111 protein-coding genes, 1 pseudogene and 1 riboswitch (2 of these 113 only partly in view) are annotated in these 113,235 nt (G+C 66.9%); of the genes and pseudogenes, 48 read left to right on the top strand and 64 right to left on the bottom strand.

Going from position 1 to position 113,235, the window contains the following annotated elements:
* The 3 genes in view from C1A30_RS31120 to C1A30_RS31110 are tightly spaced (at most 15 nt apart) and all read left to right on the top strand, a layout consistent with a single transcriptional unit that may run on beyond the window.
* Nucleotides 1-886, top strand: partial view of a carboxyl transferase domain-containing protein gene (locus C1A30_RS31120; protein WP_101952070.1) — the 3' portion only. It extends 584 nt beyond the left edge of the window; only the last 886 of its 1,470 coding nucleotides appear in the window; its start codon lies off the left edge, out of view; the stop codon is at nucleotides 884-886.
* Entirely contained in the window at nucleotides 883-1,578 is a 696-nt protein-coding gene (locus C1A30_RS31115; protein ID WP_101952069.1) for an alpha/beta fold hydrolase, read from the top strand. The genes C1A30_RS31120 and C1A30_RS31115 overlap by 4 nt, the downstream gene beginning before the upstream one ends.
* Before the next feature lie 15 nt (nucleotides 1,579-1,593).
* Complete coding sequence (locus C1A30_RS31110) at nucleotides 1,594-2,286, top strand: hypothetical protein (protein WP_200828476.1); 693 nt, start codon at nucleotides 1,594-1,596, stop codon at nucleotides 2,284-2,286.
* A gap of 6 nt (nucleotides 2,287-2,292) precedes the next feature.
* On the opposite strand, the gene C1A30_RS31105 is transcribed toward C1A30_RS31110, so the two are convergent.
* Genes C1A30_RS31105 through C1A30_RS31095 form a run of 3 tightly spaced genes read right to left on the bottom strand, consistent with a single transcriptional unit; the run spans nucleotide 2,293 to nucleotide 3,548 of the window.
* Nucleotides 2,293-2,541 carry a hypothetical protein gene (locus C1A30_RS31105; protein ID WP_101952068.1) on the bottom strand — a complete coding sequence of 83 codons (249 nt, stop codon included), beginning with the start codon at nucleotides 2,539-2,541 and terminating at the stop codon, nucleotides 2,293-2,295.
* Between the two features lie 3 nt (nucleotides 2,542-2,544).
* On the bottom strand, nucleotides 2,545-2,994 hold the full coding sequence (locus tag C1A30_RS31100) for a hypothetical protein (protein ID WP_101952067.1): 450 nt from the start codon (nucleotides 2,992-2,994) through the stop codon (nucleotides 2,545-2,547).
* Nucleotides 2,994-3,548 (bottom strand): TetR/AcrR family transcriptional regulator, encoded by a 555-nt coding sequence (locus C1A30_RS31095; RefSeq protein ID WP_101952066.1) that lies wholly within the window; start codon nucleotides 3,546-3,548, stop codon nucleotides 2,994-2,996. Before C1A30_RS31095 ends, C1A30_RS31100 begins: the two co-directional genes overlap by 1 nt.
* Before the next feature lie 93 nt (nucleotides 3,549-3,641).
* Between C1A30_RS31095 and C1A30_RS31090 the strand changes: the two genes are divergently transcribed.
* Entirely contained in the window at nucleotides 3,642-4,781 is a 1,140-nt protein-coding gene (locus C1A30_RS31090; RefSeq protein ID WP_101952065.1) for an FAD-dependent oxidoreductase, read from the top strand.
* Here the strand turns inward: C1A30_RS31090 and C1A30_RS31085 are convergent.
* From C1A30_RS31085 to C1A30_RS31070, 4 genes are all read right to left on the bottom strand, one after another.
* A complete protein-coding gene (locus C1A30_RS31085) occupies nucleotides 4,759-5,166 on the bottom strand; it encodes a hypothetical protein (protein ID WP_101952064.1) in 408 nt (135 codons plus the stop codon). The two genes, C1A30_RS31090 and C1A30_RS31085, sit on opposite strands and share 23 nt — an antisense overlap.
* 128 nt (nucleotides 5,167-5,294) lie before the next feature.
* Nucleotides 5,295-7,229, bottom strand: a complete 1,935-nt coding sequence (locus C1A30_RS31080; RefSeq protein WP_101952063.1) for a primary-amine oxidase — start codon at nucleotides 7,227-7,229, stop codon at nucleotides 5,295-5,297.
* The gene (locus tag C1A30_RS31075; RefSeq protein ID WP_200828475.1) at nucleotides 7,226-8,677 is read right to left on the bottom strand and encodes an APC family permease; all 1,452 of its coding nucleotides are present in this window, start codon (nucleotides 8,675-8,677) and stop codon (nucleotides 7,226-7,228) included. Before C1A30_RS31075 ends, C1A30_RS31080 begins: the two co-directional genes overlap by 4 nt.
* 78 nt (nucleotides 8,678-8,755) lie before the next feature.
* Nucleotides 8,756-10,255 carry an aldehyde dehydrogenase family protein gene (locus C1A30_RS31070; RefSeq protein WP_101952062.1) on the bottom strand — a complete coding sequence of 500 codons (1,500 nt, stop codon included), beginning with the start codon at nucleotides 10,253-10,255 and terminating at the stop codon, nucleotides 8,756-8,758.
* A gap of 243 nt (nucleotides 10,256-10,498) precedes the next feature.
* Here C1A30_RS31070 and C1A30_RS31065 point away from each other — a divergent pair, with 243 nt between their 5' ends.
* The 3 genes from C1A30_RS31065 to C1A30_RS31055 all read left to right on the top strand — a co-directional run bounded on the left by C1A30_RS31065 (nucleotide 10,499) and on the right by C1A30_RS31055 (nucleotide 13,647).
* The gene (locus C1A30_RS31065) at nucleotides 10,499-11,950 is read left to right on the top strand and encodes an APC family permease (protein ID WP_101952061.1); all 1,452 of its coding nucleotides are present in this window, start codon (nucleotides 10,499-10,501) and stop codon (nucleotides 11,948-11,950) included.
* Nucleotides 11,947-12,699, top strand: coding sequence for an IclR family transcriptional regulator (locus C1A30_RS31060; RefSeq protein ID WP_101952060.1), 753 nt, complete (start codon nucleotides 11,947-11,949; stop codon nucleotides 12,697-12,699). Before C1A30_RS31065 ends, C1A30_RS31060 begins: the two co-directional genes overlap by 4 nt.
* A gap of 222 nt (nucleotides 12,700-12,921) precedes the next feature.
* Entirely contained in the window at nucleotides 12,922-13,647 is a 726-nt protein-coding gene (locus C1A30_RS31055; protein ID WP_369974193.1) for a hypothetical protein, read from the top strand.
* 71 nt (nucleotides 13,648-13,718) lie between these two features.
* Here C1A30_RS31055 and C1A30_RS31050 read toward each other — a convergent pair whose 3' ends face one another.
* The gene (locus C1A30_RS31050; RefSeq protein ID WP_101952059.1) at nucleotides 13,719-15,332 is read right to left on the bottom strand and encodes an AMP-binding protein; all 1,614 of its coding nucleotides are present in this window, start codon (nucleotides 15,330-15,332) and stop codon (nucleotides 13,719-13,721) included.
* Nucleotides 15,329-17,008: an AMP-binding protein gene (locus C1A30_RS31045; protein WP_101952058.1), complete on the bottom strand. Its 1,680-nt coding sequence runs from the start codon at nucleotides 17,006-17,008 to the stop codon at nucleotides 15,329-15,331. Before C1A30_RS31045 ends, C1A30_RS31050 begins: the two co-directional genes overlap by 4 nt.
* Before the next feature lie 59 nt (nucleotides 17,009-17,067).
* Between C1A30_RS31045 and C1A30_RS31040 the strand changes: the two genes are divergently transcribed.
* Genes C1A30_RS31040 through C1A30_RS31030 form a run of 3 tightly spaced genes read left to right on the top strand, consistent with a single transcriptional unit; the run spans nucleotide 17,068 to nucleotide 20,397 of the window.
* Nucleotides 17,068-17,901, top strand: coding sequence for a LuxR C-terminal-related transcriptional regulator (locus C1A30_RS31040; protein ID WP_235010277.1), 834 nt, complete (start codon nucleotides 17,068-17,070; stop codon nucleotides 17,899-17,901).
* A gap of 12 nt (nucleotides 17,902-17,913) precedes the next feature.
* A complete protein-coding gene (locus C1A30_RS31035) occupies nucleotides 17,914-19,023 on the top strand; it encodes an epoxide hydrolase family protein (protein WP_101952057.1) in 1,110 nt (369 codons plus the stop codon).
* Complete coding sequence (locus C1A30_RS31030; protein WP_101952056.1) at nucleotides 19,024-20,397, top strand: NAD(P)-binding protein; 1,374 nt, start codon at nucleotides 19,024-19,026, stop codon at nucleotides 20,395-20,397.
* On the opposite strand, the gene C1A30_RS31025 is transcribed toward C1A30_RS31030, so the two are convergent.
* From C1A30_RS31025 to C1A30_RS30990, 8 genes are all read right to left on the bottom strand, one after another.
* Nucleotides 20,387-22,156 carry a YhgE/Pip domain-containing protein gene (locus tag C1A30_RS31025; protein ID WP_101952055.1) on the bottom strand — a complete coding sequence of 590 codons (1,770 nt, stop codon included), beginning with the start codon at nucleotides 22,154-22,156 and terminating at the stop codon, nucleotides 20,387-20,389. The two genes, C1A30_RS31030 and C1A30_RS31025, sit on opposite strands and share 11 nt — an antisense overlap.
* A 2-nt stretch (nucleotides 22,157-22,158) precedes the next feature.
* Nucleotides 22,159-22,800, bottom strand: coding sequence for a hypothetical protein (locus C1A30_RS31020; RefSeq protein WP_101952054.1), 642 nt, complete (start codon nucleotides 22,798-22,800; stop codon nucleotides 22,159-22,161).
* 80 nt (nucleotides 22,801-22,880) lie between these two features.
* On the bottom strand, nucleotides 22,881-24,704 hold the full coding sequence (locus tag C1A30_RS31015) for an ABC transporter ATP-binding protein (RefSeq protein ID WP_101952053.1): 1,824 nt from the start codon (nucleotides 24,702-24,704) through the stop codon (nucleotides 22,881-22,883).
* Complete coding sequence (locus tag C1A30_RS31010) at nucleotides 24,701-26,605, bottom strand: ABC transporter ATP-binding protein (RefSeq protein ID WP_101952052.1); 1,905 nt, start codon at nucleotides 26,603-26,605, stop codon at nucleotides 24,701-24,703. Before C1A30_RS31010 ends, C1A30_RS31015 begins: the two co-directional genes overlap by 4 nt.
* 15 nt (nucleotides 26,606-26,620) lie before the next feature.
* Nucleotides 26,621-28,513 carry an ABC transporter ATP-binding protein gene (locus tag C1A30_RS31005; RefSeq protein ID WP_101952051.1) on the bottom strand — a complete coding sequence of 631 codons (1,893 nt, stop codon included), beginning with the start codon at nucleotides 28,511-28,513 and terminating at the stop codon, nucleotides 26,621-26,623.
* A gap of 52 nt (nucleotides 28,514-28,565) precedes the next feature.
* Nucleotides 28,566-29,114, bottom strand: coding sequence for a chromate transporter (locus C1A30_RS31000; protein ID WP_101952050.1), 549 nt, complete (start codon nucleotides 29,112-29,114; stop codon nucleotides 28,566-28,568).
* Nucleotides 29,111-29,674: a chromate transporter gene (locus C1A30_RS30995; protein ID WP_101952049.1), complete on the bottom strand. Its 564-nt coding sequence runs from the start codon at nucleotides 29,672-29,674 to the stop codon at nucleotides 29,111-29,113. Before C1A30_RS30995 ends, C1A30_RS31000 begins: the two co-directional genes overlap by 4 nt.
* On the bottom strand, nucleotides 29,667-30,656 hold the full coding sequence (locus C1A30_RS30990; protein ID WP_101952048.1) for a phosphatidylserine/phosphatidylglycerophosphate/cardiolipin synthase family protein: 990 nt from the start codon (nucleotides 30,654-30,656) through the stop codon (nucleotides 29,667-29,669). Before C1A30_RS30990 ends, C1A30_RS30995 begins: the two co-directional genes overlap by 8 nt.
* 151 nt (nucleotides 30,657-30,807) lie before the next feature.
* On the opposite strand from C1A30_RS30990, the gene prrA reads away from it, so the two are divergent.
* Both prrA and C1A30_RS30980 read left to right on the top strand, forming a co-directional pair.
* Nucleotides 30,808-31,518 carry a two-component system response regulator PrrA gene (gene prrA / locus C1A30_RS30985; protein ID WP_200828571.1) on the top strand — a complete coding sequence of 237 codons (711 nt, stop codon included), beginning with the start codon at nucleotides 30,808-30,810 and terminating at the stop codon, nucleotides 31,516-31,518.
* 37 nt (nucleotides 31,519-31,555) lie between these two features.
* Nucleotides 31,556-32,902 (top strand): sensor histidine kinase KdpD, encoded by a 1,347-nt coding sequence (locus tag C1A30_RS30980; protein WP_101952046.1) that lies wholly within the window; start codon nucleotides 31,556-31,558, stop codon nucleotides 32,900-32,902.
* Between the two features lie 78 nt (nucleotides 32,903-32,980).
* Here the strand turns inward: C1A30_RS30980 and C1A30_RS30975 are convergent, their stop codons facing one another.
* Nucleotides 32,981-33,343 (bottom strand): FKBP-type peptidyl-prolyl cis-trans isomerase, encoded by a 363-nt coding sequence (locus C1A30_RS30975; RefSeq protein ID WP_101952045.1) that lies wholly within the window; start codon nucleotides 33,341-33,343, stop codon nucleotides 32,981-32,983.
* A 23-nt stretch (nucleotides 33,344-33,366) separates the two neighbouring features.
* Between C1A30_RS30975 and C1A30_RS30970 the strand changes: the two genes are divergently transcribed.
* Nucleotides 33,367-33,615, top strand: coding sequence for a DUF2630 family protein (locus C1A30_RS30970; protein ID WP_067805083.1), 249 nt, complete (start codon nucleotides 33,367-33,369; stop codon nucleotides 33,613-33,615).
* Nucleotides 33,612-35,150: an NAD(P)/FAD-dependent oxidoreductase gene (locus C1A30_RS30965; protein WP_101952044.1), complete on the top strand. Its 1,539-nt coding sequence runs from the start codon at nucleotides 33,612-33,614 to the stop codon at nucleotides 35,148-35,150. Before C1A30_RS30970 ends, C1A30_RS30965 begins: the two co-directional genes overlap by 4 nt.
* On the opposite strand, the gene C1A30_RS30960 is transcribed toward C1A30_RS30965, so the two are convergent.
* The 7 genes from C1A30_RS30960 to pdxH all read right to left on the bottom strand — a co-directional run bounded on the left by C1A30_RS30960 (nucleotide 35,147) and on the right by pdxH (nucleotide 44,365).
* On the bottom strand, nucleotides 35,147-38,284 hold the full coding sequence (locus C1A30_RS30960) for an adenylate/guanylate cyclase domain-containing protein (protein ID WP_369974192.1): 3,138 nt from the start codon (nucleotides 38,282-38,284) through the stop codon (nucleotides 35,147-35,149). The two genes, C1A30_RS30965 and C1A30_RS30960, sit on opposite strands and share 4 nt — an antisense overlap.
* A 15-nt stretch (nucleotides 38,285-38,299) precedes the next feature.
* Nucleotides 38,300-38,719 carry a MarR family winged helix-turn-helix transcriptional regulator gene (locus C1A30_RS30955; RefSeq protein WP_101952042.1) on the bottom strand — a complete coding sequence of 140 codons (420 nt, stop codon included), beginning with the start codon at nucleotides 38,717-38,719 and terminating at the stop codon, nucleotides 38,300-38,302.
* Nucleotides 38,709-40,166 carry a DHA2 family efflux MFS transporter permease subunit gene (locus C1A30_RS30950; protein WP_101952041.1) on the bottom strand — a complete coding sequence of 486 codons (1,458 nt, stop codon included), beginning with the start codon at nucleotides 40,164-40,166 and terminating at the stop codon, nucleotides 38,709-38,711. Before C1A30_RS30950 ends, C1A30_RS30955 begins: the two co-directional genes overlap by 11 nt.
* A gap of 142 nt (nucleotides 40,167-40,308) precedes the next feature.
* Entirely contained in the window at nucleotides 40,309-41,613 is a 1,305-nt protein-coding gene (locus C1A30_RS30945) for a citrate synthase (protein WP_101952040.1), read from the bottom strand.
* Nucleotides 41,614-41,708: 95 nt separating this feature from the next.
* On the bottom strand, nucleotides 41,709-42,359 hold the full coding sequence (locus C1A30_RS30940; protein WP_101953007.1) for a TetR family transcriptional regulator: 651 nt from the start codon (nucleotides 42,357-42,359) through the stop codon (nucleotides 41,709-41,711).
* A gap of 69 nt (nucleotides 42,360-42,428) precedes the next feature.
* Nucleotides 42,429-43,706 carry an MFS transporter gene (locus C1A30_RS30935; RefSeq protein WP_101952039.1) on the bottom strand — a complete coding sequence of 426 codons (1,278 nt, stop codon included), beginning with the start codon at nucleotides 43,704-43,706 and terminating at the stop codon, nucleotides 42,429-42,431.
* Nucleotides 43,706-44,365: a pyridoxamine 5'-phosphate oxidase gene (gene pdxH, locus C1A30_RS30930; protein WP_369974222.1), complete on the bottom strand. Its 660-nt coding sequence runs from the start codon at nucleotides 44,363-44,365 to the stop codon at nucleotides 43,706-43,708. The genes C1A30_RS30935 and pdxH overlap by 1 nt, the downstream gene beginning before the upstream one ends.
* A 116-nt stretch (nucleotides 44,366-44,481) precedes the next feature.
* Here pdxH and C1A30_RS30925 point away from each other — a divergent pair, with 116 nt between their 5' ends.
* Genes C1A30_RS30925 through C1A30_RS30915 form a run of 3 tightly spaced genes read left to right on the top strand, consistent with a single transcriptional unit; the run spans nucleotide 44,482 to nucleotide 46,710 of the window.
* Nucleotides 44,482-45,609: a citrate synthase 2 gene (locus tag C1A30_RS30925; RefSeq protein ID WP_101952037.1), complete on the top strand. Its 1,128-nt coding sequence runs from the start codon at nucleotides 44,482-44,484 to the stop codon at nucleotides 45,607-45,609.
* Nucleotides 45,585-46,220, top strand: a complete 636-nt coding sequence (locus tag C1A30_RS30920) for a maleylpyruvate isomerase N-terminal domain-containing protein (protein ID WP_101952036.1) — start codon at nucleotides 45,585-45,587, stop codon at nucleotides 46,218-46,220. The genes C1A30_RS30925 and C1A30_RS30920 overlap by 25 nt, the downstream gene beginning before the upstream one ends.
* A gap of 40 nt (nucleotides 46,221-46,260) precedes the next feature.
* Nucleotides 46,261-46,710 (top strand): VOC family protein, encoded by a 450-nt coding sequence (locus C1A30_RS30915; protein WP_101953006.1) that lies wholly within the window; start codon nucleotides 46,261-46,263, stop codon nucleotides 46,708-46,710.
* Here the strand turns inward: C1A30_RS30915 and C1A30_RS30910 are convergent.
* From C1A30_RS30910 to C1A30_RS30895, 4 genes are all read right to left on the bottom strand, one after another.
* Entirely contained in the window at nucleotides 46,707-49,262 is a 2,556-nt protein-coding gene (locus C1A30_RS30910; protein ID WP_101952035.1) for a family 1 glycosylhydrolase, read from the bottom strand. The genes C1A30_RS30915 and C1A30_RS30910 overlap by 4 nt on opposite strands.
* Before the next feature lie 131 nt (nucleotides 49,263-49,393).
* Nucleotides 49,394-51,049, bottom strand: a complete 1,656-nt coding sequence (locus C1A30_RS30905) for an FAD-dependent oxidoreductase (RefSeq protein ID WP_101952034.1) — start codon at nucleotides 51,047-51,049, stop codon at nucleotides 49,394-49,396.
* 7 nt (nucleotides 51,050-51,056) lie between these two features.
* On the bottom strand, nucleotides 51,057-52,073 hold the full coding sequence (locus C1A30_RS30900; RefSeq protein ID WP_101952033.1) for a diiron oxygenase: 1,017 nt from the start codon (nucleotides 52,071-52,073) through the stop codon (nucleotides 51,057-51,059).
* Between the two features lie 149 nt (nucleotides 52,074-52,222).
* Nucleotides 52,223-52,699: a CAP domain-containing protein gene (locus tag C1A30_RS30895; protein ID WP_101952032.1), complete on the bottom strand. Its 477-nt coding sequence runs from the start codon at nucleotides 52,697-52,699 to the stop codon at nucleotides 52,223-52,225.
* A 106-nt stretch (nucleotides 52,700-52,805) separates the two neighbouring features.
* Between C1A30_RS30895 and serC the strand changes: the two genes are divergently transcribed.
* Nucleotides 52,806-53,918, top strand: a complete 1,113-nt coding sequence (gene serC, locus C1A30_RS30890; RefSeq protein WP_101952031.1) for a phosphoserine transaminase — start codon at nucleotides 52,806-52,808, stop codon at nucleotides 53,916-53,918.
* On the opposite strand, the gene C1A30_RS30885 is transcribed toward serC, so the two are convergent.
* Complete coding sequence (locus tag C1A30_RS30885) at nucleotides 53,915-54,127, bottom strand: hypothetical protein (protein ID WP_142392688.1); 213 nt, start codon at nucleotides 54,125-54,127, stop codon at nucleotides 53,915-53,917. The genes serC and C1A30_RS30885 overlap by 4 nt on opposite strands.
* 198 nt (nucleotides 54,128-54,325) lie before the next feature.
* Between C1A30_RS30885 and sepH the strand changes: the two genes are divergently transcribed.
* Entirely contained in the window at nucleotides 54,326-55,096 is a 771-nt protein-coding gene (sepH, locus tag C1A30_RS30880; RefSeq protein WP_101952029.1) for a septation protein SepH, read from the top strand.
* 6 nt (nucleotides 55,097-55,102) lie between these two features.
* On the opposite strand, the gene C1A30_RS30875 is transcribed toward sepH, so the two are convergent.
* The 3 genes from C1A30_RS30875 to C1A30_RS30865 are packed head-to-tail and all read right to left on the bottom strand — an operon-like array spanning nucleotide 55,103 to nucleotide 56,627.
* Complete coding sequence (locus tag C1A30_RS30875) at nucleotides 55,103-55,357, bottom strand: DUF2537 domain-containing protein (RefSeq protein WP_200828570.1); 255 nt, start codon at nucleotides 55,355-55,357, stop codon at nucleotides 55,103-55,105.
* Between the two features lie 23 nt (nucleotides 55,358-55,380).
* Nucleotides 55,381-56,199, bottom strand: coding sequence for an RNA methyltransferase (locus tag C1A30_RS30870; RefSeq protein WP_101952027.1), 819 nt, complete (start codon nucleotides 56,197-56,199; stop codon nucleotides 55,381-55,383).
* Nucleotides 56,196-56,627: a MarR family winged helix-turn-helix transcriptional regulator gene (locus C1A30_RS30865; RefSeq protein WP_101952026.1), complete on the bottom strand. Its 432-nt coding sequence runs from the start codon at nucleotides 56,625-56,627 to the stop codon at nucleotides 56,196-56,198. Before C1A30_RS30865 ends, C1A30_RS30870 begins: the two co-directional genes overlap by 4 nt.
* Before the next feature lie 59 nt (nucleotides 56,628-56,686).
* Between C1A30_RS30865 and C1A30_RS30860 the strand changes: the two genes are divergently transcribed.
* Together C1A30_RS30860 and C1A30_RS30855 are read left to right on the top strand one after the other, a co-directional pair.
* The gene (locus tag C1A30_RS30860) at nucleotides 56,687-56,926 is read left to right on the top strand and encodes a DUF2530 domain-containing protein (RefSeq protein WP_101952025.1); all 240 of its coding nucleotides are present in this window, start codon (nucleotides 56,687-56,689) and stop codon (nucleotides 56,924-56,926) included.
* A gap of 19 nt (nucleotides 56,927-56,945) precedes the next feature.
* A complete protein-coding gene (locus C1A30_RS30855; protein WP_101952024.1) occupies nucleotides 56,946-57,398 on the top strand; it encodes an SRPBCC family protein in 453 nt (150 codons plus the stop codon).
* A gap of 362 nt (nucleotides 57,399-57,760) precedes the next feature.
* Here the strand turns inward: C1A30_RS30855 and C1A30_RS30850 are convergent, their stop codons facing one another.
* The gene (locus tag C1A30_RS30850) at nucleotides 57,761-58,525 is read right to left on the bottom strand and encodes a DUF3027 domain-containing protein (protein WP_101952023.1); all 765 of its coding nucleotides are present in this window, start codon (nucleotides 58,523-58,525) and stop codon (nucleotides 57,761-57,763) included.
* A gap of 147 nt (nucleotides 58,526-58,672) precedes the next feature.
* On the opposite strand from C1A30_RS30850, the gene C1A30_RS30845 reads away from it, so the two are divergent.
* The 3 genes from C1A30_RS30845 to C1A30_RS30835 all read left to right on the top strand — a co-directional run bounded on the left by C1A30_RS30845 (nucleotide 58,673) and on the right by C1A30_RS30835 (nucleotide 61,336).
* A complete protein-coding gene (locus C1A30_RS30845) occupies nucleotides 58,673-60,271 on the top strand; it encodes an MFS transporter (protein WP_200828568.1) in 1,599 nt (532 codons plus the stop codon).
* Entirely contained in the window at nucleotides 60,268-60,750 is a 483-nt protein-coding gene (locus tag C1A30_RS30840) for a DUF2771 domain-containing protein (protein WP_101952021.1), read from the top strand. The genes C1A30_RS30845 and C1A30_RS30840 overlap by 4 nt, the downstream gene beginning before the upstream one ends.
* A gap of 133 nt (nucleotides 60,751-60,883) precedes the next feature.
* The gene (locus tag C1A30_RS30835; RefSeq protein ID WP_142392687.1) at nucleotides 60,884-61,336 is read left to right on the top strand and encodes a hypothetical protein; all 453 of its coding nucleotides are present in this window, start codon (nucleotides 60,884-60,886) and stop codon (nucleotides 61,334-61,336) included.
* Here C1A30_RS30835 and C1A30_RS30830 read toward each other — a convergent pair.
* Entirely contained in the window at nucleotides 61,320-62,339 is a 1,020-nt protein-coding gene (locus C1A30_RS30830) for a glutathione S-transferase family protein (RefSeq protein WP_101952019.1), read from the bottom strand. The two genes, C1A30_RS30835 and C1A30_RS30830, sit on opposite strands and share 17 nt — an antisense overlap.
* Before the next feature lie 41 nt (nucleotides 62,340-62,380).
* Nucleotides 62,381-62,791 carry a cold-shock protein gene (locus tag C1A30_RS30825; protein ID WP_101952018.1) on the bottom strand — a complete coding sequence of 137 codons (411 nt, stop codon included), beginning with the start codon at nucleotides 62,789-62,791 and terminating at the stop codon, nucleotides 62,381-62,383.
* Nucleotides 62,792-62,946: 155 nt separating this feature from the next.
* On the opposite strand from C1A30_RS30825, the gene C1A30_RS30820 reads away from it, so the two are divergent.
* The 4 genes and pseudogenes from C1A30_RS30820 to C1A30_RS30805 all read left to right on the top strand — a co-directional run.
* Nucleotides 62,947-63,345: a YccF domain-containing protein gene (locus C1A30_RS30820; protein WP_101952017.1), complete on the top strand. Its 399-nt coding sequence runs from the start codon at nucleotides 62,947-62,949 to the stop codon at nucleotides 63,343-63,345.
* Complete coding sequence (gene moaA, locus C1A30_RS30815; protein ID WP_101952016.1) at nucleotides 63,342-64,394, top strand: GTP 3',8-cyclase MoaA; 1,053 nt, start codon at nucleotides 63,342-63,344, stop codon at nucleotides 64,392-64,394. Before C1A30_RS30820 ends, moaA begins: the two co-directional genes overlap by 4 nt.
* Before the next feature lies 1 nt (nucleotide 64,395).
* Nucleotides 64,396-64,650, top strand: coding sequence for a MoaD/ThiS family protein (locus C1A30_RS30810; protein ID WP_101952015.1), 255 nt, complete (start codon nucleotides 64,396-64,398; stop codon nucleotides 64,648-64,650).
* 248 nt (nucleotides 64,651-64,898) lie between these two features.
* Nucleotides 64,899-65,073, top strand: a riboswitch (cyclic di-AMP (ydaO/yuaA leader).
* Between the two features lie 9 nt (nucleotides 65,074-65,082).
* Nucleotides 65,083-65,580: pseudogene (locus C1A30_RS30805) on the top strand (transglycosylase family protein); the annotation flags it as partial.
* Between the two features lie 165 nt (nucleotides 65,581-65,745).
* Here the strand turns inward: C1A30_RS30805 and C1A30_RS30800 are convergent.
* The 4 genes from C1A30_RS30800 to C1A30_RS30785 are packed head-to-tail and all read right to left on the bottom strand — an operon-like array spanning nucleotide 65,746 to nucleotide 67,323.
* Complete coding sequence (locus C1A30_RS30800; RefSeq protein ID WP_101952013.1) at nucleotides 65,746-66,174, bottom strand: molybdenum cofactor biosynthesis protein MoaE; 429 nt, start codon at nucleotides 66,172-66,174, stop codon at nucleotides 65,746-65,748.
* A complete protein-coding gene (locus C1A30_RS30795) occupies nucleotides 66,171-66,650 on the bottom strand; it encodes a molybdenum cofactor biosynthesis protein B (protein ID WP_101953005.1) in 480 nt (159 codons plus the stop codon). Before C1A30_RS30795 ends, C1A30_RS30800 begins: the two co-directional genes overlap by 4 nt.
* A complete protein-coding gene (gene moaC / locus C1A30_RS30790) occupies nucleotides 66,647-67,072 on the bottom strand; it encodes a cyclic pyranopterin monophosphate synthase MoaC (RefSeq protein WP_200828567.1) in 426 nt (141 codons plus the stop codon). Before moaC ends, C1A30_RS30795 begins: the two co-directional genes overlap by 4 nt.
* A gap of 53 nt (nucleotides 67,073-67,125) precedes the next feature.
* Entirely contained in the window at nucleotides 67,126-67,323 is a 198-nt protein-coding gene (locus C1A30_RS30785) for a hypothetical protein (RefSeq protein WP_101952011.1), read from the bottom strand.
* 59 nt (nucleotides 67,324-67,382) lie between these two features.
* Here C1A30_RS30785 and C1A30_RS30780 point away from each other — a divergent pair, with 59 nt between their 5' ends.
* From C1A30_RS30780 to C1A30_RS30765, 4 genes are all read left to right on the top strand, one after another.
* Nucleotides 67,383-69,635, top strand: a complete 2,253-nt coding sequence (locus tag C1A30_RS30780; protein ID WP_101952010.1) for a helicase-associated domain-containing protein — start codon at nucleotides 67,383-67,385, stop codon at nucleotides 69,633-69,635.
* 48 nt (nucleotides 69,636-69,683) lie between these two features.
* On the top strand, nucleotides 69,684-71,126 hold the full coding sequence (locus C1A30_RS30775) for an alpha/beta hydrolase family protein (protein WP_235010275.1): 1,443 nt from the start codon (nucleotides 69,684-69,686) through the stop codon (nucleotides 71,124-71,126).
* Nucleotides 71,127-71,228: 102 nt separating this feature from the next.
* Complete coding sequence (locus C1A30_RS30770) at nucleotides 71,229-72,878, top strand: DNA repair helicase XPB (protein ID WP_101952009.1); 1,650 nt, start codon at nucleotides 71,229-71,231, stop codon at nucleotides 72,876-72,878.
* Nucleotides 72,875-73,234, top strand: a complete 360-nt coding sequence (locus C1A30_RS30765) for a VOC family protein (protein WP_101952008.1) — start codon at nucleotides 72,875-72,877, stop codon at nucleotides 73,232-73,234. The genes C1A30_RS30770 and C1A30_RS30765 overlap by 4 nt, the downstream gene beginning before the upstream one ends.
* Here the strand turns inward: C1A30_RS30765 and C1A30_RS30760 are convergent.
* Both C1A30_RS30760 and C1A30_RS30755 read right to left on the bottom strand, forming a co-directional pair.
* Entirely contained in the window at nucleotides 73,231-73,575 is a 345-nt protein-coding gene (locus C1A30_RS30760; protein WP_101953003.1) for a LuxR family transcriptional regulator, read from the bottom strand. The two genes, C1A30_RS30765 and C1A30_RS30760, sit on opposite strands and share 4 nt — an antisense overlap.
* Before the next feature lie 108 nt (nucleotides 73,576-73,683).
* Nucleotides 73,684-73,965, bottom strand: a complete 282-nt coding sequence (locus tag C1A30_RS30755) for a hypothetical protein (protein WP_142392686.1) — start codon at nucleotides 73,963-73,965, stop codon at nucleotides 73,684-73,686.
* A gap of 290 nt (nucleotides 73,966-74,255) precedes the next feature.
* On the opposite strand from C1A30_RS30755, the gene C1A30_RS30750 reads away from it, so the two are divergent.
* Nucleotides 74,256-75,437: a YbfB/YjiJ family MFS transporter gene (locus C1A30_RS30750; protein WP_101952006.1), complete on the top strand. Its 1,182-nt coding sequence runs from the start codon at nucleotides 74,256-74,258 to the stop codon at nucleotides 75,435-75,437.
* On the opposite strand, the gene C1A30_RS30745 is transcribed toward C1A30_RS30750, so the two are convergent.
* Nucleotides 75,352-76,275 (bottom strand): LysR family transcriptional regulator, encoded by a 924-nt coding sequence (locus C1A30_RS30745; RefSeq protein WP_101952005.1) that lies wholly within the window; start codon nucleotides 76,273-76,275, stop codon nucleotides 75,352-75,354. The genes C1A30_RS30750 and C1A30_RS30745 overlap by 86 nt on opposite strands.
* A 119-nt stretch (nucleotides 76,276-76,394) precedes the next feature.
* On the opposite strand from C1A30_RS30745, the gene C1A30_RS30740 reads away from it, so the two are divergent.
* A complete protein-coding gene (locus C1A30_RS30740; RefSeq protein WP_101953002.1) occupies nucleotides 76,395-77,108 on the top strand; it encodes an SDR family NAD(P)-dependent oxidoreductase in 714 nt (237 codons plus the stop codon).
* Nucleotides 77,095-77,454, top strand: coding sequence for an SgcJ/EcaC family oxidoreductase (locus tag C1A30_RS30735; RefSeq protein ID WP_369974191.1), 360 nt, complete (start codon nucleotides 77,095-77,097; stop codon nucleotides 77,452-77,454). The genes C1A30_RS30740 and C1A30_RS30735 overlap by 14 nt, the downstream gene beginning before the upstream one ends.
* Before the next feature lie 94 nt (nucleotides 77,455-77,548).
* Here the strand turns inward: C1A30_RS30735 and C1A30_RS30730 are convergent, their stop codons facing one another.
* Nucleotides 77,549-78,538: an LLM class F420-dependent oxidoreductase gene (locus C1A30_RS30730; RefSeq protein ID WP_101952003.1), complete on the bottom strand. Its 990-nt coding sequence runs from the start codon at nucleotides 78,536-78,538 to the stop codon at nucleotides 77,549-77,551.
* Between the two features lie 88 nt (nucleotides 78,539-78,626).
* Between C1A30_RS30730 and C1A30_RS30725 the strand changes: the two genes are divergently transcribed.
* From C1A30_RS30725 to C1A30_RS30715, 3 genes are all read left to right on the top strand, one after another.
* Nucleotides 78,627-79,988, top strand: a complete 1,362-nt coding sequence (locus C1A30_RS30725) for a phenylacetate--CoA ligase family protein (RefSeq protein ID WP_101952002.1) — start codon at nucleotides 78,627-78,629, stop codon at nucleotides 79,986-79,988.
* Nucleotides 79,989-80,099: 111 nt separating this feature from the next.
* Nucleotides 80,100-80,321 (top strand): hypothetical protein, encoded by a 222-nt coding sequence (locus C1A30_RS30720; protein ID WP_101952001.1) that lies wholly within the window; start codon nucleotides 80,100-80,102, stop codon nucleotides 80,319-80,321.
* Nucleotides 80,322-80,340: 19 nt separating this feature from the next.
* Nucleotides 80,341-80,766, top strand: a complete 426-nt coding sequence (locus C1A30_RS30715) for a pyridoxamine 5'-phosphate oxidase family protein (protein WP_101952000.1) — start codon at nucleotides 80,341-80,343, stop codon at nucleotides 80,764-80,766.
* A gap of 1 nt (nucleotide 80,767) precedes the next feature.
* On the opposite strand, the gene C1A30_RS30710 is transcribed toward C1A30_RS30715, so the two are convergent.
* Complete coding sequence (locus C1A30_RS30710) at nucleotides 80,768-82,252, bottom strand: class I adenylate-forming enzyme family protein (protein WP_101951999.1); 1,485 nt, start codon at nucleotides 82,250-82,252, stop codon at nucleotides 80,768-80,770.
* A gap of 84 nt (nucleotides 82,253-82,336) precedes the next feature.
* Here C1A30_RS30710 and C1A30_RS30705 point away from each other — a divergent pair, with 84 nt between their 5' ends.
* The gene (locus C1A30_RS30705; RefSeq protein ID WP_235010274.1) at nucleotides 82,337-83,719 is read left to right on the top strand and encodes a glycoside hydrolase family 27 protein; all 1,383 of its coding nucleotides are present in this window, start codon (nucleotides 82,337-82,339) and stop codon (nucleotides 83,717-83,719) included.
* Here the strand turns inward: C1A30_RS30705 and C1A30_RS30700 are convergent.
* The gene (locus C1A30_RS30700) at nucleotides 83,705-84,373 is read right to left on the bottom strand and encodes a hemerythrin domain-containing protein (protein ID WP_160112808.1); all 669 of its coding nucleotides are present in this window, start codon (nucleotides 84,371-84,373) and stop codon (nucleotides 83,705-83,707) included. The genes C1A30_RS30705 and C1A30_RS30700 overlap by 15 nt on opposite strands.
* Nucleotides 84,374-84,550: 177 nt before the next feature.
* Between C1A30_RS30700 and C1A30_RS30695 the strand changes: the two genes are divergently transcribed.
* Entirely contained in the window at nucleotides 84,551-86,092 is a 1,542-nt protein-coding gene (locus C1A30_RS30695; protein WP_235010273.1) for a triacylglycerol lipase, read from the top strand.
* Between the two features lie 77 nt (nucleotides 86,093-86,169).
* On the opposite strand, the gene C1A30_RS30690 is transcribed toward C1A30_RS30695, so the two are convergent.
* Nucleotides 86,170-88,314: a 3-hydroxyacyl-CoA dehydrogenase NAD-binding domain-containing protein gene (locus C1A30_RS30690; RefSeq protein WP_101951997.1), complete on the bottom strand. Its 2,145-nt coding sequence runs from the start codon at nucleotides 88,312-88,314 to the stop codon at nucleotides 86,170-86,172.
* 3 nt (nucleotides 88,315-88,317) lie between these two features.
* On the bottom strand, nucleotides 88,318-89,529 hold the full coding sequence (locus C1A30_RS30685; RefSeq protein WP_101951996.1) for an acetyl-CoA C-acetyltransferase: 1,212 nt from the start codon (nucleotides 89,527-89,529) through the stop codon (nucleotides 88,318-88,320).
* A gap of 137 nt (nucleotides 89,530-89,666) precedes the next feature.
* Here C1A30_RS30685 and C1A30_RS30680 point away from each other — a divergent pair, with 137 nt between their 5' ends.
* Nucleotides 89,667-90,836: a pyridoxal phosphate-dependent aminotransferase gene (locus C1A30_RS30680; RefSeq protein ID WP_101951995.1), complete on the top strand. Its 1,170-nt coding sequence runs from the start codon at nucleotides 89,667-89,669 to the stop codon at nucleotides 90,834-90,836.
* A gap of 2 nt (nucleotides 90,837-90,838) precedes the next feature.
* Here C1A30_RS30680 and C1A30_RS30675 read toward each other — a convergent pair whose 3' ends face one another.
* Complete coding sequence (locus C1A30_RS30675) at nucleotides 90,839-91,771, bottom strand: GlxA family transcriptional regulator (RefSeq protein ID WP_101951994.1); 933 nt, start codon at nucleotides 91,769-91,771, stop codon at nucleotides 90,839-90,841.
* Between the two features lie 139 nt (nucleotides 91,772-91,910).
* Here C1A30_RS30675 and nthB point away from each other — a divergent pair, with 139 nt between their 5' ends.
* Genes nthB through C1A30_RS30655 form a run of 4 tightly spaced genes read left to right on the top strand, consistent with a single transcriptional unit; the run spans nucleotide 91,911 to nucleotide 93,742 of the window.
* Nucleotides 91,911-92,645: a nitrile hydratase subunit beta gene (gene nthB / locus C1A30_RS30670; RefSeq protein WP_101951993.1), complete on the top strand. Its 735-nt coding sequence runs from the start codon at nucleotides 91,911-91,913 to the stop codon at nucleotides 92,643-92,645.
* Entirely contained in the window at nucleotides 92,645-93,265 is a 621-nt protein-coding gene (nthA, locus tag C1A30_RS30665; protein ID WP_101951992.1) for a nitrile hydratase subunit alpha, read from the top strand. Before nthB ends, nthA begins: the two co-directional genes overlap by 1 nt.
* Nucleotides 93,262-93,552, top strand: coding sequence for a nitrile hydratase accessory protein (locus tag C1A30_RS30660; protein WP_101951991.1), 291 nt, complete (start codon nucleotides 93,262-93,264; stop codon nucleotides 93,550-93,552). The genes nthA and C1A30_RS30660 overlap by 4 nt, the downstream gene beginning before the upstream one ends.
* A complete protein-coding gene (locus C1A30_RS30655; RefSeq protein WP_235010272.1) occupies nucleotides 93,545-93,742 on the top strand; it encodes a CbtB domain-containing protein in 198 nt (65 codons plus the stop codon). The genes C1A30_RS30660 and C1A30_RS30655 overlap by 8 nt, the downstream gene beginning before the upstream one ends.
* Before the next feature lie 3 nt (nucleotides 93,743-93,745).
* Here the strand turns inward: C1A30_RS30655 and C1A30_RS30650 are convergent, their stop codons facing one another.
* From C1A30_RS30650 to C1A30_RS30630, 5 genes are read right to left on the bottom strand one after another with little or no spacing between them, the layout of a single operon-like run.
* Nucleotides 93,746-94,663 (bottom strand): LLM class F420-dependent oxidoreductase, encoded by a 918-nt coding sequence (locus C1A30_RS30650; RefSeq protein WP_101951989.1) that lies wholly within the window; start codon nucleotides 94,661-94,663, stop codon nucleotides 93,746-93,748.
* 39 nt (nucleotides 94,664-94,702) lie between these two features.
* Nucleotides 94,703-95,161 (bottom strand): SRPBCC family protein, encoded by a 459-nt coding sequence (locus tag C1A30_RS30645; protein ID WP_101951988.1) that lies wholly within the window; start codon nucleotides 95,159-95,161, stop codon nucleotides 94,703-94,705.
* Between the two features lie 11 nt (nucleotides 95,162-95,172).
* A complete protein-coding gene (locus C1A30_RS30640; protein ID WP_101951987.1) occupies nucleotides 95,173-95,616 on the bottom strand; it encodes an SRPBCC family protein in 444 nt (147 codons plus the stop codon).
* A 59-nt stretch (nucleotides 95,617-95,675) separates the two neighbouring features.
* The gene (locus C1A30_RS30635) at nucleotides 95,676-96,752 is read right to left on the bottom strand and encodes a CaiB/BaiF CoA-transferase family protein (protein ID WP_101951986.1); all 1,077 of its coding nucleotides are present in this window, start codon (nucleotides 96,750-96,752) and stop codon (nucleotides 95,676-95,678) included.
* 14 nt (nucleotides 96,753-96,766) lie between these two features.
* Nucleotides 96,767-97,210, bottom strand: a complete 444-nt coding sequence (locus C1A30_RS30630; RefSeq protein ID WP_101952999.1) for an SRPBCC family protein — start codon at nucleotides 97,208-97,210, stop codon at nucleotides 96,767-96,769.
* An 84-nt stretch (nucleotides 97,211-97,294) separates the two neighbouring features.
* On the opposite strand from C1A30_RS30630, the gene C1A30_RS30625 reads away from it, so the two are divergent.
* A complete protein-coding gene (locus tag C1A30_RS30625) occupies nucleotides 97,295-100,456 on the top strand; it encodes an adenylate/guanylate cyclase domain-containing protein (protein WP_369974221.1) in 3,162 nt (1,053 codons plus the stop codon).
* A gap of 186 nt (nucleotides 100,457-100,642) precedes the next feature.
* On the opposite strand, the gene C1A30_RS30620 is transcribed toward C1A30_RS30625, so the two are convergent.
* Nucleotides 100,643-103,216, bottom strand: coding sequence for a LuxR C-terminal-related transcriptional regulator (locus tag C1A30_RS30620; protein WP_235010271.1), 2,574 nt, complete (start codon nucleotides 103,214-103,216; stop codon nucleotides 100,643-100,645).
* 159 nt (nucleotides 103,217-103,375) lie between these two features.
* Nucleotides 103,376-103,819 (bottom strand): SRPBCC family protein, encoded by a 444-nt coding sequence (locus C1A30_RS30615; protein WP_101951983.1) that lies wholly within the window; start codon nucleotides 103,817-103,819, stop codon nucleotides 103,376-103,378.
* Between the two features lie 31 nt (nucleotides 103,820-103,850).
* Here C1A30_RS30615 and C1A30_RS30610 point away from each other — a divergent pair, with 31 nt between their 5' ends.
* Entirely contained in the window at nucleotides 103,851-104,087 is a 237-nt protein-coding gene (locus tag C1A30_RS30610) for a hypothetical protein (RefSeq protein WP_101952998.1), read from the top strand.
* 13 nt (nucleotides 104,088-104,100) lie between these two features.
* Here the strand turns inward: C1A30_RS30610 and C1A30_RS30605 are convergent, their stop codons facing one another.
* From C1A30_RS30605 to C1A30_RS30570, 8 genes are read right to left on the bottom strand one after another with little or no spacing between them, the layout of a single operon-like run.
* On the bottom strand, nucleotides 104,101-105,513 hold the full coding sequence (locus C1A30_RS30605; protein WP_101951982.1) for an MCE family protein: 1,413 nt from the start codon (nucleotides 105,511-105,513) through the stop codon (nucleotides 104,101-104,103).
* A gap of 1 nt (nucleotide 105,514) precedes the next feature.
* Nucleotides 105,515-106,636, bottom strand: a complete 1,122-nt coding sequence (locus C1A30_RS30600; protein ID WP_101951981.1) for an MCE family protein — start codon at nucleotides 106,634-106,636, stop codon at nucleotides 105,515-105,517.
* Nucleotides 106,633-107,832 carry an MCE family protein gene (locus C1A30_RS30595; protein ID WP_101951980.1) on the bottom strand — a complete coding sequence of 400 codons (1,200 nt, stop codon included), beginning with the start codon at nucleotides 107,830-107,832 and terminating at the stop codon, nucleotides 106,633-106,635. The genes C1A30_RS30600 and C1A30_RS30595 overlap by 4 nt, the downstream gene beginning before the upstream one ends.
* Nucleotides 107,832-109,106 carry an MCE family protein gene (locus C1A30_RS30590; RefSeq protein ID WP_101952997.1) on the bottom strand — a complete coding sequence of 425 codons (1,275 nt, stop codon included), beginning with the start codon at nucleotides 109,104-109,106 and terminating at the stop codon, nucleotides 107,832-107,834. Before C1A30_RS30590 ends, C1A30_RS30595 begins: the two co-directional genes overlap by 1 nt.
* Nucleotides 109,107-109,111: 5 nt before the next feature.
* Nucleotides 109,112-110,140: an MCE family protein gene (locus C1A30_RS30585; protein ID WP_101951979.1), complete on the bottom strand. Its 1,029-nt coding sequence runs from the start codon at nucleotides 110,138-110,140 to the stop codon at nucleotides 109,112-109,114.
* A complete protein-coding gene (locus C1A30_RS30580) occupies nucleotides 110,137-111,423 on the bottom strand; it encodes an MCE family protein (protein ID WP_101951978.1) in 1,287 nt (428 codons plus the stop codon). Before C1A30_RS30580 ends, C1A30_RS30585 begins: the two co-directional genes overlap by 4 nt.
* Nucleotides 111,420-112,229: an ABC transporter permease gene (locus C1A30_RS30575; RefSeq protein WP_101951977.1), complete on the bottom strand. Its 810-nt coding sequence runs from the start codon at nucleotides 112,227-112,229 to the stop codon at nucleotides 111,420-111,422. The genes C1A30_RS30580 and C1A30_RS30575 overlap by 4 nt, the downstream gene beginning before the upstream one ends.
* A complete protein-coding gene (locus C1A30_RS30570; protein ID WP_369974220.1) occupies nucleotides 112,226-112,912 on the bottom strand; it encodes an MlaE family ABC transporter permease in 687 nt (228 codons plus the stop codon). Before C1A30_RS30570 ends, C1A30_RS30575 begins: the two co-directional genes overlap by 4 nt.
* A gap of 308 nt (nucleotides 112,913-113,220) precedes the next feature.
* Between C1A30_RS30570 and C1A30_RS30565 the strand changes: the two genes are divergently transcribed.
* On the top strand, nucleotides 113,221-113,235 hold the 5' end (the start) of the coding sequence (locus tag C1A30_RS30565) for a UBP-type zinc finger domain-containing protein (protein ID WP_101951976.1). 336 nt of this gene lie beyond the right edge of the window; the window shows 15 of its 351 coding nt (coding positions 1-15); it begins with the start codon at nucleotides 113,221-113,223; its stop codon lies beyond the right edge, outside the window.

The raw sequence follows: 113,235 nt of genomic DNA, 5'->3' as shown, positions 1-113,235 counted from the left end.
GCACCGGCACGGCGTCATCGACGGCGTGGTGCCGCTGGATGCACTGCGCGCGACGCTGGACCGCACGTTGACGGTGGTGGCCGATCCGGCAGGCGCACCGCCCGCGATGCCCGCCGCTGATCCGATCCCGGATGTCGGAGCCTGGGCGTCGGTCGAGGCGTCGCGGCGCCCGGACCGGCCCGGCGTCGGATACCTGTTGCGGCACGGCACAACTGAGCGGCTGCTGCTGTCGGGCACCGAGCGGGGCGAGGCCGCCACGATGATGCTGGCGCTGGCCCGGTTCGGCGGCCAGCCCGCCGTCGTGCTCGGACAGCAGCGGGTGGTCGGGGGCCTGGTCGGCCCCGCGGCGCTGCGAGAGGCCAGGCGCGGTATGGCGTTGGCGGCGGGGTTGCGGTTGCCGCTGGTGCTCGTGATCGACACCGCGGGCCCCGCCTTGTCGACCGAGGCCGAACAGGGTGGGCTGGCCGGTGAGATCGCCAGGTGCCTGGCCGAACTCGTGACGCTGGACACTCCGACCGTTTCGGTGTTGCTCGGCCAGGGCAGCGGCGGGCCTGCGTTGGCCATGGTGCCCGCGGACCGGGTGCTGGCCGCCCTGCACGGCTGGCTGGCGCCGCTACCACCGGAGGGGGCCAGCGCGATCGTGTACCGCGACGTCGCGCATGCACCGGAACTGGCTGCCGCGCAGGGCATTCGATCGGCGGACCTGTTACGCGCCGGGATCGTGGACGCGATCGTGCCCGAGCTTCCCGACGCGGCCGACGAGCCGATGGCGTTCACCAGGAGGTTGTCGGCGACGATCGCCAACGAACTACACACGCTGCGCTCGGTGCCCGCACATGAGCGGCTGGCGGCACGGCTGGGGCGGTACCGGCGGATCGGGCTGTGACCCCGACGCTGCTGTTCGTGCACAGCCCGGCGGTGGGGCCGTCGACGTGGGTGTACACCGCAGAGGTGTTGCGGCAGAACGGGTTCCGGTGCCTGGTTCCTGATCTGACCGGTGTGGCGGCGGCGGGCGCGCCGTACTACCCGAAATTCGCGGCGGCGGCCTCCGTCGTCGACGGCAGCGGTCCTGTCGTGCTCGTCGGACACAGCGCCGCGGGCGCGCTGCTGCCCGCCGTCGCCGAGGCGCTCGGCGACCGGGTACGAGCAGCCGTGTTCGTCGACGCCATGCTGCCGCAACCGGGCCGCAGCTGGTTCGACACCGCCCCACCGGGGCTGGAGCGGCAGTTACGGGACCTGGCCAACGACGGTGTGCTGCCGCCGTATCACGAATGGTTCCCGCCTGGGACGCTGGCGGAACTGGTGCCCGACGCGGCACGACGCAACCGGTTGATCGCCGAGAATCCGCGGCTACCGGTGCCCTACTTCGACGAACCGGCGCCTGGCGCACGGTTCGCGGATCCGGTCGTGTGCGCGTTCGTCCGGCTCGGGGCGCCGTTCGACGCCGCCGCGGACAAAGCCGAACGGCTCGGCTGGTGGGTGGCGCGTCGGGACTGGGATCACCTGCGGATGCTCAGCGATCCCGACGGGGTCGCCGACCTTATCGCGCAGGCGATCTCCGCGACGCGTCCCGACTGATGGCATGCTGGCGTTGTGGCACCTGTGTTCGAGTTCGCGGGCCACTTCTGGTGGCTGATCTTCCCCTTCATGGGCGCTATCGGCGGAGCAGTGCGGGCCGTCGCGGTCGCCAACGAGCGGAGGGCACAGCGCCGGCTCGAGCGATACCGCATCAAGCAGCAGACCAAGGTCGCGCTCGCCGAGGCCTCCGGGCGCGCCCGCGCCAACGAAGCCGGCTACAAACGCGAGATGACCAAGTTGCTCGAGCGGCACAACCGCACCGACGAGCGCTGGCTCGAATACGAACTGGACATCGCGAAGCTGTTGGACTTCCCGCTGATGACCGATATGCGCGATCCGTTGACCATCGGCTTCCACAAGGCCAAGAGCCGCGCCGATCTGCTGCGGCCCGACCACGTCGACGACATCCTCGGCGACCGGGCCGCGCAACTCGAATACCGGGACGCGGTCGCCGAATACGTGTCGGCGTTCGATGTCGCGGAGTCGGAGGCGATCCGGCGGCGGCGCAGCGATTTCTCCGCCGAGGCGCAGGAGCGGCTGGCCCGCGGGCAGCATCTGCTGCGGCTGGCTTCGGACGAGGGAGCGACACCGCAGGAGCGGCAGAGCGCCTACACGCGGGCGCAGAAGGAACTCGACGGGCTCATCGTGCTGCCAGCGAGAACACGGTCGGCCATCGAGCGGAAGATCGCGGGCGAGATCGAGGCTTGACCGTTTTCAACCGCCTAGTTCATTGACCGCCGCGTCGAGTTGGGCGGCCTGCTCGGCGATGTCGTGCTCCGACGGCGCATCACCCAACCGCTTCACCAAGTCCTCGCGCGAGACGATTTCCAGGGCGCCGCGGTACTCCTCCGCCGCGAGTTGCCCCGCGCCGATCACCTCCGTCCGCCCCTCCACCAACACCAGCACGGCCTTGGTGTCGTCGGCTTGCAGGAGGCGTCGTACGTCGTCGGTCGAAATGGTCATGGCTCAGCTATACCCAACCAGCGCGGCAAGCATCGCGGCGGACGCAACGACATCGAACGGCAGGCGCAGCAGGCTCCGGCGGGTCCAGCGGACCGCGGACGCCTCGTCGACGGTCGCGGGGTCGGCCTTCTCGAACGCCAACGCCTTGGGGATGAAGTACGCGAACGACCACACCCGCATGACGACGTGGCTGGCCAACGCCACCAGCAGCGCGGCCCGCGCGTCGGCGTCGTGCCACGCCGCCACCAGCGCCACGATCAGCAGCACCTCGAAGATGGTGTGCGCGGGCAGCCAGAATCGCGCGCGGAAGACGCCGCCGTTGCGGGGCTGGATGATGCCGGGGCGCTTGGGCCACGCCGGGTCGACGACCAGGACCTCGTACAGGCCTCCGCCGAGCGTGACGCAGCTCGCGAGGGTGGTGACGGCGATCAGGACGAGAGTCGGGGTCCACATCACCGCCGATTATGCGGGCCGGTCAGATAGCGCTGGATGGTCGGACCCAGCCAGGCGACCACCTCGTCGTGTGACATCGCGACCACCGGTGGCAGCCGCAGCACGTAGCGGCACAGCGCCAAACCCAGCATCTGGGTGGCGATCAACCCGGTGCGCCGAGGCGCGTCGTCGGCGTTGATCTTCTCGATCGTGGGCAACAGCTGGCCGGCGAAGATCTGCTGCATGCGTTGCGCCGCTTCGGCATTCGTCGTGCTCGACCTCAGCAGCACGACCAGGGCCTCGTCACGTTCCCAGCGATCCATGAAGTAGCCGACCAACTGCGCACCCAGTTGGTCGGCCTCGACGGCGGCGAAGTCCGGCAACTGCAGGTCGAAGTCGGCCGCCGCGGCGAACAGTTGGTCCTTGTTGCCGAAGTAGCGCATCACCATCGACGGGTCGATGTTGGCGTCGGCGGCGATGGCCCGGATGGTGGCGCGCTCGTAGCCGGACTCGGCGAACCGCTGCCTGGCCGCGGCCAGGATCACTTCCTTCGTTTCCGCTGATGACCTCCGCATGCCAACAAGTGTAGGCCAACAAGTGTTGACATTGATGCGGGGCGCGCGCATAGTTATGCCAACAAGCGTTGGCATACGACCGAAGGAGAGGAAATGACCGACACCGATGTACTCGTCGTAGGAGCAGGCCCCAGCGGGCTCGCGTTGGCCGCGTCGCTGGTCAAGAAGGGTGTGCGCACCATCGTGGTGGACCGTCAGGCTGCGGGCGCCAACACGTCGCGCGCCGCGGTGGTCAATGCCCGCACGCTGGAGGTGCTCGACGACCTCGACGTGTCCCGCAGGTTGGTGAAGGAAGGCATCCAGGCGCCGAGGTTCACGATCCGCGACGGGCGGCGCACGCTGATTCCCGTCGACTTCTCGGGGCTGCCGACCGAGTACCCGTACTCGCTGATGGTGCCGCAGTCGACGACCGAGCGGTTGTTGCTCGATCGGTTGACCGAACTGGGCGGCACGGTGATCCGGCCGAAGACCCTGACCGCGGTGACGCAGGATGCCGACGGGGTGAGCGCCACGTTCGACGACGGCGAGGTGATCCGGGCACGGTATCTCGTTGGCGCCGACGGCATTCACAGCATCGTGCGCGAGCAGGCAGGCATCGGCTTTCACGGCGGCGAATATCAGGAGTCGTTCGCGCTGGCCGATATCCGGTTGCGCGGCGAAGCGCCGACCGACGAGGTCATTCTGTTCTGGGCCACGGCGGGGATGACGGTGGTGGCGCCGCTGCCTGGCGACATCTTCCGCATCGTCGCGCCGGTCGTCGACGCCCCCGAGCAACCGTCGGCGGCGTTCATCCAGCAACTGCTCGACGAGCGAGGACTCGGCGCGGGGCGGATGGTCGTCACCGAGGTCGTCTGGGGCTCGCGGTTCCGGATCCACCATCGGGTCGCCGACACGTACCGGGCCGGACGCCTGCTGCTGGCCGGCGACGCCGCACATGTGCACAGCCCCGCCGGAGGACAGGGCATGAACCTGGGTATCCAGGACGGCATCGCGCTGGCCGAGGCGTTGGCCGCGGTGCTCGACGGCGCACCCGAGCGCGTGCTCGACTCCTACAGCGCCGCGCGGCGTCCGATCGCCCAGCAGGTCGTCGAAATGACCGACAGGCTAACGCGTTTGGCGACGCTGCCGCGGGCGGTGCGGCCGATCCGCAACGCCGTGATCAGCCTGGTGGGCCGAGTTCCTGCGGCGCAGCGCGCGGTGGCGTGGCGGCTCAGCGGACTGGCGAACCGGTGATCCGTTCGGCGTTCGCGCGGGTGCGGTAGTACAACACGGCCATCGCGACAGCCGCCTCGACCGCCGCGATGCCCGTCGCCAGACCCATCACCGTCGATTGCGGACCCATGGCGGGCATCGGCATGTCGTGGTGATGGGCGGGCATCGGCAGATGCACCGCGATCATCGCGATGTTCATCAGGCCGACCACGCACCACGCCCGGATCGACCCGCGCAGCCACAGGTCGCGGGCGCACAACCCGCAGGCGACGATCATCGCTGCCAGCAGGCCCGCCGCCAGCACATTCGACGCGTGGCCCAACATCGCGGCGTGCAGTCCCGCCGACGTCAGGGCCAGCACCGCGCACGCCCGTCGCCCAAGGGTGGCGGACGTGGCGGTGAGCATCTCACTCCTCATATGGGTACAGACACGTCGAACGGACGAAACTCATCCGTCCTTTGCGCCGAAACGGCATTCCGGTACGCCTTTTCTCGCACTTTCCGTGCTGGAATGCCGTTTCGGCGCAGCTGAGGTCAATCTTCGCAGCAATGGGCCCGCGGGGCAGCCGGAACGTTCAACGCCGGATTCCGGTCGAAGAAGCCCTGCGGCTTGAGCTTGAAGCCGGCGTAGTCCACCGGCATCACCGGCCAGTCCTCCGGACGCGGGAAGTGCGTCAACCCGAAGGTGTGCCACACGACGATGTCCTCGCCGTCGATGCTGCGGTCGGCCGCGGTGAACGCGGGCAGGCCCGCTCCGCCGGGATGCTGGTTGACGAACTGGCCCGCCGAATACCGTTCGGCCGGATCGTATTGCGTCACCCACAAGTGCTTCGTCGCGAACGCGGCACGCTGGGCGATCGAACTGGACGGGTCGGCGAGCAGCACCGGCTGACCCTCGGGATACAGCGCGTAGCCCACGTCCTGGCCCAGCCGATTCTGCTTGGTCGGGTTGGTGATGTGCCACACCCGCGCCTTGAGGTTGTCGGCCACCCGCTTGGCCTCCGACTCACGGGTCAGCCTGGTCTTCTGCGCGCGGAACGCATTGCCCCACGGGTTGTCCGGCCCGATCGGCACCGGCACCGCGTCCACCTCCTCGACGACGTTGACATTGCCGTCGACCGCCATGTCCAGGCGCGCGGAGAACAGGTGCTGGTGGAACGGCGCGCCGAGGCCGGGCGCCATCTCCGTGGCGTACCCGTCGGGGCCGCGGTACGCCGAGGTGAACACGATGCCGGTCGCCTTGGCCTCGAGTTGGATCGTCCCGTCGAGGTAGAGATACCAGTAGAAGCCGTAGTCGTAGTTGCCGATGGTCAGGAAGAAGGAGATCACCAGTCGGCGGGACCGACGGGTCTCGGCCATGCCGTTGAACATGTCGGTGTGCTTCCACAGCACGCCGAAGTCCTCCTCGTGCAGGCAGATCGCGTTCTTCAGCAGTCGCGGCTCACCGTGTTCGTCGGCGATCGTCACGTCGAAGTACTTGATCTCGCCGAGGCAGTCGCAGCCCAGTTCCAGCGAGTTCGTGTAGCGGCCGAACAGGTACTCGCCCTGGTCGAAGTAGTTCTGCCAGTACCGCACCGGTGACGGGTCGGCGTAGGGCACCACCATCTCGGCAATCGACGCGCGGTACACCACCGGGCGGCCGTCGATCGCGAGCTGATGCAGCGTCAATCCCTCACGGATGTCGAAACCAAACCTGAATGTCCAATCCGCCCAGGTGATTTGGTTACCATCGACCGAGAAGCTCGGCCCTTCGGGCTGGCTGATCTCGATGGGCTTGAGGTCGGTGCGCGCAGGCACCGCGTGCGGTTCGGCGTTCCACTCCCCGCGTTCGGCGGGCACCGGCAGGTCGAGTTCGTCGATCACCTTGGTAACACGGCGCGCGGTCAGGTCGACGTAGGCGACCACGCCGTCGATCGGGTGCGCCCACGGCAGGTCGGCCGCGTCGTACTGGTAGAACGCCAGCACCCGCACCACGCGCCTGCCGACCTCGTCCTCGTGCCCGAACACCCCTGCGGACAACGGGACGGCGCGCACATCGGTCGGGTTGAGGTCGCGCTTGCGCATCGCTGCAAGCCATTCGGGGCTTTCGAGCAGGAACGCTTCGATGTCCTCGAACTCCTGGTCCAGGATCGGGACGTGGCCCTCGGTCCCTGCGTCGATCGACTGTTGATTGACGACGCGGTCGCCGGTGACCGAAACCACGAGGTCGGTGCCGAGCCCGGTCGCCCTGTCCAGCAACAGAACTCGAGCGCGTCGTTCGATCGGGTCACCGGGTTTGAATGCCAGCACGGTGTCCTTGTGCGGTTCGTCGAGTGCGGTGTAGACGAACCGGACGTCCTCGCCGAGCAGGCCGTGCGCGTCGACGATGCGGCGCACTGCCCGGATCTCGTCAGCGGTCAGCGGCGTCAGCGGGTGATCCGGTGCCGCGGGGGCGGTCTGGTCGACGGTAGCGATGGTGGCGGTGCTCATCGGGAGATCTCCTTTTCGATAGACGGGTGGCCGGCGGTTGGACGCAGCACGGCGAGTACGGCGCCGCCCGCGAAGGTGCCGACCAGAAGGACGCCGAGGACGGCGGCCGTGGTGCTGGAGCCGCCCACGAGCAGCGGCAAATTGAGAGTGGTCATCACGAGTAGCGCTGCCAGACCGAGCAATCCGAGTCCGGGCGCGACCATGGTGTGCCACGGTCTGGTGTCGACCTTGCTGCGCCGGAAGTACACGACGACCGCGACGGACGTCAGCGTCATCAACGCGATGATGCCGACCGACGAGATCCCGACGAACCACGCGAACACCTGGGTGACCGGATCAAGACCGGCCAGCGCGGACACCGCGACCAGCACCAGCGCCGAGACGGTCTGCACCGCCGAGGCGACGTGCGGTGAGGCGTGCCTGGCGTGGCTGCGACCGCACGTCGACGGCAGCGCCGCGGTGTTGCCGAGCGAAAAGACGTACCGCGCAAGCACATTGTGGAATGACAGCAACGCGGCGAACAGGCTGGTGATCAGGAAAATCTGGACCAGGTCACCGGCCACGGAACCGACGTAGCGGGTCGCGGTCTCGGTCAACATGCCCTCGGGGTTGTCCGTAGCCATCTGCACCGCACCGTCGTCGCCCCATGCGCTGACCAGCGCCCAACTCGACAGCGCGTAGAAGCCACCGATGAGCAGCAGTGCCAGATACGTTGCACGCGGGATGGTGCGGGCCGGGTCGCGGGCCTCGTCGCGGAACACCGCGGTGGCCTCGAAGCCGATGTAGCCCGCGAGTGCGAAGATCAGCGCGATGCCAGGCGCCCCCGAGAAGAACTTGCCGGGATCAAAAGCAGCGCTTGACATTCCGTTGTTTCCGCCGTGGCCGATCACCGACAGGTTGATCACCATCACGATGCCGACCTCACAGATCAACAGGACGCCGAGCACCTTGCCGGACAGTTCGATGTGCCGGTAGCCGAGGGTGGCGACGACGGCCATCATCGCCAGCGCGTAGAGGTACCACGGCACCGACGGCCCGCCGTGCGAGGTGACGAGTTCGTTGACGGCCGCGCCCACATAGCCGTACACACCGCCTTGCACCGCGGTGTAGGACAGCAGCGCGAGGAAGGCGGCGCCCAGCCCCATATGCCTGCCGAGGCCGTGACCGACGTAGGTGTAGAACGCGCCCGCGCCAGGCACGTGCCGGGCCATCGCGGTGAACCCGACCGCGAACAGGATCAGGATCGCGGTGCACACCACGTACGACGCCGGGTAGGCGGCGCCGTTGCCTGCGGCGATCCCGATCGGGAAGGTCCCCGCGACGACGGTCAGCGGGGCAGCGGCCGCGACGACCATGAAGACGATCGCGGCCGGACCCAGTCGCCCGGCCAATCGGTGGGGTTCACGCTCGCGGAGCCCGGCTCCGGATGCGAGGGCATCGGTTGTCATGGCAGTCAGCTTTCGTCGTGGGAATGGGTTTGGAACGGTGAAATGAGAATGGCTTCGCGTCGAATTCTCATTTGACGGTTAAAGGGCGATATTGACGGCCTTCGTCTGGGTGTATTCGGCGATCGCCCCTTCGCCGAGTTCGCGGCCCCAGCCCGATTGTTTGTAGCCGCCGAATGGCAGCGCGGTGTCGAATGCGTTGTGGCAATTGACCCACACCGTGCCCGCCTTGATCTGGGCGGCGACCTCGTGGGCCGTCGACACGTCGCGGGTCCACACGCTGGCGGCCAACCCGTACGGGGTGTCGTTGGCGGCGGCGCGCACGCCCTCGTCGCGGTTGAACGGGATCGCGACCGCGACGGGCCCGAAGATCTCCTCGCGGTAGACGCTGAAGTCCTCCCGGACGTCAACGAGCAGGCTGGGTTGGACGTAGAAGCCGGTGTCGCCGTGGCGGCCGCCGCCTGCCAGCGCGCGGGCGCCGTCGCCGATGCCTGCGTCGAGATATCCGGTCACCTTGGCGAGCTGCTCGCGCGAGACCAGCGGGCCGATGTCGTTGGTGGGGTCGAGGCCGGGGCCGATCTTCTGCGCGCGGGCGAGTTCGGCGACGCCCTGCGTGAACTCCTCGAAGATGCGGTCCTCGACCAACAGCCGGGTGCCAGCGGTGCAGGTCTGGCCGTGGTTGAACAGGAAGCCGCTGGCCGCGCCGGGGATCGCGGCAGCCAGGTCGGCGTCGGCGAAGACAACCTGCGGGCTCTTGCCGCCGAGTTCCAGCGAGACCTTCTTGAGGTTGCCTGATGCGGCGTTGACGATCTTGCGGCCGACCTCCGTCGAACCGGTGAACGCGACCTTGTCGACGTCGGGATGCGCCGACAGCGCCGCGCCGATGTCGCCGAATCCGGTGAGCACGTTGACAACTCCGTCCGGGACGCCGGCCTCGGCGATCACCTCGGCGAGTAGCAGCGCGGTCAGCGGCGTCTGCTCGGCGGGCTTGAGGATCACCGTGTTGCCGCATGCCAGCGCCGGCGCCACCTTGAACGCGGCCATCACCAGCGGGAAGTTCCACGGGATGATCTGCGCGCACACGCCGACCGGTTCGCGCAGCGTGAACGCGTGGAAGCGGGCACCCGGCGCCCACGGCACCGACACCGGAACGGTGCGGCCCTCGATCTTGGTGACCCAGCCTGCGTAGTAGTAGAAGATCTCGGCCGCCCAGGTCACGTCGACGGCCTTGGCGACGGCCACCGACTTGCCGTTGTCGATGGTCTCGAGTTGGGCGAACTGATCGGCGCGTTTCGCGATGCCGTCGGCGATGCGCCAGATGATCTGCTGCCGTTGCGCGGGGGTGAGCGTCGGCCACGGGCCGGTCTCGAAGGCGCGCCTGGCCGCCCGCACAGCTTTGTCGACGTCCTCGGGTCCACTGTGCGGCACCGTGGTGATGACCTGTTCGGTCGCGGGGTCGACCGTCTCGAACCGCTTGCCCGACAGCGCGTCGACCCACTGGCCGTCGATGTACATCTGCCGCGGGCGCGACATGAAGTCGACGGTTCTCGGGTCCAGATCGGTGCTCAGCAGAGTGGTCATGCGGGTCATGATTACGCGCCGATGTGGTGCGCGTCACCACTTATTTCGAATGGGTATTTCGGTCCGGTCCATTCTCATTTGAAATGGCGGATGCATTCTCATTCGGGCCGCTCCGAATACGCAGTTGGGCTTGATTCGTGGCGGTTTTCGGCCGCGAGGCGTCCGCGGATTCTCATTTGAAGATTTTCAGGATTTACCTGCGATCGCCCGCCCCCGGATGGGTGATGGACTACCTTCCGACGGATGGGCGCGAGTCGGGCCATGCGGAGCACGTCGCCTGTGTCGGGGTTGCGGCGGGCGCAGCTGTCGTTCGCTCAGGTGCTCGGGCAGTCGGTGTCGGCGGTGGCGCCGTCGGCGGTGATGGTCACCCTGCCCGCGCTTGTGATCCCCGCGGCGGGCCGGTGGCCGCTGGTGGTGTTCGTGGTGACGGCGTTGTTGATGGCGGCGGTCGGCTACTGCATCGGCCAGTTCTCCACGCGAATGGTCGCGGTCAGCGGGTTGTACAGCTATACCGTCAAGGGGCTCGGCCCGGTCCCCGGCATCGTCGCGGGCTGGTCGGTGGTGATCGGGTATGCGGCCGCCGCGATGGCCAGCACGCTCGGCGCCGCAAGCTATCTGGGCGCACTGCTGGGCCGGCTGGGGATTCCCGACGGCAGATTCACCACCGCATGTCTGGCGGTGCTGGTGGGTGCTGCGGCACTGCTGCTGATGATTCGCGGTATCAGGTTGTCGGCGCGCATCTCGCTGACCATCGAGGTGTTCGCGATCGTCGTCGCCGCCGTCGTGCTCGTCATCGTGTTCACCGGCTCCGTCGTGGTCGGCGCACCCAGAACTGGTGGCGGGCAATCGCATTCGGCGCTCGGGTTCGCGCTGCTGCTGGCCATCACGTCGTACGTCGGATTCGAGAGCGCCGGCACGGTGGCCCGTGAGGCCCGCAACCCGTTCGTCACGGTCACGCGCGCGATCCGGTGGACGCCGTTGGCATTGGGCGTGCTGTACACGTTCGCGGCGGCGATGCAGGCGCGCGGCGGGGTCGGCGCGGGGATCGGGTCGACGCCGATCGTGCTGTCACTGCCGTCGTCGGCGGGGACGGGGTCGACGGCGCTGTCGATTGTGATGGAACTCGGCATCCTCGCGTCGTGGTTCGCGTGCGTCATCGGTTCGACGACCGCGCTGTCGCGGACGCTGTTCGCGATGGGCCGCGAAGGGGTGGTCAGTGAACGGGTCGGCCACGCCCACCGGCGTTTCCGCACACCGCACATCGCGTTGTGCGCGGCGATGCCGTTCATCGTCTTGGTGCCGGTCGGGTACCTGTTCGTCGTCGGGTCGAGCCGCGAGGTGCTGATCGGGCTGCTGGCGGTGTCGGCGCACGGCTATGTCGGTGCGTATCTGCTGGTGTGTCTGGCGACGCCTGCGTTCCTGCGCCGCATCGGCGAATTGACGCTCGCCCCGCTGCTTGTCGGGTTGATGACGGCGGCGGTGATGGTGGCGATCATCGTCTGGGCGGCGCTGACCGTCGACTCGCCGGTGTGGATCGCCACGGCGATCTACGCGGCGCTGATCGCGGTCGGGTTGGCGGTGTTCGCGATGCGCAGACGCACCATTCCGGACCTGGCGCATCGTGTCGGCGTGTTCGACGAGACGGTCACCGGTGACGTCTTCGCCGACTACAACCCGTGGGAGGTCCGGCGATGAGCCCCGTGGACGGATCATTGTCGGGCCGTCAGCCCAAGGCCGTGCAGAGCGCCCTGCAGGTGCTCGAGCAGGTGGCCAGGGCGGGCGTCGGGGTGACGGCCAAGGAGATCGCTGAGCAGTTGTCGATGCCGTCAGCCACCACGTATCGGCTGTTGAACCTGCTTGTCGCCGATGGTTATGTGGTTCGGCTGCCGGATCTTTCGGGCTTCTCGCTGGGGCCGCGGATGGGCGTGTTGATCGACGCGGCGGTGTCGCCGATCGTGTGCACCGCCGCACGTGAGGTGCTCGGCGAGTTGCGGCTGTCGGTCCGGTTCGGTGTGCATTTGTTCTACTTCACCAACACGGCGGTCCGGATCGCCGATGCGGACAGCGAATATCCGCCGCCCGCAGACGAATCTGTGCTGAACCGGCATCTGCATGCCTGCGGCGTCGGCAAGCTACTGCTCGCCGAGAAGCGTGATGTGGACAGCCTATTGGTGAATCCGCTTGCGGCGCTTACCGATCGCACGGTGACGTCGCGTGCGGCGTTGGCTGAGCAACTCGAAGCTGTCCGGGCTGAGGGGGTGGCCGCGCAGACCGGCGAGTTGCGCGAGGGCTATGCGTGCGTAGCGGTGCCGGTGCGATCAGCGACCGGTGCGCTGGTGGCGGCGCTGGCAATGTCGGGCCGCGACGAGCAGGCCGACTTGTTGCGTCGTCAGGTGGGCACACTGCAGGAGTACGCCGCGCGGCTGAGCCCGTTGTTGGCCTAGGTTTTGCGCCGAAACGGCATTCCAGCACGCAAAGTACGAGAAGAAGCGTGCGGGGATGCAGTCTCGGCGCTTGTCGGTGGTCGCGGACAGTATGCGGCCATGGGGGAAGTCTTTATCGGCAGTGAAGCAGTCGTGAATGGCGTCGTGACGCGACGGGAACTCCGTCGTTGGTATCGACCGATGTACCCGAATGTGCATCGTGAGCGAGGCAGGGATCCGTCATTGCTCGACAGAACGGTCGGCGCTTGGCTGTGGTCGAAGCGCAACGGCATCATCACCGGCGTCGCCGCGTCAGCGTTGCATGGCGCGGAATGGATCGACGACGACGTCCCGATTGAGCTCCTATGGAATAGCACCCACCCGCCACGTGGCATCATCTGTCGCAACGAACGCGTCGTTGATGACGAGGCCGAACTTGTCAACGGCCTTCGGGTGGCGACGCCCGCACGCACAGCATTCGACCTCGGCAGATATTTCACACGCGGCCGGGCGCTTGCGCATCTCGACGCGCTGATGCGTGCCGCGCTGTTCTCCATCGAGGACGTCATGTTGCTCACCAAGCGGTACAAAGGCGCGCGGGGCGTCGCGAAACTCAAGGCGCTGTTGCCGCTCGTCGATGGTGGTGCTGCGTCGCCGCCGGAGACACGATTGCGGTTGCTGTTCATCGATGCGGGTCTGCCGAAGCCCACCACGCAGATAGCCATATACGACGAGTGCGGACGCTACGTGCGCACCATCGACATGGGCTGGGAGGACTTCATGGTCGGCGCCGAGTACGACGGCGACCAACACCGGACCAGCAGGGAGCAGTACGTCAAGGATTTGCGGGTATGGCCGAAGCTGGCGGCCCTGGGTTGGCACGTCGTGCGGGCCATCAAGGAGGACCGCGACGCGGACCTCGTCAGGCAGGCCCGGGATGCGATGGTCTCGCGAGGCTGGCGGCCCTGAAGTCGCCGAGACTGCATCCCCGCACGCTTCTTCTCGTACTTTGCGTGCTGGAATGCCGTTTCGGCGCAAACCTAGAGGCCGAGGAGCCTAACCGTCTCTTCGCGCATCTGGACCTTGCGCACCTTGCCGGTGACCGTCATCGGGAACTCGCCGACGATGTGCACATACCGCGGGATCTTGTAATGCGCCAGCTTCCCGGCCGCGAACGCCTTGACCGCCTCGGCGTCGAGCGCCGGCCTGCCCGGCTTCATCCGGATCCAGGCGCAGATCTCCTCGCCGTACTTCTTGTCGGGCACGCCGATCACCTGCGCATCCTCGACGTCGGGATGCGTGTAGAGGAACTCCTCGATCTCGCGGGGGTAGACGTTCTCGCCGCCGCGAATCACCATGTCCTTGATGCGGCCGACGATGTTGCAGTACCCGTCGTCCCGCATCACCGCCAAATCCCCGGTGTGCATCCAGCCGTCGGAATCAATTGCCTCGGCGGTCTTTTCGGGTTCATCCCAGTATCCGAGCATCACCGAGTAGCCCCGCGTGCAGAACTCGCCGGGCTGGCCGCGCTCCACCTCGTCGCCCGTCTCGGGGTCGACGATCTTGATCTCGACGTGCGGGTGGGCCCGGCCGATCGACGACGTCCGCCGTTCCAGATCGTCGTCGATCCGCGTCTGACAACTCACCGGCGACGTCTCCGTCATGCCGTAGGCGATCGCCACCTCGGACATGTTCATGTCGTTGACGCAGTGCTTCATCACCTCGACCGGGCACACCGACCCCGCCATGATCCCGGTGCGCAGCGACGACACGTCGCGCTCCGGGAAGTCGGGATGATTCTGCATCGCGATGAACATCGTCGGCACCCCGTACAGCGCGGTGCACCGTTCCTGCTCGACGGCGTTCAACGTCAGCGCCGGATCGAAGCCCGGCGCCGGGATCACCATCGTGGCACCGTGGCTGGTGCACCCCAGATTGCCCATCACCATGCCGAAGCAGTGGTAGAACGGCACCGGGATGCACAGCCGGTCGGCCGGCCCCAGCATGATCAACTCGGTGGTGAAGTAGCCGTTGTTCAGGATGTTGCGGTGCGACAGCGTCGCGCCCTTCGGGAAACCCGTTGTGCCCGAGGTGTATTGAATGTTGATCGGTTCGGTGTTGGACAGCCCGGCCATCCGCTGCGCCAACGCCTCGGCGCTGACCTCGTCGGCCCCGGCCCGCAGTGCGTCCCAGCCGGGCGTGCCGATGAACACCACCTCGGTCAGATGTGGCGCATCGGGGCGCACCTCGTCGACCATCGCGACGTAGTCCGAGGTCTTGAACGAGGTCGCGGCCACCAGCATCCGCGTACCGGACTGGTTGAGCACGTAGCCGAGTTCGTGCGTGCGGTACGCCGGATTGATGTTGACCAGGATGGCGCCGATCTTCGCCAGCGCGTACTGGGTGATGGTCCACTGCGCGCAGTTCGGCGCCCAGATGCCGACCCGGTCCCCCTTCTCGATGCCCATCGCCATCAAACCCCGTGCGACGACGTCGATCTCGGCGTTCAGTTCGGCGTAGGTGTAGCGCAACCCCTGTGCGGCGTCGACCAACGCGTCACCGTCCGGGTAGCTGGCCGCGATGCGCTCGAAGTTGGCTCCGATAGTCTCCTCGAGGATCGGGCTGTCGGTCGGCCCTGCGTCGTAGGACTTCATTTCACCAGATCCTCGTAGCGGAATTCGGTCTCGATCGGTTGGCCGGCCTCTTCGCGGCGGCGCAATTCGACCCGGCGGATCTTGCCGGAGATCGTCTTGGGCAGTTCGTGGAACTCGACGCGGCGCACCTTCAGGTACGGCGCGAGGTGGTCGCGCGCGTATTCCATGATCTGGCGCGCGGTTTCGGCGTTGGGCGCCCAGCCTTCGGCCAGCGAGACGTACGCCTTGGGGACGCACAGCCTGGTGTCGTCGGGCTGGGGCACCACCGCGGCCTCCACCACGGCGGGATGCTCGATCAACACGCTCTCCAGTTCGAACGGCGACACCTTGTAGTCCGACGACTTGAACACGTCGTCGGTGCGGCCGATGTAGGTGATGTAGCCGTCCTCGTCGCGCGCAGCCACGTCGCCCGTGTGGTAGTAGCCGCCCGCCATCACCGTCGCGTTGCGCTTCTCGTCACCGAGGTAACCCGTCATCAGGTTGACCGGATTGCGTTGCAGGTCAAGGCAGATCTCCCCCTCGTCGGCCAACTCGCCGGTGACCGGGTCGATCAGCACCACCGGAACGCCTGGCATCGGCCGCCCCATCGAACCCGGCTTCACCGGCTGACCCGGCGTGTTGCCGACCTGCAGCGTGGTCTCGGTCTGACCGAATCCGTCGCGGATGGTCAGCCCCCACGCCCGCTCCACCTGCGCGATGACGTCCGGGTTGAGCGGCTCACCGGCACCGAGGATTTCGCGCAGACCCGCCGGCTTCGCGCCGAGGTCGGATTGAATCAGCATGCGCCACACGGTCGGTGGCGCACAGAACGTGTTGACCTCCGCCCGCCGCAGCTGATCAAGCAGCGCGGTGGCGTCGAACCGGCCGTAGTTGTAGACGAAGATGGTCGCCTCGGCGATCCACGGCGCGAAGAAGCAACTCCACGCGTGTTTGGCCCAACCCGGTGAACTGATCGCCAGATGCACATCGCCGGGCCGCACCCCGATCCACGCCATCGTCGACAGGTGCCCCACCGGATAGCTGACGTGCGAATGCTCCACCAGCTTCGGCTTGCTCGTCGTCCCGGAAGTGAAGTAGATCAGCATCGAGTCGTCAACGTTCGTGCAAGCGGTGAAAGGCCCCGCCGATTCGACGTCGTAGGCGTCGGCGTAGTGATGCCAACCCTCGACCGGCGCGCCGACGGCGATCCGCGTGTAGTCGCCCGCGACGTCGTCGAACTTGGCGGCGTCGGCCGCGTTGGCGATGACGAACCGGGCGCCGCCGCGGGTGATGCGGTCGGCCAGGTCAGCCGGTCCCAACGCCCCGGTGGTCGGCATGATCACCGCGCCCAGCTTGGCGACGGCCAGCATCGCCTCCCACAACTCGACCTGGTTGCCCAGCATCAGGATCACCCGGTCGCCCTTGCCGACGCCCAACCCGGCCAGCCACGTCGCGACGCGGTCCGAGCGGTCGGCCATCTCCGCGAACGTGACCTTCTGCTCGTCGCCGCCCTCCTCGACGATCCACAGTGCGGTGCGGTCGTTTGCGCGGGCGATCACGTCGAACCAGTCGGTCGCCCAGTTGAAGGTGCCGGTGAGCGCGGGCCATGCGAACGCCTCGACGGCCTTGTCATAGTCGCCGATTAGGTCAACTAGCTGATCGCGTGCGGTGCGATACAGGTCGGTGTTGGTCGTCATGGCGGATAGGATCTACGTCACAGTTGGCCCCACGCTACCCCCGAAAGAGGGTGTTCCGATTGCGAACCGGCTCTTCGCTACTTCGCCCGCGTGACGCGGATGCGTTGCGGGCCGAGCTGAGACGGGTCGCCGACGAGTCGGGCATGCCGCTGCTGTTCGGCGGTGAAGTGCACGACGACACCCTGCTGCTCACCGAGTTCTTCGGCACCCGCACCGCGGGCATGCGCGGGCTCGCGGTGCTGCCCAGCGCGGGCCTCGGCGGGGCCACCCTGGTCTCGCGCCGGCCGATGTCGGTGGCCGACTACCGCAGCGCCTCGTCGATCACCCACCACTACGACGGGCCGGTGCTGCAGGAGGGCATCAGGTCCATCGTCGCGGTCCCGGTCGTGGTGGACGGCCGGTCGCGGGCGGTGCTCTACGGCGCCTACCGGGCGGCGGCGCCGATCGGCGACCGCACCGCGGATCTGATGATCGCGTCGGCCAGGCGGCTCAGCCGCGAGTTGACCATCCGTGACGAAGTGGACCGGCGACTGCGGATGCGCGACGCGCATCAGGTGGGCGGCGCGGCCAGCGAGGAGGTCCGCGAGGTGCACGCCCAGCTGCGCAAGCTGGCCGCTGACCCGTCGTCGCCGCCCGCGCTGCAGGCCCAGCTGCGGCTGCTGGCCGACCGGCTGGCCAGGGGCAGATCCGTACCGGCCGCCGCGCTCTCGGCGCGCGAACTCGACGTGCTCGCGCAGGTGGCTCTCGGCTGCACCAACGCTGAAGCGGCTCAACGGCTTTCGTTGAAGCCCGAGACGGTGAAGAGTTACCTGCGCAGCGCCACAGCGAAGCTCGGCGCGCGCACGCGTCACGAGGCGGTGGCCAAGGCGCGTCGCGCCCGACTGCTGCCGTGACATGATCGGTAAGTGGCTCAGATCAATCCTTTTCGCATTTCCGTACCCGACGCCGACCTCGCCGATCTGAAGGACAGGCTCGCCCGCACCCGATGGCCGGAGGCCGAGTGCGTCGACGACTGGACTCAGGGCATCCCGCTGAGCTACACCCGGGAATTGGCCGACTACTGGGCAAACGAATACGACTGGCGCGCACGCGAAACCGCGCTGAACCGGTTCGACCAGTTCACCACCGAAATCGACGGTCTCGACATTCATTTCATCCACCAGCGCTCACCGCAGGCGGACGCGTTTCCGCTACTGATCACCCACGGCTGGCCGGGATCGGTCGTCGAGTTCCACAAGGTCATCGAACCGCTCACGGCGGCGGGTTTCGACGTGGTGTGCCCGTCGCTGCCCGGCTACGGGTTCTCCGGTAAGCCGTCCGCACCGGGTTGGGGCGTCGAGAAGATCGCGGAGGCCTGGGAAACGTTGATGACCCGGCTCGGATATGAGCGCTATGGCGCCCAGGGCGGCGACTGGGGCGCGGCGGTGACGACGCAGATCGGCCGCAACGGCGGACGCTGCGCGGGCATTCACCTGAACATGCCGCTGGCCCGGCCCAGCGGCGAGCTGACGAACCCCACTGACGCCGAGAAGCGGGCGCTGGAGCGGATGGACCACTACCAGCAATGGGACAGCGGCTACGCCAAACAGCAGTCCACCCGGCCGCAGACCCTGGGCTACGGGTTGACCGACTCCCCCGTCGGGCAGCTGGCGTGGATCATCGAGAAGTTCTGGTCGTGGACGGACGCCGACGGGCATCCGGAGAACGTGCTGACGCGTGACGAGTTGCTCGACAACGTGATGCTCTACTGGCTGACCGCGTCGGCGGCGTCGTCGGCCCGGCTTTACTGGGAGAGCTTCCGGGTCTTCGACATGGCGAAACGCAAACGCGTCGAACTGCCCACCGGCGTCGCGTCGTTCCCGAAGGAGCTTCTCCGGGCACCGCGGTCATGGTGCGAAACCGAGTACAACATCACGCACTGGACCGACATGCCGCGCGGCGGGCACTTCGCGGCGTTCGAGCAGCCTGAGCTATTCGTCGACGACGTCTCGGCGTTCTTCAGTACCGTGCGCTAGATGGGGCGGACGATCGAGGCCGATTACCTGGTGGTCGGTGCGGGCGCGATGGGGCTCGCGTTCACCGACACCCTGGTCGCCGAATCGGACGTCTCGGTCGTGGTGGTGGATCGCAACGACCAGCCGGGCGGGCACTGGACGACGGCCTATCCGTTCGTGCGGTTGCACCAGCCGTCGGCCTATTACGGGGTGAACTCACGCAAGCTCGGCAGCGACACCATCGATCAGGACGGGTTCAACGCGGGCTACTACGAGCTGGCCAGCGGCGCCGAGGTGTGCGCGTACTTCGACGCGGTGATGCGCCAGCATTTGCTGCCGACCGGCCGGGTGACCTATCTGCCGATGAGCGAGTATCTCGGCGACGGCCGGATCCGCACGCTCGGCGGTGAAGACATCGAGGTGGTCGCGCGTCGCGTCGTCACCAGCCATGTGGAGATCGTGGTGCCGTCGATGCGGCCGCCGTCCTACTTCGTCGACGGCGTCGACTGTGTACCGCCCAACGCGCTGCCGCGGATCCGGGATGCCCGCGAGCGCTACGTGATCGTCGGCGCGGGCAAGACCGCGATGGACGCGTGCCTGTGGTTGCGCAAGCACGGCGTCGCGGCGCAGCGGTTGACGTGGATCAAGCCGCGCGACTCGTGGATCCTGGATCGCGCTGCGGTGCAACCTGGTTCGCAGTTCGCCAAGCGGGTGCTTCGTGACTTCTCCAGCCAACTGGCCGCGGTGCACGAGGCCGAGTCGCTACCCGATCTGTTCGACCGGCTGGAGGCCAAGGGCTGCTTGATGCGCATCGACACGTCGGTTGAGCCGACGATGTACCGGTGTGCGATCTTGTCGCAGGCGGAACTCTCGGAGTTGAGGGGCATCGATGACGTCGTGCGGATGGGGCACGTCGAGGCCATCGAAGAAGGCCGCGTCACGCTCGAGGGCGGGACGGTGGACGTCGACGGGTCCGCACTGTACATCGATTGCAGCGCAGACGGTTTCGCTCAACGGGAGCCGGTACCGGTGTTCGACGGCGACCACATTTCGCTGCAGGCTGTGCGGACGTGCCAGCCGGCTTTCAGCGCCGCGGTGATCGGGCATGTCGAGGCGACGTATCCCGACGACGACACCCGCAACGCGTACTGCGGGCCTGTGCCCTATCCGCGGGTTCCCACCGACTGGCTGCGAATGATGCTGGCGTTCAACAAGAACCAGCTGCAGTGGTTCTCTGACCCGGACATGATGGCATGGGTCGACAAGGCGCGACTCAACGTGCTGCACCACGTGTCGGCGGGCGTCAGCGAACGGGCCCGCGAGAAGATCATCTCGGTGCTGACGTCGCAGTTGCCCGCGATCAACGACAAACTGGAAACGCTGCTCACACCTTGATCGCGGGCAGCAGCCGGTCGAGGTTCCACAGTCGGTTGCGGCGCGCCGACAGCGATGAGATCAGCAGTGCGACGGCCCACACGCTGCCCAACACGATGATCGCCTGCCACAGTCGGTAGTCGATGCCGCCGAGGATCAGTTGGCGAAGTCCGTTGACGCCGTAGGCCATCGGGTCGTAGGTGTGCAGTATCTGGAAGGGCCGCGACGTGGTCTGCACCGGATACATGCCGCCCGCGCTGACCAGCTGCAGCATGAGCAGCGCCATGATGAGCACTCGCCCGACGGCGGGGCCGACGAGCGCGTTGATGGCCTGGGTGGCCGCGACGAACGAGCACGAGATCAGCACCATGAACCCGAACATCGCGACGGGATGCGCGGCCTGCATGCCGAGTGCGAATCGCACCACGCAGTACAGGATGCCCGCCTGGATCACCCCGATAGCGACGGCGGGCAGGTAGCTGGCAAGCACCACGCGCAGGGCCAGCACCTCGGCGGCGATGGCCCGGTTCTGCAACGGCCGCAACACCATCCACAGCACCAGCGCGCCGAAGAACAACGCGAGCGTGAGGAAGAACGGCGCCATCCCGGTGCCGAAGTTGGGCGCGGCGTTCTCATGGGTGGTCTGCAAGTTCACCGGACCGCCGATGGTGTCGGCGATCGCGTCCTGCTGCCGGGTGGTCCAATTGGGCACCTGCTTGGCACCGTCGCCGAGTTTGGTCGCCAGCTCGGACGAGCCCGAGCGCAGCTGTGCAGTACCGGTTTTCAGCTGCTGCGCACCGTTGTCGAGTTGGACGATGCCGCTGGCCAGTTGCGCGCTGCCCGACGCGAGCTGCCGAACCCCGCTGCGCAGTTGCGTCAGCTTGTCGGTGAGCTGTTGTGCGGTCGGGCTGAACTCGTGCGCCCGGAGTTGGTCGCGGACTCCGCGTAAGGTGGCTGCAGCGTTGTTGGCCAACGGGTCTGGGCTGGCGGACAGTTGATCGATGACCGACGACATCGTGGTGGCCGCGGCGTTCTGCGCGGCGGTGACGTCGCCCAGTGCTGTGACGAGCGGATCGGTGGCCTGGATGATCCCGTTGGACAGCTGCCTGGCGCCGGAGGACACCTGCGCCGAACCGGATCGCGCGGTGTCCAGGCCTGCCGCGAGTTGCCCTGCGCCGTCGTCGACCTTGGCCGCACCGTCGGCGAGTTGTCGGGCACCGTCGGCGGCCTGTTTGATGCCGGCGCCGGAGGAAACGATCGTCGCCAGCACGTGATTGACCGCCTGTCCGGAGATCCGGGTCGACACCGCGTTGAGCACCTCCTGCATCGCGGTGGCGCCGATGCTGGACGAGATGTAGTTGTTGGCGTCGTTGAACACGGCGATCAGGTTGGCCTGCCTGGGGTGGTCGGTGGTCGCTGAGGCGATGGCTTCGCTGAAGTCGGGCGGCAACTCGACCATGAAGTAGTACTCGCCGTGGGCGACCCCGCTGCGCGCCTGCGCGTCGTTCACCACATGCCAGTCCAGGCCGCCATCGGCGGTCAGGCTCTGGGTGATCTGCTCACCGGCGTTGATGTGCTGGCCGGACACCACCGCGCCGCGGTCCGAGTTCACCAGTGCCACCGGCATCTTGTTCACTTCACCGAACGGATTCCAGAACGCCCACAAGTAGAGCGCACCGTAAACCAGAGGCAACAGCATCAGCACGACGATCGCCACGCGGGTCAGCCGGTTGCGCGCGAAACGTTTTATCTCCGAACCGAATGCGAGTCCTGCCAACATGGTCAGTCACCTCCGGTCGGGTTGTGCAGCGGGTTGGTCACGCCGACGACGACGGTGAAGCGTTCGGCGATCGCTTCGAGCCGTTCGACGGCGACCGCGCGGCGCGCGATGTCGCGAACCTGCTCGAGGTCGCCGACGAAAAGGATCGGCCGTCTCGACAGCAGCGCCAACGTGATTCGCAGCAGGAACAGTTCGAGGTCGGACAGTTCGACGATGTAGGTCTTGGGCGCAGGCGGGTCGATGTCGCCGAACACCAGGTCCATTTCGTCCTGGCCGGCCTCGATGGGCACGCGTGAGTACCACGGCGCCAGCCAGCGCCGCTGCTCGGCGAGCACGGTCTGCACGGTGACCGACTCGTCCAGGTCGTCGATGTCTTCGAATGCCGCGATCGCGCAGTGCCGACGGATCGCTCGCGGTTTCGTGTCGCCGAGCACGGTCAGCGTGCCGTGGCTGGGCTTGAACCGGCCCGCGAGCGTCAGCAGCAGCGTGGTCTGCTCGGGCCCGCCGGGCATCTGGATGGCGTGGAAGCCCGCTGTGAGCGAGAGATCGACGCCGGAGAACAAGGGCCCGTGTTCACCGTCCACCCCCAACCCGGTGGCGACGATCAGCGGCGGGTCGGGTTCGGGCTCGTCCTGTGCGTCCACGGGCCCATCTTCGTTGACGCTGCGCTCACGGCGCCCCTCACTCGCACATTTACGCCATAACCGCAGAGTCAACGGCCGAGTCAGGCCAGCGATTCCACCCACGCGCGATGCAGCGCGGCATACCTGCCGTCGGTTCTGCCGATCAACTCGTCGGGCGCGCCGTCTTCGACGATGCGGCCGTGGTCGAGCACCAACACCCGGTCGGCGACCTGCACGGTGGACAGCCGGTGCGCGATGACCAGCGCGGTGCGGTCGGCCAGCACGGTCTCCAACGCCCGCTGCACCATCCGCTCGCTGGGGATGTCCAGCGACGACGTCGCCTCGTCGAGTATCAACACGGCCGGGTCCGCGAGGAACGCCCGCGCGAAGGCCACCAACTGCCGCTGCCCCGCCGAGAGCCTGCCGCCGCGCTTGGCGACGTCGGTGTCGTAGCCCTCGGGCAGCGCATCGATGAACCGGTCTGCGCCCACCGCCGCGGCGGCGGCCACCACTTCGGAGTCGGTGGCGTCGGGACGGCCGAACCGGATGTTGTCGGCGACGGTGCCGTCGAACATGAAGTTCTCCTGCGTCACCATCACGACGTGGCGGCGCAACTCGCTCTGCGAAATGTCCCGCAGGTCAATGCCATCCAACGTCACGGTGCCCGACGTCGGGTCGTAGAACCGCGCGATGAGCTTGGCGATCGTGGTCTTGCCCGCGCCGGTGGTGCCGACCAGCGCGACGGTCTGCCCAGCCGGCACGGTGAAGCTCAGGTCGGGCAACACCGGCCTATCGGCCACGTACGAGAACTGCACGTCGCGGAACTCGACATCGCCGCGGACCTTCCCGAGCGGGACGGGACGCGAAGGCTCCTTGATACCCGGCTTCTCGGCCAGCACCCCGGCCAGCTTCTCCAGCGCCGACGACGCCGACTGGAAGGTGTTGAAGAACTGCGAGATCTCCTGCATCGGTTCGAAGAACATCCGCAGATACAGCAGGAACGCCGCCAGCGTGCCGATGGTCATCTGGCCGTGCAGCACGCGGTAGCCGCCATACAGCAGCACCACGCCGGTGGTCAGGTTGCCGACCAACTTCACACCAGGCATGAAGATCGCCAGCAGCCGGAACGTGCGCTCGTTGTCCGCCTTGTAGCGGTCGGCGATGTCTTCGAAGATCTCCTGGTTGCGCGGCTCACGCCGGTAGGCCTGCACCGCCTTGATGCCGGTCATCGTCTCGACGAACTGCACGATCACCAGCGCGGCGCTTTCCCGCACCCTGCGGTAGGTCTTGGCAGACTCGTTGCGGAACCACCAGACCAGCGCCACCAGGATCGGGAACGCGGCCAAACACATCAAGCCGAGCCGAACATCAAGTGTGACAAGCAGAATGGCGGTGCCGATCAGCGTCAGCACAGCGGTGATCAGGCTGTCGAAGCCGGTCTCCAGCATGTCCTGGATGGCCTCGACGTCGTTGGTGGACCGGCTGACCACGCGACCGGAGGTGTACCGCTCGTGAAACGCGATGTCCAGCCGCTGGAAGTGCCGGTACACCCGGCGCCGCAACTCGAGCAGCACCTTCTGCCCGATCCGGCCGGAGCGCTGCAGGAAGAACATCCGACTGGTCGCCTGCACCACGACCACCCCGCACAGCACCGCGACGACGACCATCAGCGTGTGCGCCGAACCGCCGGACAGGATCGGCGGAATGCCGTGGTCGATGCCGCGCTGCACCAGGATCGGAACCGAAAGGCGCGCAGCGTTTTCCACCACAACGACGAGCGCAAGCAGCGCGACGGTCATCCGGTACGGGCGCAGCAGCGAACCGAGCAGCGCACGCGCCTCGCGGCGACGCGGCAGGCTCTCGTCGATGGGCAGGTTGTCGTCCTGCTCCTCGGTGAGCCGGCCCCGCCATTCGGTGGTCGTCATCGGCGTTCCGCCTCGAACGACACGTAATCACGCGGCTCGTGCTCTTCGACCAGATGCTCCAGCCGCGTTCGCTCTTCGTCGTCCTCCCATGCGCAGACCCGCTCGGCGCGGTCGTCGAGTTCGTCGTCGGCCGCCAGCAGGTAGCGGTACTGCGGCACGGTGGCCAGCAGCTGCGCGTGCGTGCCGATGTGGGTGATGGTGCCGTCCTGCAGCAGCGCCACCTTGTCGGCCAGCAGCACCGTCGACGCGCGGTGCGCCACCACGATGCCCGTCACGTGGTGCAGCACCCGGCGCAGCGCCTCCTCGACGACGGCCTCGGTGTGCACGTCCAGCGCGGACAGCGTGTCGTCGAGCACCAGGATCCTGGGTGCGGCGAGGATGGCCCGCGCCAGCGACAGCCGCTGCCGCTGGCCGCCGGACAGGCTCATGCCCTGCTCACCGATGCGGGTGTCCAGCCCGAACGGCAGGTCATAGACGAACTGCGCGGCGGCCACCTCGATGGCCTGCGCCAGCTGCGCATCCGTCGCATCGGGCCTACCAAGCCGCAGGTTCTCAGCCACCGACATCGAGAACAACGTCGGGTCCTCGAATGCGGTGGCCACCGCTTGGCGCAGCGCGGGCAGGCTCAACTCCCGGATGTCGCGGCCGTCGATGCGGATCGCGCCCTCGTTGACGTCGTAGAGCCGCGACAACAGCGAGGCCAGCACCGACTTGCCCGACCCCGTCGAGCCGACCAGCGCCAACGTCTCCCCCGGTTCCACGGTGGCATTCACATGCCGGAGCGCCCAGTCCTCCGAGTCCGGGAACCTGAAGCCGACGTCGACGAGTTCCAGCCTGCCGCCCTTCGGCGGCTGCGCGACCGGGCCGTCGGTGATTTCCCGTGGCGCGTCGAAGATCTCGGCGATCCGGTTGGCGGCGGTGAACGACTCCTGCGTCATCGACAGCAGAAAGCCCAGCGATGCGATGGGCCACACCAGCGACAGCATCATCGTGATGAACGCGACGAGCGTTCCCATGGTGACGTACCCGTGCCCGGCGGCGTACGCGCCGAAGCCAAGCACCACGATCAATGTCAGGTTCGGGATGACCTCCAGCAGCGTCCAGAACTTGGCGGACACCGACACCCGGCCGACCTGCGTCTCGTACAGGTTGGTCAGTTGCTCGTCGAAGCGGTCGTAGGCGTAATCCTCACGGCCGAACGATTTGACCACCCGCACCCCAAGCGCGGACTCCTCGACGTGGGTGGCGACGTGGCCGGACTGGTCCTGCGCCAACCGCGACAGCCGGGTGTAGGCCTGCTGAAAGTGCAGCACCGTCAACGTGATCGGCACGATCGACACCAGCACGACCACACCCAGCGGCCAGTACATCGCCAGCAGGATCGCCGTCACGACGGTGATCTGCAGGATGTTCAGCAGCAGGAACACCATGCCGAACGACATGAATCGGCGAATGGTGCTCAGGTCGTTCATGATTCGCGACAGCAGCTGACCGGACTGCCACCTACCGTGAAACGACATCGGCAGGATCTGCAGCCGGGCGTAGAGGTCCTTGCGGATATCGGCCTCGACGCCCATGGTGGCGCGCGCCACCAGCCAGCGCCGGATGAACCACAGCACCGCCTCCGAGACGCCGACACCCATCGCGGCGGCGCCGAGCACCCACAGCCCGCGCTGATCCTGGTGCCGCACCGGCCCGTCGATGACGGCCTTGGTCATCAGCGGAATGGCCACGGTGGCAACGAGGCTGGAGATCGCGACGAGCACCATCGCGATCCACCGCCCCCGATACGGCAGCAGGTACGGCATCAACCGCCACAGATCCGAACCGGTACGGTGACGCGCCGGCGGTCGCGCGATCGCCGGCGCCGAGCGCAGAGGTGCTGCATCGAGTTCAGTCAAAGCGATCCCAGCGTCTCATGCCGCTACGACATCCTCGGAATCCTTTTCGCCACCGAACTGCGTCTGATACAGCTCGGCGTACCGCCCGCGCCGGGCCAACAACTGGTCGTGGGTGCCGCGTTCGACGATGCGACCGTCCTCGACGACGAGGATCACGTCGGCGGCCCGAACCGTGGAGAGCCGGTGGGCGATCACGATCGACGTCCGGCCCGCCAGCGCCTCCGACAACGCCTGCTGGACCGCCGCCTCCGACGCCGAGTCCAGCGACGCGGTCGCCTCGTCGAGGACGACCACCCGCGACCTGCCGAGCAGCAGGCGGGCGATGGTGAGCCGCTGCCGCTGACCGCCCGACAGCCGGTAGCCGCGCTCGCCGACGACGGTGTCCAGCCCCTCGGGCATGTCGGCGACGACGTCGGCGAGGCGGGCCCGGTCCAGCGCACGCCACAGGTCGTCGTCCGTCGCATCGGGCGCGGCCAGCGTCAGGTTGGACCGGATCGACTCGTGGAACAGGTGACCGTCCTGAGTGACCATGCCAACGGTGTCCTTCAGCGACGCGAACGTCGCATCGCGGACGTCGACACCATTCAAACGGACCGCTCCCTCGTCGACGTCGTAGAGCCGGCCGAGCAGCGACGCGATCGTCGACTTCCCCGCCCCCGACGAACCAACGAGCGCGACCATCTGACCCGGCTGCGCGGTGAACGAAACACCGTGCAGCACTTCGTCTCCGCCGCGGTCGTCCAGCTCGGCCACTTCTTCGAGCGACGCCAGCGAGACGGCTTCGGCGGACGGATAGGAGAACCGCACATCGTCGAATTCCACCGTGACGGGACCGTCTGGAATGGCCACCGCCTTCGGCTTCTCCTGGATCAGCGGCACCAGGTCGAGCACCTCGAACACCCGCTCGAAACTGACCAGCGCGCTTGCGATTTCGACGTGCGCGTTGGCCAAGGCGGTCAGCGGTGCGTACAACCGGGTGAGCAGCAATGCCAGCGACACGATCGCACCCGTCTGTAGATGTCCGCCGATCGCGAGCACTCCGCCGAGCCCGTACACCAATGCGAGCGCCAGCGCCGACATCAGCGTCAGCGAGTTCATGAAAACCGACTGCAGCATCGCGGTGCGCACCCCGATGTCGCGCACGCGTCCGGCGCGCACTGCGAATTCGCGCGATTCGGTGGCAGGGCTGCCGAACAGCTTCACCAGCGTCGCGCCCGGCGCCGAAAAGCGTTCGGTCATCTGGGTGTTCATCGTCGCGTTGTGGGTGGCCGCCTCGCGGGCCAACTGCGCCATGTTGCGCCCGACCCAGCGGGCCGGGATCAAGAACAGCGGCATCAGGATCAGCGACAGCAGGGTGACCTGCCACGAGATGCTCAGCATGACCACGAGCGTCAGCGTCAGCGTGACGATGTTGGTGACCACGCCGGAGAAGGTGTCCGAGAACGCGCGCTGCGCGCCCATCACGTCGTTGCCGAGGCGGCTCACCAACGCTCCGGTGCGGGTGCGGGTGAAGAACGCGACGGGCATCCGCTGCACGTGATCGAAGACGGCGGTGCGCAAGTCGAGGATGAGACCCTCGCCGATGGTCGACGACAACCACCGGGTCACCAACGAGATGCCCGCCTCGGCCACCGCGACCGCGGCGATCACCCCGGCGAGCGCGACGACTGCGCCGAGCGCGCCGCGGCCGATCTCGTCGACGACCCTGCCCGCCAGCAGAGGCGTCGCCAGCCCCAGCATCGCGCCCACCACGCTGACCGCCACGAAGCCGCCCAACCTGCGGTGGTGCCGGCCAGCGAACCGCCAGATGCGCAGCAGCAACCCCCGGTCGGCCAACAAGCGCAGGTCGCCGCCCCTCGCGCGGACCTGCCGATACAGACTTTGCCGCGCGACCGTTTCAAAACTCATGAAATCACCGTAGAACCTCAACAATTGATGAGGTCAACGGCTTCCCGCTGCCTCAGACGATGCCCAAATACCCCAGTACGCCTGCGGCGAAAACCACGAGCAGCGGGTTCAGCTTGGTGCGGACGAAGATCAGCGTGCACAGCGCGGTCAGCAGGTAGGCCCGCCAGTCGTGGTCGGCGGCCCGGCTCATCACCAGCGATGTCGCCATGATCAGGCCCACGGTCAGCGGCGCGAAGCCCTTCTCGACGGCGATCCGCCACTTCGCCTTCTGCGCCTTCTGCCAGAACAGCGTGACGGCGTACATCAGCGACGCCGCAGGCAACAGCATGGCGGCGGTGGCGATCAGCCCACCGACGATCGCGCCAGGGACGCCGCCGACCGTCAGGCCCGCCCCGTACCCGACCAGCGTCACGATCAGAATGCTCGGCCCCGGCGCGGTCTGCGAGATCGAGAAGATGTCTGCGAACTGGCCGTCGGTCATCCAGTGATGAGCCCTGACGGCCTGCATGTGCATCTCGGGCAGCACCGCGTTGCCGCCGCCGATCGACAGCAGGGACAGCGACGCGAACAGCGCCGCGACCTGAAGGTAGGTGTGAATCATGTGGGCTGCTTCTTCGGCCACGCCCAGATCAGGCTGACCGGCGCCAGGATCGCCAGCACTGCCGGAAGTGGCCAGCGCACAATGCCGTTCAGCACGAAAGCCGCCGCGAAGAGCAACACCGGCACCAGCCCGGTCAGGCACTTCTTGCCGGTCTGGATCACCATCGCCAACGTCAGCGCCACCGCCGCCGCCGACGCGCCGTGCAGGACACCCTTCACGGCCGGGATCTCCTTGAACCGGAAGTAGAAGAAGGCCGCGACCATGATCAGCACGACCGGCACCAGGCACAGCCCGAACACCGCGGCGAGCGCGCCGGGCAGACCGCGCATCTTCGACCCGGCGAACACCGCCATGTTGACCTGATTGGCGCCGGGCAGGATGCGGCACATCGTCATCGCGGACAGGAACTCCTCCTCGCCCATCCACTGCTTCTCGACGACGAGCACCTCCCGCGACCAGGCGGACAACCCGCCGCCGAACGATGCGAGCGCGATGTGGTTGAACGTCCACGCGAGTTCGAACAGCGTGACTCTGCCGGGCCCCGCGTCGACCTCACTCATGCATCAGGTCGTGGTCGTGGGGGAAATCGTCCTCCTGGTGCTGGGCCGGATCGAGCGGATCCGGCGCCTCGTAGTGATGAGAGGTGTCCCAGTCGCTGTCGAAGACCGCCTTGAGCCGGCCGACGATGGCCGGGTCGTCGGTCATGATGCCCAGTTCGCGGCGCAGGTCGAAGGCGCTGCGGTCGATGTTCATCGAGCCGACGAGCGCGTGGCGGCCGTCGACGATGATCAGCTTGGCGTGCACCCGCAGGTTCTTCTGCTTGTGCACCTTGACGCCGAAGCGCTTCAACGTCCGCAGCGACGCGAAGGTGTCCAGGATATCCCATTCGCTGATGCCGTGTTTGCCACCGCACAGCACATGCACCTTCACACCGCGATCGGCGGCCGCGGCCAGCCGCTCCAAAATAACGGCGTCGACATATTTCGGATGCTGCACATCGAGCCGCTCGGTGGCGGTGTCGATGAATTGCGCCATGTGATATCGCGAATTGGAATTGCTCCACAGCAGGCCTTCATAAGCCGAACAGTTCCAGTCACGCTCTTCCCAGTCGGCGTTGAATACCTCGATGATCTGCGCGACGTGATACGGGTTGTCGGTGATGACGCCGTAGTCGCGGGTGAGGGTGAAATACTTCTCCATCAAATTGAAGGTCGCGACGAGCGCCACATTATCGTCGACCACGATCGACTTTTCGTGCGTCACATAGAACTTCGAGCTGGACCACTTGACCGCGACCCCGGCGTTGCGGAGTTGCTCGAAGGTCTCGTCGTTGGCCCTGTCGCCGCCGGAGCGCGCGGCATTGAGCATGACGCGGACGTCGACGCCGGCATTCTTGCGGTCGATGACGGCGGCGATCAGGCTCGGCTCGGTGAATGTGAATTGCTTGATGAGAAGCGAATTCTGTGCGGAATTGATGAATTCGCGTACCGGGTCCAAGCCGTCATCGGGCTCGACAATCAAACGGGGAGACTGCGGGAGCATGATTTCGCAGATGCTAGCACCGGGTGTTTAGCAGCGCTTTGCTATCGGGGGAACGTTCAGCTGGCTGTGACACGGCGGTGACAAGACCGCCACAAGGGTGATGCCGAGTCCAACGGGTGGCTGCCACATCCCCGGCATGTCTTCAGGCAAGATTGCGGGCATGGACAGTGGAGCGGCATCGCCCCGCGTGCTCGTAGTCGATGACGACCCCGACGTGCTGGCGTCGCTGGAGCGCGGACTTCGGCTGTCCGGATTCGACGTGTCGACGGCCGTCGACGGTGCCGAGGCGCTGCGCAGCGCCACCGAGACGCGGCCCGACGCGATCGTGCTGGACATCAACATGCCGGTGCTCGACGGTGTCAGCGTGGTCACCGCGCTGCGGGCGATGGACAACGACGTGCCGGTTTGCGTGCTCTCAGCGCGCAGTTCCGTCGACGACCGGGTGGCCGGGCTGGAGGCGGGCGCCGACGACTATCTGGTCAAGCCGTTCGTGCTGGCCGAGTTGGTGGCGCGGGTCAAGGCGCTGCTGCGCAGGCGCGGCGCGACGGCGACGTTCTCGTCGGAGACCATCACCGTCGGCCCGCTGGAGGTGGACATCCCCGGCCGACGGGCCCGCGTCAACGGCGCCGACGTCGACCTGACCAAGCGTGAGTTCGACCTGCTCGCGGTGCTCGCCGAGCACAAGACCGCGGTGCTGTCCCGGGCGCAGCTGCTCGAGCTGGTGTGGGGTTACGACTTCGCGGCGGACACCAACGTCGTCGACGTGTTCATCGGCTATCTGCGGCGCAAATTGGAGGCCGGCGGTGCACCCCGGCTGCTGCACACGGTCCGCGGCGTGGGGTTCGTGCTCAGGACGCAGTGATGAGCGCTCGCGCGAATCGCCCGAGGACGCAGTAGGCATGAACCTGCTGTCCCGGATCTTCCGCAGCACACCTTCGCTACGCACCAGGGTGGTGGTCGCGACGGCAATCGGGGCGGCGATTCCGGTGCTCATCGTCGGCGCGGTGGTCTGGGTCGGCATCACCAACGACCGCAAGGAACGGCTGGACCGCAGGCTCGACGAGGTGGCGGGCTTCGCGATCCCGTTCCTGCCGCGCGGTCTCGACGAGATCCCCAAGTCGCCGAACGACAAGGACGCGGTCATCACCGTGCGCCGCAGCGACGGCCAGGTGACCTCGAATTCGGATATCGAACTACCCCGGTTGGCGCCGGGCTATGAGGACACCTACGTCGACGGCGTGCGGTACCGGGTGCGCACCGTGGAGATCCGCGGACCGCAGGGCCCGATTTCGGTCGCCGTTGGCGACACCTACGACGCGACCATCGCCGATACCAACAACCTGCATCGCAGGGTGATCATCATCTGCCTGTTCGCGATCATCGCGTCGACCATCTTCGGTTGGATGCTGGCCACATTCGCGGTGCGACCGTTCAAGCGGCTGGCCCAACAAACGGGCCAGATCGACTCGGCAGAGGAACCGCCGACCATCGAAGTGCACGGTGCCACCGAGGCGGTCGAGATCGCCGACGCCGTCAAGGGCATGCTCGAACGCATCTCGAAGGAGCAGGACCGGACCAAGGCCGCGCTCGCGTCGGCCCGCGATTTCTCCGCCGTGTCCGCTCATGAACTGCGCACGCCGCTGACCGCGATGCGCACCAACCTCGAGGTGCTGTCCACCCTGGATCTGCCGGAAGAGCAGCGCAAAGAGGTGGTCAACGATGTGATCCGCACCCAGTCGCGGATCGAGGCCACGCTCGGAGCGCTGGAGCGGTTGGCCCAGGGCGAACTGTCGACCTACGACGACCATGTCCCGGTCGACATCACCGAACTGCTCGACCGCGCCGCGCACGACGCGATGCGGGTGTACCCCGATCTCGACGTGTCTCTCGTGCCTGCGCCGACGGTGATCATCGTCGGGTTGCCCGCCGGTCTTCGGCTTGCCGTGGACAACGCGATCGCCAACGCGGTCAAACACGGCGGCGCGAAGCGGGTGCAGTTGTCGGCGGTGAGCTCGCGGGCGGGCGTAGAGATCGCGATCGACGATGACGGCGTCGGCATCCCAGAAGAAGAGCGACAGCTGGTGTTCGAGCGGTTCTCGCGCGGCTCGACGGCGTCGGTGTCCGGCTCCGGGCTTGGTCTGGCTTTGGTTGCGCAGCAGGCCGAATTGCACGGCGGCACAGCCTCATTGGAGAACAGCCCGCTCGGCGGGGTGCGGCTGCTGCTGCGGCTGCCCGGCCCTAGTTAGCGGGCGGGTGCGCCGAACGTGAGCTTGCGCGCGAAAAAATTGAGAAATTTCGCGCACGAGCTCACGTTCGACGAAGGTCTAGCGCGTGGCCAGCAGGTCGATGACAAATATCAGCGTCTTACCCGAGAGGCGGTGCCCGCCACCTGCCGGGCCGTAGGCCTGCGCAGGCGGGATGGTCAGTTGGCGACGACCGCCGACCTTCATCCCTGGGATGCCGTCCTGCCAGCCCTGGATCAGGCCGCGCAGGGGGAACTCGATCGACTCGCCGCGATTCCACGAGCTGTCGAATTCTTCGCCGGTGTCGTACTCGACGCCGACGTAGTGCACTTCGACCGTGCCGCCTGGCACGGCCTCCGCACCGTCGCCGACCACCAGATCTTTGATGACAAGGTCGGTCGGCGCAGGCCCGTCGGGAAACTCGATCTCTGGCTTGGTACTCATCGCACTCACCGTAGTCTGGATTCGTGACCAAGGATCAAGACATTCTCGCTCAGGTCAACAAGCTCGTCGCCGAGGAGAAGGAACTGCGGGACAAGCTGCAGCACCACGAGATCGACGAATCCGAGGAGCATCAGCGGCTGCGCGCGGTGGAAGTGGCACTCGATCAGTGCTGGGACCTGCTGCGGCAGCGGCGGGCGCTGCGCGACACCGGAGGCGATCCCCGCGAAGCCAAGGTGCGGCCTGCGGATGAGGTCGAGGGTTACCTCAACTGAACCAGCGCTATGACGCCATAGTTGTCGGCGGCGGACACAACGGCCTCGTCGCGGCGGCCTACCTGGCGCGAGCGGGCCGTCGGGTGCAGGTGCTCGAACGGCTTGACCACGTCGGAGGCGCGGCGGTGTCCGCGCATGCCTTCGACGGCGTGGACGCGCGACTGTCGCGCTACTCGTATCTGGTCAGCCTGTTGCCGCGGCGCATCATCGACGAACTGGGCGCTCGGGTGCGGTTGGTGCGCAGGCGCTACTCCTCCTATACGCCCGATCCTTCGACGGCGGGACGCACGGGCCTGCTGATCGGGCCGCAGTCGACCTTCGCGGCGATCGGGGCGGGCGATGACGAGGCCGGCGTCGACGAGTTCTACCGCCGCTGCCGCGTCGTGACCTCACGGCTGTGGCCGACGCTGACCCAGCCGCTGCGCACCCGCGACGAAGCGCGGCGGCACGTGGCTGACGACGAGGCGTGGCGGTTCATGGTCGACGAGCCGATCGGGCATGCCATCACCGCGGCGGTGTCCAACGATGTGGTGCGCGGCGTGCTGGCCACCGACGCGTTGATCGGGACGTTCGCCCGCACCGACGATCCGTCGTTGGCGCAGAACATCTGCTTCATGTACCACCTGTTGGGCGGCGGCACCGGCGACTGGGACGTGCCGGTCGGCGGGATGGGCGCGGTCAGCGGAGCGCTGGCGGCGGCGGCCGCCGGACACGGTGCCGAAATCGTCACGGGCGCAGAGGTTCTCGCGATCGATCCCGGCGGTGAGGTGCGCTACCGACGCGATGGCGATGAGCACACGGTGCACGCCGATCACGTGTTGGCGAACGTCACGCCGGTGGTGCTGGCGAGGCTGCTGGGTGAACCCGAGCCCGCGTTGGCGCCCGGTGCGCAGATCAAGGTCAATCTGATGCTGCGCCGGTTGCCGAGACTGCGCGACGACAGCGTGACGCCCGAGCAGGCGTTCGGCGGCACGTTCCACATCAACGAGACCTACAGTCAACTCGACACTGCGTACATCCGGGCCGACCACGGTCTGGTGCCCGAACCGCTGCCCTGCGAGATCTATTGCCATTCGCTGACGGATCCGAGCATCCTGTCGGATCGACTGCGCGAGTCGGGTGCGCAGACGCTGACCGTGTTCGGCCTGCACACTCCGCACAAGTTGGTCGCAAACGCCGAACCCGATCGGATGCGGGACACATTGACGTCGGCGGCGCTGAACTCGTTGAATTCGGTTCTGGCTGAACCGATTCAAGATGTGCTGATGGAGGACTCGGCGGGCAGGTTGTGCATCGAGGCGAAGACGACGTGGGACCTGGAGCAGTCGCTTGGCATGACCGAGGGCAACATCTTTCACGGTGCGTTGCAGTGGCCGTTCGCCTCGGACGACGAGCCGTTGGAAACCCCGGCGCAGCGGTGGGGTGTCGCGACGGCACACGACCGGATCATGTTGTGCGGCTCGGGATCCCGTCGAGGTGGCGCGGTGTCGGGCATCGGCGGCCACAACGCTGCGATGGCGGTGCTGGAGAGCTAGGGCATCTGGGCAGCCGACGCCATGTGGCCCTCATAGCCGTACTCAGCGGCCATCTGCCGATAGCCGTCCCTGAGTTCGCCGTAGGCGGCGGCGTCACCGCGCGCCCGCGCCAGCAGCGCGCGCAACCGCAGCAGCGTGAGGTCGCGCACCGCTACGTGATCGAGGGGTGCCGCAGCCAACCGCTCGACAGCGGTTTGCGCTTCGGCCATATCGTCCTCCGTGCCACGCTCGAGCAACGTGATCACCAGAACGGTTGTCGCCCACATCGAGAACGTGAACTGGCCGCTGTCATACAGCGTGTCCATTGCCGCCCGCATCACCGGGAACGCAGCGTCGAAATTCCCGCCCCGTGCGTCCTCGCGCGCGGCGTGGAGATCGAGGACGGGAAGTTCGGATTTGAAGAACTGTTTGCGGTCACACATCGCACGGAGCTCGGCCAGCATCTGCAATCCGCGTGACGTGTCGGCACGCGTCTCGACCAACGCGGCACCCAACATGTAAGTGGTCAGTCCCACCGCGTTGTGATCGCCGATTTCGCGGGCCACGCGGAACGCCTCCTCCATTTCGGCCCATGCGCCGTCGTCGGCGACCAGCGAGCCGGCCAGGAACAATGCGGCATACTTGTACGCCACCACGCTGGCGAATGTGAGTAGGTCGTGCTCGCGGGCCATCGCCACGGCTTCGTCAAAGTCGTTGTGCCAGCCCACGATACCGAGGAACAAGCGCGCGTACCCACGGAACACCAGGGCCAACGCCAGCGGCGACCCCGTAAGCAGCGAGCCCCTCAGCGGATCGCCGTCGGCGATGTCGATGCCGACCTGGGCCCACCGCAGCACATCGGCCATCGGACCTGTTTCCTGTTTGATGGCCAAGGGCCCCCACAACATCGCGAGCGTCGCATCGGGGTCACCAATGGATTCCAGCAGCGCTTCGTTCTCGGATGCCAGTAGTACGCCTTCGGCCACCCGACCCTCGGCCATGGATGCCGACATCTGTCCCAACATCGCCATGGCGAGTGACCGCTTGTCTCCTGCCGCCTCGCACAACTCGCGCAGCTCGTCGAACCCCGAACGGGTGAAACTGTCCGCCGACCGGAACGTCGTCGCGCACAGATTCGTCCGCGGCGCGATCCGCATCACGAGACGGTCCGAATCGTCGCGCGGTAGCGCATCGGCAACTTGCTGTGCGCGTTGCCAACTCGCCCGTGCGGCGCCGATGTCACGCGACGCCGACCAAGCACCGGCCCGCATGTGCCAGTCATAGGCCGCGTGGGCGTCGCCTGCCGCCTCGTAGTGTTCCGCGATCATCGGTGCATTCTGGTCGCTCTGGTCAAGTGTGGCGGCCAACCGTCGGTGCAACTGCGCCCGATCGGCTTTCAGCTGTGACTCGTAGGCGACGGCACGAATCAGCCCGTGCCGGAACGCATACCGGGGCGTCGGCCCGAACTCGATCTGATCCACCAACTCCGCCTGGACGAGATCGGCCAGTGCCGGTTCGATGTCCAATGCCGTCAGCGTTTCCGGGGCGAACTGAGATCCGATCACCGCCGCCGCGTTGAGCGCCCGCTTCGCGGCTGGCTCGAGACGGTCGATGCGCGCGGCGATCACAGCCTGCAACGTGCTCGGCACGCTTACCTCCCTGGCCGGTTCCACGCACAGATAGCATCCGCGACCGCCGATCAACACGTCCCGCTCCTTGAGGTCGCGGACGATTTCCTCCGCGAAGAACGGATTGCCGCCCGCACGGTCGGCGACCAGGTCGACGAGTTCGGTCACCGACCGGTCGTCGCCCAACAACTCGGCACCGAGTTGAGCCATCTGCGAATCATCCAGCGGCTCAAGGGCAATGGTCTGCGCCCGGGATATGCGCGCGAGCGCGCCCGCATACTCAGGGCGATACGTGATCAGCAGCAGCGACCGTGTCCGCGGCACGACGGCCACAAAGTCCGCGAGCATCGACTCGCTGATGTTGTCGATCCAGTGCGCATCCTCGACCACATAGACCGTCGGCGTGCTTCTCGCGAGCGCCGCGGCATTCACCATCGCCGCCACTCGCCGCCGCCTGGCATCGGGGTCGATCTGCGCGAGTGACGCCTCCGGGTCGCCGATGCCGAGGAGATCCTCCAGGATCAACAGGTCGTCGTCGTCCGCTCCGGAGAACCGCGTCCGGATCCGTACCCTGGCCTCAGCGGCATCCAGATCGGCGATGCCGGTCGCGGCCCGCAACAGACTGGCGGCGGCATGGAACGGGACGTCGGTGGTGTGCGACTCGCAGTGTGCCGTAACCACCTCTGCGCCAAGATTCGTTGCACGCGAAGCGATTTCGCGGACAAGGCGGCTCTTGCCGATGCCGGGCGAGCCCACCACCCCGACGACAGCGCCGTTGCCTTTGACGGCCCGCTCGAGCAGCCCGTTGAGCGCTCCCACCTCCCACTCCCGGCCGACGAACGTCGCCTCGGCGCGGTCGGTTCGCCTGCCGGTCGCGACGCCGAGAAGCCGGTGTGCAGGCACCGGCAACACGGCGCCCTTGATGTGCACGAGTTCCGGTTCGCCGAGCACTGCGTTGTTTTCGACCAGCCGCGCCGTCGATTCGCTCACCATCACACCGCCAGGCACCGCGACCGACTCCATCCGCTGCGCCATCCCGACCTGCTCGCCGACCGCGGTGTAGGCCAGCGGGCCCGCGCCGATCTCGCCGGTGATGACCTCGCCCGAATTCAGTCCGATGCGTAGCTGCAACGCGACGTCGTCGCGGCTCTGCACCTCGGCGGAGAGACCCTTCGCATCCTTCTGCACGTCCAACGCCGCACGGCACGCGCGCAGTGCGTGATCCTCGAACGCGATCGGCGCACCGAAAACCGCCATGATGCCGTCGCCGGTGAACTTGTCCACGGTGCCGCCGTAGCGCTGCACCGTCCTCGACGAGCGATTGAACAGTTCGGTCATGATCTCGCGGAGCCGCTCCGGGCCCACGGACGCCGCGATGTCCATCGAGCGAACGACGTCGGCGAACAGCACGGTGACTTGTTTGTACTCGGCGTGGCTGTCCATCACGGCGACGGGCGAACCACACGCGTCACAGAATCGGGCGCCGTCCCGCGGTTCGGCGCCGCAATTGCGACACGGTATCGCCACCGCCAAATGATATGGCTAGCGGCTTGCCACGCGGTCCAGGATGGTCTGCAGAGCCCTCAGGTCCGCGGGGTCGAGCGCGGCCAGCGCGGCAGGCGCCGGATCCTCGACCGCGTCGATCTTGTCGACCATCGCGCGGCCTGCGTCGGTGAGCGAGACGACCTTGCAGCGGCGGTTCGTCGGGTCGGTTTCGCGCACCACCAGGCCACGGTCCTCGAGATCGTTGACCGCGACCGTCGTCGCGGGCGGATCCATCGTCGCGGCGTGTGCGAGTTGTTTGACGGTCATCGACTGCCTGCTCAGTCGCACGAGGATGCGCACCCTGCTGAACGGCAGCCCGCTGCACTCGACGACCGCGCGCTTCCACCCGTCGCGGTTGTCGTGCACCAGCGACGCAATCGTCCGCCAAACCCCGTCGGCCAGAACGTCATCGGACATCGGCGCTCTCCTTCACCGCAGTCCCGGCCACCAGTGGGGCCAGTCGATCCGCGGATCTCAGTGCGCGCGCCGACGTGGAGAACACCGCGAGCGCGAGGATCACCACACCCAGCCCGGTGCAGATCAGCCACAGCGGCCTGGCGGCTACCGCGAAGTCGACGCCCGTCCCGGCCAACGCGGAGCCGACCACCGAACCGCACAGCGCCACACCGACACTCACGCCGACCTGACGACTGGTCGAGGCCACCGCCGAGGCCGCGCCCGCCCGATCGGTCGGCATGCCGCTGACCGCCGCATTGGTGATCGGCGCGTTGACCATCGAGAAGCCGACGCCGAACACGGCGAAGATCACCAGGATCTGCCACACCGCGGTGGTCGCGGTCAACCGCGTGAGCAACACCGTCGCGGCGGTGATCAGAACGCCGGCGATCAGCAGCGACGGCCGGCTGCCGAACCGACCGACCATCCGGCCCGACAGTGGTGAAAAGATCAGCGCGCCAACGGCAACGGGCAGATAGATCAGGCCGGTGTGCAACGCCGAGAAGCCCCGCTCATTTTGTAGGTACAGCGACATCACGAACAGGAACGCGCCCCATGCGGCGAACGCGCACACCGCGATCATCGTCGCCGAGGCGAACGGGATGCTGCGGAAAAACCGTAGGTCGATGAACGGATCGTGGCGGCGCGATTCGTAGTACAGGAACGCCACGAAGGCGAGCAGCGCGACGACGCCGACCACGATGTTGCGGGTGTCGGTCCAACCGCGGGCCGGGCCTTCGATCATCACGTAGACCACGCCGAACAGGAACGCCATCCCGAGACCCTGGCCGATGGGGTCGACGTCACGCATGGTGACCGAGCGCGATTCCGGTACGAAGATGGCTGTCAGCACGATGGCGAGCGCGCAGATCGGCAGGTTGATCCAGAACACCGCCCGCCAGTTGACGAGTTCGATCAGCGCGCCGCCCACGATCGGGCCGAGCGCCATCGAGATGCCGACGACTCCACCCCAGACCCCGATCGCGCGTGCGCGCTCGACGCGTCCGGTGAACACCTGCGTGATGATCGACATCGCGACCGGGTTCAGCATCGAACCGCCGATGGCCTGCAGCATGCGAGCCAGGATCAGGATCGAGATGTTGGGCGACAAGCTGCACAGCAGCGACCCGACCGCGAAGACGACCAGCCCGATCTGGAACGTCCGCCTGCGCCCGAAGCGGTCTGCCGTGGCACCCGAGAGCAGCAACAACGAGGCGAGCACCAGCGTGTAGATGTCGATCACCCACTGCAGTTCCGACGCCTTGGCGCCGAGATCGGCGCGGATGTTCGGTATCGCGACGTTGACGATCGTCGCGTCCATCGACACGATCAGCAGGCTCAGGCAGCAGGTCACCAGGATGATGGCCTTGCGCCGCGAGCTCAACGACCGGACGACAGCTTCATTCACGCAACAATTGTGAAACTACAACTGTTGGCTGTACAAGCTCGGGCGCGGTGAAATGCGTCTCAGGCCGCGAATGTGGGGTTATGCCACGCCTCGCCCGCCCAAAGCGTGCGGGTAACCCACGTTCGGCGGAACCCGTGAAGCCTCAGCGGGCGTCGAGGGCCTTGTAGTCGCGCTCGGTGTAGCCGGTGTAGATCTGCCGCGGACGACCGATCTTGCCGCTGCCGTCCTCATGCATCTCGCGCCAGTGCGCGATCCACCCGGGCAGCCGGCCGACCGAGAACAACACGGTGAACATCCGGGTCGGGAAGCCCATCGCGCGGTAGATCACGCCGGTGTAGAAGTCGACGTTCGGATAGAGCTTGCGCTCGACGAAGTAGTCGTCGGTCAGCGCGACCTCTTCGAGCGCCTTGGCGATGTCGAGCAATTCGTCGTCGCCGCCGAGCTTGCCGAGGATCTTGTCGGCCTGCTCCTTGACGATGCGCGCCCGCGGGTCGTAGTTCTTGTACACCCGGTGGCCGAAGCCCATCAGCTTGACGCCGTCTTCTTTGTTCTTGACCTTCTTGACGAAGTCGTGCACGTCGCCTTCGGACTGGCGGATCTTCTCCAGCATCTCCAGCACCGCCTGGTTGGCGCCGCCGTGCAGCGGACCCCACAGCGCGTTGATGCCGCCGGAGATCGAGGTGAACAGGTTGGCCTGCGACGAGCCGACCAGCCGCACCGTCGACGTCGAGCAGTTCTGCTCGTGGTCGGCGTGCAGGATGAGCAGCAGGTCCAGCGCCCGGACCACCTCCGGGTCCACCTCGTACGGTTCGGCCGGGAAGCCGAACGTCATCCGCAGGAAGTTCTCCACCAGGCTCAGCGAGTTGTCCGGGTACAGGAACGGCTGGCCCACCGACTTCTTGTACGCGTACGCCGCAATGGTCGGCAGCTTGGCCAGCAGCCGGATGGTGGACAGCTCCACCTGCTCGTCGTCGAACGGGTCCAGCGAATCCTGGTAGTACGCGCTCAGCGCGTTCACCGCGCTGGACACCACCGGCATCGGGTGCGCGTTGCGGGGGAAGCCGTCGAAGAACCGCTTCAGGTCTTCGTGCAGCAGCGTGTGGCGCTGGATCTGGTGGGTGAACTTCTCCAACTGCTCCGTCGTGGGCAGCTCGCCGTAGATCAGCAGATAGCTGACTTCGAGGAAATTGGACTTCTCCGCGAGCTGCTCGATCGGGTAGCCGCGGTAGCGCAGGATGCCCGCGTCGCCGTCGATGTAGGTGATCGCGCTCCTGGTGGAGGCGGTGTTGACGAACCCCTCGTCGAACGTGGTGTAGCCGCTCTTGGCCAACAGCGAACCCAACGCGATGCCGTCGGCCCCCTCGGTGGCAGTGACGATGTCTAAGTCAAGCTCGCCGCCGGGGTAAGAGAGGCTGGCGTGCTCACCACTGGATGGGTTATCGGCCACGGGAATCCCTTCGTCGCTGCCGTCAATGCGGAGGTCTGCCCTACAAAAGGTAGTCCCATTCCAGCAGTCGTGCCCGAGCGGGGGCGGCGACTTAGCTAGACCGAGGGTCGCGCGTCGGAGATTTCAGCCATGAACTCGGCGTATGTCGCCTCCAGTCGCGCGACGATGCTGTCGATGTCGACGGTGGCCCAGTCGACCTCCGGCAAGCCGAGATCGGCGAACGCGGTCATGATGATCCCGCCCCACATCGCGGAGACGAGGCGCAGCCGACGGTCGTCGATGGGCACGCCGAGCCGCTTGGCCAGTTCGATGTTGACGGCGTGGGGCCGGAACTCCAGCGCCGCGTGCCGCAGCGTCGGTGACGACATGATGATCCGGACGATGCACAGCATTCGCTCCGCCGAGAGCGCGCCCGGCGGCGCTGTCTTCGTGCCGGTGTACATCGCGATATAGGAGCGACGCAGCGCCTCGAAGTGATTCAGATCCGCGGGCTGCTTGCTGAGTTCCTCGGCGGCCGTGCCGAGCGCGTCGTCGACGAGCGCCAACGCGATGGCGTCCTTGGTCGCGAAATACCGGCTGAAGGTGCGCGGTGAGACGTCGGCGACGGCGGCGATCTGGTCGACGGTGGTGCGCTCGAAGCCCTGGCGGTCGCAGAGTTCGACCGCCGCGTCGATCAAGGTGGCGCGGGTGCGTTGCTTTTTACGTTCCCGCAAACCGAGGGCTGGCACGCCCCTGACTTCAGCCACGAAGGGCATCCTAAGCATGGTTGTTAGGTTTTCGCTTAGAAAGTGGCGACTACCGACAGTTGGCGACGGTCATACTTTGTCGCCCTCAGCCACCCGGTAGCGGATGAATGCAGGCACGACCAGCGCGGCGACCAGCACGCCGACCACCACCAGCGCCCCGCCGCCCGCGGCGGCGATTGTGGTGCCGACCGCCGCGGCGGCCGCACCGTGGGCGGCGTCAGCCAACCGGGGGCCGCCTGCGACCACGACCGTGAACACACCCTGTAGCCGGCCACGCAGATCGTCGGACGCCACCTGTTGCAGAATGGTCGACCGGAACGCCGCCGACACCATGTCGGCCGCTCCACCAATTGCCAAGAACGCCAACGCAATCCACAGCCAGATGCCGGTGTGGCCGGACGCGAACCCGCCCGCCAGTCCGAAGCCGATCATCGCCACACCCCACACGACGACCGAGACCACCACCGCGAAGCCGTGGCGCTTGATGCGGGGGAACCAGCCGGAGAACACCCCGCCTACCACCGCGCCCGCCGACATCGCCGCAGCCAGCAGCGCCATCGTGGTGCCGCCCTCGATCGGTCCGCCGAAACTCTGGTGCGCCATTTGCGGGAACAACGCGCGCGGCATGCCGAGGATCATCGCGATCAGGTCGACGACGAACGACATCAGCACCACCTGGTTGCCCGCCAGGTAGCGGAAACCGTCCATGACCGCGGTGAATCCGTATCCCGACGAGCCGCTGGCCCCGTTGACGGGCGGCATCGGCGCGAGCCGGAACGTCGCCCAGATCGGCACGATGCAGGTGATGGCGTCGATCAAATACAGCGTCGACAGGTCGACCCAGTGCAGCAGCACACCCGCCAACAGCGGCCCGACGATCGCCCCGAACTGGAACACAGTGAAGTTCAGCGAGTTGGCGGCGGCCAGCTGCTCGCCGGACACCATCCGCGGGATCGCCGCCGACCGGGTGGGGCTGTTGATCGCATAGAAGGCCTGCTGCACCGACAGCAGGCACAGCACCACCCAGACGTTGTTCAGCGTCAGCGCGGCCTGAAGCCACAACAACACCGACGACAGCGCCAGCCCGATCGAGGCGAGGATCAACAGCGTGCGCCGGTCCATCGCGTCGGCCCATGCGCCGCCGAGCAGTCCGAACACGACAAGCGGAACCAACGCGAACAGCCCGGACAACCCGACATAGGCGGAGTTCTGCGTCAGCGCGTACAGCTGCACCGGCACCGCGAAGATCGTCAGGTTTCCGCCGATCACCGTCACGATGCCGGACAGCCAAAGCCGCCGGAAATCCGGGGATTGCAGCGGTGTGGTGTCGGCGAAAAGTCTGCGCACTACGGCTGGAGCCGCTCGACGCGGCAATTCTCCGATGTCACCGGCCCGCCGGTGACGCTAAAAACGCGAATCCTGTTGTGCACCCGGTTTTCCCGGCCCTGCCAGAACTCCACGACCTCGGGTGCGATCAGGTAGCCGCCCCAGTTCGGTGGCACCGGCACCGCGTCGAGGTCCGCGAATCGGGCGGTCACCTCGGCCAGCTGCTCCAGCAGCGCCGCGCGCGACGCGATCGGCTTGGACTGCTGCGACGCCCACGCGCCCAACTGCGAACCGCGGGGCCGCTTGGACCAGTAGTCGGCGGTCGCCTCGGCGGACACCTTGGTCACCGGACCGCGCACGTGCACCTGGCGGCCGAGCAGGAACCACGGAAAGGTCGCCGACGCGTACGGCGTCGTCGCCAACTGTTCGCCCTTGGCCGAGTCGTAGTTGGTGAAAAACGTGATCCCGGTTTCGTCCACGCTTTTGCACAACACGGCACGCGTCGCGGGCCTTCCCACCTCGTCGACGGTCCCGACCACCATTGCGTTCGGTTCGGCGACGCCCGCGGCCTCGGCGTCGGCCAACCACTTGCGCAGCAGCGCCACCCAGCCGTCGGCGAGCCAGTCGGCGTCCAGGTCGCTGCTGCCGTCCTTCTCGGCGGACCCGTACTCGACCCGCATCCGGGCCAGGCGTTCGTCGTCGGAAGTTGCCACCCGACAAAAATACGCCGCGGCCGTCTGTCGCCTGGTTACCGACCGGTAGACAGCGCGGACGGCGCGAGTGCAAGAATTTGGCCATGACTACGACGTCAGCGGTACCGGAAGGTTTCGTCGAGGGGCTCGAGGGCGTGGTCGCCTTCACCACCGAGATCGCAGAACCGGACAAGGACGGCGGGGCGCTTCGGTACCGGGGCGTCGACATCGAAGATCTGGTCAACCGGAGGGTCACCTTCGGTGACGTGTGGGCGCTGCTGGTCGACGGCAAGTTCGGGCACAGCCTGCCGCCAGCCGAACCGTTCCCGCTGCCCATCCACAGCGGTGACGTCCGCGTCGACGTGCAGGCCGGGCTGGCGATGCTGGCGCCCATTTGGGGCTACCCGCCGCTGCTCGACATCGACGACGCGACCGCCCGCGACCAGTTGGCCCGCGCATCGGTGATGGCGCTTTCGTACGTCGCGCAGTCCGCGCGCGGCATCTACCAGCCCGCGGTTCCGCAGCGGACCATCGACCAATGTTCCACGGTCACAGAGCGTTTCATGACGCGCTGGCAGGGTGAACCGGACCCGCGGCACGTCGAGGCCATCGACGCGTACTGGGTGACGGCGGCCGAACACGGCATGAACGCGTCGACGTTCACCGCACGGGTGATCGCGTCGACGGGTGCCGACGTCGCGGCGTCGCTGTCCGGGGCGATCGGCGCGATGAGCGGTCCGCTGCACGGCGGTGCCCCGGCCCGGGTGATCCCGATGATCGAGGAAGCCGAGCAGACCGGCGACGCCCGCGCGGTCGTCAAGGGCATCCTCGACCGCAAAGAGAAGCTGATGGGCTTCGGTCACCGCGTCTACCGCGCGGAGGATCCGCGGGCCCGGGTGTTGCGGGGCACGGCGAAGCGACTGGACGCGCCGCGGTACGAGGTGGCTGCCGCGTTGGAGCAGGCCGCGCTCGCCGAACTCCGCGAACGTCGCCCGGATCGCGCCATCGAGACCAACGTGGAGTTCTGGGCCGCAGTCATTCTCGACTTCGCACAGGTGCCGACGAAGATGATGCCCGCGATGTTCACCTGCGGGCGGACCGCGGGCTGGTGTGCGCACATCATGGAGCAGAAGCGGCTTGGCAAGCTGGTTCGCCCGGCGGCCATCTACGTCGGTCCGGGACCGCGCAGCCCCGAGTCCGTCGAAGGATGGGACCAAGTCGCGAACTCGTGACGGATCCGGTTGCCACCTTCGCCTCGGCGGCGCACAGTTTCGCCGCGCTGGTGCATGAGCTTCCGGCTGGCGGCTGGGACGGTCCCGGTCTCGGCGAGTGGGATCTGCGCTCGCTGGTCGGTCACGCGTCGCGCTCGCTGATCACGGTCAGCACCTACTTGCAGCAGCCCGCCCAGCGCGAGGACATCAAGACACCGCACGAGTACTACGCCATGGTGAATCCGACGGTGCTCGGACTGGAGCCGGAGGGTGTCCTCGAGCGTGGCAGGCAGGCGGGCCGCGACCTCGGAGATGATCCAGCCGCGACGGTCGACGGACTGGTGTCGCGGGTGCTGGATGAGTTGGATGGCGTCGGCGATCCATTGATCACCGTGATCGGCGGCGCAGGCATCCGGCTGCACGCCTATTTGCCGACACGGACGTTCGAGCTGGCAGTGCATGGACTGGATATTGCTCGCGCCGTTGGCATTTCGTTCACACCGCCGCCCGACGTGTTGGAGGAGGCGACCGTGTTGGCGGCGCGTATCGCGGCCTTCGCAGGGCATGGCGAACCCGTGCTGTTGGCGTTGACGGGACGAGCCGAGTTGCCGTCGCCGTTCTCTGTCGTCTGAACGCGCCCACGTGTCGGTGGCGGGTGGTTGTATGGCCGACATGGCAATCGAAGTACAACCATCCGTATCCCCGCATCTGTGTGTCGACGGCGCCGCCGCCGCAATCGACTTCTACGTCAAGGCTTTTGACGCTGTAGAGCTGGGGCGGGTGCCAGGACCGGACGGCAAACTGGTGCACGCCGCGCTGCAGATCAACGGCTCGACGGTGTTGCTCAACGACGACTTCCCGGAGTACAACGACGGAAAGCCGTCGACCCCGACGGCGCTCGGCGGCACACCGGTGACCATCCACCTGACGGTCACGGATGTCGACGCGAAGTTCCAGCAGGCGCTCGACGCAGGCGCCACCGTGGTCGCGCCGCTGGACGACCAGTTCTGGGGTGACCGCTACGGCGTGCTCCGCGATCCGTTCGGACATCAGTGGTCACTGGGCCAGCCGGTGCGCGAGGTGTCGATGGAGGAAATCGCCGAGGCGATGCAGCAGGGCTAGACAGCCAATCCCGGGATGTACATCGCCAGCACACTCAGCGGTAGCGAGTGGTTGGCGTCCTTGGTGATCGCACTGATCGCGGCGATGCTCGCCGGCTTCGGCGTGCGCTCCAGCTCCGGCGTCGTCGGATCGGACCCGTAGAGGCCGAACTGCAGGTCGTAGCCCTCGACCCATTCGAGGTTGTCCACGAAAGACCAATACGTGTAGCCGCGGATGTCCATCCCGTGGGCGAGCAGGTCCTGCACCACCGCGATGTGGCTCACGATGTACGACGGCCGCTTGGTGTCCTCGTCGTCTGCGATACCGTTCTCGGTTACCCACAACGGTTTTCCATATGACGCCGCGAGCTCGAGCACTTCGCGGAAGCCGCCCGGGTCGGTGGGCTGGTTGAAGTCGCTGCAGTTTGGCTGCGACGCCGAGCACCGCACCGGCAGACCCTGCAGGAACGGGAAGCCCGGGATCGGCGCCAGGCCGAAGCCCTGCATGGGCTGCGACCCGTAGTACTGCACGCCCATGAAGTCGACCTTGTTCTTGAAGTCCTCGTGAATTTCGTTCGCCTGTTTGATCCCGTCGAAGTTCGCGTCGACCCAGCCGTCGATCACCGCGTTCGGGAACCACTTGTTGTAGAACTGGTTCCACGCGTTCGCGGCCTGCACGTCCAGCGGATTGATCGGATTGGCCGGCCGCGCCGGGATCATGTTGTTGGTGAATCCGACGAACGCCGCGGGCTGGCCGTCCTTGGCGATCTTGGTGTCCCACTGGTGGATCGCGTCGTATGCCGCGACGTGCCCCTTGGCCTCGTTGACCAGGAACGTCGACGCGAGGTCGGGCCGGATCACCCCCGGCGGCCAGTTCGGCACCAAGCCGGGGATGGCGAGGAACTCGGTCAGCACGGGCGGGAACGGTTCGTTGAGCGTCGTCCAGTTGTCGACCTGGTCGCCGTATTTCCACGCGACGTAAGCGGCGTACTTCTCGAACTCGTCGGGCGTCGTCGGCGACAGCCAACCGGCGGCGGGCGCAGGCAGCCCGAGTTGAATCAGGGGCCGCGCCGTGATCGGGTCGTGCACCCACGTCGGCAACGTGAAGTGGTTGACCGACACCAGCGGTTCCAGGTTGTGTGCGCGCAGCGAGTCGAACACATCGCGGTAGTGCTGCACCTCGGCCTGGTTGGCCAGCGCGTCGAGGGCCTGCAGGTCGGCCAGGCTGACGGTGCCACCCTCGTCGGAGATGTCAACGGAGGCAGTCGAGTTCGGGAAGATGCGGCTCCACTCGATACTCATCCGGAAGGTGTCCATGCCGAGTTGGTCGTGGGCGAGTGCCGCGTCGCTGTCGTAGGAGACGTACGTGCCCGGCCCGTTCTCCGGCACCCCGTTGGCGATGCCCAACAACTGATTGATCGAGTCGTGCACCCACTTGTACCAATCCGAATTCGGGTCGACGGGTGAGTTGGGGCCGCCCTCGGCCTGGAAGCCTGCGTGCGCCACGCCCCAGTGGAAGCTCGCCGGGAACGACAGGTCGACGCCCGCCACCGGGTCGACGTTGACGGTGATCTTCTGGGCCACCGCGTCACCGCCGCCGGGGTTGATGAAGTTGCCGAGGATCGGCACGAACTTCAACAATCCCATCGGGCCGTGGACGTGCAGGCCGGCCGCCTTGTCGCTGACCACGACGGTGAACTCGTCGGTGCCGCCGACCGCGGCCATCGCGTTCATCGGCCGGTAGGTGAAGTTGCCGTCCTGATCCACCTCGAGCGTGCCGCCGTTGAGCGGCCTGCCGACCACGGTGTAGGTCAGCGGATCACCGTCGGGGTCGACGGCGCCGATGTTCCCGGTGACGAGCCCGTTCTGCTGCGGGTTGACCACCGGGTGGACGCGCGGTGTGCCGTTGAACAATTCGCGCCGCACCCACGCCAGCAGGGTCCACGCGGTAGGTGGCTGCGTGGGTGCCGACGGCAAACCGGCCGCGAACGGATCGAGCACCGCCTTGACCACGCTGGACACGAGGCCGCCGACGTAGGTCACGACGGTGGTCGGGTCGTAGGCCGTCGGCCACGGCCGCAGCGACGGGACGGGCGGTGTGGTCAGCTTCGTGGTCACCGCGGCTGATGTGGTCTGCGGGGTTGCCGAGAGAGTCTGCGCCGCAACGGATGTCACCGGCTTCTCGGCGACCGCCGCTTTGGCAGACGGTTGCGGGTCGGTGTCGGTGTCGGTGTCCGCCTTCACCTCGGCGGCGGCGACCTTGCTCGCGGGCGCTTTCGCGGGTTTGGCGCTGTCCGCGGACTTGACCGTCTTCTTGGGTTTGGGCTTCTTCTTCGTCGGCTTGGTGACCTCGTCGTCGTCCTTCGGCTCCGGACTGGTCACGGTCTCGGGTTTCGTCGGCTCACTCGACGGTTGGTCGGCCGTCTCGGAGGTGGTCGACGCCTTCTCGGTGGCGGTCGAATCAGGCGTATCCGCCCACGCCGGCGCGCACCCGTATCCGGTGGCCAGCGCGACGCCGATACCCAGCGCAACGGCCAATCCTCCGACCCGACCGATATAGGCAGCAGGACGCATGGCTTTTGCTATACGCGAAGCCGCCCGTCAGCCGGGTGGATTTCGGGAAACTTCGGCCGCCGAGACTACGTTTTATGACGGTTTTCAGCGATTTTTCGTCATATTCCGTACTCTCGGCGCGCGAAAGACAGTTACCGACGCAGGGCCGCCAACAGGCGCTCGTGCACCGGCGGTGTGGGCGCGGCGGCCGCGGCGGCGAGCATGTCGCTGACCGCGGTGAACTTGTCGCGTGGCCGCACTCCGCCGCCGCGAGCGATTTCCGCGGCGTCGATGGCCTTCCATCCCCCACCGTCGATGACGTCGGGCCTGCGACTGCGCACCAACTTGTCCAGCGCCTTGCCGGTCGGGTCGGTGAGCAGATCGCGGTTGTAGTCGGCCACCAGGTTGTGCACCGTTTCCGCGGCGCATGACTTGTTGGTGCCGATGAATCCGGTCGGGCCTCGCTTGATCCAGCCTGCGACGTAACTGCCCGGCGCCCCGATGACCCGGCCGCCCTCGTTGGGTACCACCGCCGCCGACTCGTCGAACGGCAGACCCCGAATGGGCTTGCCGCGGTAGCCGATTGAGGTCAGCACGAATCCGGCTGACATGGTTCGCTGTTCGTCGGTGCCCGTCATCGTGAACTCGGCCGCCTCCGCGCGCGTGTCCCCCACGACGCGATGCGGTGTCAGGTGGTAGGCGAACCGGATACGGGGGCGGGTGGCAGGCGTGGACGCATCGCCGAGCTTGGACAGGACCTCGAGTTTGTTGCGCGTCAACGGATCTGAGGCGTCCGCGAGGTCACGCAGCACGAGATCGTGGTCGGCGGCGTCGAGCACCACGTCGCACGTCGACGCCAGCCCGATCAATTCCGGCAGCGTGAACGCCGAATCTGCGGGGCCGCGGCGGGCCGCGATGACCACCTCCTCGACCCGCGACTCGCGCAGCGCGGCCAACGCGTGGTCGGCGATATCGGTGCGCGCCAGCACGTCCGGGTCCGTCGTCAGGATGCGCGCCACGTCGAGGGCGACGTTGCCGTTGCCGATGATGACCACTCGCTCATCGCTCAAATCGATTGGCAGATCGGCATATTCGGGATGGCCGTTGAACCAGGCCACCACCTCGGTGGCGGTACCGGTGCCGGGCAGGCCCATCCCGTCGATGTCGAGGCGACGATCGCTCGGCGCGCCGACGGCATACAGCACGGCGTGATGATGGGCGAGCAGTTCGTCATGCGTCAGGTCCGATCCCACCTCGACGTTGAGGTAGAACCGAAACCCGCGCCGCCCGGCGATCCTGTCGAACAGCTTGGTCACCCGCTTGGTGCTCTGGTGGTCGGGAGCGACCCCGGCCCGCACCAATCCGTATGGCGTCGGCAGTCGTTCGAAAACATTGACCCGCACGCCCTGCTGGGTGAGCAGTTCGTCGGCGGCGTACATGGCCGCGGGCCCGGAGCCGACGATCGCCACCGTCAGCGGCCCACCGGCGCGGGACTCGACGTAGGGCGCCTCGAGCACCGGCGCCAACTTCGACGACGGCGGCAGCTTGCCTTCCCGCTTCGGATAGAACGCGGCGTTCAACTCGACGAACGGCAACTGCTCGGGTGCCAGCTTGGTGTCCGGCGCGATCGCCCCGACCGGACACGCGCTGACGCACGCGCCGCAGTCGACGCAGGCCGCCGGGTCGATGTAGAGCATTTCGGCGGTGGCGAAGCCCGGCTCATCCGGTGACGGATGGATGCAGTTCACCGGGCACGCGTAGACACAGGACCCGTCGCTGCAACACGACTGGGTGATTACGTGCGGCATTGCACTCCTAAGCGGCGGCCACCACGTGCTGGCGCTGCGGTTCGCTGCGGTAGCGGCTGGGCCGGCCGTCGATCCTGCAGATCCGCCACACCAGCTTGGCAACCGGGTTGATCAGTCCGGTGTCCTTGCACAGCATCCGGACGTCGCCGAACATGTCGCGCAGCATCTGGCGGGACTCGGGCGAGGAGAAGAACACTTCTTTGCGCACCGAACGTGGAATGTCGAATTCCTTCCAGAACGCTCGAGGCGGCACGATGATCGCCGAGCACAGCACGCGCATCACGATCGGCACGTAGATCGACAACCAGAACCGCTTACGCCGCGGCAGCCTCGGGATTCGCTTGCGCAGATATTCGTGCGCGAACGAGATGTGGCGAGCCTCCTCGGCGACGTGGATCGCCATCACCCGCTCCATGATCGGGTGTAGCGACTTGCCTTCGCGCAGAACGTTTTTCTGCGTGTGGTCGATGGGTTCCTCGCCTGCGAGGATGCCGAACCAGAACGGGATGGGCAGCGGCCCGGCCACCAACGGGATCAGCGGTTGCACCCACTTCAGCAGTCGCGGCATGCCCGGCACGTCGGCGCCGATGCGGTTGACCATCTCCTGGAACATCATGGTGTGGTTGCACTCTTCGACCGCCTCGTGCAGGCAGTACCGGTACTCCGGTGAGCCGTTGGGCGTCCAGAAGGCGTACTCCATCAGCCCACGGATCAGGATCGACTCGAAGTGCAGGCCGACCTTGGCGACGTTGGCCTGGCGCCACATGCCGATCTCGATCTGACGTTGGATTGGCTGCGCCTGATACCAGGGGTGACGACCGAACGGATCGGTCGCAGGCAGGATCCAGCGCTCGTCGTTCTCGATCACCTCGAACTCGGGGGCGTCCCAGTCGATGTCGGTGTACGGGTTGAAATTGCGCCGCACCGACCCCTCGGACAGTGTGGTCAGCATCTCGACGTACTCGGTGTCGTCGCTTACCTCCATGTTGCGGCGCCACCGTCGGACGAGCTTCGTGCGAGCCATCGAGACCTCCTATGAGGTTTACATTTGAGCCCTAATGTCCAACGACGGTACCGCAGGTATCGCATATTGAACAGACCCGAAATCTCAATGTGGCGCGTCGGCCCTGCACGTCGCCGATGTGACTTGGGCCACATCTCCAGCTGCGCGAACTATCGCTTGCCGAAGTCGCCGGCCGCCGTCATCTTCATGCCGTTGCTGACAGCCGAGAACCCGGCCTCGGTGAATTGGCAGTCGGTGATGATCGCGCGATGGTTCGGGCTTCTCATCCACCACGTCACCGCGGCCGCCGGGGTGCCGCTGGAGTCGGTGCCCCAGAACACCACCTCGCCGATCGAGGCGTACGGCGTGTACCCGGCGGCGGCGACGCGTTGCGCGGGCGTCGAGCCGTCCGAACCGGTGTGGTTCACCACCCCGTTGGCAAGCATGTCGTTGGCCTGCCTCGCTGCCGACGCGGTGAGCGCCGGATTGACGGCGACCGGACCGCACCCGTTGGCCGCCCGGACCGCATTGATCTGGTTCAGCACCGCGCCGCCCTGATCGCCGTCGGCCTTCGCCGGCGCCGTCGTCACCACCAGCGCCGCGGCGGCATACGCGGTCAGCAACGCCGCAGCTGCCCTTCTACCCATGAGACATGCCCTCGCAGCAAAAGCCCGACCAGTCTCAGTATGTGCCGATTCCGCGGGTGATTCCCCACTTTTCGGTTACTTCCGCCCGATCACTACTCTTGACCGCATGGCCGACCTCACCATTCCCGCCGACCTCAAACCCGCCGACGGACGTTTCGGCTGCGGGCCGTCCAAAGTCCGGCCCGAGCAGTTGCAGGCGCTGGCCGCCGCGGGCGATCTTTTCGGCACGTCGCATCGGCAGGCACCGGTGAAGAACCTCGTCGGCCGGGTCCGCGACGGGCTGCGCCAATTGTTCTCGCTCCCAGACGGTTACGAGGTGATCCTCGGCAACGGCGGCTCGACGGCGTTCTGGGACGCCGCCGCGTTCGGCCTGATCGACAAGCGCTCACTGCATCTGACCTACGGCGAGTTCAGCTCGAAGTTTGCCTCGTGCGTGGTGAAGAACCCGTTCGTCGGCGACCCCGTCATCGTCAAGGCCGACCCCGGCAGCGCGCCGAAGCCCCAGTCGGATCCGTCAGTCGACCTGATCGCATGGGCGCACAACGAGACCTCGACCGGCGTCGCGGTGCCGGTGCAGCGGCCCGACGGGGCAGGCGATGCGCTGATCGCGATCGACGCCACCTCCGCCGCGGGCGGTCTGCCAGTCGACATCACCGAAGTCGACGCCTACTACTTCGCACCGCAGAAGAACTTCGCCGGCGACGGCGGGTTGTGGGTGGCCATCCTGTCGCCCGCCGCGCTGGCTCGCGTCGAGGCCATCGCCGCCGCCGACCGCTGGGTGCCCGACTTCCTGTCACTGCCCATCGCGATCGACAACAGCACCAAGAACCAGACGTACAACACCCCGGCGATCGCCACGCTGATCCTGCTCGCCGAGCAGATCGACTGGTTACTTGGCAACGGCGGCCTCGACTGGGCCGTCAAGCGGACCGCCGACTCCTCGCAACGGCTCTACAACTGGGCCGAGGCGTCGAAGTTCGCGACACCGTTCGTCGCCGATCCCGCCTTGCGTTCACAGGTGGTCGGCACCGTCGACTTCTCCGACGACGTGGACGCCGCCGCGGTCGCCAAGACGCTGCGGGCCAACGGCATTGTCGACACCGAGCCGTACCGCAAACTCGGCCGCAACCAATTGCGGGTCGGGATGTTCCCCGCCGTCGAACCCGACGACGTCAGCGCTCTCACGAAGTGCATCGACTGGGTGGTCGAACGGCTCTAACCGGGCAGGCCCTGCTCTTCCTTGGGCAATGGGGCCGGACCCTTGATGGCCGGCGCGGCCTTGCCGACCTCCGGCTGATCAGCGGGTGCCGTCGGGGTCTGCGTCACACCTGTCTGCATGGTCGAACCCGACGCCGAGTCGACCGGCTCGGTCGCCGCCACCACCACCGCACCGAATCCGACCACGCCGGCGGCGGCGATCACACTCAAGATCCTCACCTTTTGTGCGTTCACTTTTTTCGCTCCTTCACACCCCCGCCTCAGCACTCCCCAAGGGTGTAAGCGATCCGCGCCGCGAATTATTCGATCGCCGCCATAACCAGTCCCAGCGTGTCAGCAGGGTCACAGAGAGATAACACAGTAGGGTCCAGGTAATCGGGCTTGGGTCCTGGTCCGGAGGAGGTCTGTATGCGGGAACTCAAAGTCGTCGGGCTCGACATCGACGGCAAACGCATCATCTGCGAGGCCGAGGGCCTCGGCGAGAAGTTCCTGCTCCGACCCGACGACCGTCTGCGCGCCGCGATGCGCGGCGACCGAGTCAACCCGACCGAACCCCAATCCGACACCGAGGTCCAAAACGTGCTGCGTCCCAAGGAGATTCAGGCCAAGATCCGCGCGGGCGCGTCCGTCGAGCAGGTCGCCTCGGCCGCAGGGGTCGACATCGAACGTGTTCAGCGGTTTGCCAATCCGGTGTTGCTGGAGCGCGCACGGGCGGCCGAACTGGCCTCCGCCGCGCACCCGGTGCTCGCCGACGGCCCCTCGGTGCTGACACTGCTGGAGACGGTGACGACGGCGCTGGTGGCCCGCGGGCTGGATCCGGACTCCACCAACTGGGATGCCTGGCGCAACGAGGACGGCCGCTGGACCGTGCAACTGGGCTGGAAAGCAGGCCTGTCCGACAACGTCGCGCATTTCCGGTTCACCCCGGGCGCCCACGGCGGCACCGTCACCGCGTTCGACGACGCGGCATGTGAGCTGATCGACCCCGACTTCGCCCGGCCGCTGCGCCCGCTGGCCCCGGTGGCCGAACTCGAACACCAGGAGCCGGAACCGCCGCTGCCCATCGAAACACCGGTGCCGGTGCCCGCACCGAAGCCGCAGCGCACCCGCAAGACCAAACCCGCCGTCCCGGCGTGGGAGGACGTCCTACTCGGCGTGCGCTCCAGCGGCCAACGCTGAGACGTCTTATCCGATCAGCCCGCCGAGGGCCATCGCCAGCAGCGCCAGCCACGCCCCGGCCACTCCGACGCCGGACCCCAACACGAACCACCGCCACACCGGTAGCTTCCGCCAACCCCACACGGTCGGGGCCAGCCCGCCGACGGCGACCAGATTGAGGCCGACGGCCAGCAGCGGATGCACGCGTGTCAGACCGAGGCTGAGCACGACGACCGCGGCGGCGGTGACCGCCGCGACGAAGCCGGCCACCGTCAGTCCCATCGCCCACGGGGTCGAGTCGTCGGTCACCCAAGCAATCTAGCCCGCTCGTAGAACGCGAGCGCGGCAGCCGTGGCCACGTTCAGCGAGTCGGTTCCGCGCGACATCGGGATCCGCACTCGCATGTCGCTGGCCCGCATCACCGACTCGGTCAGCCCCGGCCCCTCGGCGCCGACGAGGAACGCGACCTTGTCGTCAACCACCTGCGCCGCCGCGTCGGCGAGGGTGTCGGCCGAGGGTTCTGGCGTCATGGCGAGCAGACGAAAGCCGTTGTCCCGCAAGGTATGTAGGTCACGAGGCCAGGCCTGCGCCCAGGCGTACGGCACCAGCAACGCGTGCCCCATCGACACCCGCACCGCGCGCCGGTACAGCGGGTCGGCGCAGCCAAGACCGAAGATCACCGCATCCACCGCCAGCCCGGCCGCGTTGCGGAAGATCGAGCCGAGGTTCTCGTGGTCGTTGACGCCCTCGAGCACGGCCACGGTGCGTGCCCCGTCGATCACCTGCGGCACGGTCAGTTCCGGCGCACGTGACGCCGACGCCAGCACCCCGCGGTTGAGGTGGAAGCCGATTACCTCGGCCATCACGTCGGCGCCCACCCGGTAGAACGGCGCGTCGACGCCGACCAGGTCGTCGGCCAGTTCACCCAGTCGACGGTCGGTGCCGAGCAGCGCCCTCGGGCGAAACCGCGAGGCCAGCATCCGCTGCACCACCAGCACGCCCTCGGCGATCACCAAACCCTTACCGCTCGGCAGATCGGGTCTGCGGTCCACGCTGTTGAGATCGCGGAAGTCGTCGAGCCGGCGATCCGCAGGGTCGGCGACGTCGATTACGTTTGCGCTCACGCGCTTTCGTCGACGATGCCCGACATCAGGTCGGCGGCGACCAGCAGCGTCTTGCGCTGGTCCTCTTCGAGACGGTCCAGTCGGTTCTTGAGCCACTCCTGGCTGGCCCGGCGCTCGGCCTCGATCAGGTCGATGCCCGCCTGCGACACCGACACCAGCACCTGCCTGCCGTCGGCGGGATGCGCTGTGCGCGCGACGAACCCGAGGTCGCACAGCGACGCGATCACCCGCGTCATCGACGGCGGCCGGACGCGTTCCCGCGTGGCTAACGCGCCGGGAGTCATCGGCCCCTCCTTGGCAAGCGTCGACAGCGCCGACAGCTGTGACAGCGAAACGTGGGAATCCGGACGCCGGAACCGCAATTGGCGAGCCAACCGGATCACTGCCAGCGACAGATCGCTCGCCAGCCTGGCGTCGACGTCTTTCACAGCGCAAAGACTACCTAGGTCATCTCCGGAAGGTCGCGTTAATCCGATACCTTGTCTGCGTGGCACCGGAACCGCCCGCCCTGCCGGCCGCTCTACTCAAGCCGTGGCCGGTGATCGTCGTGATCACCGCGGGTTGGCTGATCGCCGTCGTACTGGCATTCACGGTGCCTGACCTGCACGGGTGGCGTCCGTACACGATCGCGGGCCTCGGGGTGGGCGCGCTCGGCACGTCGATCGTGCTGTGGCAGCGACGCGCCGTGCGTCGCGGATCGCGCGGGGCGCAAACTGGGCTCAGCTGAATTCGACCGAGGAGAAGCTATGGCAGCGCCGCTACTGCAAGCACAGATCGACATCGATGCGCCGGTCGCCAAGGTGTGGGGACTGGTCTCGGACCTGAGCCTGATGCCGCAGTGGAGCCCGCAATGCCGTGCGATGAAGACCCCCGCCCCGCTGCGCCAGGGCCCCATGCCCGTCACCCTGAACCGCCGCAACCGGCTGTACTGGCCGACGACGAGCGTCGTCACCGAGGTCATTCCGGAGAAGAAGCTGGCGTTCCGGGTGCCGATCAACCGGACGATCTGGAGCTACGAACTGGAACCCACCGAGTCCGGCACCCGGCTCACCGAAACCCGGCACGCCGAGAACGGCACCACCGCGTTCTCGAACATGAGCATCAACGCGGTGATGGGCGGTGTGCCGAGCTTCGAACAGGAACTGCTCGACGGGATGAACGCGACGCTGTCGCGCATCAAGGCCGCCGCGGAACGCTAGTCGGACGACGATCAAGCGGCGAGGTACGAGCCGCGATGAGGAGTCCGACCCGAAAAGCTAGTCGGACGACGATCAAGCGGCGAGGTACGAGCCGCGATGAGGAGTCCGACCCGAAAAGCTAGTCGGACGACGATCAAGCGGCGAGGTACGAGCCGCGATGAGGAGTCCGACCCGAAAAGCTAGTCGGACGACGATCAAGCGGCGAGGTACGAGCCGCGATGAGGAGTCCGACCCGAAAAGCTAGTCGGACGACGATCAAGCGGCGAGGTACGAGCCGCGATGAGGAGTCCGACCCGAAAAGCTAGTCGGACGACGATCAAGCGGTGAGGTACGAGCCGCGATGAGGAGTCCGACCCGAAAAGCTAGTCGGACGGCTCGACCACGTCGAGCACGCCGTCGTCGAACGGGTCGTACATCGGCGACCCGGTGCCCGGTGGCTGCGGCGTGTCCGAGTGTGCGCCGCAACCGTATTCGGAGTCGACGACGTGTCCGTCGGCGGCGTATTCGTTGGCGCACACGCCGAACATCCTGCCGAGCGCGCCGGCCAGCGGAACGTAGAAGCCGCAGTCGCGGCAGACCCGCCGGGTGGACCTGGCCATCGCCGATCCGGGCCCGAACTCGCTGTCGTGCCAACGCTGCGCGGCGTCGCTGCGGCCCAACTCGCCGAGCACCTGGCGGCGGCCGAAGCCCACCTCGACGGCGACCTCGTCGATCTGCGGATCGCCGGTAGCCAGGTAGCCGGGCACCAGCCGCGGGTCGTCGGCGGGCGGGGCGAGTAGATCGCCGGGGCTCAGGTCGCCGGGTTTGATGCGCTCCTGCCACGGCACCCACTTGGGCGCCAGCAACGCCGTGGGCCCGGGTACCAGGACGACCTCGCTGATGGTGGCGTGGTCGGCGCCGGGGCAGGCGGCCACCACGACCGCCCACTGCCAGCCGCGATAACCAGGCATGTCGGCCAAAAACCGATGGGTGGCGGCCGTCGGGTCCTCGAACGTGGCGCCGAGGTACTCACCCACGGTGTCCTCACCGCTGAACTCGACGATCGCGGCGCGCGCCTGCTCGACGGCGCCGATGAGCACCGCCTCCAGATCGGGGCGATCTTCGGTGTTCACGCTGTCCATCGCCATCAATACTGCCTGACCCGCGAACGTGGAGCCACACCGGTCACCTGCACGCCCGCTACCGCCTCGATGGGGGAGAATCGTGGGGTGACCGGACCGCGGCGTGACCCTCGCTACTTCCCGCCGCGCCCGCCGTCCGATGAACATCCCGGGATGGCGAACTATCCCAGCGAACCAAACGTCGACGGCGGCTACCGGCGCTCGCGCCGGTCCACGCCGAGCGCCAACCGCTGGCTGCCGCCGCTGGACGAGCCCGCGCGGCCGTACACCTCGGAGCCGCCACCACCGCGCCGGAGCGCCGGTGGGAGCGGCGGCCAGAAGGTCACCGTCACCAGAGCGGCCGCGCAGCGCAGCCGCGAAATGGGTTCCAAGATGTACGGTTTGGTCCACCGCGCGGCCACCGCCGACGGTGCCGACAAATCAGGGCTGACCGCGCTGACGTGGCCGGTGGTGGCCAACTTCGCCGTCGACGCGGCGATGGCCGTCGCATTGGCCAACACACTGTTCTTCGCCGCGGCGTCCGGGGAGAGCAAGGGCAAGGTCGCGCTGTACCTGTTGATCACCATCGCGCCGTTCGCGGTGATCGCACCGCTGATCGGCCCCGCGCTGGACCGGTTGCAGCACGGCCGCCGCGTCGCGCTGGCGCTGTCGTTCGCGTTGCGCACAGCGCTGGTGATGGTGCTGGTCGCCAACTACGACGGCGCGACGGGCAGCTACCCGTCGTGGGTGCTGTATCCGTGTGCACTCGGAATGATGGTGCTGTCCAAGTCATTCAGCGTGTTGCGCAGTGCGGTGACGCCGCGGGTGCTGCCGCCGACGATCGACCTGGTGCGGGTCAACTCGCGCCTGACGACGTTCGGCTTGCTGGGCGGCACCATGGTCGGCGGCGCCATCGCCGCGGGCGCGGAGTACATGCTCGGCCTGATCCATCTGCCCGGCGCGCTGTATGTCGTCGTCGCGGTGACGCTCGTCGGCGCGGCGCTGTCGATGCGCATCCCCAAGTGGGTCGAGGTGACCGAGGGCGAGGTGCCTGCCACGCTGTCCTACCACGGCCGCAGCGGCGAACTGCGCCGCCACCACGATCAGCACAAACCGTCGGCCGAGCCGCGACAACCTTTGGGCCGCAACATTATTGCCGCACTGTGGGGTAACTGCACCATCAAGGTGATGGTCGGGTTCCTGTTCCTGTACCCCGCGTTCGTCGCGAAGTCACACGACGCCAGCGGGTGGGAGCAGTTGCGCATTCTCGGGGTGATCGGCGCGGCCGCGGCCGTTGGCAACTTTGCGGGCAACTTCACCGCGGCGCGACTGAAGCTGGGTCACCCTGCGCTGTTGGTGGTGCGGTGCGCGACGGCGGTCACGCTGTTCGCGTTGGCCACCGCGCTGACCGGGAAGCTGATGGTCGCGGCGATCGCCACGCTGATCACGTCGGCCGCCGCGGCGATCGCGAAAGCCTCGCTGGACGCGTCGCTGCAGAACGACCTGCCGGAGAAGTCGCGGGCGTCGGCCTTCGGGCGCTCGGAGTCGTTGTTGCAGTTGGCGTGGGTGGCGGGCGGGGCCACCGGAGTGCTGGTGTACACCGACCTGTGGGTCGGCTTCACAGCGATCACCGCGGTGCTGATCGTCGGACTGGCGCAGACGGTCGTGAGCTACTACGGCGAATCGCTGATACCCGGGTTCGGCGGTAACCGTCCGGTGCTCGCGGAGCAGGAGGGTGGACGGCAGGACCGGGCGGCGGTGGCGCCCGAGTGAAGCGTGTCATCGCCTCGCTGGCGATCGTGGTCCTTGTCGCGTCCGTGCTGACCGGTGTGCTGGTGTGGCGCCTGGCGCAACACCCACCGCCCGAGCACCCGGAGATCAGTGCCTATTCGGACGGCCAACTGGTGCGGGTGGGGCCGTACCGGTTCTGCGAGGTGCTCAACCCCACCGACTGTGAGACGCCGAAGACCGACGGCGAGCTGGCGGTCGACCCGAAGCACGCCGTGCAGCTGTCCGTGCCACCCGAAATAGCCCGCGCGCCATGGGTTTTGGTGCGCTCCTATGAGGGTGGCGACGTGGTCGGCGAATTCCGTCCGGACACCAAGCTGGCCGTCACCATCCCCACCGTCGATCCGCATCGGGGCAGGCTGTTCGGCATCGCCGTGCAACTGCCGACCCTGGTCCGTGACGAGGCGGGCAACGAGTTCCCGGTGCCGCACGCGGAGTGGTCGGTGCGGACGGTGTGGCCGTAGACATTTGGGGTCGGTAGCAGCCGCGCGGTGTTAGCGTGCGTCCATGATGCACCGCTGTGAGCTGGTTCCGCGTCCGCAGCGGTATTCGCCGAACTTCTGGGCCAAGAAGCCGCCAACGCCGCCACCCCTCGTCATGGAGATCGACGCGGACAATGTCGTTCGGATCACCGACGCGACCACCCATGCGGTGATCGCCACGGCTCCCCTGGCGCAGATATCGGCGACTCCTGCCCGGCACACGAGGAACAGCGGCGAAAGCTGGGTGACCGAACCGCTTGTGGTGGTGGCTGTTCCAGGGTTACATCCGCTGAAAATCGAGTCCCGGCGCATTAAAGGCGACTTTGGCGAATACCGGTACAACTGGCGTGACGACGTCGATCTCGTCGATCAACCCGGCTACGTCGTCGACGAAGCGCAATGGCTCGCGCTGGTCGAGACTTTCGGCCTAGCGAGCGGCGTTGTCGACGAGCTTTCCTCCGGTGAGCTTGCGCGACGGCGCCGCCGCACCACCATCACCGCGGTGGCCGGGTTCGCAGGTCTGGTCGCACTTTTCGCGCTGTCGGTCTACCTCAAGCTGCACGGTTGACGTCGGCGCCGTGCCCGGCAGGCACCCGCTCACCCTCACGCGTCGGCCCCGGCGGCGTGCCGTCGCCAAAAGGCCTGCCGCCCAACGCTTCCCGGCCGTGTGGCGTCAACCAGTTGGACAGGTCGGGACCTTTGGGCACCACCTGCGTCGGGTTGATGTCCTTGTGCACGATGTAGTAGTGCTGTTTGATCTGCACGAAATCGATGGTGTCGCCGAAACCGGGCGTCTGGAACAGGTCCCGCGCGTAGGCCCATAGCACCGGCATCTCGGTGAGCTTGCACCGGTTGCACTTGAAGTGCCCGTGATAGACGGGGTCGAACCGGGCCAGGGTGGTGAACAACCGCACGTCGGCCTCGGTGATGGTGTCACCGACCAGATAGCGCTGGTTCGCCAGTCGCTCGGACAGCCAGTCCAACGCGGTGAACAACCGGTCATAGGCCTTGTCGTAGGCGTCCTGTGAGCCGGCGAACCCGCACCGGTACACGCCGTTGTTCACCTCGGTGTAGATGCGTTCGGCCACCTCGTCGATCTCGTCGCGCAGCTCTTCCGGATACAACTGTGGGGCGCCTGCACGGTGGAACTTGGTCCACTCGGTGGAGAAGTCCAGCGTCATCTGCGCGAAGTCGTTGGTCACCACTTCACCGGTGGCGACCTCGACGATCGCGGGCACCGTGATGCCCTTCTGGTAGTCGGGGAACCGCTTCAGGTAGGCGTCCTTGAGCCGTGGAATCTTCAGCACCGGGTCGACGCCGCCCGGGTCCAGATCGAAGGTCCAGCTGTCCTCGTCGTGTGTCGGGCCGCAAAAGCCAATGGAGAGCACGTCTTCCAGGCCGAGTAGGCGGCGCACGATGATGGTGCGGTTGGCCCACGGGCAGGCGCGCGCGACGATCAACCGGTAGCGGTCGGGTTCGACGGGATAGCCGTCGCGGCCGTCGGCCGTGATGCGTGTGGTGATGTAGTTGGTGTCGCGGTTGAACTCGCCACCGCCTGCGACGTATGCCATGGCTTCAGTCTGCCCCGTCGAGTGGCCAGTCGACGAGATCGCTACGCGTCGAGTTCGCGGGCGACCGCCCGCACCACTTCCGACACCCGGCGCGCGACCTTGCGGTCGGGATAGCGGCCCTTGCGCAACTCGGGCTGCACGGTGTTCTCGAGCAGCGTGATCATGTCCTCGACCATGCCGTGCAGTTCGTCGGGACTGTGCTTGTGCTCGGCGGCCGCTGCCTCGCGGCGGGTCCGTGTCAGGCTCGGCGGAGGGTCGATCAGCTTCAGGCTCAACGCCTGCGGGCCGCGACGCCCGGCGGCCACACCGAACTCGACGCGTTGCCCCGCCTTCAAACCCTCGACACCGGCGGGCAGCGCGGAGGACCGAACGTAGACGTCCTCGCCGTCTTCCTGCGACAGAAAGCCGAAGCCCTTCTCGGCGTCGTACCACTTAACCCTGCCGGTCGGCACTGGTCTCACCCGCTTGTCTCTGGAGGAACTGACTACATAACTACATAAGGAACGCGTCCCGCCTGCGCCGGGACGCGTTCAGGTGATCCTACTCGGAGGCCACAGCCGCCAGCACCCCCTTATATCGGTAGGCTTGAACAACCGCTGGAGGGAAGATGCGCCTGCTTCTGAACATTATTTGGCTGCTGTTCGGCGGCCTGTGGCTGGCGCTTGGCTATCTGCTGGCCGCCATCATCTGCTTCGTCCTGATCATCACCATTCCGTTCGGCTTCGCCGCGCTGCGGATCGCGTCGTATGCGCTGTGGCCGTTCGGCCGCACCATCGTCGACAAGCCGGGGACGCGGCCGGGCGCGCTGATCGGCAACATCATCTGGGTCATCTTGTTCGGCATCTGGCTGGCCATCGGCCACGTGCTCACTGCCATCGCGATGGCCGTGACCATCATCGGCATCCCGCTGGCGCTGGCTAACCTCAAGCTCATCCCGGTGTCCCTCCTGCCGCTGGGCAAGGAGATCGTGCCCGTCGACAGCCAACTGGTGCGAGCCGCCGCATGACCATCACCGAACTCGGCGTCCCTTCGGTGCAGCGCCCCGTGCAGGGGATGCCCATCGACGGTCCGATGGTCGACACGTACGGCCGCGTCGCCACCGACCTGCGGGTGTCACTGACCGATCGCTGCAACCTGCGGTGCACGTACTGCATGCCCGCTGAGGGCCTGAACTGGCTTCCTGGCGAGCAACTGCTGCGCACCGACGAGTTGGCGCGGCTGCTGCGCATCGCGGTCACCCGGCTCGGCATCACCAGCGTCCGCTTCACCGGCGGTGAACCGTTGGTGGCCAAACACCTCGAGGAGGTCGTCGCGGCCACCGCGTCGTTGCGGCCCCGGCCGGAAATCACGTTGACCACCAACGGAATCGGGCTCGACAAGCGGGCCGCCGCACTGAAAGAGGCCGGGCTGGACCGGATCAACGTCTCCCTCGACACCGTCGACGCCGAACGGTTCGCCCGCATCACCCGCCGCGACCGCTTGCCCGACGTCCTGCGTGGGCTCGCGGCCGCGAAGGCCGCCGGGCTGGACCCGGTCAAGGTCAACGCGGTGCTGGATCCGGTCACCGGGCTCGACGACGCTGTCGCGCTGCTGCGGTTCTGCCTCGAGCACGGATACCAGCTGCGCATCATCGAACAGATGCCGCTGGATGCCGGCCACGAGTGGCAACGCGGCCGGGCCATCGCCGCCGACGACGTGCTGGCCGCCCTGCGCGAACACTTCGATCTGCAGCCCGACCGGGCGCCGCGGGGTTCGGCACCCGCCGAACTGTGGGACGTCGACGCCGGGCGGGGCAAGGTCGGCATCATCGCCTCGGTCTCGCATGCCTTCTGTGCCGCGTGCGACCGCACCCGGCTCACCGCCGACGGTCAGATCCGCAACTGTCTGTTCTCTCGCCACGAGACCGATCTGCGCCGCCTGATCCGGGCGGGCGCCGACGACGACGCACTGGCGGCCGCCTGGCGCGCCACCATGTGGATCAAGGCGGCGGGCCACGGCATCAACGACCCGGACTTCGTGCAACCGGACCGCCCGATGAGCGCGATCGGCGGCTGACGTGTCGGTGAAGGTGACCGTGCGCTACTTCGCCGCCGCACGCGCGGCTGCAGGCCTCGACGACGAGATCATCGCCGTCGCGCCCGGAACGACAGTCGCTTCGCTGGTGCAGACACTGGGCGACCGGGACCCCGCACTGGCGAAAGTGTTGAGCCGATGCTCATACCTCTGCGACGGAATTGCGGTGCGGGACTTGGGCTTGACGTTGAGCGACACCCAGACCGTCGATGTTCTTCCCCCGTTCGCAGGTGGATAAGCGTGATTTGCATCACATCACGGAATGGTCACAAGATGACCACGAATCGTTACCTGTGAAAGTGTTCCTGCGGAAACAGCTTGGCGTCTTGGGCATTTAGAGCCCTTTTAAGATTTGCCTGGACCCGAATCGCCGAGTTCGGCAAAAGGTGACGTGACCTACGCGACCCGTTAGCGTTGCGTCCCAAGCCATCGACCCTAATCGTTTGGCCCGCCGTGCCCAGCTACGCCGAGCTCCATCCGTTGGGACACGGGACGACGACGAACAACCTGGATGGAGGCGGGGGACCCAACCGGTCCGCCGAACACAAGGACCAGGAGCCGCTTGCGGCCCCTTGGGGTGAAGCCGTGTCTGACACGGCCGGGCAACCTCTCCAGCCCGAACCCGACAGCTGACCTCGTAGGCGTGCATAAGAGAGGACCTAGCGCACCTATGAGTGGACGGCACCGCAAGCCCACTACATCGGCAGTAAATGTCGCGAAGATCGCCTTCACCGGCGCCGTGATCGGAAGCGGAAGCCTCGCCCTCGCCGGGCATGCCAACGCCGCGACCGACGGCGAATGGGACCAGGTCGCCAAGTGCGAATCGGGTAACAACTGGGCGATCAACACCGGCAACGGCTATCAGGGCGGGTTGCAGTTCTCGCCGAGCACGTGGTCGTCGCACGGCGGCGGGCAGTACGCTCCTGCCGCTCACATGGCCACCAAGGAAGAGCAGATCGCGGTTGCCGAGCGTGTGCTCGCCACCCAGGGCAAGGGCGCGTGGCCGGTCTGCGGCCGCGGCCTTTCCGGCGCCACACCGCGTAACGTCGTCGAACCGCAGCCTCTCGACAATCCCGACGTGAACGGCGAACTGCCCCCGCCGCCGGTCGACCCGCTCGCTCCCCCGCCGCCGCCGGATGCCGCGCCGATCGACGCGCTGTCGGCTCCGCGGCGCACCGGGGAGACACATACGCCGTCTGCGCAGGCCTGGGCGGCACCGACGGGGGGCGCGTACCGGGGTGGCAACGGCGGGCCGTCGCGGACGGGGCCGACGAGTGGGTGAACACCGCCTGGTCCGTCAGGCCGGCGCCGGTCCTGCCGCCGGCCTAACGGGTCAGGCGGAGTTCACCCACTCGTCGGAGCCGTCGGCGAAGAACTGGTGTTTCCACACCGGTAGTCGCGCCTTGACGGTGTCGACCAGTCGTGCGCAGGTGTCGAATGCGGCTGCCCGGTGGTCCGCGGCGACCGCGGCGACCAACGCCGCGTCGCCGATCTGCAGAGTGCCGACGCGGTGACTGACCGCGATGGCGCGCACGCCGGTGGCGTCGGCCGCGATCTCGGCGGCCACCTCCTCGAGGGTCTGTTGCGCCGTCGGGTGTGCCGAGTACTCCAACCGCGTGACGTTGCGTCCGCCGTCGTGATCGCGCACCACGCCCGCGAATCCCACGACGGCTCCGGCAGATTCGTGCGCCACCAACGCTTCGTAGTCCGACAGTTCGATGGGGTGGTCGGTGAGTTCGACGCGCAGCACGACGGCGGTCATCGGGTGTGGTCCTTACCGCTGAGTTGATCGAGGGCGTGGGTGAGCACGGCGTCGAGCACGCCGAGGCCGTCTTTGACGCCGCCCGTCGAGCCGGGCAGGTTGACGATCAGCGTGCGGCCCCGCACGCCGCACACGCCGCGGGAGAGCACCGACGTCGGCACGTGCGGCAGCCCGGACCGCCGGATCGCGTCGGCCAGTCCGGGGATCTGGTAGTCGAGCAGGCCCGCGGTGATGTCGGCCGTGCGATCCGTCGGCGAGATCCCGGTACCGCCGGACGTGATGATCACGTCGACGTTCTCGCCGATCGCCGCCGACAGCGCGGTGCCGACGTCGGGTCCGTCCGCCACCACGACCGGCGCCGGCGTGGTGATGCCCTGCGCGTTGAGCCAGTCGACGATCACCGGGCCGGTGCGGTCCTCGTACACCCCCGCCGCCGCGCGGGTGGACGCGATCACCACCCGGCCGGACCGCGTCATCTCGTCCACAGCCCGGTTTTGCCGCCCTCTTTGCGCAGCACGCGGACGTCGTCGATGCGGGCGGCGGGGTCGACGGCCTTGATCATGTCGTAGAGCGTCAACCCGGCGACGCTCACCGCGGTCATCGCCTCCATCTCGACGCCGGTGCGGTCGGTGGTGCGCACCGTGGCGGTGATGACGATGCGGTCGTCGCCGATCTCGAAGTCGACGTCGACCCCGGTGAGCGCCAGCGGATGGCACAGCGGGATGAGGTCGCTGGTGCGCTTGGCGGCCATGATGCCCGCGACCCGCGCGGTGGCCAACGCGTCGCCCTTGGGCAGGCCGCCGGAGGCGATCAGCGCGACCACCTCAGCGGTGGTGTGGAAGGTTCCCGCGGCGACCGCGATGCGTTTGGTGGCGTCCTTGCCCGTGACATCGACCATGTGCGCCGCACCGGATTCGTCCAGATGCGACAGCCGACGCGCTTGGTCCACCGCTACCTGTTGACGACGGTGACGGGATGGACGTACGGCAGTTCGTCGGCCGGCTGGGGAAACACCAGCTCACCGAATGGCGACAGCGCACCTGTGCGGTCAGTGGCCAGCTCGCTGACCGCGTGATCGTCATCGCCGTCGAGAGCGGGCCAGCCCGGGTCGACGTATCGGTTCTTGCCTTTGTTGTCAGCCACGTGCACATTGTGGCAGGCGCAGCGGCCGGTGGCGACACCGGCCAGCTGCTTTACGCTGGTCAGCGATGACCGAAAGTTCTCCGGGCGTCCCGCTGGGCGCCTGGCTGGCCGAGCTTGACGATGAGCGGCTGATCCGGCTGCTGGAGCTGCGGCCCGACCTGACCCAACCGCCGCCAGGCACCATCGCCGCGCTGGCGGCGCGCGCCCAGGCTCGCCAGTCGGTCAAGGCCGCCACCGACGGGCTGGATTTCCTGCACCTGGCGCTGCTCGACGGGCTGCTGGTGCTGCACGCCGACACCGCGGCCGTGCCGCTGGCCAAACTGCTCGCGCTGGTCGGGGACCGCGCGCCCGAGGCCGCCGTCACCGCCGCGCTCGACGACCTCCGCGAGCGGGCGCTCGTGTGGGGCGACACGACTGTGCGGGTGGTGGCGGAGGCCGCGTCCGGGCTGCCGTGGCATCCCGGCCAGGCCACCCTCGAGGACACCGAGCAGACCGACATCGCCGCCCGACTCGAATCGCTCGACGGTCCCGCCCGCGAATTGCTGCAGCGCCTGCTGGAGGGTTCGCCGATGGGCCGCACCCGCGACGCCGCCCCCGGCACCCCGGCGGACCGCCCGGTGCAGCGCCTGCTGGCCGCCGGGCTGCTGCGTCAGGTCGACGACGAGACCGTGATCCTGCCGCGGCTGGTCGGTCAGGTGATGCGCGGCGAGCAACCAGGCCCGGTGTATCTGGTGCAACCCGATCCGACGGTGTCGACCACCACCGCCGCCGACGTCGACGCGGTGGCCGCGGGCGCGGTGCTCGACCTGCTGCGCGAGGTCGAGCTGGTACTCGAAACCCTCGGCGCCACACCGGTTCCCGAGCTGCGCAGCGGCGGACTGGGGGTCCGCGACGTCAAACGGCTGACCAAGATCACCGGCATTGACGAGACTCGACTGGGGCTCATCCTGGAGGTGTCGGCGGCGGCGAAGCTGATCGCGGCGGGTATGCCCGAACCGGATCCGCACGACGGCGGCCTCGGGCCGTACTGGGCGCCGACGGTGGCGGCCGACCGGTTCGTCGAGTCGCCGACCGCCGCCAAGTGGCATCTGCTGGCCACCACGTGGCTGGAGCTGCCGGGACGGCCCAGCCTGGTCGGCAGCCGCGGCCCCGACGGCAAACCCTATGCCGCGCTTTCGGATTCGCTGTTCTCGACGGCGGCACCCCTGGACCGCCGATTGCTGCTCGACGTGCTGGCCGACCTGCCCGCCGGGTCGGGCGTCGACGCTGCCTCCGCGTCGCGCGCGATGACGTGGCGGCGGCCCCGGTGGGCGGCGCGACTGCAACCCGATCCCGTCGGCCACCTGTTGACCGAGGCACATGCGGTGGGTCTGGTGGGCCGCGGCGCCATCGCCTCGCCCGCGCGCAGGATGCTCGCCGACGAATCGGCCGACGCCGTCGTCGCGGCGATGGACAAGGTGCTGCCCGCGCCCATCGACCACTTCCTGCTGCAGGCCGATCTGACGGTCATCGTGCCGGGACCGCTACAGCGCGACCTGGCCGAACAACTGGCGTCGGTGGCGACGGTGGAATCCGCGGGCGCGGCGATGGTGTACCGCATCAGCGAGGCGTCGATCCGGCGCGCCCTCGACACCGGCCGCACCGCAAGCGAGTTGCACGCGCTGTTCAGCAAGCATTCGAAAACCCCTGTGCCGCAAGGCCTTACCTACCTGATCGACGACGTCGCGCGTCGGCACGGGCAGCTGCGCGTCGGCATGGCGCAGTCGTTCGTGCGGTGTGAGGACCCTGCGCTGCTGGCGCAGGCTGTCGCGGCGCCCGCCGTCGACCAACTGGAGATGCGGCTGCTCGCCCCGACCGTCGCGGTGTCGCAGGCGCCGATCTCGGATGTGCTCGCCGGGTTGCGGGAGGCGGGCTTCGCGCCCGCGGCCGAGGACTCCACCGGCACCATCGTCGACATCCGAGCGCGCGGCGCGAGGGTGCCCGCGCCACCGGGGCGGCGGCGCAGCTACCGCCCGCCGACGCCCACCAGCCAGACGCTCGGCGCCATCGTCGCGGTGTTGCGCAAGGTGGCGTCCGCGTCGTTCGACAACATGCGCCTCGACCCCGCCGTCGCGATCTCACAACTGCAGGAGGCCGCCCACCACCAGGCCTCGGTGGTGATCGGCTACGTCGACCCGGCAGGGGTGGCGACCCAGCGGGTGGTGGCGCCGATCAACGTCCGCGGCGGGCAGCTGACGGCCTACGATCCGGCGTCTGGCCGGGTGCGCGAGTTCGCGATCCACCGGGTCACCTCGGTGGTCGCCGCCGATGCCGGATAGTTAGCGTCGGCACAGCGACTTCACAGACGCGTTGGTGAACATGTCTGTGTGACAACGACGTTGGACGCGGCTGCGCAGGCTGTCGGCGGATACCGCGGCGGGGTTTCACTGCTGCACGGGTGGCTACCACTGACGATCTGGGCCGTCGCGGCGGTGGCCCTGGTGGCGGCCGTCGGGTGGCGGTCACGGCGGTGGCGGCTGGTGTGGCTGCCGGTGGCGGTCGCCGTGGGTCTGATTCTGGCGGCATGGGCGCACTGGTACATCGACTCCGAGGGCCTCGCGGGCGACCCCGCCCCGTCGTCGCTGTGGATCTGGGTCGGGTTGACGGGCCTGGCGTTGGCGGTCGCGGTGCTGGGCTGGCGCGGCACCCAGTGGTGGCGGCGCGGGGTGTCGCTGATGGCGGTGCTGCTGTGCCTGCTGAGCGCGGGCGTGTCGCTGAACCTGTGGGTCGGCTACTTCCGCACCGTGCAGGCGGCGTGGAACGAACTGACCGCGGGCCCGTTGCCCGACGAGACCGATATGAACACCGTGATGGCGATGCGCGGCAAGGGGGCGCCGTCGCACGGGGCGCTGGTCCCGGTGACCATCCCCTCCGACGCGTCGGGCTTCAAGCACAGGACCGAACTGGTGTACCTGCCGCCCGCCTGGTTCGCCGCGAACGCACCCAAGCTACCCGTGGTGATGATGATCGCCGGTGAGTTCAACACGCCGTCGGACTGGCCGCGCACCGGCGACGCGATCACGCCCATCGACAAGTTCGCAGCGGACCACAACGGCAACGCGCCGGTGTTCGTCTTCGTCGACGTGGGCGGTTCGTTCAACAACGACACCGAATGCGTGAACGGGCCGCGCGGCAACGTGGCCGATCACCTGACCAAGGACGTCGTGCCCTACGTGACATCGACGTTCGGCGTCTCTACGAATCCCGCCAACTGGGGCATCGTCGGCTGGTCGATGGGCGGGACGTGCGCTGTCGACCTGACCGTGATGCATCCCGAGCTGTTCAGCGCGTTCGTCGACATCGCCGGTGACACCGGCCCCAACGCGGGCACCAAGGAGCAGACCATCGCCCGGATCTACGGCGGGAACGCCGCGGCGTGGGCCACCTTCGACCCGACCACGGTGATCAACAAGCACGGGCCGTACCACGGTGTGTCGGGCTGGTTCGCGATCTCCTCGGACGCGCCTCCGCAGCACAAGGACGGTTTCCCCAAGATGACCGGAACGGGACTCGGCGGCCAGGACGCCGCCGGGATGCCGACGGACCAGACCGAGGCCGCCAACTCGCTGTGCAACCTCGGCCGCGCGAACGGCATCACGTGTGCGGTCGTCCCGCACCCTGGCCGCCACGACTGGCCGTTGGCGGCGGACGTGTTCACCACGGCGCTGCCGTGGCTGGCAGGCCAGATCAACACGCCCGACGTGCCGAAGATCCCGCTGCCCGGTCAGGGCAGTCCGGCAGGCGCTCCACCGCAGGCCGCGACCCGCTGAACGCAGGGGTGTCCGTCGGCTCTGGATAATGGACAAAATGACCTTCAAGCGAGAAGCGCTGGGGGCACCTCCCGCGCGCAGCGCAGGGGGAGCGGATCGCGCATGACCGACGGCCCCCTGATCGTGCAGTCCGACAAGACGGTGCTGCTCGAAGTCGACCACGCGTTGGCAGGCGCGGCGCGCGCGGCGATCGCCCCGTTCGCCGAACTGGAGCGCGCGCCCGAGCACGTGCACACCTACCGCATCACCCCCTTGGCGCTGTGGAACGCGCGCGCCGCGGGCCACGACGCCGAACAGGTCGTCGACGCATTGGTCAGCTTCTCCCGCTACGCGGTGCCGCAACCGCTGCTCGTCGACATCGTCGACACCATGGCCCGCTACGGGCGGCTGCAGTTGGTGAAGCATCCGGCGCACGGGCTGACGTTGGTCAGCTTCGACCGCGCGGTGCTCGAGGAGGTGCTGCGCAACAAGAAGATCGCGCCGATGCTCGGTGCCCGCATCGACGACGACACCGTGATCGTGCACAACAGCGAGCGCGGTCGCGTCAAGCAGATGCTGCTCAAAATCGGTTGGCCTGCAGAGGATTTGGCAGGCTACGTCGATGGCGAGAAGCACCCGATCGCGCTGGATCAGGCGGACTGGCAGCTGCGCGACTACCAGCAGATGGCCACGGATTCGTTCTGGGAGGGCGGCTCAGGTGTGGTGGTGCTGCCGTGCGGTGCGGGCAAGACGCTCGTCGGCGCGGCGGCCATGGCCAAGGCGTCGGCGACGACGCTGATCCTGGTGACCAACACCGTCGCGGGTAGGCAGTGGAAACGTGAGCTGATCAACCGGACGTCGCTGACCGAGGACGAGATCGGCGAATACTCCGGCGAGAAAAAGGAGATCCGGCCGGTCACCATCGCCACGTACCAGGTGATCACCCGCCGCACCAAGGGCGAATACCGCCACCTCGAGTTGTTCGACAGCCGCGACTGGGGCCTGATCATCTACGACGAGGTGCACCTGCTGCCCGCGCCGGTGTTCCGGATGACGGCCGACCTGCAGTCGCGGCGGCGGCTCGGGCTGACCGCCACGCTGATCCGGGAGGACGGCCGCGAGGGCGATGTGTTCAGCCTGATCGGGCCCAAGCGCTACGACGCGCCATGGAAAGACATCGAGGCGCAGGGCTGGATCGCGCCCGCCGAATGCGTCGAGGTGCGGGTGACCATGACCGACAACGAGCGGATGCTCTACGCCACCGCCGAACCCGACGAGCGGTACAAGCTGTGCTCGACGGTGCACACCAAGATCGCGGTGGTGAAGTCGATCCTGGAGAAACACAAGGGCGAGCAGACGCTGGTGATCGGCGCCTACCTCGACCAACTCGACGAGTTGGGCGCCGAACTCGACGCGCCGGTGATCCAGGGCTCGACGAAGACCGCCGAGCGGGAGGCGCTCTTCGACTCCTTCCGCAACGGCGAGATCTCCACCCTGGTGGTTTCCAAGGTGGCCAACTTCTCCATCGACCTACCGGAAGCCTCTGTCGCGGTTCAAGTTTCGGGCACCTTCGGATCGCGTCAGGAAGAGGCGCAGCGGCTGGGCAGGCTGCTGCGCCCCAAGCATGACGGCGGCGGGGCGATGTTCTATTCGGTGGTCTCCCGCGACAGCCTGGACGCCGAATACGCCGCCCACCGACAGCGGTTCCTCGCCGAACAGGGCTACGGCTACGTCATCAAGGACGCCGACGACCTGCTGGGGCCTGCGCTATGACCGTCCGCCGAGTGATGCCGGTGCTGACGGTGCCGGACGTCGAGGCCACCCGCGACGCGTACATCTCGGTGCTGGGCCTGCGCGAGGTGATGAACCACGGCTGGATCGTCACGCTCGCCGGCCCGGACGATTCGGACGACCTTCGCCACCAGGTCAGCCTGATGACCAAAGACAAGACGGCGCCGGTCAATCCGGACGTCTCGATCGAAGTCGACGACGTCGACGCGGCGCATCAGGCCGCGGTCGAGGCGGGACTGAACATCGTACATCCGCTCAGCGACGAGGAGTGGGGCGTGCGCAGGTTCTTCTTCGCCGACCCGTCGGGCAACATCGTCAACGTGCTGAGCCACCGCTAGACATGCGGCCCAACGGCTTTCGCGACAGTCAGAAACACGGCGGAGTCTTCGAGCGCAGCTAGGCCGTGCCGGGACCGCGGCACGACGAGGTGATCGCCGACCGTGCCCTCCCAGTGCACTTCCGCGTTGGTCAGCCGCACTCTGCCGACGAGCACCTGCAGCGTTGCCTCGCCTGGACTCTCGTGCTCGTCCATCTCACTGCCTGCCGTCAGCGCGATCAGCGTCTGCCGCAGCGAATGCTCGTGACCGCCGTAGACCGTGTGCGCGCTGCGTCCGCTGCTCACCGAGCGGGCCGCTTGTAGTTGCTCCCGCGCCAATGCAGTAAGCGAAACCTTGTTCATCACCAACACAATTGTCGTCAGTGACTGCACAGGCAAGACCCAGACCTGGTGGACGGCCGTCGATTGCGATCACCGTGAGCGGATCTCCGTCGAGCAGCCACAGCGCCCTCACTCCGTCGGAAACCGGTCCCGCAATGCGTCGAGTAATTGCTGTGCTTCGGCGACCCGGCCGCGCATGCGGGCCAGGTTCTCCGGGGGCCTGTTGATGTCGTCGATGCCACGCTCACATCGCCGCAACCAACGCTTCTCCATCGACGCGGCAAGCTCTTCCAACTCGGCTATTTCGCCTAGTAGGACAGCGTCGAACAGCCGGGCTTGGGCAATGTCGGCGGGATGCGCCGGACGCGTCCATGCCTCCGGACGCGGATGGACGACACGGGGCCGGGGCACCCGCACCGCAAGGTGGGGTTCGACAGCAACATCGCGTGTAATCGATAGCACCCACAGATCCTCTACAAGTAAGGAAACGTCAGCGACCCCACAGGTTCACCGGGTCGTCAAGTTCCGGTAGCACACAGTTACTTTCCATTCACGTTTACAGGTAGCACGGATTGCATACGGTATGTAATCGACTCAGGTGATCTGGAGGAAGCTGTGCGGGCCCTCACATGAGGTAACGCCTCCCAGCTGAAAGCTATTCGGTCGTGGCCGTGGACCCCGTTCCGAAGCACCCTTGAGCAATGCATGTGCACTGGGCCCACGTCGGAAGAAGCGCCGCCGGGTTGGGCGCCGCCATGGGCATCGGCCGCTTCGCCTACACCCCGATCCTGCCCTTGATGACGGCACAGACCGCGCTCAGTCCGAAAGCCGCGGGCGCGCTGGCCACCGCGAACTACGTAGGCTATCTCGCAGGCGCGCTGGCGGGCACAGCATCACCGCGGTTGGCGCGCTCGGCGGTCGCGTGGCGAACGTCGCTGGTTGTCCTGGTGCTCAGTTTGGCCGCAATGCCCCTGTGGCCCAACATGATCGGGTGGCTGGTCCTGCGTACCGTTGCCGGCATCGCCAGCGCGGTGGTGTTCGTCATCGCCGTCAACTCGATGATGGAACACCTGCCGCCGCACCTGCCTGGCTGGGGTTTCGGCGGCGTCGGTCTTGGCATCGCGCTATCGGGTGCACTGGTACTGGCGATGCCCGCCGGGGGCGGATGGCAAGGCGCGTGGTGGACCTCGGCGGCGTTGGCCGCCGTGCTGAGCGCCTGCGCGTGGACGATGCGCGGTCGATCCACCACCACTGCCGCCGCCTCGCCGTCACCGCCGAGGCGCCGCGCAAACCGATGGTTCGCCCTGCTGTTCGCCAGCTACACCCTGGAGGGCATCGGCTACATCATCGCGGGAACGTTCCTGGTCGCCGCCATCAGGCAGACGTCGACCGGCTGGCTCGGCAACGGCGCCTGGATATTCGTCGGCCTGGCCGCGGTTCCGTCGGCCGCGCTGTGGGCATGGCTGTGCGCGCGGTGGTCGCATCCGACCCTGCTCGTCGGCGCGCTGCTGCTGCAGGCGTTCGGAATCGCGCTGCCAGCCGTGGCTTCCGGACCCGTCGCGGCGCTCGTCGGGGCGGTCCTATTCGGAGCCACCTTCATCGGGGTCAGCACGATGGCCTTGGCGGCCGGTCGGCTGCTCGGCTTCCCCGGCGCGGTGGCGTTGCTGACAAGTGGTTACTCCGTCGGCCAGATCGTCGGCCCGATCGCGGTGACACCGCTTCTGCACCACGGTTTTTCACATGCGCTGCTGGTCGCGGCGGCGGTCGTGCTGGCATCGGCGACGGTCGCGGGACTGCTCAGATTCGGGTTCCCGTCGGCCGATGCGGATCCGCGGCAGGCAGCCACGCCCCCCGAACGTCGAGTGCTGGTGCGTCGCGGGTGAATTCGGCGATAACGGCGCGCACCGCGGGGTTGTCGTCGTCGCTGCGCCACACCAGCGACCACGTCCACAGCGGTGCGGGGTTGACGACCGGTCGCCGCACCAGTCCGGTAGGCGCTGGCACGTCCTGACCTTTGGGGTTGTTCAGCACCGGCCTGCGCAACCGCCGGATGTGCTCGAAAAACTCCTGCCCCGTGACTCCGCCGTCGTCGACGCGGAGCGCCCTGGCTCCCGTGTCGGCCGCGAACTGCTCGGCGTAGCGGTTCCACGACGACCAACTGGCCTCGTCGGCGTCCAACAGCACCACGGTGTCTTTCGCGTCGACCGCGGAGGTGTCCGAGCCGACGCTCAACGCGTACAGCCGGTCCACCCCGATCAAATGCGCGTTGAGGGACAGCGACGCGAGATCCGTTGTCTGGACCCAGCAGATCGCCAGGTCGAGGCTGCCGTCGGCGACCCGAGCGGCCTGGGCGTGCGACGGCATCACCCAGGTGTCGACGCGCAGTTGCGCCACCCCGGCGGCCCGTTCGGCCCAGTCGGTCGGACACCAATTCACATACCCGATGCGTACCGGTTCGGAGGCCGTCAAGCCCGCCGCCCGCCTGCGGAGATCGTCGGCCTGCTCCACCAGCGCCCGAGCATGCGGCAGCAGGGCTGACCCGCTCGGTGTCAGGGCGACCGAGCGGCGGTCCCGGTCGAACAGGCTGACCTTCAGATCCCGCTCCAGAGCCTTGATCTGCTGAGACAGCGAGGGGCCCGCAATGTGCAACCGCTCGGCCGCGCGGCCGAAGTTCAGCTCCTCGGCGACGGTCACGAAATAGCGGAGTTGACGCAGCTCCACGCGGCAAGCGTAGTAGGCGATCCCTCTCACCAGAGAGCTAACCGGTCGCACCCGCGGGCAATCGAGGCGGCCGGCACTTGCGTTGCAGCGTGCATCCAAACGACGAAGGGATCGAAGAAATGACCAACCCACAACGCGTCGCCATCATCACCGGCGCTTCCCAGGGCATCGGCGAACACCTGGTGGCGGGCTATCGCAAACTCGGCTACGCGGTGGTGGCCAATTCCCGGTCGATCGGCGAGAGCGACGACCCGATGGTCCTGACGGTGCCCGGCGACATCGGGCAACCCGGGGTCGGGCAGCGGATCGTGGCGGCGGCGATGGAGCGGTTCGGCCGGGTCGACACCGTGGTCAACAACGCGGGCATCTTCATTCCGAAGCCTTTCACCGAGTACACCGACGAGGACTACGACGCGGTCACCGGCGTCAACCTGCGTGGATTTTTCGAGGTGTCCCGCGCGGCGGTCGCGGCGATGCTGTCGCGGGAAGGCGGCGGTCACGTCGTCAACATCTCGACCAGTCTGGTCGACCACGCCAACTCCCAGGTGCCGTCGGCGTTGGCGTCGCTGACCAAGGGTGGCCTGAACGCGGTCACCAAGGCGCTCGCCGTCGAGTACGCCGACCGCGGGATCCGTTCCAACGCAGTGGCACTCGGCATCATCCGCACCCCGATGCACGATCCGGCGTCATACGATGCGCTGGCCAAGCTGCACCCCGTCGGCAGGCTGGGTGAGATCGACGATGTCGTCGACGCGGTCCTCTATCTGGAGAACGCACCGTTCGTCACCGGTGAGGTCCTGCATGTGGACGGTGGTCAAAGTGCAGGACATTGAGATTCTGCGCGGTGTCCTCGACCAGTGGCAGGCGGGCATCGACGCGCACGAACCGCGCCGGGTCGCAGCGGTGTTCACCGACGACGCGATCTTCCAGGGGCTGCGCCCCCACACGGTCGGACCCGACGGAGTCTTCGCGTACTACGACAGTCAGCCGCACGACATGACGGTCAGCTACCGGGTGCTGGAAACACGCAGACCCGCAGACGATCTGGTGCTCGGCTACGTCCGCGCCGACTTCTCGTACTCCGATCGGCCGACGGTGAGCCTGAATCTGGGCGTGCTGGTGACACGCACGGACGCCGGCTGGCGCATCCTGCACTACCAGGTGTCACCGGTCGTCTAGCGCGAATCACGAAAGATACGTTTTGCAGACATAGTTCGAGTGGACGTCTGCGAAACGTCACTTTCGACGATCGCAGGGTCAGGGCGCACCGCACCTAGCTCAGCGCGGGGATGACCTCACGCTCGAACAACTCGATGCCCGAACGGTCGTAGGCAGCCTCAGGGAAGTTCAATATCGCGTACTCGCAACCGAGTTCACGCATCCGCGTCAGCTTCTCGACGATCTGCTCGGGAGTTCCGCTGGCGGATTCCGGGGCGGTCACGGTGCCGAACATGGCGTCGACCGCGGCCTCGTCCACCACGGAGACCAACCTGGCGCGCACGCGGGCCACCCGGTCGGAGACCTCGGCCTCCGACTCGCCGACCACGGCGTTGAAGTTGGCCGACCGCACGATCGCGCCATAGTCGGTGCCGACGTCGCGACAGTGGTCGGCCAGCACCTGCGACTTGTGCGCGAACCCCTCGGGCTCGCAGGTGAAGTTGGTGTACTGCGCGTACTTGGCCGCGATGCGCAACGTCACCTTCTCCCCGCCGCCCGCGATCCACAGCGGAAGACCGCCGTCCTGCAACGGTTTTGGCTCCACGATCGCGCCCGCGACCTGGTAATGCTTGCCGTCGAAGGTGACTTCACCCTTGCGCCACGCGTCGCGCATGATCTGCACACCCTCGTCGAGCATGCCCAACCGGACGCCGGCGGACGGGAAGCCGTAGCCGTAGGCCTCCCACTCGTGCTGATACCAGCCGCCGCCGATGCCCATCTGCACCCGGCCGCCGGAGATGATGTCGGCCGTGGCGGCCACCTTCGCAAGATAGACGGGATTGCGATAGCCCATCGCCGTGCACATCTGACCGAGCTTGATCCGAGACGTGGAGGCCGCGTAGGCCGACATCAGCGACCACGCCTCATGGGTGGCCTCGTGCGTCGGCACCGGCACCGTGTGGAAGTGGTCGTAGACCCACAACGAGTCCCACGCGCCGCCGTCGGCGTAGGCGGCGAGGTCGCGCATCACCGGCCAGTGCTGTTGTGGCGGAATGTCGACGAGATCGAGCCGCCAGCCTTGCGGGATGAAGAGTCCGAAGCGCATGACAGTCGACTTTAAATCGGCCACCTGGGACCCCGCTGGCCCTATGCTGATTGACGGCCACGTCAAATAAGCAGCTGAGTAGGACTCCATGACGGCCCGAGCCAAGTACGAGCGCATGCGCGCCGTGCATCTGAACGCGGTTGCGGCCGCGCTCGTCGATCACGTCGCGCGCCTCGACTGGACACCGGACCAGATCAACCACTACCGCGAGCACCGACTCCGCGAGTTGTTGGCGTTCGCAAGGCAGCGGTCGCCGTTTCACGCGCGTCGACTGCGCGCCCTGGACCTGTCCTCGGCGACGGTGGCCGACCTGGCGACGTTGCCGGTGATGACAAAGCAGGAGGCGCAGGACAGCTGGGACGACATCGTCACCGACCGCAGGCTCACCCGTGAGCGCGCGGAACGCATTCTGCGGCAACAGGAATGGTATTCGTACACACCCGATGGCTATCAGGTGTTCAGCTCGGGCGGCTCCAGCGGGGTACGCGGCGTGTACGTGTGGGGTTGGCAATTCTTCGTGTCCGCCGCATGTCTGGCATGGCGGACCCAGGCGCGGGCGGAGCAACGAGAACCGTCGCGGCCGACGCGGTTGGCGGTCCTGGAGGCCGGCATGCCGCCGCATGCCAGCACCCCGTTGTTCGACGTGCCGACCGCGGCGGGCATGCAGACCGTGGTGATCCCGGCGGGCGCCCCGTTCGACGAGGTGCTCGCCGCCGTTGCGGACGCGCGACCCACACATCTCGTGGGTTATCCGTCCGTCATCGGGCGACTCGCCAGGGCCTCGCTGACGGGCGAACTGGACTGTCACCCGGTGCGGATCAGCACCAACTCAGAACCGCTGCTCGACGAGGACCGCGCGGCGATCGCCGAGGCGTGGGGCGCCCCGATCCACAACCTGTGGGGATCCACCGAGATCGGGGTGCAGGCGGTCGGATGCGGGGTCGGCGAGGGGTTGCACGTCTGCGAGGACGAGGTGGTGCTCGAACGCGTCGACGCCAACGGCGCGCCGGTCGGACCCGACGAACCGGCGGCCCGAACGCTTGCCACCGGATTGGCCAACCTGACGTTTCCGTTCATCCGCTACGACCTCGGCGACGAGGTCACCTTGTTACCGGGACCGTGCGAGTGCGGCAGCGCGTTCGCCAGGGTCGCCGACATCGGCGGCCGCCGCGACGACGACTTCCGCTACGGCCTGATCACGGTGCCCGCCATCACGTTCCGCCATGTACTCGGCGCCGATCCGCGCATCTCCGAATACCAGGTGACGCAGACGAACAAGGGCGCCGAGATCCTCACCGTCGGCCGCCCCGATGTCGGCACGCTGACCACATCGATGGTCAGCGCGTTGCGCCGCTGCGGGCTGTCGGACCCCGCGGTGGCCATCCGGATCGTCGACCGCATCCCCCGCAACCAGGCCAGTGGCAAACTCAAGCGATTCATCGCGCTGTAGCCGAACGGGACCCAAACGTCACCCCGGAATCTGCCAGCGAACCCCGGACATGCGATATGGTGTGCCTCACATCGGCAACTAAATGTGAGCTGCAACACAAAAGGGGGCCCTGTGCTCGAACACAACGGTCGTTCAGTTCCCGGGCCCAAGGCCAGGCTGTCGGGCGCCGGGGGTTCGGTCGACGGCGTCCACTGGGTGAAGAACTCGCTCCTGGCCGTCATCGCGATCTGTGCGCTCGCCGGCATCGTCAGCACGGCCTCGATGGGGCAGACCCAGGCGGCCCTGGCGATCGGCATCGTCGCGCTGGCGTTCTTCTCGAGAGCCTGGTGCTGACGCGACTAGCCTTGGGCCCATGGCCCTCTCCAAGGACGAACGCGAACAGTTTCTGGCCGAGCCGCACATCGCGGCGCTGTCGGTGAGCGCAGGCGACAAACGCGGACCACTCACCGTCCCGATCTGGTACCAGTACACGCCCGGCGGTGAGCCGTGGGTGCACACCGGAGAAGGCTCACGCAAGCACCGGTTGATCGAGGCGCAGGGCGAATTCACGTTGATGGTCGAGCGCGTCGAGCCGACGGTGCGCTATGTGGCGGTCGACGGGCCGGTCAGCCGTATCGAGCCAGCCACCGACGAACAGCTCGTCGAGATGGTGAAGCGTTATATGCCTGCCGACAAGGTGGACGCCTACCTGGAATTCGCCCGCAGGGAACACGGCGCTGGTGTGGCCATCTTCATGAAACCGGAGCACTGGCTTTCGTCGGACCTCGGCGCGTTGTGAGTCAAGTCTGCGCATCGTAGAGCGCCGCGACGGCGGGCAGGCTCACCTTCAGCGCCGGATTGCGCGGCAACTCGTCGACAACGACGAAATCGACCGGCACGTTGTACACGGGCAATGACTCGCGGACAAGGTCATTCAGCTCGTCAACAGACGGAGCGGGCAGCCCGGGAGTGGCTTCGATCGCCGCGAACGGCACCTGTCCCAGCCGGTTGTCCGGTACGCCCACCACACAGGCATCCCGCACGGCCGGATGTGACATCAGCACGCGCCGAACGGTTTCCGGGAGGATCTTGAACCCGCCGCGGTTGATGGCGCCGTCGGCCCTGCCGTGCAGGGTGACGAATCCGTCGGCGTCGATCGAGGCGATATCGGTGGTGCGGATCCAGTCGGGGCCGATCGGGGCGACCTTCGCCTCCAGCAGACCGTGCTCACCGGTTGGCACCTGGACTCCGGTGTCGGGGTCGACGACGCGCACCTCGGTATCGGGCAGCGGCCTGCCAACGCTGTTGCGCTTGGCCGTACCGAACCTGTCGATGTCGGCGGGCGTCCACGCGCACAGCGAGCCCGCGAATTCCGTTGCCCCATAGGCTAACCGGATCGGAATGCCGAAGTGCTTCTCGAACTCGTCGCGGGTTTCGGGGTCCAGCGGACCGGACGCGCTGATCAGGAACTCCAGCGACGCAAGGTCTTCGGGCGCCACGTCGGCGTCGAGCAGCATGCGGACGACGGCCGGTTGCACCCCTGAGCGCTTGATGCGGTGGGTCTTGATCGCATGCACGAACCCGTCGACGGTGAACCGTTCGAGCATCACGATGCGTCTGCCGTTGTGGACACCCGCCACCAACTGGCACACCCCGATGCCGCCGAACTGCCAATAGGCGAACTCGGGCGGAGCGTCTGGCGGAGCCTTCTCGCCGCTGGTCACGCTGAACACCGTGCGCTCCAGCACCGACGTCCTGATGTCCTGCCGCTTCGGCGGGCCGGTGGTGCCGCTGGTCAGGATCTGCAGCGCCACACCGGGTTTGGATTCGGCGTGCGCGCGGTCGGGGTCCTTGCGTTCGAGTCCGTCGACGGCCGCGACGCGCGGCGACGTCAACGAGATCGCGACACCCGCGCTGCCGGAACGCTTCGCGGCGGCGACGGCCTCGGCGGACCAGTCCCCGCGGTCGGCGACGACGGCCGCCAGATTCAGCTTCTCGATGTCGCGGCCGATGGCCTCGGGCGACTGGAACGAGTAGATCATCGAGATCGGTCGGCCCGCCGCGAGGAAGCCGATGATCGCGGCGGCGTGCGGAAGCCGGTTGCGGACCACCAGGCCGACGGGCGCGTCGGGACGCACCCCCGCGTCGCCAAGGGCCGCGGTGAGGGCGTCGGCGTACGCGGTGATGTCGTCACCGGTGTACCAGCGGCCGTGGAACTCGATGCACTGCTTCGCACCATAGCTCGCGAGCCCTGCCGCGAACGTTTCGGTAAAGCTTTCGGGCACGCCTAGACGATAGCCAACGACAACCACAGCGGGCAGGCAGCGTGCTGGCAGCGCCCGCACAACCGGGTCGGCGATCCTCGGCAGGTGAGCCTACGGCTGTGCTCGACCGTTGCGGCGCTGATCCTGGCCGGTGCCTGCGTCGCAGGGTGTGCGACCGCCACCGACACCGGCGCGCCGCAACGGCTTACGCCGCCGATGGGCTGGAACTCGTGGAACTCCGGCATACCCCTGACCGAGGAAACCGTGACGGCCACCGTCGACGCGATGGTGTCCTCCGGCATGCGCGACGCCGGCTACCGATACGTGAATCTGGACGCGGGCTGGGCGGCCCCGACCCGCGGATCCGACGGCAGATTGCGGGCCGACCCGAAGACGTTTCCGCACGGCATCGCGGCGTTGGCCCGCTACGTGCACGACCGCGGGATGCTGCTCGGCCTGTACGCCAGTCCGTACGACGAGACCTGCGGCCAAGATCCCCGCACCGCCAGCGCCGGGCATGAAGACACCGACGCGCGGACATTCGCAGGATGGGGTGTCGACTACCTGAAATACGACTGGTGCCACAGCAACGCCGACCACGCCAACCAGGTCAAGCTCTTCAGCGCGATGCGAAACGCGTTGCGCGCCACGGGTCGTCGCATCTTCTACAGCATCAACCCGAACAGCTCCGACAATCACCACGCAGGCACCCAATACGACTGGTCGGGCATCGCCGACATGACCCGCAACACCGCCGACCTGGTGCCGGTCTGGCGTAGCACCTTGCCGCCGATGGACAGTTCCGATTCGTTCCTCACCGGCTCGTACCTCGGTGTGCCCGACGAGTTCCTGGCGTCCTCGCCGACGGCTTCGCGGAGCCGCCCTGGGTTCTTCAACGACCCCGACATGCTGGTTGTCGGCCTGTCGTGGCGCGACTTCTTCGTCAATCATCTGGACTTCAGCCGCGTCATCGTGGCGCAGGATCAACTGACACCGGAACGTCTCGAGAAGCTCCGGATGAAGCTCGCGCTGTCCGACGCCGATGTGGCGTGGCGCGCCAACGACCAACCCGGCCTGACCGAAGCTGAACAGCGGGCCCACTTTTCGCTGTGGGCGATGCTCTCCGCACCCCTGCTGGCAGGCAACGACGTTCGGACAATGGACGACCGGACGCGCGAGATGTTGACCAACCGCGACGTCATCGCGGTCGACCAGGATCCGTTGGTCGCGGAGGCGACGAGGTCGCCGCAAGACCACCGGGTGCTGGTGAAGCCCCTCTCCGGTGGCGGCGCGGCGGTCGCGCTGTTCAACTCCGACGACGAACCGGCCGACATCGCCACCGGCGCCGCCGCGGTTGGTTTGGCCGGCGCCTGTTACACCGTGCGCGACCTGTGGAGCCACACCGAAACGACGACCACCGGCGACATCAGACGCACCGTGGCACCACACGATGTGGCAATGCTGCGGGTCTGGTCAACCTGTCGCTGAACCCGCGATCTGCGCACTGCGGGGCGGGGTGGCGGTGCCGTGGATCAGTTGTGCGTGTTCGGCATAAGTCAGGGCCGCGGTGCAGCGGACGCCGCCGCGCATGTCCACCGGCATGTTTCCGATGGTGCGCTCGATCAGATCCGGGTCGGCCTCGTACATGCTCATGCCGAGGATGAGCATCGCGTGGTCGGGGTTCAGTTCTGCCGTCATCGCCTTGACGATGTCGTTCCATTCGGCCATCCCGATGTGCGCCTCCATGACTGGGACGACGTGCGACTCCTCGTAATCCATGTGCTCGACGAGCGATGTGGCGAGTCGATCCAGCGCGGCGCCCAACTTCTCACCTGCGGCGGCACTCGCCGAAGCGCCCCAGATCGGCAGTTCCGCGTCGACGTCCGCATGGAGCGCATCGACCCGCCGATGTTGTTCGGTGACGCGCTGTACATGCGACGACACCTGCGAGGGTGCGCGCCGCTCCAGGAGCGGCCAGACGTAATGGTCCTCGCCCGAATGATGGTGATGCAGAACTTCGCCGATGAACCGCAGATGCCAGGCCACCGCCTCGGCGCGTGCGGTGTCTCCGCAGGCAACGCGCCGCACCACACCGCCGGCAAGGCCGAACTCTCTACGAAACATCTTGTGCACCATGGTCATTTCGCGACCATCGAAGTGCTCGCCGTTGTCGTCCATTGTCCGGCTTAACGCCGGAACGCGTGAGATTCTTCACTGCGGGAAGACGCGACTCGTCAAACGACAACGAGCATTGCCAAAAGCGGCACGCGCGGACCGACGGCTGGATACATTGCATGCCTGTCCGTCGGGAGGTCGCGGTTGTCCACGAAACGCTTGTTGCTTCAGATTCTGCTGGCCGCGTTCCTGCTGACCACCTGGGTGGCGGTGGCGTCCACCGGCATCGCCCACGCCGACACCCCGTCGACGTCGGGGGCAACGTCGAGTTCGGAGAGTTCGACGGACGCAGCCAAGACGTCGAAGCCCGACCGGCCGAAGCCAAACCCGAAGCCGAAGCCGAAGCGTGCTGCCAAGAAGCACGAGACGAAAGCCGACGACACCACTGAATCGGCCCCCGACGAAAAGGCGGAAGCGACGTCGAAGCCGGACGATCCGGCGCCAACCCACGTCCGCCACAAACCTCGCCGACCGAGCCTGACCGTCACATCGACGAAGTCCGCGAAACCCGACAAGCAGGTAGCCGACGCCGCGCAGTCATCCGCAACTGAGCCCACGCCGCGGGCGCAGTTGAAGCTCGCCGAGGCCGCCCCCACGGTGTCGAGTCCGCAGACCAGCACGCCGTCGGTCAGGCTTCCGCAGCCACGAGAGGTCGTCGGGCTGGTATCCGATGTCGGCGTGGTCGCGGTGTCAGTCGTCTACACCGCCGCGGACACCGTCGCGAACATCTTCGGTCCGCACAGCTTCTTCGGAGCACCGTATGCGCTGGCATCCGCGGTGGCGAATTCCGCTGCGGCGGTGGGCAGGACGCTGATCGGCGCACCACCGGGCGCCACGGGCACCGGGCCGTTCCCGGTCACGTACGGGGTCCTCAACGGGTTGGCGTTCTTCAATCCGCAGCAGCCGCCGCCCGGCGCGAACGACCCGCGGATCAAGGTCACCGACGAACATCCGTTGCCGATCATCCTGCTCAACGGGACGACGACCACCCAAGGCATCAATTGGAGCGTCGGGGCGCCCGTCCTGGCCAACGCCGGCTACAAGGTCTACACGTTCAACTACGGCAACGTCGGTGATGATCCGAACTACCCGATCCAAGCCACGGACGACATCCGGGAGTCCGCGAAACAGCTTGCCGCCGAAGTGGACAAGATCCTCGAGGAGACCCAGGCGCCGAAGGTGATCCTGATCGGGCATTCGCAGGGCGGCGGGATCCTGCCTGCGTACTACATCAACAACCTGGGCGGCGCCGACAAGGTGTCACAGGTCATCGGCATCGCACCGAGCAACCACGGCACAGACGCCTCCGGCCTGATCGGCCTGCAGGCGCTGCCCATCATCGGGCCCCTGCTCATCGGGCTCGCGAACGCGTTGGGTCCCGCGCTGGAGCAGCAGTCGATGGGCAATCCGTTCCAACAGGAGGTGTACGGCAACGGCGACACCCGCCCCGGCGTCCTGTACACCAACATCATTTCCAAGAACGACGAGATCGTCACCCCGTACACCCAGCAGTTGCTTGAAGGCGACAACGTCACGAACATCGTTCTGCAGGACCGGTATCCGTGGCTTCCTGCCGGCCATCTCGGCGTGGTGTTGAGTCCGCAGGTGTGGTCGGTGGTCCTGGACGCGCTGGCAGCCAACCCCGCGGCCAATCCATTGGGACAAAGCGAGGAACTGGCCGCATAAGCAAAACCCCCGAAACGCCGTTGGAGCCGCTTGGCGGCGACATCCGACGGACGTTTCGGGGGCTCTGCGTACTACCTCTAGCTGGTCAGTGAATCCGGCGGGGTGAAGCGGTCGCCGTAGCGTGCGGCCAGTTCCTTGGCGCGGGCCACGAAGGCGTCCTTACCGGTACCTGCCGGGCCCTGGTAGCCGACGATGAACTGTGCCGAGCCACCGGTGTACGGCGGGAAGCCGATACCCATGATCGAGCCGATGTTCGCGTCGGCGGTCGATGTGAGCACGCCCTCGTCGAGGCACTTCTGCGTCTCGAGCGCCTCGGCGAACAGCATCCGATCGATCATGTCCTGCAAGGGGATTTGAGCGCTGCCGGACTTGAACGTCTCGCGCAGGCCCGGCCACAGACCGGTGCGCTTGCCGTCCACGTACTCGTAGAAGCCGGCGCCCTTCAACCGCGACGGACGACCGATTTCGATCATCTTCTCGACGACCGCCTCGGCGGGGTGCGGCTCGTAGGTGCCGCCCGTGGCCTCGACACCCTTGCGGGTGGCGACGGCGATCTTGTGCATCAGCTCCAGATTGAGCTCATCGGACAGCTGCAGCGGCGGCGCCGGGTAGCCGGCCTGTGAACCGGCATGCTCGATGGACGCGGGTTCGACACCCTCGCCCAGCATCGCCAGCGCCTCGTTGACGAAGGTGCCGATGACGCGGGAGGTGAAGAAGCCGCGGCTGTCGTTGACGACGATCGGGGTCTTGCCGATGGCCAGCGTGTAGTCGAACACCCGGGCCAGCGCCTCGTCAGAAGTCTTCTCGCCCTTGATGATCTCCACCAGCGGCATCTTGTCGACGGGGCTGAAGAAGTGGATCCCGATGAAGTCCTCCTGGCGCTTCACGCCGGTCGCAAGACCGGTGATCGGCAGCGTCGAGGTGTTCGACCCCAGCAGCGCGTTGGGCTCGACGATGTCCTCGATCTCCTGGAACACCTTGTGCTTGAGGTCCTGGTCCTCGAACACCGCCTCGATGACGAAGTCGACACCCTTGAGGTCTGCAGGGTCGGCCGTCGGCGTGATGCGCGCCAGGAGTGCGTCGGAGCGCTCCTGCGTGGTCTTACCCCGCTCGAGCGCCTTGGCTTCGAGCTTCTCGGAGTAGTTCTTGCCCTTCTGCGCGGCCTCGATGCTGACGTCCTTGAGTACGACGTCGAAGCCGGCCTTCGCTGAGACGTAGGCGATGCCCGCGCCCATCATGCCCGCGCCAAGCACACCGATCTTGTTGATCTTGACCGGTTCGATGCCGTCGGGCCGCGACCCGCCGCCGTTGATGTACTGCAGGTCGAAGAAGAACGCCTGGATCATGTTCTTGGCGACCTGGCCGGTGACCAACTGGGTGAAGTAGCGGCTCTCGATGCGGCTGGCGGTGTCGAAGTCGACCTGTGCGCCCTCGACGGCCGCGTCCAGGATGGCCCGCGGTGCGGGCATCGGCGCGCCCTTGAGTTGCTTGCGCAGCAGCGCGGGGAACGACGGCAGAATGCCGGCCAGCGCGGGGCTGCTCGGGGTGCCGCCGGGCATCTTGTAGCCCTTGGCATCCCACGGCTGGGTGTGGCTGTCCGGGTTCGCCTTTATCCACGCCTTCGCGGCGGGCACCAGTTCCTCGACCGTGGGCAGCACCTCGTCGACGAGGCCGACCTCCTTGGCCTTGCCCGGCTTGAACCGGGTGCCCTGGCTCAGCACCTCCATGAATGCCTTCTGGATACCGAACATCCGGACGCTGCGGGCGACCCCGCCTGCGCCGGGCAGCAGCCCGAGCGTCACTTCGGGGAAGCCGACGACTGCACCCGGCACGTCGGCGATGATCCGGTGATGACACGCGAGCGTGATCTCCAAACCGCCGCCGAGGGCCGCGCCATTGATGGCGGCCACCACGGGCTTGCCCAGGGTCTCCAGCGCCCGCAGATCACGCTTGGTGTTCTCAACGAGCGAGAACGCGTCGCCGGCGTGCTCCGGTCCGATGTTGATCATGCCCTTGAGATCGCCACCGGCGAAGAACGTCTTCTTGGCGCTCGTGATGACGACGCCCGTGATCGAATCCTTCTCGGCGACAAGCTTTTCGACGGCGTTGTGCATGGACTCGCGGTAGTCGTCGTTCATCACGTTGGCCGAGCCGCTCGGGTCATCCAGCGTCAGGGTGACGATGCCGTCGGCATCCTTGTCCCACTTGATCGTGTTGGCCATGGTTTAAACCCTCTCGATGATGGTCGCGACACCCATGCCGCCGCCGATGCACAGCGTGATCAACGCGCGACGGGCGTTGCGACGCTCGAGCTCGTCGACCATGGTGCCGGTGATCATGGCGCCGGTGGCGCCCAACGGGTGCCCCATCGCGATGGCGCCGCCGTTGACGTTGAGCTTCTCGTCGGGGATGTTCAGGTCCTTCTGGAACTTCAGCACCACCGAGGCGAACGCCTCGTTCAGCTCGAACAGGTCGATGTCGTCGACCGTCAGACCGGCACGGTCGAGCACCTTGCGGGTGGCCGGCGTCGGACCGGTCAGCATGATGACCGGATCGGCACCGCTGGTGGCGGTCGCGACGATGCGCGCGCGGGGCGTCAAGCCCTGTGAGGTCCCTGCCTTCTCGGAGCCGACGAGCACCAGCGCGGCGCCGTCCACGATGCCGGAGCTGTTGCCGCCGGTGTGCACGTGGTTGATCTTCTCGACGTAGTGATACTTCTGCAGCGCCACGTCGTCGAAGCCGCCCATCTCGCCGATGCCGTCGAACGCGGTCTTCAGCTTGCCGAGGCCTTCGAGCGTGGTGTCGGGGCGCATGTGCTCGTCGTGGTCGAGGATGACCAGACCGTTCTGGTCGCGCACCGGCACGACGGACTTGGCGAAGTAGCCGCCCGACCATGCCGCGGCCGCCTTCTCCTGGCTGCGCAGCGCGTAGCGGTCGACGTCCTCACGGGAGAAGCCCTCGATGGTGGCGATCAGGTCGGCGCCGATGCCCTGCGGCACGAAGCCGATCTGGTAGTTGGTCTCCGGGTCGGTCGCCCATGCGCCGCCGTCGGAGCCCATCGGGACGCGGCTCATCGACTCGACGCCACCGGCCAGCACCAGGTCGTCCCAGCCGGAGCGCACCTTCTGCGCGGCCGTGTTGACAGCCTCGAGGCCGGACGCGCAGAACCGGTTGAGCTGGACGCCGCCGGTGGTCTCCGGCAGGCCCGCCGCGAGCACTGCGGTGCGGGCGATATCGCCGCCCTGGTCGCCGACAGGGGAGACGACACCGAGGATCATGTCGCTGATCAGGGTCTCGTCCAGGTCGGGGTAGCGCCTGCGGAGTTCGTCGACCAGGCCGACGACCAGATTCAGGGGCTTGACCTCGTTCAGTGAGCCATTGCGCTGCTTGCCGCGAGGCGTACGAATGGCCTCGTAGATGAAGGCTTCTTCAGACATAACGGCGAGCCTAACAGCCTCGGCCAACCTGTTGGTTGGGAGGTTGCTCACCCCTGGCGAACGTGGGTTACCCGCACGCGAAACGCGAGAATTGCGTGTTGGTAACCCACGTTCGGCGCAGCTTAGGGTGGGAACCCATGACAGTCTCTCGGCTGCAGCCCTATGCGGTCACGATCTTCGCCGAGATGTCGGCGCTGGCCGCGCGGATCGGCGCGGTCAACCTCGGCCAGGGCTTTCCCGACGAGGACGGCCCGCCCGCGATGCTCAAGATCGCCGAGAACGCCATCGCCGAGGGCGTCAACCAGTACCCGCCCGGCCTGGGCATCGCGCCGCTGCGCGAGGCGATCGCCGCGCAGCGCAGCCGCCACTTCGGCACCGAATACGACCCCGACACCGAGGTGCTTGTCACCGTCGGTGCGACGGAGGCCATCGCGGCGGCGGTGCTCGGCCTCGTCGAACCCGGCTCCGAGGTGTTGTTGATCGAACCGTTCTACGACTCCTACTCCCCTGTCATCGCGATGGCGGGGTGCGAGCGCCGCGCGATCCCGCTGGTGCAAGACGGCAACGGCTTCCGCATCGACGTCGACGGACTGCGGAACGCGGTGACGCCGAAGACGAAGGCGTTGATCGTCAACTCGCCGCACAACCCGACGGGCATGGTGGCCACCGATGAGGAACTGCGGGCGCTGGCCCAACTCGCGGTCGACGCCGACCTGCTGGTGATCACCGACGAGGTCTACGAGCATCTGGTCTTCGACGGCCACCGCCACCTGCCGCTCGCCAACTATCCGGGCATGGCCGGCCGCACCATCACCATCTCCAGCGCGGCGAAGATGTTCAACTGCACGGGGTGGAAGATCGGATGGGCCTGCGGCGCCGCGGATTTGATTGCCGGCGTGCGTGCCGCCAAGCAGTACCTGTCCTACGTCGGCGGCGCGCCGTTTCAGCCCGCCGTCGCGCATGCGCTCAACACCGAGGAAACCTGGGTGGCGGCGCTGCGGGACTCGCTGCAGGCCAAGCGCGACAAGCTGGGATCGGCCCTGGCGGAACTCGGCTTCGAGGTGCACGACAGTTTCGGCACCTACTTCTTGTGTGCCGATCCGCGTCCGCTGGGTTATCACGACAGCACCGAATTCTGTGCGCAACTGCCCGAACGCGCCGGCGTCGCCGCAATCCCGATGTCCGCGTTCTGCGATCCGGCCGCCGACCACGCAGACGCGTGGAATCACTTGGTGCGCTTCGCTTTCTGCAAGCGCGACGAGACACTCGACGAGGCGATCCGACGACTGTCGGTGCTGCGCGGGTAGCGTCACCGCCCGAACGGCGGTGGCGGCGAAGCCAACAGCTCACGCAGCTGCGAACCGTCGCGCAATCCGCACCGACGCGCCGCGGCGTGAAACGACTCACCTGCGAGCACCAGCCCGACCGCCCCCTCCATCCGCACCGCCACCACGTACTCCCGCAACGTGCAGCCCACCTGCGACCTGAACAGCCGGGCCAGGTGCCGTGGGCTCACCCCGATATCGGCCGCGACCTTGTCGAGCGTGTATTTGGCGGCGGGCTCGGCGTTGATGGTCTGCAGCAGGTGGTCCAGGCGGGGATGGCTGGGCCGCGGGGTGCGTGCGGCCACCGACAGCTGCGGATGCCCCTCCAAGCGCCTGCTGAAAACCACCATGTCCTTGCCGATTTCGTGTGCGATGGCCGCCCCGTGGTCGTCGGCCACCAGCGCGAGTGTCAGGTCGATGCCCGCCGCCACCCCGGCCGAGCTCCAGATTTCGCCGTCCCGGACGTATACCGACTCGGATTCCAGCACCGCCTCGGGATGCCGACGGGCGAAGACGTCGAGCAGGCGCCAGTGCGTCGTGGTGCGCACACCGTCGAGCAACCCGGCCGCCGCGAGCGCGAACGAACCGGCGCAGATCGACGCCGTGCGCCGCGCGGCCGGCGCGTGGCGGCGGATGGCCGCCACCAGACGAGGGTCGGGGCCCGGCGCCACCAGGCACTCACCGCCGGGCACCACCAGGGTGTCGACCGTCGACCGCAGCTCGGAGATCGGTGCGGCACCCACCGTCATGCCCGACGAGCAACGCACGGTCACGCCATCGGTGACGGCGTAGAGCGCGACGGTGTAGTCACACCGCAACGACCGGGCAACGTCGAAAACCTCTAACGGACCTGTCACATCCAGCGTGCGCACGCCGTCGTACACCAGCACCGCAACGTGTTTCGACGCCGCGGGCATCACCGCACCGCCTCCGGAGATGTCCGGATTTGCGTATCGGGCGTCCTGGTTCGTCGCGGATGGAAAACACGGTGTAACACGTTCGTAACAACGCGACCGGAGCCTGATTTCATCGCCCGCGTGAAAGGAATCAGGCCGCATGAAGTTGCAGCACTACCTCGGTGGCCTGGAAGGGCTGCCCGAACTGGAGAACCTCGAGAGGCGGGTGTTCGTCGAGGACTGGGAGAAGCGCATCTTCGGCATCCACGTCGCGATGATGAGCCTGTCCAGGCACCTGAGTGCCGCGCTGCCGAAGTATCCGGTCGATCAGGTGCCGACGACGTTCGCGGAGCACTGGACGTGGGCCCACTTGCGCACCGGCGCCGAGGCGATGAACCCGTTCGACTACTTCAAGTACCGCTATTACGAGAAGTGGTTGGGCGGCATCACCCAGTTCTTCATCGACAAGGGCTACCTGACCGATGACGAACTGGCCTCGCGGCAAACCGAATTGGCGTCAGGCCAACCGCCCGCCCTCCCCGATTCGCAGCCCGCGATCGACGACCAGGTGACGCGCTACCTGCGCAACGGCGACTCCCCCCGGCGGGATGTGGCGCACCCCAAGTTCGCCGTCGGCGACAAGGTCCGAATCACCAACGTGCCCGCCGCCGAGCACACCCGACTGCCCGGCCACCTGCGCGGTAAGACCGGCATCGTCGAGCGCATCTTCGAGGGCGACTACGCCTACTTCGTCGAGACCGGCGACGGCATCGGCGCCCCGATGCCCGTCTACATCGTCGCGTTCGAACCGCCAGAGTTGTTCGGCGTGCGTGCCGAGGCCGGCCCGCAGATGTTCTACGCCGAGTTGTTCGAGGCCTACCTGGAAGGTATGTGATGAGCGGCCAGTTTCAGTATCCCGACGACCGGGAAGCGTCCAGCGCATCGAAAGTCGAAGCGCTGGAATCACTTCTGATCTCCAAGGGGGTGATCAACCCGCAAACGGTCGACAAGGTGCTGGCCTATTTCGAGTCGGAGATGACGCCGCTCAACGGTAAGCGGATCGTCGTGCGGGCGTGGACCGATCCCGACTTCGCGGCCAGGGTGGTCGCGGACACGCCCGCCGCGATCGCCGAGCTCGACCTACCCGAGGGCATGGCGGGCGCGGAGGGTGAACACCTGCAGGCCGTCGCCAACTCCCCCGGCGTACACAATCTGATCATCTGCACGCTGTGCTCGTGCTTTCCGTGGCCGGTGCTGGGGTTGCCGCCGTACTGGTACAAGGATCCGGTGTTCCGGGCTAGGGCTGCACGCGAACCGCGCAAGGTGCTCGCCGAGGTCGGTCTGCACCTGCCCGACGACACCGAGATCAAGGTATGGGACAGCAGCGGACACTCCCGCTGGTTCGTCATTCCCGAACGGCCCTCGGGCACCGAGGATTTCACCGACGAAATGCTGATGGATCTGGTGACGACGGAGTCCATGATGGGGGTCGCGTTGGCGGGGCAGGCGTCATGAGGCTGCACGACACCTGCACCACCGATCAGGCCGCACCACAGTTCGAGCACGAATGGCAGCGGCGGGCGTTCGGGTTGGCGTTGGCGCTGTCCGAATTCGGCCACTACGAATGGAGCGAATTCCAGCAGAGCCTGATCGAGGCGATCGGTGACTGGGAGAGTGCACCAGCCGACGGGCGCGGCGACTGGCAGTACTACGACCACTGGGTGGCCGCGCTGGAGAAGGTCATCGACGACCACCGGTTGCTGACCGCGCCGCCGAAACTGAACGGAGATGGACATGAGTGAAACAATCGTCAAGAGCCGGTCGATCACGCTGGCCGGCGCAGGGTGGCTCAGCGTCACCGTGCTACTGGCGTTGCTGACGCTCTACTTCGTCGGCCTCGACCAGGGCGCATCGTCGATCTTCGGTTCCAACACCGCGATTCATGAGTTCATGCACGACGCCCGTCATCTGCTGGGCTTCCCCTGCCACTAGAACTCAGAGTGAAGCGGCGACGGCCCAGAGTTCTTCGGCCTGCGCCGGATCGGTGCGGTCGATCGCGCTGAGCACGACGTCGGTCGCCCCGGCGTCCAGGTAGCGTTTGAGCTGACGCGCCACCGATTCCGCGGACCCCACCACGGCGAGGTCGGCCACACTGTCGACCCGTTCCCTGGCGATCACCTTCTGATACGAGGGGATCGTCGCGTAGAACCCGAGTTCCTGCGCCGCCACCCGCTTCGCGGATTCGACGTCGTCGGACACCAGCACCGGCACCGAGGCGATGACCTTTGGTTTGGGCCTGCCTGCGTCGGCGGCCGCCTTCGCGATCGTCGGTTCGATGAACTCCTCGATGGCACGCGGGCCGGCGATGAAAGGCAATGTGCCATCGGCTAATTCGCCCGTCACCTGCAGCGCCTTCGGCCCCATCGCCGCGACGTAGACGGGTACCGGTGTGCCTCCCGCGACGCGCACCGGCCAACCAGAATGTGCGTTGATCTCGGTGCCGCTGAAGTCGACGGCCCCAGTGTCGAAGATCGACCTCAGCACGGTGAGGTGTTCGCGTAGGCGTGTGATGGTGTTGGGCCACGACACGCCGAACGCCTGCCGTTCCGGCTCGTGCGCGCCCAACCCGAGGCCGAGACTGAAGTTGCCGTGCGACGCGGCCTGCGCCGTCTGCGCCAACGACGCGACGATCAGCGGATGGCGCGGGTTGATCGGCACCACCGACGTCCCGACGCCGAGCCCGGGCACCGCCGCGCCAACTAGACCCGCGAGCGATATCGCGTCGTGGTCGAGCTGCTGGGCCAGCCAAACCTGCCTGACACCGAGCTCGTATGCGCGGGAGGCCTGCCCGATCACATCGTCGACGAGGTTGGGGGCTTGCGGATTGGGGAAGAGCACGATTCCTGTCGGCATACCGCGAGCAACCGCGGGCCCGAGCCCGGCTATTCCGATCTACTCGGTTTGATCGGAACCCTTGCCCCTCAACACTCGCTGTCTCAGACCCTCGTTGGCCGCGTCGATGATGGTCTTGCCGGCCCGCTTGATGAAGTAGTCCGGGATGAATGAGTCGGGTTCGACGGTGACGTCGACCGTGACGGTGGTGGACGCGCCGACGTGGTCGGGCCGCAGGGTGTACTCCACATGCTGGGCATACTGCTGCTTGGTTCGCTGCGCGTCCCACACCAACCAGTTTGGGCCCCAACGAAATTCCAGAATCTCCTCGTCGAGCCTGCCGAGCACCCTGACCGCAAGACGGACGTGATGCGGGCGCCCGTCGTCATGCCTGTCGATCACCTCGACCCTGCGGTACGCCGGCGTATACGACAGCAGGGCCTCCACGTCGGCCAGCGCATCCATGATGGCTTCCGGCGATGCCTCGATCACGAGCTTGCGTGATGTTCGGACGGCCACGACCGGTGGACCTACGACGCGTACTTCTCCATGACCTGCTTACGCAGGCTCTCGGTGGCGACGTCGAGCACGATCTGCTTGGCCCGCTTGATCAGGAACTCGGGGATGGGGGCGCCCAGATCGAGGATGATGTCGAAGCGCACCCGCGTCCTGTCGTCGCCCTCGGGTGTCAGGTTGTACTCGACGTGTTGGCCGCGTTGGTTGAACGTCGCCTTTGCGTCCCACACCATCCACCGGGGGCCCCAGTTGTACTCGAGCATTTCCTTCTCGGTGATGCCCATGATCTTGAACGTCGCCTTGACGTGGCGCGGCTTACCGTCGGGATGCCGGTCGATCACCTCGGCCTTCTTGTGCACAGGGGACCAATCCGGCACTGACTCGATGTCGGCGAGCGCCTCCAGAATCGCTTCAGGCGACGCCTCGAAGACGACCTCTCGCGATGCCCGGACAGCCATACTGGCAGAGTCTAGCTAACTCACTGACGAACCGCAGCCCGTTTTGCAGCTAATTTATCTCACCAGTCGATTTTGTCGAAGGGCGTGGTCGACTGAGGCGGTGAGCCGACGGGGCCCGCCGGGGTGCGGGAGAACCGCGGGGCAGGCGCTGCTTGATCAACACCATTGACAGTAACCATTGTTGAGCGCGCCCTGAGGTGTTCGTTTTGGGCGGCCTCACGCCAGGTGAGCACCGGAGTCACGCATGCATCGGTGCCCGCAAAGATCTCGGTCCATTCGTCGCGAGTCTTGCCTGCAAACTTCTCCGCGAACAACTTGTGGACGTCCGGGAAAGCCGCCGCGTCGAGTTGGGTGACGTCCTCGGCCGACAAACCGAGGCCGGCCAGCAGTTGGGCAAAGAACTGCGGTTCGATCGCGCCGACTGCCATGTACTTGCCGTCGGCGGTCTCGTAGGTGCGGTAGAACGGCGCGCCGCCGTCGAGCATGAACGATTCGCGCTCGTCTTTCAGCGAGCCGGTCGACTTCATGGTCCACGCCATCTGCGCCAGGATCGACACGCCGTCGACCATCGCGGCGTCGATCACCTGGCCTTTGTCCGACCGTTCCCGTTCGTATAGCGCCGCGACGATGCCGAGCAGGACGAACATCGACCCGCCGCCGAAGTCCGCGACCAGATTCAGCGGCGCCACCGGCGGGCGGTCGCGGTAGCCGATCGCCGACAGCGCCCCGGTCTGCGACAGGTAGTTGATGTCGTGGCCCGCGACCTGTGCCATGGGCCCGTGCTGCCCCCAGCCGGTGATGCGGGCGTAGATCAGCCGCGGGTTGACCGCCGCGCAGTCGTCGGGCCCGATGCCGAGGCGCTCGCAGGTGCCCGGCCGGAAGCCGTCGAGCAGCACGTCGGCCTTGGTCGCCAAGCCCAGCAGCTTCGCCGGTTCCTTCTTGACGTCGAGATCGACGATGCGCTTACCGCGATGCAGCAGGTCCGACTCCTCGGCGGGAATCTGCAGGCCACCCGGCCTGCGCACCCGCACCACGTCGGCGCCGAGATCGGCGAGCACCATCGCGGCGTGCGGGCCCGGTCCGATGCCGCCGAGTTCGAGGACCTTCACCCCGGCCAGGGGTCCGGTGTTGGTCATCGAAGCAACGTAACTCAGCCGCCTCCGCGCACTTCGAGAACTCGCTTTCGCAATCCTTCGGTGGCGGTGTCCATCAAACCCTTGGCGCCGCGCTTGATCAGGAAGCCGGGCAGCGGCACGAGCGGATCGACGGTGAGCTCGAAACGAACCCGGGTGCCTGCGGCGGTGGGTGTCAGCGTGTAGCGGGCAGCCTGCGCACGCTGTTGTTTGGAGCTCACCAGCGTCCAGCTCACGCCGTCGTCGTGCACCGTGTAGTCGAGCACTTGCTCGTCGCTGACACCGACGATCTTGACCACCTGCCGCGACCGCCGGGGGTGGCCCGCCTCGTCGCGCTCCAGTATTTCGACCTTCTGATGCGCCGGCGACCACTGCGTCAGCGACTCCAGGTCAAACAGCACATTCATGATCTCGTCCGGTGTCGCGTCGATGAGGATCTCCCGTGCCTCGGTGACGGCCATAGAGAGACCGTAGCCATTCGGCACAAAAACTACACACACGTCAATATCGCCATCTCGCCCAACCGAAGGCTCTACGCTTTCTGGATCAGTCAGTCAGCCTGGGTCGCCGAGGCGGCGGATGACCCGAACGGACCGGCAGCGGGGGTCTGCCGGCCGGGTAACGGTGCGCAGCCAGCCGAGTACAAACAGGTGACGGTGCTCTTCGCCGACGTCGTTCGCTCGATGGATATCGCGGCTGCCCTCGATATCGAACGACTACACGAGATCATGACCGAATTGGTGGACCGCAGCGCGACGGTGGTGCAGCGCTACGGCGGGACGCTGGACAAGTTCACCGGCGACGGGATCATGGCGTTGTTCGGCGCGCCGATTGCATTGGAGGATCACGCCGTGCGCGCGTGCCTGGCGGCGTTGGAGATCCAAAAGGAAGCCGCTCGCCTGGCAGTCGACGTCGAGCGTCGTGACGCCATCACATTTCAGTTGCGAGTCGGACTGAACTCCGGACAGGTTGTTGCGGGTCAAATCGGATCAGGTTCATTCGGTTACACCGCTGTCGGTGAACAGGTCGGATTGGCGCAGCGGATGGAATCGGTCGCCGCACCCGGTGGTGTGATGGTCAGCGAGACCACCGCCAGGCTCGTCGAGGCCACCGCCGTGTTGGACGAGCGGGAACTGGTGCACATCAAAGGTTTTCGGACGCCCGTGCCCGCACGTCGACTGCTTGGGATGAGGCCGGGGCACGGTGTCAAGACCCGACAGGAGGCGACCCTTGTCGGCCGTCGCTGGGAGATGGCCGCCCTGGACGCGCTTGTGGAACTCACTGTGCATGGCACCGGGGGCGTCGTCAACGTGACGGGGGCGCCAGGGATAGGCAAGTCGCGAGTCGCTCGGGAGGTCGCCGCGCTGGCGTCGGCACGCGGGGCCGACGTGCACTGCGTCTTCTGCGAATCCCATACCAGCGACATCCCGTTCGGGGTGGTGTCGGAGTTGCTGCGGAACGTGGTCGGCATCTCCGATCTGGACGGCGATGCCGCCCGGCAACGCGTCCGGGAAGAAGTGGCAGAGGCCGGTGACGACGATCTGCTGCTGCTCGACGACCTTCTCGGTATCGCCGATCCCGACATGCTGCTGGCCGCGGGTGACCCGGATACGCGCCGGCGCAGATTGGCATCGCTGGTCAACTCGGTGACGTTGGCGCGCACAAAGCCAACGCTCTTCATAGTCGAGGATGTGCACTGGATTGACACCGTCAGCGAGTCGATGCTGGCCGACTTCCTCACCGTGATTGCGCGAACCCCGTCGATGGTGTTGATCACCTATCGCCCGGAGTATCGCGGGGCGTTGACGCAAGCACCCGGTGCTCAAACGATATCCCTTGCCCCACTGGGTGATTCGGATACCGAGGCACTTCTGACCGCCTTGCTGGGTGCGAATTCCTCGGTGGTGGAGGTGGCGACGATCATCGCCGAACGCGCTGCAGGAAATCCATTCTTCGCCGAGGAGATGGTGCGCGAGTTGGCGCAGCGCAAAGTCCTCACCGGAGGGCATGGGAACTACGTCTGCCATGCCGGCATCGACACCCTCAGCGTGCCCGCCACCGTGCAGGCCGCTATCGAAGCGCGCATCGACCGATTGACCGCCCAGGCCAAGCGAACATTGACCGCAGCCTCGGTGATAGGAGCTCGGTTCGGGTCGGAACTGCTTGCGGCCATGGGGCTCCAACCGGCCGTCGAGGAGTTGCTCAGTGTTGAACTCATCGACCAGGTGCGGTTCACCCCACACGCTGAGTACGCCTTCCGTCACCCACTCATTCGGGCGGTGGCCTACGAGTCGCAGTTGAAATCCGATCGCGCCGAGTGGCATCGCCGCCTCGCCGCGACCATCGAGGCGGACAGCGAGGAGTCGGCCGAGCAGAACGCTGCGCTGATAGCGGAACATCTGGAATCGGCGGGCGAACTGCACGCTGCGTTTGGCTGGCATATGCGCGCAGGCGCATGGTCAGCCAACCGCGATGTCCGCGCCGCGCGGATCAGCTGGGAACGAGCGCTTCGGATCGCGGACCGGCTGCCTCACGATGACTCGGACCGGTTGGCTATGCGTATCGCTCCGCGAACGATGCTGTGCGCCAACGGATGGCAAGCCATCCAGGACACCAGGGGGCTCTTCGAGGAGCTGCGCGCATTGTGCGACCTGGCGGGCGACAAGGTGTCACTCGCCACCGGCATGACGGGCCTGACCACCGAACTCATGTACACCGGGCGGTCCCCCGAGGGGTCCCGGTTGGCTTGCGAACAGATGGCGCTGCTCGAGTCGTTCGGTGACCCCGCCCAGACGGTGGGTGCGGCGTTCATCGCCTTCAACAACTGGTTCGACGTCGGCGAATTCGGTGAAATCCTGCGATGGTCGCAGAAGGTTATCGATCTCACCGAGGGAGACCCCGCCTCGGGTGCGGGCTTCGGTTTCGGTTCACCGTTGGCGGCCGCGCTGGCTTGGCGGAGCGTCGCATTGTGGTGGCTCGGTCGGCCCGGATGGCGCCAGCACTTGATCGACGCCTTGGCTACCGCCCAAGCCAGCGATCCGACGACGCTCGCGATGGTCGTGGGCTGGACGCGCGGGTTACCGATCAGCTACGGAGTGTGTCACGCCGACGACGCCGCGGTGCGTGCGATCGAGGACGCGGTGCGAAGCGCCGAGAAATCCAGCAACGCGGCTGTGAGCATCGTGACGTACGCGCTTGCCGCGGCGCTGGTGGATCAAGACGCTGAGGCCGACCGCGACCGGGGGCTGGAACTGCTGACGCAGGTCCGCGACATGTGGTTACGCGAGCCGATACCGTTCCTGGTGCCCGTCGGCGATTCGATGATCGCCAGGGAGAGGGCCAAGCGTGGTGACTTCGATTCGGCGATACCGGTGCTTCGCGAAGCGGCCAATGGCCTCTACGAGGCGGGGCGACCCTTCTTCGCGGTCTTGATGTCCGGTCTGCTGGTGGAAACGCTGTTGGAGCGCGGCACCGAAGGCGATCTGGCCGAAGCGCAATTCCAGATTGATCGGCTGGCCGATCTTCGGCCCGAATTGAGTTGGGCCATGCGCGATATCTGGGTGCTGAAGCTGCGCGCGCTACAAGCCCGAGCACTGGGTGACGACGTCGACTTTGGTGTATACGCGAGGCGCTATCGTGCGATGGCGGAATCGCTTGAATTCGAGGGGCACATCGATCGCGCCCGCGAGATGACTGAACTGGCGTGAGCCCAATGGCCAACGCCAACCTGGCCCCTCAGCAGGTTGGCGTTGACCACATCAATTCAGCTGTCGTGGCACGACCACCAGGCCAACCGTGAGTCTTTCCACGATGTCTCTGCGGGAATCGTCCCTGAAGTGCCGTGGAATAGATGCAGTAGTGCGCCACTGCAATTCGCGCTTGTGGAACGACGGCTACTTAGCCGAATCGTGATGAGGCAACAAGGCGCCGAGTTCCTCACGGGAAGTTGTTCCCGTCTTCAACATCGCCCGGTAGATGTGGCTTTCGACGGTGCGCACCGACAAGGTCAACCGCTCGGCGACCGCGCGATTGGACAATCCCTGCCCGATCAACATCACGATCTCTGTTTCCCTGTCGGTCAACGGCAGGCTCTCCCTGGCGTGCAGCAGCGCCGGGGTGCATGCGCCACTCTTTTGTGCCAGCGCATCTGCGCGCGTGGAGCAACCCAGGGCCGAGCCACGTTTGCCATGGTGACGGTGGGCCAACGCAGCCAGAGCAGCCGCATCCACAGCAGCGACGAGATCCCCCATCCGTTCGAATTCCTCTGATAGGACGCATAACTCATCGGCGTCGCCGTCGCCAAGCGCGGCCGCGAACCGTGCCGCCAGGCCCGCGCGCGGCCCCTCCACGATCGATTCGAGCAGACGCAACCGCGGCGCACTGCTGCGATCACCGAACTGCGTGGCCGTCTGCAGACACAGCACCTCCGCTGCGAACCGGCCGGTGCCCCTGCATCGCTCGGCCGCCGACAGCAGAACGCGTATCGCTTCGCTGACCGCGCCCTGGCTGGCCGACACCCATGCGCGGGCCAGGCTGTGCTCGGCGTCCAGAGACCGGAATCGACGTTTGACACCATCGAGCGCGGTCAGCATGGTCGCCGCCTCGCACGTGGAACCGCGCATCGCCAGCGCGGTCGCGTAGGGGATGCGATACCGGTAGCCCCAGCCGAACGGGTGCGACCCGCACAAGCCTGCCGTTGCACGCTCCAGGCGCAGGCATGCCTCTTCCAGGTTCCCCGCGCCGAGCGCGGCACGGCCCGCCACCGCATCGGCCAATAATTGTGCGATCCCGGGAAGATTTGCCGCCTCGTGGCGGACCATGGCTGCCACCTCGAGCGCCTTCGTGGTCTGTCCCGACAGCTGCAGCGCGCTGATCTCGGCGTCCGCGACGTTGAGTCGCACGTGTGGGGCTTCGAGAGGACGACTTGCGATGGTGCGTCGCGCGGTCGCCAAGACGGATGCGTCGGATGCGCGCCCGGCTTCGGCGTAGATCTGGGTGAGCGCCCAGGTGACCTCGGCGCCGATGAGAGGAATAGACTCCAGCGCAAGGCTTTTAGACGCCTGCACCGCAGCCTCGGGGTCGTCCATCGCGAACCAGTAGAGCGTGAGGAAGGCGTCGATATAGCCACACGCGTCGGGATGGGTGACCCGCGACGCCTCATCGATCAGCGCCTTGGCGCGCATCGGATCGCCAAGTGCCCACAGCATGTTGCTGGACCGGGCGAACGCGACCCTTGCCCGGTCCTGTTCACTCAGGTCGTCGCCGCCCATACCCGCGAGCACAGCTTCCGCCTCCTCGCCGCGGCCGAGCCACGACAACGCGTATGCCTCAACGAAATTGGACTCCGGTCCCGCTCCGGCATGGAACGCCGCCTCTGCGAGTCGCTGCGCAAGTGGGAGGTCTGCCAGCAGAACGGCACCGTGCGCCGCTCTGACCAACAGATCACCGTCTTGCGGTAGATCCGACTCGAGACTCAACGTCGCCCGCCGCACCACGGTCTTGATCTCGTCACGGTCCGGCGCCGCGGCGAGTTCGGTGGCAACCAGTCCGCGCAGCCGTCGCAGCCGGGTGTATGGGGCGCGCTTGCGGCGGACCTCACCGTATAGCGGATGTGCGATACGCACTTCGATGTTGCGACCGGCGGGTTCGAGGGTGATCAGGCCCCGAGTCTCGGCCTCCTCCACCGCCGACGCGTTCGTCATCCGAATCAGCGCTTCGAGTTCGATCGGCTCGCTCAGCGCCAGGACGTCGATGACATCGCTGACCGGCCCCGGCAATTCGCCGATCCGGGCTTCGATGAGCTCGACCAGGCCGGGCGGCATGACCGGGTCACCTGCCCAGCGCCACAAGCCACGCTCTGCGACCATGCGCCCGTCGGCCACCTCCTGCTCGACGATGTTGCGCAGGTAGAGAACATTGCCTCTGGTCAACTTCCACAGCCGCGCAACCGCGTCCGGATCGACCGGACCGGCCAACGCGGCAGAGACCAATTCCGCGGTCTGGTCGCAGGACAGCGCCTTCAACTCGAGTCGGTCGAACTGGCCGGCAGTCCACAACTCCTGTAGTCCGGCGGGCATCCGGGCGCAATCTCTGACGGTGAGGATCACCTTCGCCGCACCCCGCGCAACGACCTGATGGACGACGAAGATCGACAGGTCGTCGAGCAGTTGCAGATCGTCAACGCCGAGGACCACCTGCCCCGCCGAGTCCTGGGTGGTCAGCGACTCGATCACCCCACGCAACAACTGGAAGGTGTCGGTGACGCCCGACGGCGCCCATGTTGCGAACGCGCCGAGCGGGATTCCCCGCGCCGACGGCGTCCCGACCATCCAGCGGGTCTCACATCCCGCGGATGCCGCCGCGGCGAGCGCTTCGCGGACGACGCGGCTCTTGCCGACCCCCGGTGGTCCGCAAACATAGAGGCCTGACGCTGTCGTATGCGAGATGACGTCCTCGATAATCGCCATCTCGTCCGACCGGCCTATTAACGGCCACGTCAAACTCATGTATGGAGGTTAAAAGACGCGATGTCGCTTGCGCGGTATTTACGCCGACTTCGCGTCGACGAGGTCGCAAGCCCGGAGCTCGCAACCTCGGGTACTTGATTGAATTCTTTGCCTAGGAAATTACTTGTCGCATTTGACCTTCAGCACCTGCTTGCGCAGTCCGTCGGTGGCGGTCTCCATCGCGCCCTTCATCGCCCGCTTCAGCACGAAGCCCGGCAGCGGCACCGACAAGTCGATGGCGATGTCGAACGTGACCTTGGTCTTGTCGCCGTCCGGGGTCAGGGTGTAGCTGGCGTCCTGGGCCTTCAACTGCCCCGCCGAGATCAGTGTCCAGCTGACCTTGTTGTCCGTCCAGGTGTACTCGACGACTTGTTCGTCGGAGATGCCTGCGGATTTGACTTTCATCTTCACCCGCTTGGGCCTGCCGTCGTCGTAGGCCTCCAGGATCTCGGCGCTCTGGTACTGCGGTGACCACGACGGTGTCGATTCGACGTCGGCGATGACGTCGAGAATCTCCTCCGGACTGGCCTCGATCACAACCTCACGGGAATCGCTGGTAGCCATGCCGCGACCCTAACGGTTTACGGTGTCCGCCATGGAGCTTTGGGAGTTGGTGGCCCGCGAACGCATCAGGGACACACTGGCCCGGTACAACCGGTCCGGCGACGCGCAGACGTTCCGCGAAGACGGCTGGCTCGAGTTGCGGGGCAGCGACCCCGTGCGGGGACTCCGCTACCGAGACGTCTCGGTGCCGGTCGGTGACGACTGGTTGATCCGACACCGCTTCGTGTCGACCGACTGGAGCGCACCGGAATCGACGATGGCGCGCTGAGGCGACGCCGGCCTCAGCCTGGGGGTACCAGCATCGACTGCCACGTCTTGTTCCCCGGATGCGCCAAATCCGCCTGGGTGTAGCGCTTTCCGTCCGGGCCGATGTAGTCGCCGGTGGCGGGGTCATACGGCACGGCGGCGACCGCCGGTGGTGGAGCGTCCTGCGGCACTCCCTGGCCCGACAGCGTAGCGTTCGGGTCGCCCTTCCAGTTCAGCCCGTCGTTGAGCGGCACGTACTGCTCGTCGCTCTCGCACATCTCCACCGTCGGAGCCCGCTTACCCGGCTTCGTCTCACACGGAATGTTGCGCACCCCACGGACATTCATGTCGGAATCCTGTGGGATGCGGCAGTACAACTCGCCGGCAGGCCGTTCCGGGTAATCCTGCTCCGACGGCGACCGCTGCTGGCGCACGGGCAGGAACCCGGTGTTGCACGGCGGCGGCAGATTGAGGTTCAGGTTGAAGTCGAGGTAGATGCCCCGGTAGGCCTGCTTCACGCCGGAGTCGGCAAGCGCGATCGCCGACATGACCGCCGTGCCCTGCGGGAACAACACCAGCAGTTGCTCGATGTCGTTGCGGTAGGTCACCGCGACGTCCCCAAGGCTCACCAGGTTGGCCAGCACAATGGGCAATGCGGGAGCAACCCGGTCGAGCAGCGATCTGCTCTCTTCGAGTGCTGGACTACCGACGTCGAGGAGATCGGCGAACGCCTTGTCCTGCGCCTTCAATTGGCCGGTGATCGACGCCATCCGCTGCGCCCACGTCGCGATCGAATCCGCGGTTTGGACTTGAGAATTCAGCACCGGCGGTGATTGGTCGATGAGCTGGCCGATCTGGTCGACGGACTTGCCCGCCTCGATCGCCAGAGACGTCGAACCGTCGACGATGCGCGACAATTCGGGTCCCAGCCCACCCACGGCCTTGTCCGCCTCGTCGACCACCGTGCGCAGATTGTCCGGCGGGATGGCCTGCAAAGCCCTGTTAGTGGCGTCCAGCAAGCTGCCGATGTCCGCCGGAATCTGCACTCGGCCAACGGGAATGACATCCCCATCCCGCAACTTCGGCGTGGCCGACGGTGATCTCGGGGTCAGCTCGAGGAACTGTTCGCCGACCGCGGAGCGGCTGTGCACCGCTGCGGAGACATCGGCGGGCACAGCGGTCGCCGAGTCGAGCGTCAGGACCGCCCGCACTCCGACGCGGGTCGTCTCGACGGACTTGACCCTGCCGATCTCGCTGCCGCGATACGTCACCACCGACGTCGGATAAAGCCCTCCGGATGCCGGCAGGTCGACCGTCACCGTGTACCGCCCGATCCCGAACAGCGCAGGCACTTTCACGAAACCGAACGCCATCACGCCGACAGCGACGATCGTGATTGATGCCAACACCGCCAGCTGCGTCCACACCTGCCGCGACAACCGCACCATGTCAGTAAGCACCCCACCGATAGGGCGCGATCAACGGATTTCCCACGGTGTACGGACTTGGCATCTGCCCGATGGTGCGGCCCCACTGCAGTTCGAGTTCGGTCAGATCGCCCTCCCACCGTGTGCCGGTGAACAAACTGCTGTCGATGCGGCTCAATGTCAGATCGATGACCAGTGTGATGTTGGCGAAGTCGCCGCGGAACCAGTTGGACAGCGTGCTTTTCACCCACGGGTACGTCGACAAGAAGTCCAGCCCCTTGGTCAGCGCGGGCCCGGCGTTGGCCAGTTCCCTGAACACGGGCGCCATATTGCGCAGGTTGTCGACGAACGATTCCTTCGTCTGGTCGACGGTGGAGGTCGCGATGGCGCTGAACTTACCCAGCGCGTCGATGGCGTTCGCCAGTTTGGTGCGCGAATCCGACAACACCGCGAGGGCTTGCGGAATCGTGGTGAGCGCCCTGTCGACCGCCTGGTCCTTCGCCGCGACTTGGCCTGCCAGTGAGTTCAGGTGCTCGGTGGCGGCGATGATGTCGTCGGTCTGCTCGTTGAGTTGTGAGATGAACGTGTCCAACTGGGTCAGCAGGCCGCGCATCTGGTCCTCGCGGCCTGCCAGCGCCTTGGCGAACGACTGGTTGATCTCCTGGAGTTGGCCCAACCCGCCGCCGTTGAGCAGAACCGACACCGATCCCAGGGTCTGCTCGGTGGTCGGATAGGTGGCGGCCCTGGTAAGCGGAATCACCGAGCCGTTCTTCAGCTCACCTTCGGGGGGCTCGTCGGTCGGTGGGGCCAGTTCGATGTGCATAGAGCCCAGCAGGCTGGTCTGCCCGACTTTCGCGGTGCTGTTCGCAGGCAGGTGGACGTCCTTGTCGATTCGCATGGTCACCAGCGCATGCCAGTCCTGCACCTCGATCTTGGTGACGTTGCCGACGTTGACGTCGGCGACCCGCACCCGGGTGTTCTGTTGAATCACAACAACATCGGGCAACTGCGCCTGAATGGTGTACGAGCCGTCGCCGTTGCCCTCCGTGCCCGGCAGTGCCAGCGAATTGAGGCCACGCCATTCGCATCCCGGGATCGCCGACAGGCATGCCACCATCAGCACCGCAATCACGGTGCGCCTCACGGGGTGCCGTCCTGCGGCACCATCATGCCCTGCAAGCCGAGGCTGGGGTCGCTGTAGGTGATCTCGTTCGGCCGCGCCGAGGCGCCGACGAACGGATTGACACCCAGCGGCGGGAAGTTGTACTGGCGGTTCTTGATGATCGGCGCCAGATACTGGACGCAGAGCTTGGACGACTGCTCCCAATTCTGCCGCGATGCGGCTTGAACTGCGCTGCAGATGAATTGGACGGTATTGGCGAAGTTGACCGGCGCCAGGATGCCCGTGACCGCGCTCTGCGCGGGCTGGTAGATGTTCATGAAATTCTGAAACACCGTCGGGGCGATGTGCAGGACCTGCTTGAGATCCGTGCGACTGTCGTTCAGCGCGGTGGTGACCGCGTTCAGGTGGTCGACGGTGACGCCGACCGCCTCACGGTTGTCGGCGACGAAGCCGCGCAGGTCGTTCACCGCCGCGTCGAGGCCTTTCGTCGCGTCGGCTACCTCGTCGGGCGTGTTCGACAGGACGGTCGTGATGTCGGCCAGGTTGGTGTTGAACGCGGCGAGCAGATCGCTGCTCGACGACAGTGCCGACACCAGCATCTGCAGGTTGCGCACGGTGGAGAAGATGTCGGTGCTGTGGTCGCCGAGCGCCGAGATCGCCTGTGACAGTTTGATGACGGTGTCGCGAGCGGTGTCCCCCTGGCCACGCAGGTTGGCCGCGGCGCTGTTGACGAATTCGCCGACCGGGCTGACTCCACCCGGTGTAGTGGGCTGCAGCGACTCGGTGAGCTTCTCCAGCTGTTGCCGCAAGTCGTCCCATTCGATCGGGACGGCTGTGCGTTCCATCGGAATCGACGCCCCGTCAGCCAGTTTCGGACCACTGGAGTACGCGGGGACCAGTTGGATGGCCCGCGCCGACACCAGCGACGGCGACAGGATCGCCGCCTGGACATCCGTGGGCACCGGGTACTGCCGGTCAACCGAGAACGTGACCTTGGCCGCCGTCGGCTGCGGGTCGATGGTTTCCACAGTGCCGACGGCCACGCCGAGGATGCGCACCTCGTCACCGGTGTACAGGCCGTTGGTATTGGCGAAGTAGGCGACGTAGGTGTTCCTGGCGACGCTCTTCCACCATGGCGTGGCGACCACGGTGACCGCAACGATCAGCGTGACGGTCAACGTGACCGCGGTAGCGATGCGCAGGGTGCGGGCGCTCATCACGGGCCTCCCGTCGGCACGACCGCAGGTGGTCCGGGCGGCGGCCCGCCCGGAGGCGGCGCGGGCAGCGGTTCTCGGTACGGGTAGCAGCCCGTCGGGCCCGGCAGCGGCAGCCAGGGCGGCCCGCAGCCCGGGTCGCCGGGATTACCCGTGATGGCGTCCGGCAGCGTCAGATGCGGATCTCCGCCCTGCCCGGTGCGCGGATACGGCACCGGCAGCGCAGGGGTTCCTGGTTGACCGATGCCCGGGTCGACCAGTTGCGACGGCAGCAGCACATTGGGATCCAGGCCGAGATCGGAGAATGCCGCGTCGATGAACGGTTGGACGAACTGGCCCGGCGCCAGGTTCACCAGCGAGGCCTTGAAGAACGGCCCGGACCCCAGCACCTCCCCGAACGACATCGCGTAGCGCCGCAACAGATACAGCGTTCGTTGCAGTTCCTTCTTGCGGTTGTCCAGGATCCCGAGCACACCGTTGACCTTGTCGAGAGCGGGTTTGAGTTGTGTCCGGTTGTCGTCGACGACGCCGGATATCTGCTCCGATACGGCTGTCAGGTTGGTCATCAGCGCATCAACCGAATTACGTTGCGACAGCAGTTCACTCAGCAACGCATTCGCATTGGCAACCAGGTTCGCGATCTGATCGCTTCGTTTCGCCAACACCGCGGTGACGGTGTTCGCGTCGGCCAGTAGGTTGCGCAACTGCGCGTCGCGGGTGTTGAGCGTGTCGGAGAACCGCGCCACACCCTCCAGCGCGATCTTCAGATCCGGCGGGGTGTCCTTGAAGGTGTCCGCCAGCGTCGAGAGCGCCGACGACAACTGCGTGGTGTCCAGCGCGCTGATGGTGGTGGTCAGGTCGCCCAATGCGTCGGGCAGATCGTACGGAGACTTGGTGCGCTCGAGCGGAATCGGGCCTGCGAGGCCCCGGTCGCCGCGCGGCGTCAGTTCGAGGAACTTGGTGCCGAGCACGGTTTCGGTCTTGATCGCGGCCTCGGTCCGGTCGCCGAGTTCGACGCCGTCGCGGACGGTGAAGTCCACCAGCACCCTGGTGCCGTCCAGATGGACACTCGACACCCTTCCGACGCCGAGACCCGACACCCGCACGTCGCTGCCCGGCTTGATGCCGCCGGCTTCGGAGAAGTAGGCCGAATGGTCGGAGGTGCCCTTGATGAACGGAATCCTGTCGTAGGAGAAGACGGCGGTCACCATGGCGGCGACGATCAGGATGCCGACGGCGCCGACGGCCACCCTGTTGCGCTCGCCGAGAGGTTTGATCTTCGTCATTTCGGTGTGCACCGCCCCGATGTCTGTTCGGCGAGTTTGATGAACACGGGTTGCCCGCCTTTGCCGTTGACCTTGAGGATGGCGTCGCAGAGGTAGAAGCCGAAATAGTCGCCGTAGAGCCCGTTTCGAGCCAGCACCTGATACGCGTCGGGCAGCGTCCTGACCAGATCGTCGACGTAATCGTGGTCGGCTTCGATTTGACCCGCGACCCGGTCGGACTGCGTCACGAAGTCCTTGATGGGTTGGCGCGCCTGCGTCAGCAGGTCGGCGACTGAGCCCGCCGCGGCGTTGATGTAGGCGGTACCGGTCGCGATGTCGTTTCTCCGGTCAGCCAGTCCCTGTACGAGTTGCGACAGCTTGTCCAGGCCTTCCGAGAACTGGTCGTCACGGGCGGCGAAGGTACCCAATACGGTGTTCAGGTTGGCAATCACCTGCCCGATGAGCTCGTCGCGTCCCGCGAGAGTGGTTGTCAACGCCGAGGTTTGGGCCAGCACCGAGGAGATGGTGCCGCCCTGCCCTTGAAACACCTTCAGCAGTTCACCGGACAGCGCGTTGACCTGGTTGGGATCCAAGGCGCGAAACAGCGGGCGGAACCCGCCGATCAGGGCGTCGACGTCGAGCGCAGGTGATGTGCGCACCAGCGGGATCGTCTGTCCCGGTTGTAGTTTGCGTACCGACCCGGCTCCCTCCTCGAGGGACAGATAGCGATCACCGATCAAATTCTCGTATCGCACGGCGGCCCTGGTGCCCTCCGTCAGCTGTAATCCCCTGTCGATCGCGAAGTCGACGGTGACGGTGCCATCCTTGTGCAGCGTCAGGTCATTCACCTTGCCCACCTCGACGCCTGCGATGCGGACGAAGTTGCCTCCTTTGAGCCCGGACACATTCGTGAAGACCGCGCTGTAGGACACCCGCGAGTCGAACCGGAACTGCCCGAACACCGTCACCAAGACGAACGTCGACACCAGGCACAGCGCGGTGAACAACGCGACGCGGGTGGCGGTGCGCAGAGTTCGACGTCTCACGGCGGACCCCCTGGATATCCGGGCCACGGTCCCGGCGCCGGTGGGCCGTTGTAGCGGATCCTCGGCGGTTCCGGATTGGCCTTCGTCACTGGGAAGTAGTTCGCGATGCCGGGGAAGCCGATGCCGGGGTTGGGCCGGATGTCCATACCGGTGCCGAATCCGGTGTCGGTGACCAGGTATTTGACCGGGAAGTTCTTGCTGACGTCCGGCAAGGACCCGCAGCTCGGCTTGCCGCCCGGCCCGCCCTTCGCGTTGACGATCGGCAGATTGTCGGGATAACGGTAGGGATCGTCGCCCAGCAGCAGCCCGGCGTCCATGATCACCGATTTCCCGTTGCCGCCCAGCGTATCTCGACCGCCGTGGTCGATGAACCACTGGGCACCCTGGAACAGGCAGGTGTACGTCGGCGAGTACTTCAGCAACAACGCGGTCGTCGGATCGAGAATGTTCATCGCCCGCACCAGGTTGGGCTGGTTGCCGCCGATGGTGTTGATGCCCGCCTGAGAGAACCCGACCGCGGACAGCAGCACCGCATCAAGCGACTTCGCGTGCGCGGTCAGCGTGGTGCTGGTGGCAGTGAACGAGTCGAGGACCGACAGGATGTCCTGCGCCGCGGCTGAATACGCTTGCGCGGTCTTGCCGAACAGTTGCCAGTCCTGGCGAACCGTCGGCATCCGTGGATTGACCGCCAACAGTACGTTGTTGGCGTCGGTGATCGCCTCGCCGATCCGTTCGCCCTTGCCGCGCACCGAATCGGCCACCGCCGACAGCACGGCGTTGAGCTTCGCCGGGTCGATCGAGCGGACCACCGATTGCAGATTCTGGAAGACGGTGTTGACCTCGACGGTCACGTTGCGGGAGCGCAGCACCGCGCCGGGCGCCAGCGGTGTGGCACTCGCGTCGTCGGGCACGATCAGGTCGACGTATTTGGCGCCGAACGCGGTGCTCGACTTGATCTCGGCCTCGACGTTGCTCGGTAGGAACTTGAACGGGCCGGGGTCGATCTTCAGCGTCAGTTTCGAAAGACCGTTGCCTGCAGCGGATTCCGCGCCGATCGACGCGACTTCGCCGACCTGGACCCCGCGCAGCTTCACCTTGGCGCCGTCCTCCATGACCAGTCCGGCCCGGTCGGAGACCAGGGTGAGTGGGACGGTCCTGCGCAGGGTTCCGTTGAACAGCAGGAGCGTCAGCGTCGAGAGCGCAACGACCACGAGCAGCAGCACCGGCGCCCACCAGATCGGGTCTATCCCCGCCCGCCGGGGTCCGTTGTCCACGCCGGTCATCCCGACAGGTGGAAGTTGCCGGACTGCCCGTACACGGACAGTGTGATGGTCAACAGGATGAAGACGCCCGCGGTGATCGAGGTTCGCACCGCCCGGCCCACTGCCTCACCGACGCCCGCGGGTCCGCCGGTGACCGTGTAGCCGTAGTAGGTGTGCACCGCCATCACGGCGGCGGCCATCGACAACGCCTCCACGAAGGACCACACCAGATCCGTCGGTTGCAGAAACGTGGTGAAGTAGTGGTCGTAGACGCCGCGCGACTGCCCGTAGACGATCGTGGTGCCGAACCGGGTCGCCAAGAACGACATCAACACGGACACCGTGTAGATCGGGATGACCGCAACCACGCCGGCCACGATCCGCGTCGACGCCAGATAGACGATCGGTCTGATTCCCATCACTTCGAGCGCGTCGATCTCCTCGTTGATGCGCATGGCGCCGATCTGTGCGGTAGCGCCGGCACCGATGGTGGCTGCCAACGCGACACCGGCGGTCGCGGGTGCGATGAAGCGGACATTCAGAAACGCACCGAGAAAGCCGGTGAGAGCCTCGATTCCGACGTTGGACAGAGTGTTGTAGCCCTGCGCGGCGATCAGCGCACCGGTGCACAGGGTGAGGAACCCGATGATCGCCACGGTGCCACCGATGACGGCCAATGCGCCGGTGCCCATGCCCATCCCGGCGATCTGGCGCAGCACCATCGCCGGATAGCGCCGGACGGCATACGCGGTGAACCACAACGCTTCGCCGTAGAAGGCGGTCTGCTCCCCCAGCCGTCGGGTCCGGTCGACCAGCACCGTCGTCATGGCGCTACCTTCACGCCGAAGGCGGTCGCCAGAATGTTGATCAGGAACAGAGCCATGAACGCGAACACCACGGTTTCGTTCACCGCGTTGCCGACCGCCGTCGGCCCGCCGCCGACATGTAAGCCCTTGTAGCACGCGATCAAACCGGCGGACAGCCCGAACAACAGCGCCTTGACCAGTGACACGACCACCTGCGGCAGCCCGGTCAGCAGCGTCATGCCCGCGACGAAGGCCCCCGGCGTGACGTGTTGGACGAACACCACGAAGAAGTAGCTGCCCGACAGCCCGACGACCGCGACGACTGAATACAGCATCAGGGCAACGAAAGTCGCGGCCACGACGCGCGGCACCACAAGCGCCTGAATCGGATTGACGCCGATGACCTTCATCGCGTCGATCTCCTCGCGGATGGTGCGCGCACCGAGGTCGGCGCACATCGCCGTGGCGCCCGCACCCGAGACGACGATCGCAGTGACCACCGGGCCGACCTGGGTGACCGATGCCAGCGCCGCGCCGGCGCCGGAGAGGTCGCCCGCGCCGACCTCGATCAGCACGATGTTGAGCGTGAACACGATGAGCACCGTGTAGGGAATCGACAGCACGAGCGTCGGCACGATCGATACCCGGGCGACGAACCAGATCTGGTCCAGCAGCTCGCGCCAGGCAAACGGCGGCCGCACCATGGCGGCGAACGTCTCACCGGCGAGGACGACGAAATCACCGATGGCGAACGCGGGTTTGGACCAAGCGGGCGCCGTCACCGCCTGCACCCTTGCGCAGATCCCACATGCATTCCCATCGTCGCCGGGCTTGCGCGGGACGGTAGGAGAGCCGAAATTAGCTGTCAACGCGTACCGACCGCCAAACAACGTCGTCAATTAAGGGATTTCGCTGGTTGCCCCAACGCATTTGGTTTCGCTCATTTCGATCAAATCGCGTTGATTCTTTCTGTTGTGAGCCCGCAACGGCCCACTCGGTAGGCTCCTGTCTCATGAGCACCGCTGTG

It is taken from the genome of Mycobacterium sp. 3519A (assembly GCF_900240945.1).
GTDB lineage: Bacteria > Actinomycetota > Actinomycetes > Mycobacteriales > Mycobacteriaceae > Mycobacterium.
This window is presented reverse-complemented; position numbering and strand designations above follow the sequence as displayed.

Coding starts and splice junctions, on each gene's coding strand:
- C1A30_RS31070 (WP_101952062.1), bottom strand. CDS start 10,255: ATGACCACTCTGCTGAGCACCGATCTGGACCCGAGAACCGTCGACTTC.
- C1A30_RS31080 (WP_101952063.1), bottom strand. CDS start 7,229: ATGAGCACCGCCACCATCGCTACCGTCGACCAGACCGCCCCCGCGGCA.
- C1A30_RS30900 (WP_101952033.1), bottom strand. CDS start 52,073: ATGGCTCGCACGAAGCTCGTCCGACGGTGGCGCCGCAACATGGAGGTA.
- C1A30_RS31105 (WP_101952068.1), bottom strand. CDS start 2,541: ATGACCATTTCGACCGACGACGTACGACGCCTCCTGCAAGCCGACGAC.
- C1A30_RS31005 (WP_101952051.1), bottom strand. CDS start 28,513: ATGAGTTTTGAAACGGTCGCGCGGCAAAGTCTGTATCGGCAGGTCCGC.
- C1A30_RS30675 (WP_101951994.1), bottom strand. CDS start 91,771: ATGCCCGCGGCGTCGAAACACGTTGCGGTGCTGGTGTACGACGGCGTG.
- C1A30_RS30615 (WP_101951983.1), bottom strand. CDS start 103,819: ATGGCTACCAGCGATTCCCGTGAGGTTGTGATCGAGGCCAGTCCGGAG.
- C1A30_RS30660 (WP_101951991.1), top strand. CDS start 93,262: ATGAGGCTGCACGACACCTGCACCACCGATCAGGCCGCACCACAGTTC.
- C1A30_RS30845 (WP_200828568.1), top strand. CDS start 58,673: ATGGCGAACTATCCCAGCGAACCAAACGTCGACGGCGGCTACCGGCGC.
- C1A30_RS30990 (WP_101952048.1), bottom strand. CDS start 30,656: ATGCTCCCGCAGTCTCCCCGTTTGATTGTCGAGCCCGATGACGGCTTG.
- nthB (WP_101951993.1), top strand. CDS start 91,911: ATGAAGTTGCAGCACTACCTCGGTGGCCTGGAAGGGCTGCCCGAACTG.
- C1A30_RS30730 (WP_101952003.1), bottom strand. CDS start 78,538: ATGCGCTTCGGACTCTTCATCCCGCAAGGCTGGCGGCTCGATCTCGTC.
- C1A30_RS30920 (WP_101952036.1), top strand. CDS start 45,585: ATGGGACCAAGTCGCGAACTCGTGACGGATCCGGTTGCCACCTTCGCC.
- C1A30_RS30700 (WP_160112808.1), bottom strand. CDS start 84,373: ATGACCATGGTGCACAAGATGTTTCGTAGAGAGTTCGGCCTTGCCGGC.
- C1A30_RS30640 (WP_101951987.1), bottom strand. CDS start 95,616: ATGGCTGTCCGGGCATCGCGAGAGGTCGTCTTCGAGGCGTCGCCTGAA.
- C1A30_RS30795 (WP_101953005.1), bottom strand. CDS start 66,650: ATGACGCGGTCCGGCCGGGTGGTGATCGCGTCCACCCGCGCGGCGGCG.
- sepH (WP_101952029.1), top strand. CDS start 54,326: ATGCGGGAACTCAAAGTCGTCGGGCTCGACATCGACGGCAAACGCATC.
- C1A30_RS30635 (WP_101951986.1), bottom strand. CDS start 96,752: ATGACCAACACCGGACCCCTGGCCGGGGTGAAGGTCCTCGAACTCGGC.
- C1A30_RS30620 (WP_235010271.1), bottom strand. CDS start 103,216: ATGGCGATTATCGAGGACGTCATCTCGCATACGACAGCGTCAGGCCTC.
- C1A30_RS31065 (WP_101952061.1), top strand. CDS start 10,499: ATGGGCGCGAGTCGGGCCATGCGGAGCACGTCGCCTGTGTCGGGGTTG.
- serC (WP_101952031.1), top strand. CDS start 52,806: ATGGCCGACCTCACCATTCCCGCCGACCTCAAACCCGCCGACGGACGT.
- C1A30_RS31060 (WP_101952060.1), top strand. CDS start 11,947: ATGAGCCCCGTGGACGGATCATTGTCGGGCCGTCAGCCCAAGGCCGTG.
- C1A30_RS30725 (WP_101952002.1), top strand. CDS start 78,627: ATGACGGCCCGAGCCAAGTACGAGCGCATGCGCGCCGTGCATCTGAAC.
- C1A30_RS30680 (WP_101951995.1), top strand. CDS start 89,667: ATGACAGTCTCTCGGCTGCAGCCCTATGCGGTCACGATCTTCGCCGAG.
- C1A30_RS30925 (WP_101952037.1), top strand. CDS start 44,482: ATGACTACGACGTCAGCGGTACCGGAAGGTTTCGTCGAGGGGCTCGAG.
- C1A30_RS31075 (WP_200828475.1), bottom strand. CDS start 8,677: ATGACAACCGATGCCCTCGCATCCGGAGCCGGGCTCCGCGAGCGTGAA.
- C1A30_RS30685 (WP_101951996.1), bottom strand. CDS start 89,529: ATGTCTGAAGAAGCCTTCATCTACGAGGCCATTCGTACGCCTCGCGGC.
- C1A30_RS30630 (WP_101952999.1), bottom strand. CDS start 97,210: ATGGCCGTCACCGAGGCACGGGAGATCCTCATCGACGCGACACCGGAC.
- C1A30_RS30975 (WP_101952045.1), bottom strand. CDS start 33,343: ATGAGTACCAAGCCAGAGATCGAGTTTCCCGACGGGCCTGCGCCGACC.
- C1A30_RS31000 (WP_101952050.1), bottom strand. CDS start 29,114: ATGATTCACACCTACCTTCAGGTCGCGGCGCTGTTCGCGTCGCTGTCC.
- C1A30_RS30820 (WP_101952017.1), top strand. CDS start 62,947: ATGCGCCTGCTTCTGAACATTATTTGGCTGCTGTTCGGCGGCCTGTGG.
- C1A30_RS30765 (WP_101952008.1), top strand. CDS start 72,875: ATGACCGTCCGCCGAGTGATGCCGGTGCTGACGGTGCCGGACGTCGAG.
- C1A30_RS31030 (WP_101952056.1), top strand. CDS start 19,024: ATGGGGCGGACGATCGAGGCCGATTACCTGGTGGTCGGTGCGGGCGCG.
- C1A30_RS30855 (WP_101952024.1), top strand. CDS start 56,946: ATGGCAGCGCCGCTACTGCAAGCACAGATCGACATCGATGCGCCGGTC.
- C1A30_RS31085 (WP_101952064.1), bottom strand. CDS start 5,166: ATGCTCACCGCCACGTCCGCCACCCTTGGGCGACGGGCGTGCGCGGTG.
- C1A30_RS31015 (WP_101952053.1), bottom strand. CDS start 24,704: ATGACGACCACCGAATGGCGGGGCCGGCTCACCGAGGAGCAGGACGAC.
- C1A30_RS30835 (WP_142392687.1), top strand. CDS start 60,884: ATGGAGATCGACGCGGACAATGTCGTTCGGATCACCGACGCGACCACC.
- C1A30_RS30580 (WP_101951978.1), bottom strand. CDS start 111,423: ATGACCGGCGTGGACAACGGACCCCGGCGGGCGGGGATAGACCCGATC.
- pdxH (WP_369974222.1), bottom strand. CDS start 44,365: ATGCGGGTCGAGTACGGGTCCGCCGAGAAGGACGGCAGCAGCGACCTG.
- C1A30_RS31045 (WP_101952058.1), bottom strand. CDS start 17,008: ATGACGACCAACACCGACCTGTATCGCACCGCACGCGATCAGCTAGTT.
- C1A30_RS30980 (WP_101952046.1), top strand. CDS start 31,556: ATGAACCTGCTGTCCCGGATCTTCCGCAGCACACCTTCGCTACGCACC.
- moaC (WP_200828567.1), bottom strand. CDS start 67,072: ATGGTCGATGTCACGGGCAAGGACGCCACCAAACGCATCGCGGTCGCC.
- C1A30_RS30955 (WP_101952042.1), bottom strand. CDS start 38,719: ATGTCCGATGACGTTCTGGCCGACGGGGTTTGGCGGACGATTGCGTCG.
- C1A30_RS30715 (WP_101952000.1), top strand. CDS start 80,341: ATGGCCCTCTCCAAGGACGAACGCGAACAGTTTCTGGCCGAGCCGCAC.
- C1A30_RS30760 (WP_101953003.1), bottom strand. CDS start 73,575: ATGAACAAGGTTTCGCTTACTGCATTGGCGCGGGAGCAACTACAAGCG.
- C1A30_RS30595 (WP_101951980.1), bottom strand. CDS start 107,832: ATGAGCGCCCGCACCCTGCGCATCGCTACCGCGGTCACGTTGACCGTC.
- C1A30_RS30740 (WP_101953002.1), top strand. CDS start 76,395: ATGACCAACCCACAACGCGTCGCCATCATCACCGGCGCTTCCCAGGGC.
- C1A30_RS31090 (WP_101952065.1), top strand. CDS start 3,642: ATGACCGACACCGATGTACTCGTCGTAGGAGCAGGCCCCAGCGGGCTC.
- C1A30_RS30875 (WP_200828570.1), bottom strand. CDS start 55,357: ATGGGACTGACGGTGGCCGGCTTCGTCGCGGCGGTCACCGCCGCCGCG.
- C1A30_RS30575 (WP_101951977.1), bottom strand. CDS start 112,229: ATGACGACGGTGCTGGTCGACCGGACCCGACGGCTGGGGGAGCAGACC.
- C1A30_RS30650 (WP_101951989.1), bottom strand. CDS start 94,663: ATGCCGACAGGAATCGTGCTCTTCCCCAATCCGCAAGCCCCCAACCTC.
- nthA (WP_101951992.1), top strand. CDS start 92,645: ATGAGCGGCCAGTTTCAGTATCCCGACGACCGGGAAGCGTCCAGCGCA.
- C1A30_RS30770 (WP_101952009.1), top strand. CDS start 71,229: ATGACCGACGGCCCCCTGATCGTGCAGTCCGACAAGACGGTGCTGCTC.
- C1A30_RS30800 (WP_101952013.1), bottom strand. CDS start 66,174: ATGACCGCCGTCGTGCTGCGCGTCGAACTCACCGACCACCCCATCGAA.
- C1A30_RS30610 (WP_101952998.1), top strand. CDS start 103,851: ATGGAGCTTTGGGAGTTGGTGGCCCGCGAACGCATCAGGGACACACTG.
- C1A30_RS30915 (WP_101953006.1), top strand. CDS start 46,261: ATGGCAATCGAAGTACAACCATCCGTATCCCCGCATCTGTGTGTCGAC.
- C1A30_RS30995 (WP_101952049.1), bottom strand. CDS start 29,674: ATGAGTGAGGTCGACGCGGGGCCCGGCAGAGTCACGCTGTTCGAACTC.
- C1A30_RS30605 (WP_101951982.1), bottom strand. CDS start 105,513: ATGGTGCGGTTGTCGCGGCAGGTGTGGACGCAGCTGGCGGTGTTGGCA.
- C1A30_RS30780 (WP_101952010.1), top strand. CDS start 67,383: ATGACCGAAAGTTCTCCGGGCGTCCCGCTGGGCGCCTGGCTGGCCGAG.
- C1A30_RS30750 (WP_101952006.1), top strand. CDS start 74,256: ATGCATGTGCACTGGGCCCACGTCGGAAGAAGCGCCGCCGGGTTGGGC.
- C1A30_RS31100 (WP_101952067.1), bottom strand. CDS start 2,994: ATGTGGACCCCGACTCTCGTCCTGATCGCCGTCACCACCCTCGCGAGC.
- moaA (WP_101952016.1), top strand. CDS start 63,342: ATGACCATCACCGAACTCGGCGTCCCTTCGGTGCAGCGCCCCGTGCAG.
- C1A30_RS30905 (WP_101952034.1), bottom strand. CDS start 51,049: ATGCCGCACGTAATCACCCAGTCGTGTTGCAGCGACGGGTCCTGTGTC.
- C1A30_RS30655 (WP_235010272.1), top strand. CDS start 93,545: ATGAGTGAAACAATCGTCAAGAGCCGGTCGATCACGCTGGCCGGCGCA.
- C1A30_RS30910 (WP_101952035.1), bottom strand. CDS start 49,262: ATGCGTCCTGCTGCCTATATCGGTCGGGTCGGAGGATTGGCCGTTGCG.
- C1A30_RS31025 (WP_101952055.1), bottom strand. CDS start 22,156: ATGTTGGCAGGACTCGCATTCGGTTCGGAGATAAAACGTTTCGCGCGC.
- C1A30_RS31050 (WP_101952059.1), bottom strand. CDS start 15,332: ATGAAGTCCTACGACGCAGGGCCGACCGACAGCCCGATCCTCGAGGAG.
- C1A30_RS30895 (WP_101952032.1), bottom strand. CDS start 52,699: ATGGGTAGAAGGGCAGCTGCGGCGTTGCTGACCGCGTATGCCGCCGCG.
- C1A30_RS30850 (WP_101952023.1), bottom strand. CDS start 58,525: ATGGCGATGGACAGCGTGAACACCGAAGATCGCCCCGATCTGGAGGCG.
- C1A30_RS31095 (WP_101952066.1), bottom strand. CDS start 3,548: ATGCGGAGGTCATCAGCGGAAACGAAGGAAGTGATCCTGGCCGCGGCC.
- C1A30_RS30690 (WP_101951997.1), bottom strand. CDS start 88,314: ATGGCCAACACGATCAAGTGGGACAAGGATGCCGACGGCATCGTCACC.
- C1A30_RS30830 (WP_101952019.1), bottom strand. CDS start 62,339: ATGGCATACGTCGCAGGCGGTGGCGAGTTCAACCGCGACACCAACTAC.
- C1A30_RS30570 (WP_369974220.1), bottom strand. CDS start 112,912: ATGGTGCGGCCGCCGTTTGCCTGGCGCGAGCTGCTGGACCAGATCTGG.